115 protein-coding genes and 1 tRNA gene (2 of these 116 only partly in view) are annotated in these 109,097 nt (G+C 67.2%); 51 read left to right on the top strand and 65 right to left on the bottom strand.

All coding sequences use genetic code 11. From position 1 onward, the window contains the following. Together metW and ACNSTU_RS06265 are read left to right on the top strand one after the other, a co-directional pair. Positions 1-40, top strand: the 3' end of a protein-coding gene (gene metW, locus ACNSTU_RS06270; RefSeq protein ID WP_290630975.1) for a methionine biosynthesis protein MetW. 554 nt of this gene lie to the left of the window's left edge; 40 of the gene's 594 nt are visible here — the last part of the coding sequence; the start codon falls outside the window, past its left edge; the stop codon is at positions 38-40. Positions 41-129: 89 nt separating this feature from the next. Next, positions 130-1,053, top strand: coding sequence for a histone deacetylase family protein (locus ACNSTU_RS06265; RefSeq protein ID WP_290630948.1), 924 nt, complete (start codon positions 130-132; stop codon positions 1,051-1,053). A gap of 394 nt (positions 1,054-1,447) precedes the next feature. Here the strand turns inward: ACNSTU_RS06265 and ACNSTU_RS06260 are convergent, their stop codons facing one another. Together ACNSTU_RS06260 and zapE are read right to left on the bottom strand one after the other, a co-directional pair. Beyond that, complete coding sequence (locus ACNSTU_RS06260; RefSeq protein WP_290630950.1) at positions 1,448-2,176, bottom strand: hypothetical protein; 729 nt, start codon at positions 2,174-2,176, stop codon at positions 1,448-1,450. A gap of 23 nt (positions 2,177-2,199) precedes the next feature. Beyond that, positions 2,200-3,312, bottom strand: coding sequence for a cell division protein ZapE (gene zapE / locus ACNSTU_RS06255; RefSeq protein ID WP_290630977.1), 1,113 nt, complete (start codon positions 3,310-3,312; stop codon positions 2,200-2,202). Between the two features lie 203 nt (positions 3,313-3,515). Between zapE and ilvD the strand changes: the two genes are divergently transcribed. Then, a complete protein-coding gene (ilvD, locus tag ACNSTU_RS06250) occupies positions 3,516-5,204 on the top strand; it encodes a dihydroxy-acid dehydratase (RefSeq protein WP_290630952.1) in 1,689 nt (562 codons plus the stop codon). A 30-nt stretch (positions 5,205-5,234) separates the two neighbouring features. Here ilvD and ACNSTU_RS06245 read toward each other — a convergent pair whose 3' ends face one another. From ACNSTU_RS06245 to ACNSTU_RS06215, 7 genes are all read right to left on the bottom strand, one after another. After that, positions 5,235-5,564, bottom strand: a complete 330-nt coding sequence (locus ACNSTU_RS06245; protein WP_290630954.1) for a hypothetical protein — start codon at positions 5,562-5,564, stop codon at positions 5,235-5,237. A 211-nt stretch (positions 5,565-5,775) separates the two neighbouring features. After that, a tRNA-Gln gene (locus ACNSTU_RS06240) sits at positions 5,776-5,849 on the bottom strand. Positions 5,850-5,866: 17 nt separating this feature from the next. Continuing rightward, entirely contained in the window at positions 5,867-6,259 is a 393-nt protein-coding gene (gene rpsI, locus ACNSTU_RS06235; protein WP_091643806.1) for a 30S ribosomal protein S9, read from the bottom strand. A gap of 33 nt (positions 6,260-6,292) precedes the next feature. Next, positions 6,293-6,721: a 50S ribosomal protein L13 gene (gene rplM / locus ACNSTU_RS06230; RefSeq protein ID WP_290630958.1), complete on the bottom strand. Its 429-nt coding sequence runs from the start codon at positions 6,719-6,721 to the stop codon at positions 6,293-6,295. Positions 6,722-6,815: 94 nt separating this feature from the next. Continuing rightward, positions 6,816-7,136: a (2Fe-2S) ferredoxin domain-containing protein gene (locus ACNSTU_RS06225; RefSeq protein ID WP_290630960.1), complete on the bottom strand. Its 321-nt coding sequence runs from the start codon at positions 7,134-7,136 to the stop codon at positions 6,816-6,818. Positions 7,137-7,161: 25 nt separating this feature from the next. Further along, a complete protein-coding gene (gene speD / locus ACNSTU_RS06220) occupies positions 7,162-7,995 on the bottom strand; it encodes an adenosylmethionine decarboxylase (protein WP_418212175.1) in 834 nt (277 codons plus the stop codon). A 94-nt stretch (positions 7,996-8,089) separates the two neighbouring features. Next, positions 8,090-8,506: an OsmC family protein gene (locus ACNSTU_RS06215; protein WP_290630964.1), complete on the bottom strand. Its 417-nt coding sequence runs from the start codon at positions 8,504-8,506 to the stop codon at positions 8,090-8,092. A gap of 238 nt (positions 8,507-8,744) precedes the next feature. Between ACNSTU_RS06215 and crp the strand changes: the two genes are divergently transcribed. Further along, positions 8,745-9,365: a cAMP-activated global transcriptional regulator CRP gene (gene crp / locus ACNSTU_RS06210; RefSeq protein ID WP_216110817.1), complete on the top strand. Its 621-nt coding sequence runs from the start codon at positions 8,745-8,747 to the stop codon at positions 9,363-9,365. Between the two features lie 19 nt (positions 9,366-9,384). On the opposite strand, the gene trpC is transcribed toward crp, so the two are convergent. The 6 genes from trpC to rpe all read right to left on the bottom strand — a co-directional run bounded on the left by trpC (position 9,385) and on the right by rpe (position 14,835). Beyond that, positions 9,385-10,182 (bottom strand): indole-3-glycerol phosphate synthase TrpC, encoded by a 798-nt coding sequence (gene trpC / locus ACNSTU_RS06205; protein ID WP_290630968.1) that lies wholly within the window; start codon positions 10,180-10,182, stop codon positions 9,385-9,387. 30 nt (positions 10,183-10,212) lie between these two features. After that, positions 10,213-11,232: an anthranilate phosphoribosyltransferase gene (gene trpD / locus ACNSTU_RS06200; RefSeq protein ID WP_290630970.1), complete on the bottom strand. Its 1,020-nt coding sequence runs from the start codon at positions 11,230-11,232 to the stop codon at positions 10,213-10,215. Between the two features lie 18 nt (positions 11,233-11,250). Next, positions 11,251-11,853 carry an aminodeoxychorismate/anthranilate synthase component II gene (locus ACNSTU_RS06195; protein WP_290630971.1) on the bottom strand — a complete coding sequence of 201 codons (603 nt, stop codon included), beginning with the start codon at positions 11,851-11,853 and terminating at the stop codon, positions 11,251-11,253. A 10-nt stretch (positions 11,854-11,863) separates the two neighbouring features. Continuing rightward, positions 11,864-13,351: an anthranilate synthase component I gene (gene trpE, locus ACNSTU_RS06190; RefSeq protein ID WP_290630972.1), complete on the bottom strand. Its 1,488-nt coding sequence runs from the start codon at positions 13,349-13,351 to the stop codon at positions 11,864-11,866. Between the two features lie 135 nt (positions 13,352-13,486). Next, entirely contained in the window at positions 13,487-14,161 is a 675-nt protein-coding gene (locus tag ACNSTU_RS06185; protein ID WP_290637558.1) for a phosphoglycolate phosphatase, read from the bottom strand. Then, positions 14,161-14,835: a ribulose-phosphate 3-epimerase gene (gene rpe / locus ACNSTU_RS06180; protein WP_290633689.1), complete on the bottom strand. Its 675-nt coding sequence runs from the start codon at positions 14,833-14,835 to the stop codon at positions 14,161-14,163. The genes ACNSTU_RS06185 and rpe overlap by 1 nt, the downstream gene beginning before the upstream one ends. Positions 14,836-15,028: 193 nt before the next feature. Between rpe and ACNSTU_RS06175 the strand changes: the two genes are divergently transcribed. After that, positions 15,029-15,439, top strand: a complete 411-nt coding sequence (locus tag ACNSTU_RS06175; protein WP_290633691.1) for a CopD family protein — start codon at positions 15,029-15,031, stop codon at positions 15,437-15,439. 21 nt (positions 15,440-15,460) lie between these two features. On the opposite strand, the gene djlA is transcribed toward ACNSTU_RS06175, so the two are convergent. The 3 genes from djlA to ACNSTU_RS06160 all read right to left on the bottom strand — a co-directional run bounded on the left by djlA (position 15,461) and on the right by ACNSTU_RS06160 (position 17,835). Beyond that, the gene (djlA, locus tag ACNSTU_RS06170) at positions 15,461-16,258 is read right to left on the bottom strand and encodes a co-chaperone DjlA (protein ID WP_290633688.1); all 798 of its coding nucleotides are present in this window, start codon (positions 16,256-16,258) and stop codon (positions 15,461-15,463) included. 129 nt (positions 16,259-16,387) lie between these two features. Then, positions 16,388-17,140 (bottom strand): helix-turn-helix transcriptional regulator, encoded by a 753-nt coding sequence (locus tag ACNSTU_RS06165; protein ID WP_290633687.1) that lies wholly within the window; start codon positions 17,138-17,140, stop codon positions 16,388-16,390. 86 nt (positions 17,141-17,226) lie between these two features. Next, complete coding sequence (locus ACNSTU_RS06160) at positions 17,227-17,835, bottom strand: TetR/AcrR family transcriptional regulator (RefSeq protein WP_290633686.1); 609 nt, start codon at positions 17,833-17,835, stop codon at positions 17,227-17,229. Positions 17,836-18,003: 168 nt separating this feature from the next. On the opposite strand from ACNSTU_RS06160, the gene ACNSTU_RS06155 reads away from it, so the two are divergent. From ACNSTU_RS06155 to sohB, 5 genes are all read left to right on the top strand, one after another. Next, complete coding sequence (locus ACNSTU_RS06155; RefSeq protein ID WP_290637540.1) at positions 18,004-19,332, top strand: NAD(P)/FAD-dependent oxidoreductase; 1,329 nt, start codon at positions 18,004-18,006, stop codon at positions 19,330-19,332. Further along, complete coding sequence (locus ACNSTU_RS06150) at positions 19,329-20,096, top strand: DUF1365 domain-containing protein (RefSeq protein WP_290633684.1); 768 nt, start codon at positions 19,329-19,331, stop codon at positions 20,094-20,096. Before ACNSTU_RS06155 ends, ACNSTU_RS06150 begins: the two co-directional genes overlap by 4 nt. After that, positions 20,096-21,337 (top strand): SAM-dependent methyltransferase, encoded by a 1,242-nt coding sequence (locus ACNSTU_RS06145; protein ID WP_290633683.1) that lies wholly within the window; start codon positions 20,096-20,098, stop codon positions 21,335-21,337. Before ACNSTU_RS06150 ends, ACNSTU_RS06145 begins: the two co-directional genes overlap by 1 nt. After that, complete coding sequence (locus tag ACNSTU_RS06140; RefSeq protein WP_290633682.1) at positions 21,334-22,644, top strand: MFS transporter; 1,311 nt, start codon at positions 21,334-21,336, stop codon at positions 22,642-22,644. Before ACNSTU_RS06145 ends, ACNSTU_RS06140 begins: the two co-directional genes overlap by 4 nt. Positions 22,645-22,707: 63 nt before the next feature. Beyond that, positions 22,708-23,721, top strand: a complete 1,014-nt coding sequence (sohB, locus tag ACNSTU_RS06135; protein ID WP_290637542.1) for a protease SohB — start codon at positions 22,708-22,710, stop codon at positions 23,719-23,721. 2 nt (positions 23,722-23,723) lie between these two features. Here the strand turns inward: sohB and ACNSTU_RS06130 are convergent, their stop codons facing one another. Further along, positions 23,724-23,960, bottom strand: a complete 237-nt coding sequence (locus tag ACNSTU_RS06130; RefSeq protein ID WP_290633680.1) for a sulfurtransferase TusA family protein — start codon at positions 23,958-23,960, stop codon at positions 23,724-23,726. Between the two features lie 100 nt (positions 23,961-24,060). Between ACNSTU_RS06130 and ACNSTU_RS06125 the strand changes: the two genes are divergently transcribed. After that, positions 24,061-24,225 (top strand): hypothetical protein, encoded by a 165-nt coding sequence (locus tag ACNSTU_RS06125; protein ID WP_290633679.1) that lies wholly within the window; start codon positions 24,061-24,063, stop codon positions 24,223-24,225. 23 nt (positions 24,226-24,248) lie between these two features. On the opposite strand, the gene ACNSTU_RS06120 is transcribed toward ACNSTU_RS06125, so the two are convergent. Continuing rightward, complete coding sequence (locus ACNSTU_RS06120; protein WP_290633678.1) at positions 24,249-25,142, bottom strand: alpha/beta fold hydrolase; 894 nt, start codon at positions 25,140-25,142, stop codon at positions 24,249-24,251. Continuing rightward, entirely contained in the window at positions 25,135-25,884 is a 750-nt protein-coding gene (locus ACNSTU_RS06115) for an SDR family NAD(P)-dependent oxidoreductase (RefSeq protein WP_290633677.1), read from the bottom strand. Before ACNSTU_RS06115 ends, ACNSTU_RS06120 begins: the two co-directional genes overlap by 8 nt. Before the next feature lie 215 nt (positions 25,885-26,099). Between ACNSTU_RS06115 and ACNSTU_RS06110 the strand changes: the two genes are divergently transcribed. The 4 genes from ACNSTU_RS06110 (at position 26,100) to ACNSTU_RS06095 (ending at position 33,029) form a co-directional block, all read left to right on the top strand. Next, entirely contained in the window at positions 26,100-27,998 is a 1,899-nt protein-coding gene (locus tag ACNSTU_RS06110) for a propionyl-CoA synthetase (RefSeq protein WP_290633676.1), read from the top strand. 18 nt (positions 27,999-28,016) lie between these two features. Then, the gene (locus tag ACNSTU_RS06105; protein WP_290637544.1) at positions 28,017-30,686 is read left to right on the top strand and encodes a bifunctional acetate--CoA ligase family protein/GNAT family N-acetyltransferase; all 2,670 of its coding nucleotides are present in this window, start codon (positions 28,017-28,019) and stop codon (positions 30,684-30,686) included. Positions 30,687-30,790: 104 nt separating this feature from the next. Next, positions 30,791-32,344: a PAS domain-containing methyl-accepting chemotaxis protein gene (locus ACNSTU_RS06100; protein WP_418212174.1), complete on the top strand. Its 1,554-nt coding sequence runs from the start codon at positions 30,791-30,793 to the stop codon at positions 32,342-32,344. Positions 32,345-32,462: 118 nt separating this feature from the next. Continuing rightward, positions 32,463-33,029 carry a DUF2726 domain-containing protein gene (locus ACNSTU_RS06095; RefSeq protein ID WP_290637548.1) on the top strand — a complete coding sequence of 189 codons (567 nt, stop codon included), beginning with the start codon at positions 32,463-32,465 and terminating at the stop codon, positions 33,027-33,029. 13 nt (positions 33,030-33,042) lie between these two features. On the opposite strand, the gene ACNSTU_RS06090 is transcribed toward ACNSTU_RS06095, so the two are convergent. Then, positions 33,043-33,996: a 2-hydroxyacid dehydrogenase gene (locus ACNSTU_RS06090; protein WP_290633694.1), complete on the bottom strand. Its 954-nt coding sequence runs from the start codon at positions 33,994-33,996 to the stop codon at positions 33,043-33,045. Positions 33,997-34,100: 104 nt separating this feature from the next. Here ACNSTU_RS06090 and dusB point away from each other — a divergent pair, with 104 nt between their 5' ends. Then, entirely contained in the window at positions 34,101-35,075 is a 975-nt protein-coding gene (gene dusB / locus ACNSTU_RS06085; protein ID WP_290633695.1) for a tRNA dihydrouridine synthase DusB, read from the top strand. Positions 35,076-35,082: 7 nt separating this feature from the next. Here dusB and ACNSTU_RS06080 read toward each other — a convergent pair whose 3' ends face one another. Beyond that, positions 35,083-35,982 carry a DMT family transporter gene (locus ACNSTU_RS06080; RefSeq protein ID WP_290633696.1) on the bottom strand — a complete coding sequence of 300 codons (900 nt, stop codon included), beginning with the start codon at positions 35,980-35,982 and terminating at the stop codon, positions 35,083-35,085. 152 nt (positions 35,983-36,134) lie between these two features. Here ACNSTU_RS06080 and ACNSTU_RS06075 point away from each other — a divergent pair, with 152 nt between their 5' ends. From ACNSTU_RS06075 to lipA, 3 genes are all read left to right on the top strand, one after another. Beyond that, positions 36,135-36,827 (top strand): molecular chaperone DnaJ, encoded by a 693-nt coding sequence (locus ACNSTU_RS06075; protein WP_290637556.1) that lies wholly within the window; start codon positions 36,135-36,137, stop codon positions 36,825-36,827. After that, positions 36,824-37,147 carry a hypothetical protein gene (locus tag ACNSTU_RS06070; protein ID WP_290633698.1) on the top strand — a complete coding sequence of 108 codons (324 nt, stop codon included), beginning with the start codon at positions 36,824-36,826 and terminating at the stop codon, positions 37,145-37,147. The genes ACNSTU_RS06075 and ACNSTU_RS06070 overlap by 4 nt, the downstream gene beginning before the upstream one ends. Before the next feature lie 105 nt (positions 37,148-37,252). Beyond that, positions 37,253-38,257 carry a lipoyl synthase gene (lipA, locus tag ACNSTU_RS06065; protein ID WP_418212173.1) on the top strand — a complete coding sequence of 335 codons (1,005 nt, stop codon included), beginning with the start codon at positions 37,253-37,255 and terminating at the stop codon, positions 38,255-38,257. Between the two features lie 201 nt (positions 38,258-38,458). Here the strand turns inward: lipA and ACNSTU_RS06060 are convergent, their stop codons facing one another. Further along, the gene (locus ACNSTU_RS06060) at positions 38,459-39,853 is read right to left on the bottom strand and encodes a PhoH family protein (RefSeq protein WP_290630310.1); all 1,395 of its coding nucleotides are present in this window, start codon (positions 39,851-39,853) and stop codon (positions 38,459-38,461) included. Positions 39,854-39,944: 91 nt separating this feature from the next. Beyond that, on the bottom strand, positions 39,945-40,526 hold the full coding sequence (locus ACNSTU_RS06055; RefSeq protein WP_290630308.1) for a chalcone isomerase family protein: 582 nt from the start codon (positions 40,524-40,526) through the stop codon (positions 39,945-39,947). A gap of 160 nt (positions 40,527-40,686) precedes the next feature. Here ACNSTU_RS06055 and ACNSTU_RS06050 point away from each other — a divergent pair, with 160 nt between their 5' ends. Beyond that, on the top strand, positions 40,687-41,490 hold the full coding sequence (locus ACNSTU_RS06050; protein WP_418212172.1) for a metallophosphoesterase: 804 nt from the start codon (positions 40,687-40,689) through the stop codon (positions 41,488-41,490). Between the two features lie 54 nt (positions 41,491-41,544). Next, positions 41,545-42,759, top strand: coding sequence for a PQQ-dependent sugar dehydrogenase (locus tag ACNSTU_RS06045; RefSeq protein ID WP_290630304.1), 1,215 nt, complete (start codon positions 41,545-41,547; stop codon positions 42,757-42,759). A gap of 6 nt (positions 42,760-42,765) precedes the next feature. Here ACNSTU_RS06045 and ACNSTU_RS06040 read toward each other — a convergent pair whose 3' ends face one another. Together ACNSTU_RS06040 and ACNSTU_RS06035 are read right to left on the bottom strand one after the other, a co-directional pair. Continuing rightward, positions 42,766-43,533 (bottom strand): DUF3108 domain-containing protein, encoded by a 768-nt coding sequence (locus ACNSTU_RS06040; RefSeq protein WP_290630302.1) that lies wholly within the window; start codon positions 43,531-43,533, stop codon positions 42,766-42,768. Positions 43,534-43,619: 86 nt separating this feature from the next. Beyond that, the gene (locus ACNSTU_RS06035) at positions 43,620-44,201 is read right to left on the bottom strand and encodes a YajG family lipoprotein (protein ID WP_290630300.1); all 582 of its coding nucleotides are present in this window, start codon (positions 44,199-44,201) and stop codon (positions 43,620-43,622) included. Positions 44,202-44,318: 117 nt separating this feature from the next. On the opposite strand from ACNSTU_RS06035, the gene ACNSTU_RS06030 reads away from it, so the two are divergent. From ACNSTU_RS06030 to ACNSTU_RS06020, 3 genes are all read left to right on the top strand, one after another. Continuing rightward, positions 44,319-44,834, top strand: a complete 516-nt coding sequence (locus ACNSTU_RS06030; RefSeq protein ID WP_290630298.1) for a shikimate kinase — start codon at positions 44,319-44,321, stop codon at positions 44,832-44,834. Positions 44,835-44,866: 32 nt separating this feature from the next. Continuing rightward, on the top strand, positions 44,867-46,990 hold the full coding sequence (locus ACNSTU_RS06025; RefSeq protein ID WP_290630296.1) for an HDOD domain-containing protein: 2,124 nt from the start codon (positions 44,867-44,869) through the stop codon (positions 46,988-46,990). A gap of 85 nt (positions 46,991-47,075) precedes the next feature. Continuing rightward, positions 47,076-49,217, top strand: a complete 2,142-nt coding sequence (locus tag ACNSTU_RS06020) for a putative bifunctional diguanylate cyclase/phosphodiesterase (protein WP_290630294.1) — start codon at positions 47,076-47,078, stop codon at positions 49,215-49,217. A gap of 13 nt (positions 49,218-49,230) precedes the next feature. Here the strand turns inward: ACNSTU_RS06020 and ACNSTU_RS06015 are convergent, their stop codons facing one another. Continuing rightward, positions 49,231-50,676, bottom strand: a complete 1,446-nt coding sequence (locus ACNSTU_RS06015; RefSeq protein ID WP_290636769.1) for a DUF4139 domain-containing protein — start codon at positions 50,674-50,676, stop codon at positions 49,231-49,233. Between the two features lie 85 nt (positions 50,677-50,761). Next, complete coding sequence (locus ACNSTU_RS06010; RefSeq protein WP_290630290.1) at positions 50,762-51,181, bottom strand: protease complex subunit PrcB family protein; 420 nt, start codon at positions 51,179-51,181, stop codon at positions 50,762-50,764. 85 nt (positions 51,182-51,266) lie between these two features. Between ACNSTU_RS06010 and ACNSTU_RS06005 the strand changes: the two genes are divergently transcribed. Beyond that, entirely contained in the window at positions 51,267-51,827 is a 561-nt protein-coding gene (locus ACNSTU_RS06005; protein WP_290630288.1) for an ATP-dependent zinc protease, read from the top strand. 27 nt (positions 51,828-51,854) lie between these two features. Here ACNSTU_RS06005 and ACNSTU_RS06000 read toward each other — a convergent pair whose 3' ends face one another. After that, complete coding sequence (locus ACNSTU_RS06000; protein WP_290630286.1) at positions 51,855-52,634, bottom strand: zinc-dependent peptidase; 780 nt, start codon at positions 52,632-52,634, stop codon at positions 51,855-51,857. A gap of 128 nt (positions 52,635-52,762) precedes the next feature. Between ACNSTU_RS06000 and ACNSTU_RS05995 the strand changes: the two genes are divergently transcribed. Beyond that, entirely contained in the window at positions 52,763-53,971 is a 1,209-nt protein-coding gene (locus ACNSTU_RS05995; RefSeq protein WP_290630284.1) for a TraB/GumN family protein, read from the top strand. 22 nt (positions 53,972-53,993) lie between these two features. On the opposite strand, the gene ACNSTU_RS05990 is transcribed toward ACNSTU_RS05995, so the two are convergent. After that, the gene (locus tag ACNSTU_RS05990) at positions 53,994-55,574 is read right to left on the bottom strand and encodes a peptide chain release factor 3 (protein ID WP_290630282.1); all 1,581 of its coding nucleotides are present in this window, start codon (positions 55,572-55,574) and stop codon (positions 53,994-53,996) included. 121 nt (positions 55,575-55,695) lie between these two features. Between ACNSTU_RS05990 and ACNSTU_RS05985 the strand changes: the two genes are divergently transcribed. The 3 genes from ACNSTU_RS05985 to ACNSTU_RS05975 are packed head-to-tail and all read left to right on the top strand — an operon-like array spanning position 55,696 to position 57,249. Beyond that, the gene (locus ACNSTU_RS05985) at positions 55,696-56,169 is read left to right on the top strand and encodes a TspO/MBR family protein (RefSeq protein ID WP_290630280.1); all 474 of its coding nucleotides are present in this window, start codon (positions 55,696-55,698) and stop codon (positions 56,167-56,169) included. 7 nt (positions 56,170-56,176) lie between these two features. Beyond that, the gene (locus tag ACNSTU_RS05980) at positions 56,177-56,644 is read left to right on the top strand and encodes a YcgN family cysteine cluster protein (RefSeq protein WP_290630319.1); all 468 of its coding nucleotides are present in this window, start codon (positions 56,177-56,179) and stop codon (positions 56,642-56,644) included. Beyond that, a complete protein-coding gene (locus ACNSTU_RS05975) occupies positions 56,641-57,249 on the top strand; it encodes a DUF938 domain-containing protein (RefSeq protein ID WP_418212171.1) in 609 nt (202 codons plus the stop codon). The genes ACNSTU_RS05980 and ACNSTU_RS05975 overlap by 4 nt, the downstream gene beginning before the upstream one ends. Positions 57,250-57,262: 13 nt before the next feature. Here ACNSTU_RS05975 and ACNSTU_RS05970 read toward each other — a convergent pair whose 3' ends face one another. Further along, complete coding sequence (locus tag ACNSTU_RS05970; RefSeq protein ID WP_290630278.1) at positions 57,263-58,675, bottom strand: sigma-54-dependent transcriptional regulator; 1,413 nt, start codon at positions 58,673-58,675, stop codon at positions 57,263-57,265. Further along, positions 58,668-60,197 (bottom strand): ATP-binding protein, encoded by a 1,530-nt coding sequence (locus ACNSTU_RS05965; protein WP_290630276.1) that lies wholly within the window; start codon positions 60,195-60,197, stop codon positions 58,668-58,670. The genes ACNSTU_RS05970 and ACNSTU_RS05965 overlap by 8 nt, the downstream gene beginning before the upstream one ends. A 194-nt stretch (positions 60,198-60,391) precedes the next feature. On the opposite strand from ACNSTU_RS05965, the gene ACNSTU_RS05960 reads away from it, so the two are divergent. The 3 genes from ACNSTU_RS05960 to fabB all read left to right on the top strand — a co-directional run bounded on the left by ACNSTU_RS05960 (position 60,392) and on the right by fabB (position 62,912). Further along, a complete protein-coding gene (locus ACNSTU_RS05960; protein WP_290630274.1) occupies positions 60,392-60,802 on the top strand; it encodes a DUF4168 domain-containing protein in 411 nt (136 codons plus the stop codon). 212 nt (positions 60,803-61,014) lie between these two features. Further along, positions 61,015-61,557 (top strand): bifunctional 3-hydroxydecanoyl-ACP dehydratase/trans-2-decenoyl-ACP isomerase, encoded by a 543-nt coding sequence (gene fabA / locus ACNSTU_RS05955; RefSeq protein ID WP_290630271.1) that lies wholly within the window; start codon positions 61,015-61,017, stop codon positions 61,555-61,557. 134 nt (positions 61,558-61,691) lie between these two features. After that, complete coding sequence (gene fabB / locus ACNSTU_RS05950) at positions 61,692-62,912, top strand: beta-ketoacyl-ACP synthase I (protein ID WP_290630269.1); 1,221 nt, start codon at positions 61,692-61,694, stop codon at positions 62,910-62,912. A gap of 99 nt (positions 62,913-63,011) precedes the next feature. Here the strand turns inward: fabB and ACNSTU_RS05945 are convergent, their stop codons facing one another. The 5 genes from ACNSTU_RS05945 to ACNSTU_RS05925 form a co-directional block, all read right to left on the bottom strand. Beyond that, positions 63,012-63,641 (bottom strand): YbhB/YbcL family Raf kinase inhibitor-like protein, encoded by a 630-nt coding sequence (locus ACNSTU_RS05945; protein WP_290630267.1) that lies wholly within the window; start codon positions 63,639-63,641, stop codon positions 63,012-63,014. Between the two features lie 114 nt (positions 63,642-63,755). After that, positions 63,756-64,655, bottom strand: coding sequence for a heme o synthase (gene cyoE / locus ACNSTU_RS05940; RefSeq protein WP_290630317.1), 900 nt, complete (start codon positions 64,653-64,655; stop codon positions 63,756-63,758). A gap of 35 nt (positions 64,656-64,690) precedes the next feature. Further along, the gene (locus ACNSTU_RS05935) at positions 64,691-65,734 is read right to left on the bottom strand and encodes a COX15/CtaA family protein (RefSeq protein ID WP_290630265.1); all 1,044 of its coding nucleotides are present in this window, start codon (positions 65,732-65,734) and stop codon (positions 64,691-64,693) included. Positions 65,735-65,737: 3 nt separating this feature from the next. Further along, positions 65,738-66,349: a hypothetical protein gene (locus ACNSTU_RS05930; RefSeq protein WP_290630263.1), complete on the bottom strand. Its 612-nt coding sequence runs from the start codon at positions 66,347-66,349 to the stop codon at positions 65,738-65,740. Next, complete coding sequence (locus ACNSTU_RS05925; protein WP_290630261.1) at positions 66,336-67,082, bottom strand: SURF1 family protein; 747 nt, start codon at positions 67,080-67,082, stop codon at positions 66,336-66,338. Before ACNSTU_RS05925 ends, ACNSTU_RS05930 begins: the two co-directional genes overlap by 14 nt. Positions 67,083-67,207: 125 nt before the next feature. Here ACNSTU_RS05925 and ACNSTU_RS05920 point away from each other — a divergent pair, with 125 nt between their 5' ends. Then, positions 67,208-67,426, top strand: coding sequence for a twin transmembrane helix small protein (locus tag ACNSTU_RS05920; protein ID WP_290630259.1), 219 nt, complete (start codon positions 67,208-67,210; stop codon positions 67,424-67,426). 80 nt (positions 67,427-67,506) lie between these two features. On the opposite strand, the gene ACNSTU_RS05915 is transcribed toward ACNSTU_RS05920, so the two are convergent. The 11 genes from ACNSTU_RS05915 to bioB form a co-directional block, all read right to left on the bottom strand. Beyond that, positions 67,507-68,367, bottom strand: coding sequence for a cytochrome c oxidase subunit 3 (locus ACNSTU_RS05915; RefSeq protein WP_290630258.1), 861 nt, complete (start codon positions 68,365-68,367; stop codon positions 67,507-67,509). A gap of 30 nt (positions 68,368-68,397) precedes the next feature. Then, entirely contained in the window at positions 68,398-68,988 is a 591-nt protein-coding gene (locus ACNSTU_RS05910; RefSeq protein ID WP_290630256.1) for a cytochrome c oxidase assembly protein, read from the bottom strand. Next, the gene (locus ACNSTU_RS05905; RefSeq protein WP_290630254.1) at positions 68,985-69,107 is read right to left on the bottom strand and encodes a hypothetical protein; all 123 of its coding nucleotides are present in this window, start codon (positions 69,105-69,107) and stop codon (positions 68,985-68,987) included. The genes ACNSTU_RS05910 and ACNSTU_RS05905 overlap by 4 nt, the downstream gene beginning before the upstream one ends. A gap of 10 nt (positions 69,108-69,117) precedes the next feature. Continuing rightward, positions 69,118-70,707, bottom strand: coding sequence for a cytochrome c oxidase subunit I (gene ctaD / locus ACNSTU_RS05900; RefSeq protein ID WP_290630252.1), 1,590 nt, complete (start codon positions 70,705-70,707; stop codon positions 69,118-69,120). Between the two features lie 37 nt (positions 70,708-70,744). Then, on the bottom strand, positions 70,745-71,956 hold the full coding sequence (coxB, locus tag ACNSTU_RS05895) for a cytochrome c oxidase subunit II (RefSeq protein ID WP_290630250.1): 1,212 nt from the start codon (positions 71,954-71,956) through the stop codon (positions 70,745-70,747). Between the two features lie 43 nt (positions 71,957-71,999). Beyond that, a complete protein-coding gene (locus tag ACNSTU_RS05890; RefSeq protein WP_290630248.1) occupies positions 72,000-72,530 on the bottom strand; it encodes a DUF2244 domain-containing protein in 531 nt (176 codons plus the stop codon). A gap of 177 nt (positions 72,531-72,707) precedes the next feature. Continuing rightward, positions 72,708-73,397: a dethiobiotin synthase gene (gene bioD, locus ACNSTU_RS05885; protein WP_290630246.1), complete on the bottom strand. Its 690-nt coding sequence runs from the start codon at positions 73,395-73,397 to the stop codon at positions 72,708-72,710. Continuing rightward, the gene (bioC, locus tag ACNSTU_RS05880) at positions 73,398-74,291 is read right to left on the bottom strand and encodes a malonyl-ACP O-methyltransferase BioC (RefSeq protein ID WP_290630244.1); all 894 of its coding nucleotides are present in this window, start codon (positions 74,289-74,291) and stop codon (positions 73,398-73,400) included. 19 nt (positions 74,292-74,310) lie between these two features. Next, the gene (locus ACNSTU_RS05875) at positions 74,311-75,081 is read right to left on the bottom strand and encodes an alpha/beta fold hydrolase (RefSeq protein WP_290630242.1); all 771 of its coding nucleotides are present in this window, start codon (positions 75,079-75,081) and stop codon (positions 74,311-74,313) included. Then, on the bottom strand, positions 75,078-76,244 hold the full coding sequence (bioF, locus tag ACNSTU_RS05870) for an 8-amino-7-oxononanoate synthase (protein WP_290630240.1): 1,167 nt from the start codon (positions 76,242-76,244) through the stop codon (positions 75,078-75,080). The genes ACNSTU_RS05875 and bioF overlap by 4 nt, the downstream gene beginning before the upstream one ends. A gap of 13 nt (positions 76,245-76,257) precedes the next feature. After that, on the bottom strand, positions 76,258-77,265 hold the full coding sequence (gene bioB / locus ACNSTU_RS05865) for a biotin synthase BioB (protein WP_290630316.1): 1,008 nt from the start codon (positions 77,263-77,265) through the stop codon (positions 76,258-76,260). 73 nt (positions 77,266-77,338) lie between these two features. Between bioB and ACNSTU_RS05860 the strand changes: the two genes are divergently transcribed. The 7 genes from ACNSTU_RS05860 to ACNSTU_RS05830 all read left to right on the top strand — a co-directional run bounded on the left by ACNSTU_RS05860 (position 77,339) and on the right by ACNSTU_RS05830 (position 81,885). After that, on the top strand, positions 77,339-78,052 hold the full coding sequence (locus ACNSTU_RS05860) for a ComF family protein (RefSeq protein WP_290630238.1): 714 nt from the start codon (positions 77,339-77,341) through the stop codon (positions 78,050-78,052). 11 nt (positions 78,053-78,063) lie between these two features. Next, positions 78,064-78,420 carry a DUF3634 family protein gene (locus ACNSTU_RS05855; RefSeq protein WP_290630236.1) on the top strand — a complete coding sequence of 119 codons (357 nt, stop codon included), beginning with the start codon at positions 78,064-78,066 and terminating at the stop codon, positions 78,418-78,420. Positions 78,421-78,461: 41 nt separating this feature from the next. Then, on the top strand, positions 78,462-79,031 hold the full coding sequence (locus ACNSTU_RS05850; RefSeq protein ID WP_290630234.1) for an RNA polymerase sigma factor: 570 nt from the start codon (positions 78,462-78,464) through the stop codon (positions 79,029-79,031). A 4-nt stretch (positions 79,032-79,035) separates the two neighbouring features. Beyond that, the gene (locus ACNSTU_RS05845) at positions 79,036-79,662 is read left to right on the top strand and encodes an anti-sigma factor family protein (protein WP_290630232.1); all 627 of its coding nucleotides are present in this window, start codon (positions 79,036-79,038) and stop codon (positions 79,660-79,662) included. Between the two features lie 15 nt (positions 79,663-79,677). Further along, positions 79,678-80,073, top strand: coding sequence for a hypothetical protein (locus ACNSTU_RS05840; RefSeq protein WP_290630230.1), 396 nt, complete (start codon positions 79,678-79,680; stop codon positions 80,071-80,073). Between the two features lie 105 nt (positions 80,074-80,178). Beyond that, on the top strand, positions 80,179-81,471 hold the full coding sequence (locus ACNSTU_RS05835) for a tetratricopeptide repeat protein (RefSeq protein WP_290630228.1): 1,293 nt from the start codon (positions 80,179-80,181) through the stop codon (positions 81,469-81,471). An 81-nt stretch (positions 81,472-81,552) separates the two neighbouring features. Next, positions 81,553-81,885 carry a hypothetical protein gene (locus ACNSTU_RS05830; protein ID WP_290630226.1) on the top strand — a complete coding sequence of 111 codons (333 nt, stop codon included), beginning with the start codon at positions 81,553-81,555 and terminating at the stop codon, positions 81,883-81,885. 70 nt (positions 81,886-81,955) lie between these two features. Here the strand turns inward: ACNSTU_RS05830 and ACNSTU_RS05825 are convergent, their stop codons facing one another. The 5 genes from ACNSTU_RS05825 to ACNSTU_RS05805 all read right to left on the bottom strand — a co-directional run bounded on the left by ACNSTU_RS05825 (position 81,956) and on the right by ACNSTU_RS05805 (position 88,547). Beyond that, complete coding sequence (locus tag ACNSTU_RS05825; RefSeq protein ID WP_290630224.1) at positions 81,956-84,262, bottom strand: mechanosensitive ion channel domain-containing protein; 2,307 nt, start codon at positions 84,260-84,262, stop codon at positions 81,956-81,958. A gap of 58 nt (positions 84,263-84,320) precedes the next feature. Further along, a complete protein-coding gene (locus ACNSTU_RS05820; protein WP_290630222.1) occupies positions 84,321-86,600 on the bottom strand; it encodes an NADP-dependent malic enzyme in 2,280 nt (759 codons plus the stop codon). A 97-nt stretch (positions 86,601-86,697) separates the two neighbouring features. Then, complete coding sequence (locus ACNSTU_RS05815; protein ID WP_290630220.1) at positions 86,698-87,072, bottom strand: DUF4870 family protein; 375 nt, start codon at positions 87,070-87,072, stop codon at positions 86,698-86,700. Positions 87,073-87,158: 86 nt separating this feature from the next. After that, complete coding sequence (locus ACNSTU_RS05810) at positions 87,159-87,779, bottom strand: YceI family protein (protein WP_290630218.1); 621 nt, start codon at positions 87,777-87,779, stop codon at positions 87,159-87,161. A gap of 6 nt (positions 87,780-87,785) precedes the next feature. Further along, positions 87,786-88,547 (bottom strand): CDP-alcohol phosphatidyltransferase family protein, encoded by a 762-nt coding sequence (locus tag ACNSTU_RS05805; RefSeq protein ID WP_290630216.1) that lies wholly within the window; start codon positions 88,545-88,547, stop codon positions 87,786-87,788. A gap of 86 nt (positions 88,548-88,633) precedes the next feature. On the opposite strand from ACNSTU_RS05805, the gene ACNSTU_RS05800 reads away from it, so the two are divergent. The 5 genes from ACNSTU_RS05800 to ACNSTU_RS05780 are packed head-to-tail and all read left to right on the top strand — an operon-like array spanning position 88,634 to position 92,857. Beyond that, positions 88,634-89,608 (top strand): zinc-dependent alcohol dehydrogenase, encoded by a 975-nt coding sequence (locus ACNSTU_RS05800; protein WP_290630214.1) that lies wholly within the window; start codon positions 88,634-88,636, stop codon positions 89,606-89,608. A gap of 24 nt (positions 89,609-89,632) precedes the next feature. Then, on the top strand, positions 89,633-90,055 hold the full coding sequence (locus ACNSTU_RS05795; RefSeq protein ID WP_290630212.1) for a 6-pyruvoyl trahydropterin synthase family protein: 423 nt from the start codon (positions 89,633-89,635) through the stop codon (positions 90,053-90,055). Beyond that, positions 90,052-91,104 (top strand): glycosyltransferase family 4 protein, encoded by a 1,053-nt coding sequence (locus ACNSTU_RS05790; protein WP_290630210.1) that lies wholly within the window; start codon positions 90,052-90,054, stop codon positions 91,102-91,104. Before ACNSTU_RS05795 ends, ACNSTU_RS05790 begins: the two co-directional genes overlap by 4 nt. Further along, complete coding sequence (locus tag ACNSTU_RS05785) at positions 91,101-91,901, top strand: class I SAM-dependent methyltransferase (protein WP_290630208.1); 801 nt, start codon at positions 91,101-91,103, stop codon at positions 91,899-91,901. Before ACNSTU_RS05790 ends, ACNSTU_RS05785 begins: the two co-directional genes overlap by 4 nt. Beyond that, the gene (locus tag ACNSTU_RS05780) at positions 91,898-92,857 is read left to right on the top strand and encodes a lysylphosphatidylglycerol synthase transmembrane domain-containing protein (protein ID WP_290630206.1); all 960 of its coding nucleotides are present in this window, start codon (positions 91,898-91,900) and stop codon (positions 92,855-92,857) included. The genes ACNSTU_RS05785 and ACNSTU_RS05780 overlap by 4 nt, the downstream gene beginning before the upstream one ends. On the opposite strand, the gene ACNSTU_RS05775 is transcribed toward ACNSTU_RS05780, so the two are convergent. Continuing rightward, entirely contained in the window at positions 92,809-93,675 is an 867-nt protein-coding gene (locus ACNSTU_RS05775) for a RibD family protein (protein ID WP_290630204.1), read from the bottom strand. The two genes, ACNSTU_RS05780 and ACNSTU_RS05775, sit on opposite strands and share 49 nt — an antisense overlap. Before the next feature lie 67 nt (positions 93,676-93,742). Between ACNSTU_RS05775 and ribA the strand changes: the two genes are divergently transcribed. Continuing rightward, complete coding sequence (gene ribA / locus ACNSTU_RS05770) at positions 93,743-94,870, top strand: GTP cyclohydrolase II RibA (protein WP_290630202.1); 1,128 nt, start codon at positions 93,743-93,745, stop codon at positions 94,868-94,870. An 8-nt stretch (positions 94,871-94,878) separates the two neighbouring features. Here the strand turns inward: ribA and ACNSTU_RS05765 are convergent, their stop codons facing one another. Then, a complete protein-coding gene (locus ACNSTU_RS05765; protein ID WP_290630314.1) occupies positions 94,879-95,655 on the bottom strand; it encodes a creatininase family protein in 777 nt (258 codons plus the stop codon). A 35-nt stretch (positions 95,656-95,690) separates the two neighbouring features. Then, a complete protein-coding gene (locus tag ACNSTU_RS05760; protein ID WP_290630200.1) occupies positions 95,691-96,467 on the bottom strand; it encodes an FkbM family methyltransferase in 777 nt (258 codons plus the stop codon). Positions 96,468-96,566: 99 nt separating this feature from the next. Between ACNSTU_RS05760 and ACNSTU_RS05755 the strand changes: the two genes are divergently transcribed. Continuing rightward, positions 96,567-98,153 carry a sensor domain-containing diguanylate cyclase gene (locus ACNSTU_RS05755; protein ID WP_290630198.1) on the top strand — a complete coding sequence of 529 codons (1,587 nt, stop codon included), beginning with the start codon at positions 96,567-96,569 and terminating at the stop codon, positions 98,151-98,153. 117 nt (positions 98,154-98,270) lie between these two features. Next, on the top strand, positions 98,271-98,909 hold the full coding sequence (locus ACNSTU_RS05750; protein WP_290630196.1) for a DNA-3-methyladenine glycosylase family protein: 639 nt from the start codon (positions 98,271-98,273) through the stop codon (positions 98,907-98,909). Position 98,910: 1 nt separating this feature from the next. Here the strand turns inward: ACNSTU_RS05750 and ACNSTU_RS05745 are convergent, their stop codons facing one another. From ACNSTU_RS05745 to ACNSTU_RS05730, 4 genes are all read right to left on the bottom strand, one after another. Then, positions 98,911-99,945 carry an alpha/beta hydrolase gene (locus ACNSTU_RS05745; RefSeq protein WP_290630194.1) on the bottom strand — a complete coding sequence of 345 codons (1,035 nt, stop codon included), beginning with the start codon at positions 99,943-99,945 and terminating at the stop codon, positions 98,911-98,913. Beyond that, positions 99,938-100,300, bottom strand: a complete 363-nt coding sequence (locus tag ACNSTU_RS05740; RefSeq protein WP_290630192.1) for a hypothetical protein — start codon at positions 100,298-100,300, stop codon at positions 99,938-99,940. Before ACNSTU_RS05740 ends, ACNSTU_RS05745 begins: the two co-directional genes overlap by 8 nt. Before the next feature lie 74 nt (positions 100,301-100,374). Beyond that, entirely contained in the window at positions 100,375-102,033 is a 1,659-nt protein-coding gene (locus ACNSTU_RS05735) for an FAD-binding dehydrogenase (RefSeq protein WP_290630190.1), read from the bottom strand. 85 nt (positions 102,034-102,118) lie between these two features. After that, positions 102,119-102,562: a nucleoside 2-deoxyribosyltransferase gene (locus ACNSTU_RS05730; RefSeq protein ID WP_290630188.1), complete on the bottom strand. Its 444-nt coding sequence runs from the start codon at positions 102,560-102,562 to the stop codon at positions 102,119-102,121. 167 nt (positions 102,563-102,729) lie between these two features. On the opposite strand from ACNSTU_RS05730, the gene ACNSTU_RS05725 reads away from it, so the two are divergent. Continuing rightward, positions 102,730-103,764 carry a sensor domain-containing diguanylate cyclase gene (locus tag ACNSTU_RS05725; RefSeq protein ID WP_290630186.1) on the top strand — a complete coding sequence of 345 codons (1,035 nt, stop codon included), beginning with the start codon at positions 102,730-102,732 and terminating at the stop codon, positions 103,762-103,764. Here the strand turns inward: ACNSTU_RS05725 and ACNSTU_RS05720 are convergent. Then, positions 103,740-104,318 carry a DUF2452 domain-containing protein gene (locus ACNSTU_RS05720; RefSeq protein WP_290630184.1) on the bottom strand — a complete coding sequence of 193 codons (579 nt, stop codon included), beginning with the start codon at positions 104,316-104,318 and terminating at the stop codon, positions 103,740-103,742. The two genes, ACNSTU_RS05725 and ACNSTU_RS05720, sit on opposite strands and share 25 nt — an antisense overlap. A 131-nt stretch (positions 104,319-104,449) precedes the next feature. Between ACNSTU_RS05720 and ACNSTU_RS05715 the strand changes: the two genes are divergently transcribed. Then, on the top strand, positions 104,450-105,346 hold the full coding sequence (locus tag ACNSTU_RS05715; RefSeq protein ID WP_290630182.1) for an SMP-30/gluconolactonase/LRE family protein: 897 nt from the start codon (positions 104,450-104,452) through the stop codon (positions 105,344-105,346). Between the two features lie 18 nt (positions 105,347-105,364). Here the strand turns inward: ACNSTU_RS05715 and ACNSTU_RS05710 are convergent, their stop codons facing one another. Continuing rightward, a complete protein-coding gene (locus ACNSTU_RS05710) occupies positions 105,365-106,309 on the bottom strand; it encodes a LysR family transcriptional regulator (protein ID WP_290630180.1) in 945 nt (314 codons plus the stop codon). 124 nt (positions 106,310-106,433) lie between these two features. Between ACNSTU_RS05710 and ACNSTU_RS05705 the strand changes: the two genes are divergently transcribed. Further along, positions 106,434-107,321 (top strand): DMT family transporter, encoded by an 888-nt coding sequence (locus tag ACNSTU_RS05705; RefSeq protein ID WP_290630178.1) that lies wholly within the window; start codon positions 106,434-106,436, stop codon positions 107,319-107,321. A gap of 5 nt (positions 107,322-107,326) precedes the next feature. Here ACNSTU_RS05705 and ACNSTU_RS05700 read toward each other — a convergent pair whose 3' ends face one another. Both ACNSTU_RS05700 and ACNSTU_RS05695 read right to left on the bottom strand, forming a co-directional pair. Next, the gene (locus tag ACNSTU_RS05700; protein ID WP_418212170.1) at positions 107,327-107,731 is read right to left on the bottom strand and encodes a hypothetical protein; all 405 of its coding nucleotides are present in this window, start codon (positions 107,729-107,731) and stop codon (positions 107,327-107,329) included. A gap of 168 nt (positions 107,732-107,899) precedes the next feature. Beyond that, positions 107,900-109,097, bottom strand: partial view of a hypothetical protein gene (locus tag ACNSTU_RS05695; RefSeq protein ID WP_290630174.1) — the 3' portion only. The gene runs 1,562 nt beyond the window's last position; only the last 1,198 of its 2,760 coding nucleotides appear in the window; its start codon lies off the right edge, out of view; the stop codon is at positions 107,900-107,902.

Here is a 109,097-nt window from a genome sequence, read left to right as displayed (position 1 = left end):
GCTCGGGGAAGTGGCCCTATACCGTTTCGAGCGCGCCTGAGCGCCCGGGAATCCTGCTACTTTGTTAGAGTAGACGGGCAGTACGCCGCAGACCCAAACCGCCTGCAACGTGGGGAGCGACATCCGCTCATGCAGACCTGGATCATTACGCACGAGAGCTGTACTCAGCACGACACCGGCCCGGGGCACCCGGAGTCAGCGCAACGGCTGGAAGCCGTTCTCACGCGGCTGCGTCAGTCACCCTTCGAGACCCTGACCTGGGCGGAAGCGCCGCGAGCGGAGCGTGAGCAGCTCCTGCGCGTGCACGATGCCGGCTACGTGGACCGCACCTTCGCCGCCATTCCCAGCCGGGGATACGACGCGCTCGACGGCGATACGGTGATCTGCCCCGCCTCCGGCGAAGCGGCACTGCGCGCCGCCGGTGCCGTGTGCGCGGCCGTGGACCGCGTCATGGCCGGTGATGCCAGGCGGGTCTTCTGCGCCGTACGCCCCCCGGGCCATCACGCCGAACCCGATCACGCCATGGGCTTCTGCCTGTTCAACAACGTGGCGGTTGCGGCAACCTACGCCCAGGCGGCCCATCACCTGGAACGGGTCGCCGTGGTGGATATAGACGTCCACCATGGCAACGGCACCCAGACCATGTTCGCCGGCCGCCGCGGCCTGTTCTACGCGTCCACGCACGAGCATCCGCTGTTCCCCGGCACCGGCCGGGGGCCCATTCCGGGTGCCCCGAACATCCACAACGTCCCGCTGCCCCCGATGACCGACTCGGATACGTTCCGTGATGCATTCCGGCAGGACGTCATCCCCGCCCTGCGCGCGTTCGGGCCGGAGCTCGTGTTCATCTCCGCCGGGTTCGACGCCCACCGCGCCGATCCCCTCGCCAACATGGAGCTGGATGAGCGTGATCTGGCCTGGGCTACGCGCGAAATCGTCGAGGTCGCCAACCGGTTCAGTAACGGCTGGGTGATCTCCACACTGGAAGGGGGCTACAACCTGCGGGCCCTTGCAGACGGTGTTGCCGCCCACATACTGGCGCTGGACGAGTAGCCCCAAACCATCGTTCGGGGTCTGCCTGCCGAAAAGGAGCCGTTACCCTCTTGACATCAGCGCATGGAAGCCTGTCGCGCAGGAAAGTTATACACACCCGACCGTCGCCCCAACACGACGGCGCACGTGGCGGCGCCGTGTCGGGCCGAAGCACCCCGCAGGGGCCACAGGTTGTTGTTTCTCGTGTCTTTTAACAAAGCGTTCAAAATTTGGACATTCTGAGGGAAAGCCGCTCGGCGCGGGATTCAGAGGGCCGTTTTAACGCGTCATCCACAACCTTATCCACAGGTTCTGTGGACAATCGGGATTCATTAAACGCTGCCAAGGGTTTAGCGCAAAAACCTGGAACCTGTGTGAACCAATCGACACTTCTACAGCCGTTGTCAGGCGGACATCACGCCCATGCGAACGTGATGTCGTCAACATCAATCCAGCTCAGCGGGCCCAGCGGCACCACCCGGCCGCCGGGCATGGCAGGATAGACCCTGTACCGGGTTGCACAGTTGAATCCGGACACGGTCTCGTAAGCCTCGAGCAGCTGAGTGGCCTGCATCCAAGATCCGGTGAAGCGGGGTGCAAAGTCGACGCGCTGCAACAGCCCGGTGGCATCGGCGTAGAAGACATGGTCGGTACGCAGCGTCGGAATATCCGCCGGGTAGGTCGCCGCCAGGCGATACAGCCGCTGCCCGCCCACGTCCACCGGCGGCAGCTCCTGCAGGGCACACCCCTCCCGGGCGAGCGTGAAGGGGAGGCAGAGCGTCTGCCAGAGGATGTTGCCGCAGTAGTAGAGCAGGTCCAGATAATCCCACCACAGCGCGTGCGGCAGTGACCGGAACGCCGCCCCCGGCGCGCCACGCTCCGTCACCAGTTCGCCATCGGCACGCTCGATCCACGCCCGGGTTGGCTGACAAGTGGCGGATTGTCCACGCTCGGGCCAGTCGGCCAGGGTAATGGACGGCCAGGCTGCATTCAGGGTGACCTCCACCTCGTGCAATGGCTGGCCCTGGAGACGTGATGCAAAGCCCACGCCTCCCATGGAGGCGCGGGCGAGCACGGCGTGCACCTCACCCCAATGGCCTGCCCCGCCGTGGGCATCAAGGATGCGATCGAGCAAGTCAGACACCTGCCACCTCCTTCGCGGCCCCTTCAACCGGACCAGTGTGCGCCCGCGAGATAGGCCTGGGACTGCATCTCCTGCAACCGGCTGCGGGTCCGTTCGAACTCGAACCGTAGCCGGTTGCCCTGGTAGAGCGACTCCAGCGGCACCTCGGCTGACAGGATCAGCTTTACGCCATGATCATAGAACTCGTCCACCATGGCGATAAAGCGCCGCGCCTGATTTTCGCGGGTCTCGTCCATGGCGGGCACGTTGGAGACCAGCACGCTGTGAAACGTCCGGGCCAGTTCGATGTAATCCGCCTGCCCGCGCGGGCCGTCGCAGATGGCCGAAAAATCGAACCAGGCCACATCGTCCGCCAGCCCCCGCACCGGGATCGAGCGCCCCTCAACCTGCAGTTCAGTATTGAACTCGGGGGTGTGCGGGGCCAGGTGGACGAACTCTTCGTTGAGGACTTCCTCGGCGGCCTCATCCAGCGGTGAGTGATACAGTTCTGCCTGCTCCAGGAACCGCAACCGGTAATCCGTCTCGCCCGCCACCTCCATGACCTGCGTATGCTCCTTGAGGAGGTCGATGGCCGGCAGGAAGCGCTCGCGCTGCAGTCCGTCCCTGTACAGCTCGTCCGGGGGGATATTCGACGTGGCCACCAGGGTCACGCCCTCGCGGAACAGGCCACGCAACAACCCGCCCAGCAGCATGGCATCGGTGATGTCCGACACGAAGAATTCGTCGAAGCACAGCACCCGCGTTTCCTGCGCGAACTCCCGGGCGACCACGTCCAGCGGATCCTGGACGCGCTCCAGGTCGCGCAGCCGGTGGTGGACCAGTTGCATGAAACGGTGGAAATGGAGCCGCCGCTTTTCGGGAAAGGGCAGCGTGTCGTGGAAAATATCCACGAGATAGGTCTTGCCGCGGCCGACACCGCCCCAGAGATACAGGCCCCTGACCCGGGGCCATGTCTGCCGCGGGCGGGCGCCAAGGCCGATGCGGCTGAGCAGCCCGCCACGGGGTTGCGGCTCCCGGCTTGCAAGCACCAACCGCTGATGCAGATCGTCCAGCGCCCGGACCGCCTGTTCCTGGGCCGGGTCGTGGCTGAAATCCGGATGCTCCAGGTCGGCCTGGTACCGCTGCCAGGGAGTGATTGCTGACACAGTGTGGGTCTCTCCGCTACGCACCGACGCCGTAGTATGCCGAGACCAAGGTCACCAGGTCCAACAACGGCTGTCACGGGCGGCTCCACGACAGCCGCCGCGCTGCTACAATGGCGGATTCGGCGGCGGCTGAAACGATGCGTCGCGCACGGCAGCTTTCCGGTAACACGCGAACCAGACGAAGGGAGCGGGAGATGGCAGACAACAAACGGAGCAAGGCGGTCACGCAGGGTTTCAAGCGCGCCCCCAACCGCGCCATGCTGCGCGCGGTGGGCTTCAACGATGACGACTTCAACAAGCCGATCGTCGGCGTCGGCAACGCCCACAGCACGATCACGCCCTGCAACGTGGGCATCGGGGCGCTGGCCGAGCGGGCCGAGACTGCCCTGCGCGACGCCGGCGCCATGCCGCAGAAGTTCGGCACTATCACCATCTCCGACGGCATCTCCATGGGCACCGAGGGCATGAAATACTCGCTGGTCTCCCGCGAGGTGATCGCCGACTCCATCGAAACGGTGGTAAACGGGCAGAGCATGGATGGCATTCTCGCCACGGGCGGCTGCGACAAAAACATGCCCGGTGCCATGATTGCGCTCGCCCGCATCAACGTTCCCGGCATCTTCGTCTACGGCGGCACCATCAAGCCCGGTCACTACAAGGGCGAGGATCTCACCATCGTCAGCGTGTTCGAGGCGGTGGGCCAGTACTCCGCCGGCAACCTCAGCGACGAGGACCTTGCCGGCGTGGAGAAGAACGCCTGCCCCGGTGCCGGCTCCTGCGGCGGCATGTTCACCGCCAACACCATGTCCAGCGCCTTCGAGGCCATGGGCATGAGCCTCATGGGCTCATCCACCCAGTCCGCCGAAGACAAGGAGAAGGGCGATTCCGCCGCGCGCTCCGCGGAAGTGCTGCTGGAGGCCATCCGCGCGGACCGCAAACCGCGCGACATCATGACGCGCAAGGCATTCGAGAACGCATTCGCGGTGACCATGGCGCTGGGCGGCTCCACCAACGCGGTCCTGCACCTGCTGGCCATCGCCAATGCCGCCGAGGTGGACTTCTCCATCGACGATGTCGAAGCCATCCGCCGCAAGGTGCCGGTGCTCTGCGACCTGAAACCCTCGGGAACCTACGTCACCAGCCAGTTCCACGCCGTGGGCGGCACCCCGGTGGTGATGAAGATGCTGCTGGAAGCGGGACTCATCCACGGCGACTGCCTGACCATCACCGGCCAGACCATCGCCGAGCTGCTGGCGGAGATCCCGGCCACCGCCCCGGCGGACCAGGACATCATCCGCTCCATGGAGGCGCCGCTGTACAAGCAGGGCCACCTGGCGGTACTCAAGGGCAATCTCGCCGAGGAAGGCGGCGTGGCCAAGATCACCGGGCTGAAGAAGACGTCCATCACCGGGCCGGCGCGGGTCTTCAACTCCGAAGAGGAGAGCATGGAGGCCATCGTCAACAACGAGATCAAGGCCGGCGACGTGCTGGTGATCCGTTACGAGGGACCCAAGGGCGGGCCGGGGATGCGCGAGATGCTCTCGCCCACGTCGGCGATCATCGGCGCCGGTCTCGGCGACGACGTGGGGCTCATCACCGACGGCCGGTTCTCCGGCGGCACCTACGGCATGGTCGTGGGGCATGTAGCCCCGGAGGCCTACGTGGGGGGCACCATCGGCCTGGTGGAGGAAGGCGACAGCATCACCATTGATGCCGACCGTAACCTGCTCCAGCTCAACGTCTCCGACGCGGAGCTGGCGGAGCGCCGCAAGCGCTGGCAGAAGCCGGAACCGCGCTACCGTCGCGGTGTGCTCGCCAAGTACGCCAAGCTGGTCTCCTCGGCGAGCCATGGCGCCGTCACGGACCGCGACCTGGACCTGTGAACGTTCCGGCGCTGCAGGCCGCCGCGGGGATCAATCCCCGGCGGCCTGCAGCTTCCGGTAACCGGCCTCGGTGATCAGCACCACGTTCACCGTCGTCGGATAGATCACACCCGCCTCGCGCCACCGGGCGATGGCCTCCGGCGCCTCCCCGGCCGCCAGGTAGAAGTAGTGTTCTCCCTCCTGCAGCCCCGCACACCGTTTGAAGAGCCGGAATGTGCTGCCCTTGGGCAAACCGTTCAGCGCGTCCAGCTGACGGAAGCTCAGGGTGTTGCAGCCGTTGTAGCGGATGAAGTCCATGGCCCGGGACAATACCACGTGGCGCGGTTGCTGATGATGGTGGCGGACCTGAAGGCCCGCCATACGCCGTACCGCCGCGCATGGCAAAGGCGTCGGGCAGATATTCAAGTCTACCGCTTTGGGCGAAGAGCAGCCATACGGACCGGCTTCTCCGATAACGGCGGATCTGAAGATCCGCCCTGCGGCCCTACGGTTGGCCTTGGTTCGCAGGGCGCCGTGGAGGTGCCAGGTGTCGAACAAAAAAAGGGCCCCGTAAAGGGGCCCTTTTCGCTGTTGGCTGGGGGACCAGGATTCGAACCTGGGTTGACGGAGTCAGAGTCCGTAGTCCTACCGCTAGACGATCCCCCAATAAACAGGTCTCGCGATCAGCGCTTGCTGTACTGCGTGGCGCGGCGGGCCTTGTGCAGGCCGATCTTCTTCCGCTCCACCATACGGCTGTCACGCGTGACGAAGCCGGCCTTGCGCAGCGGGCCGCGCAGCTCTTCGTCGTAGTTGATCAGCGCACGGGTCAGCCCGTGGCGCACGGCGCCGGCCTGACCACTCCCGCCGCCGCCGGCGACAGTCACGTTGATGTCGAACTTGTCCAGGGCGTCCACGAGTTCCAGCGGCTGACGCACCACCATCTGGGCGGTTTCGCGGCCGAAATACTCTTCCAGCGTGCGCCCGTTGACGCGAATCTCACCGCTGCCGCGACGCAGGAACACCCGTGCCCGCGAGGTCTTGCGGCGACCGGTTCCGTAATACTGCTCTTCTGCCATTGCCGTTCCCGTCCGATCGTTGGTTCCGCGGGCTTAAAGCTCCAGCGGCTTGGGCTGCTGCGCGTTATGCCGGTGCTCCGGACCCGCGTAGACCTTCAGTTTCTTGGCCATCGCGCGGCCCAGGCGGTTGCGCGGGAGCATGCCCTTGACCGCGATTTCCACCACGGACTCCGGTTTCTCGCCGTGCTGCTTTTCGAACGTCCTGCTGCGCAGGTTGCCCGGAAAACCGGTATGGCGGTAGTACATCTTGTCGGTGGCCTTGTTGCCGGTCACCTTGATCTTGTCGGCATTGACCACAACGATGTAGTCGCCGGTGTCCACGTGCGGCGTGTACTCCGGCTTATGCTTGCCGCGCAGGCGCCGGGCCACTTCGGTGGCAAGGCGGCCAAGGGTTTTGCCGTCGGCATCCACGACAAACCAGTCGCGTTCAACTTCAGCCGGTTTCGCGCTAAAGGTCTTCATGCACACTCACTCCGAGCGCCGTCGTCCTGTTAAGAAGGGCGCAGATAGTAACCAAATCCCCCGACGGGTTCAAGCCGCGAATTGCACGCGCCGGTCAGTCGGGGTCGACAAGCAGTCTGGAAACGATCTCGCCACTGCCCAGATGGCGGTCAACGATCTCGTCCAGGTCCTCCCGGTCGACGTAGGTGTACCACGTCGCCTCGGGGTAGATCACGATGACCGGCCCGTCACTGCAGCGACCCAGGCAACCCGAGCCGCTCACACGCACCTGGCCGGCGCCGTTCATGCCCTGCTCACGCACCCGGTCCTTGAGATAACCGCGGGCGTCATCAGCGCCACCATCGGCCGCGCAGCAGTCCTTGCCCGGTTCGCGGCTGTTGGTACAGACAAACACGTGGCGTTGATAGTAACCCATTATCCCCTCGCACGCTGTGACCGCATCAGCGGAACTCGAGCCCAAGGGAGACTTCCTGCCCGGGCTGCAGGTTGCGGCCATAGAAGATCTCGGCCATCTCACGGCGCAGCTGCATGCGGATCTGCTGCCGGTCTTCCTCGGAGAAGTCCGCCGCCGACTCCCCGAACAGGTAATTCGAGAGCTTCGGCTCCTTGAGCAGCATCTTGGTGTGGAACATGTGTTCCTGATAGACGTTCACGTCGATCAGATGATACTGCGCCTTGGTGTCGTCCGAGAGATAGTTCTGGATCGAATTGATCTCGTGATCGATGAAGTGCTTGTGCCCTTCCACGTCGCGCGTGAAACCGCGCACCCGGTAATCCATCGTCACGATATCGGAATCGAACGAGTGGATCAGGAAGTTCAGCGCCTTCAGCGGTGAGATCACGCCGCAGGTGGAGACATCGATGTCCGCCCGGAAGGTGCTGATGCCGTGATCCGGATGGGTCTCCGGGTACGTGTGCACCGTGATATGGCTCTTGTCCAGGTGCGCGAGCACCGTGTCCGGCAGGGGCCCCGGGGCCGCACTGCCCACTTCGGCGCCCTCGATCTCCTCTTCCTCGGAGATGAGCAGGGTCACGCTGGCACCCTGGGGCTCGTAATCCTGGCGCGCGATGTTGAGAATGTTTGCGCCGATGATATTCGCCACCTGGGTCAGAATCTGGGTCAGCCGTTCGGCGTTGTAGACCTCGTCGATATACTCGATATACCGCTGCCGCTGCTGGGCATCCCGCGCATAACAGATATCGTAGATATTAAAGCTGAGCGATTTCGTCAGGTTGTTGAAACCGTGCAGCCTCAGGGAATCCGACTGGACCAAGAGCCCGTCCTCCGAAACATGGTCGAGAGGCATCCCGCGGGACGTCTTCCTGAATTTCCGGGCAGCCGCGAAGGCCGCCCCCGATTCTCTTCCGTCAGGTCTCGACGACCTCGTAATCGTGGGAGAGTTCCGCCACCTGGGCGAGCATGATGGACGCGGAGCAGTACTTCTCGGCCGACAGGTCCACCGCGCGCCGCACCGCGGCATCCTTCAGCCCGTCGCCACTGACCCGGTAGTGCATGTGGATACGCGTGAACACTTTGGGCGGCGTTTCGGCACGCTCCGCCTCGATCTCCACGACGCAGTCGCTGACAGGGTGGCGGCCACGCTGCAGGATGTGCACCACATCGAACGCGCTGCAGCCGCCAAGCCCCAGCAGCAACATTTCCATGGGCCGCACGCCGGAATCCTGGCCACCGAAGTCCGGCGGACCATCCATGCGCACCGTATGGCCACTGCCGGCCGTTCCCTCGAAGGCCGCGTCGCCGACCCACTTTACCGTTGCCCGCATGGGCCTGCTCCTGTCCCGCTTTCTTGTGCGCGCCGCGCGCGTGGCCGCGGCATTATAGACACATGACCCGGATGGGTAAAACGCCCGTGGGGACGCAGAGTTGGGTGGTCGAGGGGGTTGGTGATGCGGCCTGGTCCGGTATACTCGGGTCCGATGGGGGGAATGACAGCCAGGGATGTGCTCCGTGGCCGCCCCGGACGCAACACGCAAAGGTGCATGCATGAGCGCGGCTGATCCCATGAGAAAAACAAACTGGTCGATCGATAACCTACTACGGCACTGCCATCGGCGCCGCTACCCGAGCAAGACCGGAATCATCTACGCGGGCGATCAACCGGACGCGCTGTACTACATCACGGAAGGTTCCGTGAGCGTCGTGATCGAGGACGAGAACGGGCACGAGATCGTCCTGGCCTACCTGAACGCGGGCGACTTCTTCGGCGAGCTGGGCCTGTTCGGCCAGGAAACCACCCGCAGCGCCTGGGTTCGGACCCGCACCCCCTGCGAAGTGGCGGAGATCAGCTACGCCCGCTTCCACCAGGTCGCCGCGGAAGACCCCGAGATCGTCTTTTTTCTGGCCGGGCAAATGGCCGAACGGCTACGGCGCACCAGCCGCAAGGTGGGTGATCTCGCTTTCCTGGATGTCACCGGCCGGGTTGCGCGGACGCTCCTCGATCTGTGCCGGGAGCCCGACGCCATGACCCACCCGGACGGCATGCAGATCCGCATCACCCGACAGGAGCTCGGGCGGATCGTGGGCTGTTCGCGGGAGATGGTGGGCCGGGTGCTGAAGGATCTGGAGGAGCGGGAGCTGATCTCCGTGTCCGGCAAGACCATGGTCGTGTTCAACACCCGCTGACCCCGGGCGGGGGGCGGGCCTACCGGAACATCGCGTGAAGCCGTTCGCCGGGGTCGCTGGCCCGCATGAACGCTTCACCGATGAGAAAGCCATGCACGCCCTGCTCGTGCATGTACTCGATCTCTTCCCGGGTGCTGAACCCGCTTTCCGTGACCAGAAAAGTCCCTGCCGGCACCCGCTCCAACAGGCGGACCGTCGTCTGCAGGTCGGTCTCGAAGGTATGCAGGTCGCGGTTGTTGATCCCGAGCAGTTCCGGCTCCAGTACCAGGGCGCGCTCCAGTTCCTCGGCCGTGTGCACCTCCACCAGCACGTCCATGCCAATGCTGCGGGCGAGACGGTAGAGTTCCTCCAGCCGCGCGTCGCTGAGCGCGGCGACAATGAGCAGGATGCAGTCGGCACCCAGCACCCGGGACTCCCACACCTGGAAGGGGTCGATGATGAAGTCCTTGCGCAGCACCGGGAGCTCGCAGGCGGCGCGGGCAATCCGCAGATCGAGGTTATGCCCCTTGAAGAAGTCCTGGTCGGTGAGCACGGACAGGCAGGTGGCACCACCGGCCGCGTAACTCCTGGCAATGGCCTCGGGATCGAACCCTTCGCGGATCAGCCCCTTGCTCGGGGATGCCTTCTTGATCTCGGCGATCACGCCGGCACGCCCGGCGCGCGCCTCGGCGCGCAGGGCGCGCAGAAAGCCGCGGGGCTCCGCGCCGACGCCCGCCTCGTGACGAAGGCTCTGCACGTCCATGGCCTGGCTGTTGCTCGCTACCTCTTCGGCCTTGCGCTGCAGGATCCGCTTGAGAACATCCGGTGTGTCGCTCATCAATTCACCCTGTGCTGTATCGATACAGACTCAGTCCACCCGGCGGGTGAACGCCACGAAATCATTCAGGCGGTCGGCCGCCGCACCACTGGAGAGGATGGCCCGGGCCTGCTCCACCCCGGCTTCCAGGGTCTCGGCGAGCTCCGCCGCGTAGATCGCTGCGCCCGCGTTCATGGCAATGAGGTCGGCGACCGGGCCGGACTCACCGGCAAACGCCCGCTGGATCATCGCCAGGCTGCCGGCGGCATCACTCACCCGCACCGACTCCAGCGGCGCGCGCTCCAGCCCAAAGTCCTCCGGCGCGATGGTGTACTCCGTGACCGTGTCACCGTCCGCCTCGGCCACCCGTGTCGGCGCGGCGATGCTGATCTCGTCCAGGCCGTCCTCGGCGTTCACCACCAACACCCGCTCGCTGCCGAGCTGCAGCAGCACTTCGGCCAGCGGCCGCACCCACTCGGGTGCGTAGACCCCCAGCAGCTGGTGCGGGGCGCCCGCGGGATTGGTGAGCGGGCCGAGGACGTTGAACAGGGTGCGCACTCCCATCTCGCGGCGCGGCCCGACCGCGTACTTCATGGCCGAGTGGTGCGCCGGGGCAAACAGAAAGCCCACGCCGACCGTTTCGATGCAGCGGGCGACCTGCTCGGGGCTCAGGTCCAGATTGGCGCCCGCCGCCTCCAGCAGATCCGCGCTGCCCGAGGCGCTGGAGACGGAGCGGTTGCCGTGCTTGGCCACGCGCCCGCCGCCGGCTGCCACCACGAACGCGGTTGCCGTGGAGACGTTGAAGGTGCCGGCGGCATCGCCACCCGTCCCGCAGGTATCCACCAGGTGCTCGGTCTCCACGTCCACGTGGGTGGCCAGACCCCGCATCACGCCCGCCGCAGCGGCAATCTCGTCGATGGTCTCGCCCTTCATGCGCAGGCCGATGAGAAACCCGCCGATCTGCGCCTGGGTGGCCTCGCCGGTCATGATCAGGCGCATGACGTCGGTCATTTCGTCGCGGCTCAGGTCTCGCCGCTCGGTCACCGCGCGCAGGGCTTCTTTCATGTCCATGTTCCGCGCTCCTCGGGCTCAGGCGGCCTTGCCGCCAGGGGATGTACGGTCCAGGAAATTACGCAGCAGCGCATGTCCGTCGGCCGTGAGAATGGACTCCGGGTGGAACTGCACGCCTTCCACGTCCAGGCTCCGGTGGCGCAGCCCCATGATCTCCTCCATGGAGCCGTCCGGGTTCTCGGTCCACGCGGTCACCTCGAGGCAGTCGGGCAGCCGGTGCTGATCCACCACCAGGGAATGGTAGCGTGTTGCCGTCATCGGGTTGCTCAGCCCCCGGAACACGCCCAGATCGCGGTGATGCACGGCCGACGTCTTGCCGTGCATCACCTGGCCGGCATGCACCACATGCCCGCCGAAGGCCTGGCCGATGGCCTGGTGGCCAAGGCACACACCCAGCAACGGGATGCGACCGGCGAAACGCTCCACCACCGCCAGGGAGATCCCCGCTTCGTTGGGCGTGCACGGCCCGGGCGAGAGCACGATCTGATCCGGCGCCAGCGCCTCGATGGTCTCCAGATCCACGGCATCGTTGCGGTAGACGCACACCTCGGCACCCAGCTCACCCAGGTACTGCACCAGGTTGTAGGTAAAGGAGTCGTAATTGTCGATCATCAGCAGCATGACCGTCTCCTCATTCGTCGAGGCCGCGTTCGGCCATGGCCACCGCCCGGATCAATGCCCGGGCCTTGTTCAGGGTCTCCTCCCACTCCGCGGAGGGCACGGAGTCGGCCACCACGCCGGCCCCGGCCTGCACATGCACCTGCCCGTCCTTCACCAGAGCGGTGCGGATGGCGATGGCCGTATCCATGTTGCCGGACCAGGACCAGTACCCCACGGCCCCTGAGTACACGCCGCGTCGGGTGGGCTCCACCTCGTCGATGATCTCCATGGCGCGGATCTTGGGCGCGCCGCTCAGCGTCCCGGCGGGAAAGGTCGCCCGCAGCACGTCCATGGGGCTGTACTCCGGTTTCAACCGGCCGGTGACGTTGGAGACGATGTGCATCACGTGGGAGTAGCGCTCGATGGTCATCTGGTCGGTGACGTCCACCGTTCCCGTCTCGGCAATGCGACCCACGTCGTTGCGCCCGAGATCGATGAGCATCAGGTGCTCGGCACGCTCCTTGGGGTCGGCGAGTAGCTCTTCCTCCAGCGCCCGGTCCTCCGCCTCGCTGGCACCGCGCTTGCGCGTGCCCGCCAGAGGCCGGACGGTGACATCGCCCTCTTCCACCCGCACCAGGATCTCCGGTGACGACCCCGCCACGTACATGTCGCCGAGATTGAGGAAGAACATGTACGGCGACGGGTTGGTACAGCGCAGCGCGCGATAGAGGTCCAGGGGCTCGGCGCGGTACTCGGTGCTCATGCGCTGGGACGGGACCACCTGCATGGCATCGCCATCGACAATGTACTGCTTGATCCGCTCCACGGCGTCTTCAAAGCCGGTCTGGGACATGTTGGAGCGGAAGTCCGCCTCGCCGACCTCGCGGCGTTCGTGCTGCGGCCGGTAGCCGGTGGCGGCGGTCCGCATGGTCCGGGCGAGCGACTGCAGGCGCGCCTGTGCATGCTCCCAGGCGCCGGCGTCGGCCGGGTCGGCGTGCACCACCAAGTAGAGCCGCCCCGCCAGGTTGTCGAACACCAGCACCTCGTCGGCCACCATCAGCATGATGTCCGGCACGTCCAGCGCGTCCGGGTTGTCGCAGTCGGCCAGCCGCGGCTCGATGTAGCGAATGGTGTCATAGCCGAAATAGCCCACCAGGCCACCGGTAAACCGAGGCAACTGCGGGTAGCCGGGTGGTGCCGGCACAGCGTGGCGCCCGTGGAAGGCCTCCAGCCACGCCAGCGGGTCCGCCGGTCGCGCCTCTTCGATCAGCTCACCGTCGCGCTCGACGGTGATGTGCCCCTGATGGACACGCAGCACCGTGCGGCAGGGCAGACCGATGATCGAGTACCTGCCCCACTTCTCGCCGCCCTGAACGGATTCGAACAGGAAGGAGTACGGGCCGTCGGCCAGCTTGAGATAGGTGCTGAGCGGGGTGTCGAGATCCGCGAGCACTTCACGGATGACCGGGATGCGGTTATAGCCCCGGTCGGCAAGTTCCTGGAATTGTTGCTTGTTCATGCAGATTCACCAATGACGGACAACACGTGGACACAACGAATCGCGCGGGCGGCGGTACTCTTCAGCCACGCCATCGTGTTGCGTTCGCGCTCATCCCCTGCATCACTGGTGTACCCGTCATGATCCTGTCGTCGTCTACGCGGCCCCGCGCAGGAAGCCGTGCAGTTCCTCGATGCTCGCCACCACCGCATCCGGGGCCATGGCGTTGACGTCCTCTCCCTGGCTGTAGCCGTAGGGAACGCAGACCACGCCGGTGCCCGCATTGCGCCCGGCGTCTACATCAGCCCGGGAGTCCCCGACCATCAGCGTGTGCTCGGCCGGCGCGCCCAGTGCCGCCATGGCGTGGTGGAGTGGCGCCGGATCGGGCTTGCGCACCGTCAGCGTGTCGCCGCCGACCACCACCGGCAGGACGTCGTCGAGGCCCATGTCACGCAGCAGCTGCCGCGCCAGACCCTCGGGCTTGTTGGTGACACAGGCCAGACCATACCCGTCCGTCCGCAGGCGGTCCAGCCCGCCGCGTGTGCCGGGATAGAGCCGGCTGCGCACGCTGAGCCGCTCCTCATAATAGCGGAGAAACAGCGTCAGGGCCCGATCCACGTCCGCCTCCGGCGGCTCGCCATCGACCCGCCCGGTGAGGGCGCGCATCACCAGCCGGCGCGCACCATTGCCCACCCAGCGGCGGACACGCTCCTCGCCGGCCGCGGGGTGGCCCACATCGACCAGCATGCGGTCCACGGCCACGGCCATGTCCGGGGCGCTGTCCACCAGCGTGCCATCCAGGTCGAAGAGCAGCGCCCGCACCTGTCGCATCATGTCCGCGCCTGCGCGATTTCTTGCCGCATGGCGTCCACGACGGCACGGTAGTCGGGCTGGCCGAAAATGGCCGAACCCGCGACGAACGTGTCGGCGCCGGCCTCGGCCACGGCCCGGATGTTGTCGGTCTTGACACCGCCGTCCACCTCCAGACGGATATCCCGGCCGCTGGCGTCAATGAGCGCCCGCGCCTCGCGCAGCTTGTCCAGCGTGGCGGGGATGAACGACTGCCCGCCGAAGCCGGGGTTCACCGACATCAGCAGGATCATGTCCACCTTGTCCATGACGTACTTGAGGTAGTCCAGTGGCGTGGCCGGGTTGAACACCAGCCCGGCGCGGCAGCCCTGGTCGTGCACCAGCTGCAGGCTGCGGTCCACATGCTCGGTAGCCTCGGGGTGGAAGGTGATCCAGTCGGCACCGGCAGCCGCGAAATCCGGGATCAGCCGGTCAACAGGTTTCACCATGAGATGCACATCGATTTCGGCGGTCACGCCGTGGTTGCGCAGCGCCTGGCAAATCATGGGGCCGATGGTGAGATTCGGCACGTAATGGTTGTCCATGACGTCGAAATGCACCATGTCCGCACCCGCGGCCAGCACGGCATCCACTTCCTCGCCGAGTCGGGCGAAATCCGCCGCCAGTATCGATGGCGCAATACGGTCGTCGAGCATGGGTCACATCCCCCTGGGTTGCGTGGCAAGACTGTACCGAAAGCGGGGCAACAGGGCCACCGGCCGATTCCGGCACCCGCCACCGGCTGCTACACTCCCCCGTCGAACCATCGCCGCGTCGCAGGAGGAGTAACGCGTGATCAGTATCGGAAACCTGCTGCATGTCCTGTTTGCCGTCATCTGGGTGGGCGGCATGTTCTTCGCCTACGTCATCCTGCGTCCGGTGGCGGCAGCGACCCTCGAGCCCCCCGAACGACTCATGCTGTGGCGCCGAGTGCTGGCGAAATTCTTCGTGTGGGTCTGGAAATCGGTGGTCATCGTGCTGCTGACGGGATACTGGCTCGGGTTCGGCCTGTTCCGGAGCATGGGCGACTGGCCGACCCACGTGCACGTGATGCACGGGCTCGGCCTGATCATGGCGCTGCTGTTTCTGGTGGTCTTCTTCCTGCCGTTCAACCAGCTCCGCCGCGCGGTGGACACCCAGGACTGGCAGCGTGGCGCCGAGGCGCTTGCCAACGTGCGCCGGCTGGTGGGCATCAACCTGGTCATCGGGCTGGTGGTGGTGGCGGTGGCCAGCGGCGGGCGGCTGGGCCTGCTGGGCTGAGTCGACGCCGCAGCCGGGGCTTCAGAAGCCGCGCTGCCGCCGGATCTGGTCGTAGGCGCGCCGGGCCGCGTGGGTGCGCCCGGCACCCTCGCGAATCTCGTCTTCGCTGCAGCCACGCGCCTGCAGCCGGTCCGGGTGGTGCTGGCTGATCAGCTTCCGGTACGCAAGACGGATCTGGTCGGCGCTGGCACTCTCTGCCACTCCAAGCACCCGGTAGGGACTCTGCGGCATGGCGCGCACGGCGCCGCTGCCGCGCTGACCGCGCATGAGCCGCCGCAGCTCCGGCTCGTTGAAACCCAGCCGCCGGGCAATCCGGAGCAGCAGGGCGTGCTGCGCGCCCACGGGCCGGCCATCCGCCTGGGCGACGGCCGTCTGGTATTCAAGAAACGCCTGCAACAGATCGTCCTCGCTACCGCAGGCGCGATTGAACCGTCGCAAAACCCAGGCGAGGGGAAAGTCCCGCCGCTTGCCGCGACCGAACAGGTGAATCGCCTCACGGCGCAGGTCGCCGTGCAGATCCAGCACTTCGAACACCTGGCGGGCCACGGCAATCTCCGCCTCGCTGACCCGGCCGTCGGACTTGGCAACGTGCCCCATGACGGCGCAGGCGGCGGTGAGATACTGCCGCTGCACCTGATCCGGCAACCACTTGCGCAGACGCCAGCCGGACACCATCCAGCGCCGCAGGCCGACGTCTCCGGCGTAACCCACCAGCAGACCGCCCACCGCCCCCGGAAACCCGAACGCCAGCGCACCGGCCAGGGTGGCGACAATGCGCCCACCCCCGCCACTCACGTGTTCCTGTAATTGCTGCTGCACACGTCTCCCTTTCATTGATGCGCACTGACTTCACCGGGAGGCGAGCATTGTATGCGGGCCCGGGAAACCGGCGCCAGTCAGGGTAGCGTCACCACTGACGGCGGGCCGCCAAATCCGTCGCAGAAATGGTCAATTGGTGGGCACAGTAACCGGCCGCGGCTCTATAATCCCCAGAGAAACGGCCCGGGCGACCGCCTGCTGCCGACTGTTGACGCGCAACTTGGCACTGGCGTTGCGCAGATGGAAGATGACCGTCCGTTCCGTGATGTCCAGGAGCTCTCCCGTCTCACGGGCCGTCTTGCCCTCGGCACACCAGAGCAGACACTGACGCTCCCGCGGCGTCACCGCCTGGGCCGGATCCTCCACCAGCAGACGCGTGGCGGAGTCGTGCAGGCAGGCACCCGCGAGCATGACGCGCGGCGCCACGGCACGGAGGTAACGTTGCAGACCGCGGCTGTCATCGTCGCTGGCCATGGACAGGATGGCGAACTGGCCACGCACGCCGCGGTAGCCGCAACTGACGCCGGACGGGATTCCGAGGGCGCGGACGACGCCCTCCACGTACCGCGCCTGAGCCGAATCGGGCTCTACCTCGGCGAAGGCTTCATCCCAGTAGACCGGCGCGGACTGCTCGTAGGTGCCCAGCAACACAGGATCGACGTTCAAGCCGTCCAGATCCACGTAACGGTCACGGAAGGACTCCGGGTAGTTGTCGAACACCAGCAGCGCGGGGTCCACGAATGAGGTGGGCAGTCTCATGGCAAAACAGTAATGTGGGATCTTCAGATGATCACACAGCCGCTCGCAGACGGCACCGAGCTGATCCACATCCCCGACCGCCCCGATCTCCTGCTGCAGCCCTGCGAACCAGTCCGCCTGCATAAGCCCCCCGCCCCGAACGTGCCCGTAGCCGCGCATCAGGGCACTGGTGATGATTCGCCGGTTGCAACCGTCCGCAGGCCGCCCCGTCAGACCGCCGCGGGCATCCGGCGCGAGGCGCGCTCCCTGGGCAGCCCGAGTTCCGTACGCACCTGCTCGACAATACGCTGGAAGGCGCCCGAGCCGCCAACCCGGGCTACCTGCAAACCGCCCTGCAGAGACGTCAGTAGGCTGAGCGCCTTGCCACTGGCGGTCCCGCTGAAGGTCAACACGCCTTCGCGGGACCCGTCTTCCAGGGCGCGCGTCAGCCACGCCAGCAACTCACCAACGAAGACCTCCGTCTCCCGGCGCATGGGTTCGGGAATGCCCGCGTGCTCGACACCGACCACGCCCAGAGGGCATACCTTACCCTCGCGCAGATAACGCTCCTCCAGATCGAAAAACGCCTCCAGGCGCGCCACCGGATCAACCCCCTGGGAGGCAAGCTGATCGGTCCACCAGGAAAAGTTGGCCCGGTAACGACGGATCAGTGCGACACCCAGGTCGGTCTTCGAAGGGTAGTGGTAGTGAATCGCCGCATTCTTCACGCCCAGCTGGGTGGCAATGTGCTGATAGCTGAACCCGCTGAACCCGTTGCGCTGGAAGAGCTCACCGGCGGCATCAAGGATGCGTTTCTTGGTGCCCTGCCGTGTTCTCAAGGCTGGCCTCCCGAATGCAGTTAAGAGACGTCGTCGTCTCGCAACAGGATACGACAACCTTGGCGGTCGGGTCACCGGTGCACTGACCCGGTTGCACAAAGAATCATCAGGCTTTCTCATGCCGAAAATTACTATACAATAGCGATACAAACACTTCACGAGTCAGCCATGAGCGGAAAACGGATTGCAGTCATCGGTGGCGGCATCAGCGGCCTGGGCGCGGCGTGGCTGCTCTCGAAGGAGCACCACGTCACACTGTTCGAGTACAATGACTATGTTGGCGGTCACACGCATACGCAGGAGATTCCCGGGCCGACGGGGGCGGTGGCGGTGGATACCGGGTTCATTGTCTACAACGAGCCCAATTACCCGCTGCTCACCGGCCTGTTCCGCCACCTGGGCGTAACCACCCACGGCAGTGACATGTCGTTCGCCTTCCGCTCGGCCGACGGCCGGCTGGAGTGGGCAGGTGACCGCCTCGACAAGCTGTTCGCGCAACGGAGGAACATCGTCAGCCCGTCCTTCCTCCGCATGGTTCGGGACATCATCCGATTCAACCGGCGTGCTCACCGCTACCTGGACGCACCCGGCGCCGACGATCTCACCCTGGCGCAGTTCCTGAACGACATGCGCGCCTCCCGCGAACTGCGGGAGCAGTATCTGCTGCCCATGGCGGCGGCCATCTGGTCCTGCCCCCAGGCGGAGATGCTGCGGTTCCCGGCACGGCGATTCCTGCAGTTCTTCCGCAACCACGGGCTGATCGACCTGGCCAACCGGCCGCAATGGCGGACAGTGACCGGTGGCGGCCGGGAGTACGTCCGCCGGCTGGTGCCGGAGATCAGCGGCGGCTGCCACGCGGGCACGCCGGTGCGCCGGGTGACGCGCCGCGACGACGGCGTCGAGCTCCACTCGGACCGGGAGCTGCTCGGTCGCTTCGATGAGGTGGTACTGGCGACCCACGCCGACCAGGCCCTCGCGATGATCGACTCTCCCACGGCCGACGAGCACGCGCTGCTGGGCGCATTCGGCTACCAGGAGAACGTCGCCTGGCTGCACCGGGATGAGACCGTCATGCCGCGGCTGCGCCGGATCTGGGCAAGCTGGAACTACCAGGGCGGCAGCGCCGGCGGACCGGCATCGGTCTCCTACTGGATGAACCGGCTGCAGCAGTTACCCACGGACGAGAACATCTTCGTCACCCTGAACCCGGAGACGCCCCCCGCCCCGGATCGCACACACGCCCGCATGGTCTACGATCATCCGGTCTTCGACGCCGGCGCGGTGCAGGCTCAGGGGATGTTCAATCGCATTCAGGGACGCGATCGGCTCTGGTTCTGCGGCAGCTATCTGGGCTACGGTTTCCATGAGGATGGACTGCGCTCGGGCGCGAACGTCGCCTCGGCGTTCGGTATCGACCCACCGTGGATCAAGGCCCAGGCAGATGCGCCCGTCGCCGTGGCACCACCAGAGGCACAACCGGAGTGGCAGACCCCATGACCACCGCACCCGGGACGCTTTACACCGGGGCCGTGATGCACCGGCGCTACGGTCAGCCGGGCAGCGCATTCCGCTACCGGCTGTTCGGCGTGCTGCTGGACATCGACCGGATCGACGAGGCTGTTGCCGGGCTGCGGCTGTTCTCCCGCAACCGGTTCAACCTGTTCAGCTTCCATGACCGCGACCACGGCCCGCGGGACGCCAGCGCCCTGCGTCCCTGGATCGACAGCGTGCTCGCCAGGGCCAACATCGACCTCCAGGGCGGAGCGGTGCTGCTTTACTGCATGCCCCGAATGCTCGGCTACGGATTCAATCCGCTGAGCCTGTGGTACTGCCACCGACGGGACGGGGCGCTGCTGGCCGTGCTGTGCGAGGTGCGCAACACATTCGGTGAGTGGCACGGCTACCTGCTGCACGACGGCGGTGTGCCCATGCGCAAGCCGGTACGCTCCCGCGCCAGCAAGTGCTTCCACGTCTCGCCCTTCTTCCCGGTCAGCGGCGAATACCGGTTCCGCCTGACGCCCCCCGAGGAGACGTTCGCGACCACGATCCATTACCACGACCAGGGGGCCCTGCGTCTGGCGGCGGTGCAGCAAGGTGAGCGCCGCCCGCTCAACGACACAGAACTCCTGCGCGCCGGCTGGCGGCACCCCTTCATGACCCTGAAAGTCATGGCCACCATTCACTGGCAGGCACTGAAGATCTGGCTGCGTGGCGCTCGCTTTCACCGCAAGCCGGAGCGACCGTCGGAGGACATCACCTGATGGCATGGGACAAATCCATGACCGAGACGGCCCGGAATCTGCCCGGGCTCAGCGGACGCTATTTCAGCACCGTGCTCAACCGGCTCGCCCGGGGCACGCTGGAGGTGGAATTCCCGGACGGCAGCAGCCAGACCTTCGGCAACACCGACGGGATCCGGGCCGATTTCCGCGTGCATCGCCCGTGGCGAACCCTGATGCGCCTGCGCACCCATGGCGCACTCGGGCTTGCCGAGGGCTATCTCGCCGGCGACTGGCACACCAGCGACCTCACCGCGCTGCTGCAGTTGCTGGGCGAGAACGATGCCGTATTCGGCGGTGCCTCCCGCCCTAGTGCCCTGGCGCTGCTGGCGATGCGCCTGCGCCACCGCCTGCGCGCCAATACGCGCCGGGGCAGTCGGCGCAACATCGCCGCGCACTACGACCTGGGCAACGATTTCTACCGCGAGTGGCTCGATCCGAGCATGACCTACTCCGCCGCACTGTTCGGTGACACGCCCGTGCCGCAGACGGAGAGCTACACCCTGGAGCAGGCACAGCAGCAGAAGTACCAGCGCATTCTGGAACAACTGGACGCCCCCTCCGGCAGCCACCTGCTGGAGATCGGCTGCGGTTGGGGCGGCTTCGGCCGTGCCGCCGCCAGCGCCGGCCACCGGGTCACCGGCCTGAGCCTGTCCCGCCGGCAGCTGGACTGGGCAGAGGAGCGCAGCCGGGCCGCGGGCCTGCAGGGCGCGCTCACTTACCGTTACCGGGATTACCGGGAAGAGACGGGGCAGTACGACCACGCGGTCTCCATCGAGATGTTCGAGGCCGTGGGCGAACGGTACTGGCCGGAGTACTTCGACACCCTGGCCCGCTGCCTGAAGCCGGGAGGGCGCGCCGCACTGCAGGTCATCACCATCGACGAGGCGGCGTATCCGCTGTACCGGGAAACCCCGGACTTCATCCAGCTCTACATCTTCCCCGGCGGCATGCTGCCGACCCGGGGACATCTACAGCGCATGGCCTCGGCGGCGGGGCTGAGGCTGCGGGCCATGGCGCCGTTCGGGCTCCACTACGCCGAGACCCTGCGGCTTTGGCAGGAGCGCTTCGACGCCCACGCCGCGTCCATCGGTGCACTGGGCTACGACACGCATTTCATGCGCATGTGGCGCTACTACCTGAGCTACTGTGAAGCCGGATTTCGCATGGGCCATATCGATCTGGTGCAGTTCGTACTGGAGCGCCCGGGGCACGGTGCATGACACCTGTCTCCCGGAGCCGGGTGCTGCTGTACGGCCTGCCCGGGCTGCCTCTGGCCATTCTCGGCATCCCGCTGTATGTCTATCTGCCGCCCTTCTACGCAGAGACTCTGGGCGTGGGCGCCGTCGGCGTTCTGCTGCTGGTGGCACGGCTGTGGGATGTGGTCACCGACCCGGTGGTAGGCGGTCTGGGCGACCGGATCCGCAATCGCTTCGGCCGCCGCAAGACCCTGATCCTCGTCGGTGTGCCGCTGCTGATGTTCGGTGTTGATCAGCTGTTCCGGCCGCCGGGGGATGCCGGCATGCTGCATCTGCTGTTCTGGAGCTTCGTCACCTACCTGGCGTGGACCCTGGTAGCGCTGCCCTACAGCGCCTGGGGTGCCGAACTCAGCCGCGACTACAATCAGCGCTCAAGCATCACCGGCAGCCGCGAGGGGTTCGTTCTCGCGGGCATGCTGATCGCCATCGTGCTGCCGGCCATCACGCTGTCCGACCCGGAAGAGTCCGCCGGCGCGGCGCTGGAGCAGCTTGCGTGGCTGCTGTGGCTGAGTCTGCCGCTGGCGATTCTGATCACGCTGATCGCCGTTCCCGAGCCGCGCAACACACTGGCCCCGGTGCCGTGGCGGCAGGGGCTCCAGCTCCTGCGCGAACATACACCGTTCCTGCGGCTGCTGGTGGCCTACATCCTCAACGGCCTCGCCAACGCGCTGCCGGCGACCCTGTTCCTGCTGTTCGCCCAGCACGTGCTGCAGGCGGAGGGCCTGGCCGGCGTCATGCTGGTGGTCTACTTCGTCTCCGGACTCGCCGGCATCCCGCTGTGGCTCTGGCTGGCGCGGCGCATCGGCAAACACCGCGCCTGGGCCCTGTCCATGCTGTGGGCGGCGGCCATCTTCGCCTGGGTGCCACTGCTCGGGCCGGGTGATGCATGGCTGTTCATCATCATCTGCCTGCTTTCGGGGCTGAGCCTCGGCGTCGACATGGCGCTGCCTGCCTCCATCCAGGCCGACCTCGTGGACGTGGACACGGCGCGTGGCGGCGGACAGAGGACGGGCCTGTTCTTCGGCCTCTGGGGCATGGCGACCAAGCTGGCCCTGGCCCTCGCCGTGGGCCTGGCCTACCCGCTCCTGGGGCTGGCCGGATTCGAGGCCAACACCAGCGCCCCGGAGGGCGTGTGGGCCCTGTCACTGCTCTACGGTCTGGCACCGATTCCGTTCAAGATCGCCGCGGTCTGGCTGGTGTGGCACTTTCCGGTGGATCGGGCTGTCCAGCAGAAGACAGTGCGTGAAGTGGAGGCGATGGAGTCCGCCTGATCGCTGCGCCCGAAGGGCATGTGGCTATAATGGCGCCGATCACTCAAGCCGGATGGAGGACCAATGGCGTTTGTCTACGAGTACGGGATGTTTCTCGCCAAGGCATTGACCGTCGTCGTCAGCATACTGATCGTGCTGGCCGGCATCAGTGCCGTAGCCGGCCGGGATCGGCAGCAGGGCCGGGAATCCCTGCGCGTGCGCAAGCTCAACGACCGCTACCGGGACATGCGCCGCACCCTGGGCAACGCCATGGCGGAACACAAGTTCCTCCAGCGCTTTCGCCGCTCCGGAAAGAAGACCGACGCCGAGCATCCGGATCAGGATGAAAGACCCGCCCAGGGCCCCGGGCACCGGGTCTTTCTGCTGCGGTTCGAGGGCGATATCCGCGCTTCCCGGGTGGAGAATCTGCGCGAGGAGGTCACCGCGGTGCTGACACAGGCGCGTCCGGGCCAGGATGAAGTGGTGCTGTGTCTGGAGAGCGCCGGCGGGCTGGTGCACAGTTACGGCCTGGCCGCATCGCAGCTCACCCGCCTGCGCGACCGCGGCATCCGCCTCACGGCGGCCGTGGACCGGGTTGCGGCCAGCGGCGGCTACCTCATGGCCAGCGTCGCCGACCGAATCATTGCTGCCCCCTTCGCGGTGGTGGGATCCATCGGCGTGGTGGCACAACTGCCCAATATTCACCGGCTTCTGAAACGCCACGATGTGGACGTGGAGATGCACACCGCCGGGCAGCACAAACGCACGCTCACGACCCTGGGGGAGAACACCCATGCAGGGCGGCGGAAATTCCAGCAGGAACTCGACGAAACCCACGGACTGTTCAAGCAATTCGTGCACCGCTACCGCCCGGCGCTCGACCTCGAGCGGGTCGCCACCGGTGAGCACTGGTACGGGGAACAGGCAGTAGCGCTGAACCTGGTGGACGCGTTGCAGACCAGTGATGATCTGCTCATGGCCAAGGCCGAGGAGGCGGACGTGTTCGAGGTCACGTTCCGGCGAAAGCAGCCCATTACCAAGCGGATCACGCTCGGCATCGAGACCGCTCTGGAGCGGCTGCTGCGGGGAGGCCCCTGACTCTAGTCGGCCTTCTCGACCAGGAAGTAATAGACCCCGTCGGTGTCCCAGTAGTCCACCATGCGATTGGCGGTCTTATCCGTGAACGCCAGGAAATCGATGACCGCGTGCGGATCGGTGGCCATGACCCGCAGCACCTGGCCGGCGTCCATGCGCACCAGCTCCCGCTTGGTCCGCAGGATCGGCAGAGGGCAGTTGAGGCCGGTCACATCGAGTTCGCGATCAAAATGGCTGGTCATGGCTCTTCCACAGGACAGGGTATGACTGCGCCGGAGACGATATCACGTGGCGCGGCGTCTTCGGTTATACTCCCGCGCCGGATCACACATGGAGACGACCATGAGCGACAACAAGCCGGAGCACGATGAGGATCCCCGTTCCTACACCGACAAGCAGGTTCTCGAGGAGCACCCCCGGGAACAGGTGGAGCGCTGGCGCCGGGAGGCCCACGAGAAGCACCAGCGCTGGATGGAGGTCATGAAGAACGACTACGGCAAGCACTGAGCCGGCCGACGCGAGCGCGGCCGTCAGGCGCCGTCCTCCAGAAACGCGTCCAGCTCCGCGGCCAGAGCTTCGGGCTGATCGTGATGGATCATGTGCCCGGCGCCCTCCACGTGCACCGGCCGGCCACCGGCCACCGCCCGTCGCCGCTCCAGCTCCTCCCAGCCGCCGAACCACGACAGCGTGCGCGACTCCAGCCCCACCAGCCAAAGCACGGGCGCAGTGATCTGGCGCCAGCACGCCTCGGCCTCCTCCAGCCGGTAGAGGACCGGATTACCGCGTTTGTGGCCAGGGTCGGCCCGTAACTGCCATCCCCCATCATCGGCCCGTCGCAGCCAGCAACCGGCAACGAACAGCGCCCGTTCATGGGTCAGGTGCGGGTGGCGCTCCATCAGCCGCTCGGCGAACGCTCCCGGAGACTCCGGCGTCTGCAGCGTCGGCGGCTGCTGCCACTGATCCAGCCAGCGCGCATAGTTCTCGGGGGCGTCCGCGGCACTGCGGGCGCGTGCACCAAACCCCTCCACCAGCGCCAGGCGCCGGATGCGCTCGGGCCGCACGCCGGCGTACAACCCGGCCACGTTGCCACCCATGCTGTGGCCCACCAGGTCCACCGGCTCCTCGCCGGCAACGGCGTCCAGCAGGGCGTCGAGATCCGCCAGGTAATCCGGGAAGTAGTACCCGCCCGGCACCCACTGGGAGTCGCCGAACCCGCGCCAGTCCGGCGCGATGACCCGCCGCTCGCCAGCGAGGGCGTCCACCAGGAACTGCCACGTGAGCCCGGTATCCATCCAGCCGTGCAGAAGGATCAGCGGCCGCCCCGTCTCCGGCCCCCAGCAGTGCAGGTGATAGTCCACTCCCCTTAGCGCGACTCGCTCGGCACGGGCCAGGCGCCGTGACTGATAGGCTCCGGCGTCAGCCACCCCAGCGCTCCCGGTGCGCGGGGTCGGTGAACGACCACTCCTCGGCGCTGAAGGTGTCGTCATCCACTTCGGTCAGCAGCCAGGTGATGAAGCGCGCCACATCGGACGGGCTCTCCAGCTGTCCGGTGGCGTGCAGGTCCATGAATCGCTGCACCATGGGGAAGCGCTCCGGCGGCTGCTCGCGGATGAGTGACTGCATGGGCGTATCCACGACCCCGGGCCGCATGCTGCCCACGGCGATGCCGCGGTCGCGCAGCTCGTCACGGAGCACCTGATAGAGCATGTGCAGCGCCGCCTTGCTGGTGCAGTAGCTGCCCCAGCCGGCATAGCCGTGATGGGCGGCGCCGGACGACATGTGTAGAACGCGGCCTCCGTCCTGCAGATTGTTCAACAACGCCTGGGTCAGAAACAGCGGCGCCTCGACGTTGACCGCCTGGGCCAGCCGCCAGTCCTCCAGCCGCACTCCCGCCAGCGGGCCGATGGGGGTGAGCACGCCGGCGTTGTGCACCAGCGCCGCCAGGCTGTCGTCCCCGATGGCACTGACCAGCTCCTCGCGGCCGGACTCCGTTGCCAGGTCGGCGCTGACCGTGGTGATCTGTTTCGGCGCCATGGCGCGCGTCTCGTGCAGCGCCTCCGGCCGCCGCCCCACGACGATGACCTCCATTCCCAGCTGTGTCAGTTCCCGGCAGATCGCCTGCCCGAGGCCGCTGCCCCCTCCTGTCACTACTGCCCGTTGCGCCACGTCGTCCTCCCGCTAGCCTTGCCCTGTGGGGCAATCCACCGCTCGGCACCGTCAGCGCCACAGCGATCACCCCGAAAGGCTCAGTTGATGATAAGTTGGCATGAGCGCAGTGGTTGCTGCCGCACCTGCGCCCAACAACAGCACGATCACGAGCATAACAAAGCAGGCAGCCGCAGTGGGTGATCCGCATTCCGCTCGGCACAGGAGGAGGAGACATGAGTTACGCATCGCTGTACCAGCGTTCCATCGAATCGCCGGAGACGTTCTGGCGCGAACAGGCCGCGGAGCTTGAGTGGTTCCGGCAGCCGGAGCAGATCCTCAGCCACCAGGACGGACTCTATCGCTGGTTCCAGGGTGGCGAACTCAACATGTCGCACCTGGCACTGGACGTCCACGTCAACAACGGCCGGGGCGAGCAGACGGCCATCATCCACGACTCACCGGTTACCGAGAGCCAGCAGCGCTACACCTACCGCGAGCTGCGGGACGCCGTCGCCCGCTGTGCCGGCGCGCTGCGGGACCTTGGCGTCGGCAAGGGCGACCGGGTCGTGATCTACATGCCCATGATCCCCGAGGCGCTGATCGCCATGCTCGGCTGTGCCCGCCTGGGCGCCATCCACGCCGTGGTCTTCGGTGGATTCTCGCCCCACGAGCTGGCGGTCCGCATCGACGACGCGGGACCGAAGGCGATTCTCACCGCGAGCTGCGGCCTGGAGTTCAGCCGTGTCATTCCCTATAAGCCGTTGGTGGACGAGGCCATCAACAAGGCCCACCACAAGCCTCAGGCAGTAGTCGTCAAGGCCCGGCCGCAGGCGGAGGCGAGCCTGGAGCCCGGCCGCGACCACGACTGGGACACCCTGACCGGCGCAGCCGCGCCGGCGGACCCGGTGCCAGTGGACGCCACCCACCCGCTGTACATCCTCCACACCTCCGGCACCACCGGAAAACCGAAGGGGGTGCTCCGTGATACCGGTGGCTACGCGGTGGCGCTGAACCTCAGCATGCGCACCGTCTACAACCTGGACCCGGGCGACGTCTTCTGGACCGCCTCCGACGTGGGCTGGGTGGTCGGTCACTCCTATATCGTCTATGGCCCGCTGGTCCGCGGCTGCACCTCGGTGGTGTACGAGGGCAAACCGGTGAAGACCCCGGACGCCGGCGCATTCTGGCGCGTCATCAGCGAACACCGGGTCAAGACCTTCTTTACCGCGCCCACCGCCTTTCGCGCCGTCAAGAAGGAGGACCCGGACGCGGCTCTCATGGCGAAGTACGACCTGAGCTCGCTGGAGGCCCTGTTCCTGGCCGGCGAACGCCTGGATCCGCCCACTTACGACTGGCTCAAGTCCATCAGTGGCGGCCGCCCCGTGGTCGACCACTGGTGGCAGACGGAGACCGGCTGGCCCATCGCCTCCAACCCCATGGGGGTGGAGCCGCACCCCGAGAAACCCGGTTCCGCGACTTTTCCCAGCCCGGGCTACCAGGTGGAGATCCTCGATCCCAACGGTGACCCGCTGGGGCGCGGCGAGCAGGGGCACATCGCCATCCGCCTGCCGCTACCTCCCGGCTGTCTGCCCACCCTGTGGCAGGATGACGCCCGCTTTCGGTCGTCTTACCTGGAGCGATTCCCGGGCTACTACGACACCTCCGACGGCGGCTACATCGATGACGACGGCTACCTGTTCGTCATGGGCCGCATGGACGACGTGATCAACGTGGCCGGTCACCGGCTCTCCACGGGCGAAATGGAGGAGATCATCGGCGGTCACGACGCGGTGGCCGAATGCGCCGTGGTGGGCATTGCGGACGAGCTCAAGGGCGAGATGCCCATCGGCTTCGTGGTGCTCAAGGACGGCACCGACATCGACCACGCCACCCTGGAGCAGGACCTGGTCGACCGGGTGCGCAACAACATCGGCGCGTTCGCCTGTCTGCGACGCGTTGCCATCGTGCAGAAACTGCCCAAAACCCGCTCGGGCAAGATCCTGCGCAAGAGCATCCGCCAGCTGTCCACGGAAGACGACGTACCGGTGCCCTCCACCATCGACGACCCGAGCAGCCTGGAGGACATCCGCGGCGCCATGGAAGCGCACCGTATCGGACGCTACGACGGATAGCGGCGGCCGGGGGGCCCCATGGGCACGCACTACCTGGAGCGTTTCTTCCACCCTGACAGCGTCGCCGTCATCGGCGCCAGCGAAACCGTGGGCTCGGTGGGCCAGCAGGTAATGGACAACCTGCTGGACGGCGACTTCCAGGGCAGCATCCTGCCGGTGAACCCGAGTCACCGCAGCGTGCGCGGCCGCGCCTGCGTCGACCGTGTCACCAGCCTTGACACCGTGCCCGACCTGGCGGTGATCTGCGTGCCGCCGCGCCACATCCACCGGGTGGTGAAGGACTGCGGCCAGCACGGCATCCGCGCGGCGCTGATCCTCGCCGCCGGGCTCGGCGACCCGGGCACAGGCGTCAAGCGCCTGGAGCGGGAGGTCATGGCCACGGCGCGGCGGTACGGCATCCGCGTTATCGGCCCCGACTGGGTGGGGCTCATGCGCCCGCCACTGGGCCTGAACGCCACCTTCTCCCGTAACCGCGCCACGGCCGGCCAGCTCGCCCTGGTCTCCCAGTCGGGCGCCCTGACCTCGGCGGTTCTGGACTGGGCCGAGAGCCGCCGGGTGGGCTTCTCCGCCGTGTGCTCCCTGGGCGACACCACCGATGTGGACTTCGGCGATGTCCTGGACTATCTGGCGCTGGACCAGGACACCCGCAGCATCCTGCTCTACGTGGAAACCATCACCGATGCCCGGCGCTTCATGAGCGGCCTGCGGGCGGCGGCGCGGCTCAAGCCCGTAATCGTCATGAAAGTGGGCCGGCAACAGGAAGGCTATCGCGCGGCCACCTCCCACACCGGCGCACTGGTGGGCGAAGACGACGCCTTCGACGCCGCCCTGGGGCGGGCCGGCGCCGTGCGCGTACCGACCATCGGCCAGCTGTTCGCCGCAGCGGAGCTGCTGGCCAGCGGCCGGCGCCTGGGCGGCGATCGCATCGCGGTGATCAGTAACGGTGGCGGCCCGGCCATCATCGCCACCGACCTGCTGGTGGAGCGCGACCTGCGGCTGGCGGACCTGGCTTCGGACACAGTGACGGCACTGGACCGCAGCCTGCCGGCGCGCTGGCCCCGCCACAACCCGGTGGACATTCTCGGCGACGCCGACGCCGCACGCTACAGCGACAGCCTGACGGCGTGCCTGGACGACCGCGGCGTGGATGGGGCGCTGGTGATTCTCACCCCCCAGGCGCGCACCGATCCGGACGCCGTGGCAGAGGCCCTGTGCGAGACCCGCGCCGGCCGCAAACCGGTGCTCGCCTGCTGGATGGGGGGCACCCGTATCCGCGCGGCGCGGGAACGTTTCACGGCCGCGGGCTTTCCGAACTTCGCCACCCCGGAGAATGCCACCGAGGCGCTCTCGGCCTTGTCCCGCTACCGCCGCAGCCAGGCTCTGCTGATGCAGGTCCCGGAGGCGTCCGGGACCCGCTCCGAGCCGGACCTGGACACGGCCCGGCGCATCATTGCCGAAGCGCTCCGGCGCGGCCAGTCGCGGCTGACCCCGCACCAGTCCAAGGCGGTGCTGGCCGCGTTCCACATCCCGGTGACTCGCACACTGGTGGCCCGATCACCGCAGGACGCCCGCGCTGCGGCGGAACAACTGGGGCTGCCGGTGGCGGTCAAGGTCAATGCGCCGGAGATCGCCCACAAGGCGGCAGCGGATGGCGTGCGCCTGAACGTGCTCAACGGCGAGGCGGTGGAAGCCGCCTACGCCGACATCATGGCCGCCGCCGCGCGCGCCCGCCCCGACGTCACGCCGGACGGGGTCTCCGTTGAGCCCATGCACACGCCGCGCAACGGCAAGGAGGTCATGCTCGGCGTGGTCCGCGACCCGGTGTTCGGCCCGGTGATCAGCTTCGGCGCCGGCGGCTCCATGGTAGAGGTCATCCGCGACCGGGCCGTGTCGCTGCCGCCGCTCAACGACTTTCTTGTCCGCGACCTGATGACCCGCACACGGGTCGGCCGGCATCTGCAGCTGGATCGGGACAGTCCGTTGCGAGCCGAGCTCGAGCACGCGCTGCTGCGCCTTTCTGATCTGGTCTGCCTGCTGCCCCAGGTCACCGATGTGGACATCAACCCGGTGATCGCCGACGCCACCGGCATGATCGCCGTCGACGCCCGGCTGCACATCCGCGACAGCGACAGCGATGGCTACGGGCACATGGCCATCATGCCCTACCCCCGACACCTGGAAACCCGGGAGAGCCTGCCGGACGGCAGCACCGTCACCGTCCGACCCATCCGCCCGGAAGACGCGGAGATGGAAGAGGCGTTCATCCAGGGGCTGTCGGCGCGCTCCCGCTACTACCGCTTCATGGATCACATGGGCCAGGTCAGCCTGCCCATGCTGGTGCGCTTCACGCAGATCGACTATGACCGGGAGATGGCGCTGGTGGCCGTGGACGACGGTGGCGAGACCCACCGCCAGGTCGGCGTGGCGCGCTACGTCATCAACCCGGACGGGACCAGCTGCGAGTTCGCCATCGCCATCGCCGACGACTGGCAGGGGCGCGGGCTCGGGCGGCGACTGATGGAGCGGCTCATGGCCACGGCCCGGGCGCGGGGACTGATGCGTATCGAGGGCCAGGTGCTGTCCGCCAACCGCGGCATGCTCGCGCTCATGGAGCGGCTGGGCTTCCTGCGCCACCGCGCCCCCGACGACTATCGGGTCGTCCAGGTGGAGCGCAACCTGACCGATTAACCCGAGATCGCTTATGATAATTTATCGCCCGCTACGCCTAAAGAGATAGCCGCCGACGCCGATACCCCGGCCAAAGGCGACACCGACAGCGATCGAGGACACCCATGCGCGAGAACCACCCCGTCACCGGGAAAGAACGCACCTTCGACCCAGAATCCCGGCTGATCAGCACCACGACGCTCAAGGGCGTAATCGAGCATGTGAACGACGACTTCTGCACCGTGGCCGGGTTCGAGCGGGACGAACTCATCGGCCAGGCACACAACATCATTCGCCACCCGGACATGCCGCCCGCGGTGTTCGCGGATTTCTGGGCCACTCTGGAAGCCGGGCAACCGTGGATGGGGGTGGTCAAGAACCGCTGCAAGAACGGCGACCACTACTGGGTGACCGCCTACGTGGCACCGCTCTATCAGAACGGCCGCATGGTCGGCTACCAGTCCGTGCGCACCTCCCCGGACCGCGACCTGGTAGCGCGGGCCGAGCAGCTGTACGCAAGCATGTGGCGCAGCGGCCAATGGCGCTTGCCCCGCCTGAACCAGACCGGGCTCACCGCCCTCGGTCTGGGTGCCGCAGTGGCCGGCGGTTTCGGCGCTGCCAGCATCGGCAGCGCCGCCGGCCTGGCCGCCGTTGCAGGGCTTTTGGCCCTGACCTGGCCCACCGCTGGACTGATCAATTACCGGCTCCGGCAGGCCCGCCGGGCCGCCGAGGCGGTCTACGATAACGCCGTCGGCCGGCAGGTGTACGGTGGCGGCCATGACGAGGCCGCCCAGGTTCTGCTGAGCCTCGCCATGCACCAGGCGCGGGAGCGCACGCTCCTGGGACGCGTGGGCGACTTCACCGCGAGGCTGCAGAAGGCCGGCCACGACACCGAGACCAGCGCAGCGCGCAGCGGCGCCGCCATCGACTCCCAGCAGGACGAAACGGGCCAGGTCGCAACGGCCATGAACGAGATGTCGTCAACCGTGGCGGAGGTCTCCAGCAATACCAGCCACGCCGCGACGCAGGCCAACTCCGCTCACGAACAGGCTGGCGACTGCCACCGGGTCACCGAGGAGACGGCGGCGGCTATGGCAACTCTGGCCGCGGAGACCGAGGGCGCCAGTCGGGCGATCCAGGAGCTGGTGCAGGAGACCGACGGCATCCACTCCATTCTGGACACCATCCGCGGCATCTCCGAGCAGACCAATCTGCTGGCCCTGAATGCCGCCATCGAGGCGGCCCGCGCCGGCGAGAGCGGTCGGGGATTCTCGGTGGTGGCCGAGGAGGTGCGCAAACTCTCGGCGCGCACCGGCGAAGCCACTGGCGAGATCGACGCAGTCCTGGGCCGGGTCAAGGAGGGGGCCGCGGCGGCGGGCACGGTCATGGCCCGCGGTCAGGCCTCCAGCGAGGAAGTCCGCGGCCTCACCAGCCAGGCCGGCGAGGCCGCCCGGGGCGTGCTCAATGCGGTCCAGGAGATCAGCGATCTCAACACCCAGATCGCCAGCAGTGCCGAGGAGCAGTCGGCCACCGCCGAGGAGATCAACCGCAACATCACCCGCATCAACGAGCGTTTCGCCGAGACCAGCGACGCGGCGGGTACCGCGCGGGAAACGGCGGAGGAGCTGATCACCATGGTCAACGACCTGGATAACCTGGTACGGGAGTACCGGGTGTAACAACTCCCGGCATGCGCGGCGGGCTTGAAAGACATGGCGCCGGACAGCATATCTGCAACGACGTCCGGCCGGTGCCCGGCGCGGGCCGGCTGCCGTTCATGCTGACTGAAGAGCCGTCATGGAAACGTTCATCATCCCGGGCGCGTTCACGCTGCTGCTGATCCTGCTGTTCGTAATCGGCTGGAACGCGCGCCGCCGCAAGCTGACGCCGACCGTCAGCGTCCGCGCTCAGCCACTGCTGGAGGGCAACCAGCGCCAGCTCTATCGCATCCTGCGGGCGGGCCTGCCGAACCACCATGTGATGGCACGTGTCCCGTTCAGCGCCTTTCTCGCACCGCGCAACGGCAGTGGGCGGCGGGGCCCCGCCCTGCACACCATGCTGGCGGATTTCGTGATCTGCGACAGCAGTTTTCAGGTGGTGGCGGTGGTTGAGCTGACCACCAACGTACACCCGGGAGATCGGGACAGCCTGCTCCGGGATGCCGCCCTGCCACTGGTGCGCTGGGCACCCGATGCACTGCCGGATGCCAGCGAGGTGCGCGAGACCATCAACGACCTGGAATCGCTGCAGGCCATGAGCGAGCGGGTCGCCGCCGATGCCGAGACCGACAACGATCCGGACCCGGCGCGGGTGCGCCGGTCGCGGGGGGCCAGCGCCGCACGGCGCCGCGAACCCCGACTGTAAGCGCCGGCCCGCGTCACACCACCTGGCGCAGGTCACCACCCCCGGCGAACGCATGGATGTTCTCCGTGAGCTGCCCGACAATCCGCTGCCTGGCCTCGCGGCTGCCCCAGGCGGAGTGAGGCGTGATGATCAGGTTGGGAATGGACGGGTCCAGCAGGACGTTACCGTTGCACGGCGGCTCCTCGGTGAGCACATCGAAACCGGCGCCGCCGATCTGCCGATCACGCAGCGCATCCGCCAGCGCCTCCTCGTCCACCAGGCCGCCCCGGGCGGTGTTGATCAGCAGTGCATGGGACGGCATGCGGGCGAGCTCCGCGGCGCCGATCAGCCCGCGGGTGGCGTCGGTCAGCGGGCAGTGCAGGGACACCACATCCGCCCGCGCGAGCAGCTCATCCAGCGGCACACGGTCGGGATCGGCAGGGCCGCCCGGCCGCTGCGCCACCAGCACGGTCATGCCGAACGCCCCCGCCAGCTCCGCTACGCGCCCGCCCAGCGTACCGAGCCCGATCAGCCCCAGGGTACGGCCAGCGAGCTCCATGATCGGGTAGTCCAGCAGACAGAACTGGGTACTGCGTCCCCAGTCGCCCCGGGACACGGCACGCTGGTAGTCCGGCATGCGGGTCGCCAGGGCGAGCATCAGGCCGATGGCGTGCTGGGCCACGGAGTCGGTACCGTAACCGCGACAGTTGGCGACCCGAATGCCCTGCTCGCGCGCCGCATCCAGATCCACATTGTTGACGCCCGTGGCCGCGATGCAGATGAGCTTCAGATCCGGTAGCTGCGACAGGTGCTCACGGCCCAGCACCACCTTGTTGACGATGGCAATCGTGGCGCCCTGCAGGCGTTCCACCACCTCGCCGGGATGGGTACGCTCGTAACTGGTGAGGCCGGCGACGGCCCCCTCCAGCGGCGCCATGTCCAGGTCGCTCCGATCCAGGGATTCTCGGTCCAGAAACACCGCATGCATGGTCATTCTCCCAGCGAATCAAGGAATTGGTCGCCCTGCCGGGCCTTTGCCGATAACAGCCGCTTGCGTATGATGCCGGTTTCAGCCACACCCGGAAACCGGCGATGCGGATCGGCAACCATGCACTGAACGGCAAGGTGGTACTGGCTCCCATGGCGGGCGTCACGGACCGCCCGTTCCGCCTGTTGTGCCGCGAGCACGGTGCGGCACTGGCCGCCTCCGAGATGGTGCACGCCAGTCCGGCGCTGCGCGACAGCCGCAAGAGCCGCCTGCGCGCGGACCACCGGGGCGAGCCATCGCCACGGGTGGTGCAGATCGCGGGGCCGGATCCGGCCATGCTCGCCGAGGCCGCGCAGTACAACGCCGCCAATGGCGCCGAGATCATCGACATCAACATGGGCTGCCCGGCCAAGAAGGTGTGCAACCGCCAGGCGGGCTCGGCGCTGCTGGCCGACGAGGCCCTGGTGGCCTCGATTCTCGACGCGGTGGTGGCCGCGGTGGATATCCCGGTCACGCTGAAGATCCGTACCGGCCCCACTGCCGACAATCGCAACGGTGTCCGCATCGCCCGCATGGCGGAGCGCGCGGGCATCGCCGCCCTGGCGGTGCACGGCCGCACGCGGGAGGCGCTCTACCGCGGGGAGGCGGAGTACGACACCATCCGGGCAATCCGGCAGGCCACGTCGCTGCCCCTGTTCGCCAACGGAGACATCGACACCCCGGAGAAGGCCGACCGGGTGCTGGACCACACCGGCGCCGACGGCGTCATGATCGGCCGGGCGGCCCAGGGACGCCCCTGGATCTTCCGGGAGATCCAGCACTTCCTGGAGACCGGGCGGCACCTGCCGGCGCCGGACGCCACCACCGTCCGCACGCTGATGCTGGATCACCTGCGCGCCCTGCACGCGTTCTACGGGGATCATCAGGGCGTGCGCATCGCCCGCAAGCACATCGGCTGGTATCTCGCCGGCCGCCCGGACGGCGAGGCGGCCCGGCGGGCGTTGGTGGCCATCACCGACCCGCAGGAGCAGCTCGCGCGCACCGCCGCCTATTTTGACCGCACCCCGGCTGCGGCCTGAAGCACGGTCACGCGCCGCTGCGGCGCTGGTGGCGCAGGCCGATCCACGAATGCACGGCCAGGGTCGTCAGCAGCAGCCCGCCGCCCAGCAGGGTCAGGCCCGGCGGCTCCTCGCCCAGAACGGCCCAGACCCAGAACGTCCCGAGCACGGTCTCCACCAGCAGGAACAGCGACACTTCCGCCGACGGCAGATAGCGGGTCGCCTCGCCCAGCAGTCCGAGCGCCAGCGGCATCTGCACCAGCCCCATCACCGCCAGCGCCGCAACACCGGCCAGTGGCACAGCCAGTGGGTCGGCAAACGGCAACGCCACCAGGCAGGCGAACAGACCACCGCCGGCAACCGCAGCCATGCGGTCGACGCCCGGCGAGCGCCGCAGGATGGTCAGGTTGCCTCCGGTCACCATGGCCGCACACAGGGCGAACAGGTCCCCCAGCCAGCCACCGAAGCCGACGGAACCGCCGAACACCAGCACGATGCCCACACCGCACAGCGCCATGGCGACCCACGTGCGCGCCGGCACCCACTCGCGCAGGAAAATGCCGGAGAAAAGGGCGGCGAACAGCGGCGCGGCAGTGAGAATCACCACCACGTTCGCGGCACGGGTATTCATGATGGCCAGTACGAACAGGATCAGGCTGAGCCCGAAACCGACACTGGTGAACCACCCCGGCGGGCCAGCATCCCGCACGGCCTGCCAACTCCAGCGCCGGCGCCAGATGCGCAGCACAAGCGTCAGCGCCACGGCCATCAGCAGCCCGCGCCAGAAGATCACAACGGCGCTGTCGGCCAGGGCGAGGCGCACGAGCAGGGCATCGAAGCTGAGGGCGGTCACACCCGCCAGCGCCAGCAGAGTGCCGCGCCGGTGATTCAGGGCGCGCCCTCCGGATTGAGCGGACGTGACGGACATGAATACCTCCCTGCAGAACCAGGCCGGTAGCGTACTAGACTTTCCCGGGCAACCCACCTCCCTCTTGCATCCATCCGCAGCCACCGCACAATAAGCCGTTGCAAAGGGCTTGCGCGCGCGGCCCTGTACCGGACCAGCCCACGGGAGTCATCTTGATCCAGTTCGTCATCGCCGCGGGCCTGCTCGGGCTCGTGGTCTACATGCTGCTGCCGGAGCACCGTCGCAGACAGTGGGGCCGCAAGGCGCTCCTCTGGGGCGCTGCCGGCTTTCTGCTCCTGATGCTGGTGACCGGACGGCTGCACTGGCTGTTTGCGATCATCGCCGCCCTGTTCCCCATGGCGCAACGGCTGCTGCCCCTGATCCGCGCCTGGCCCTGGGTGAGACGGCTGCTGGGCGGAGGAGGAAGCGGCACCGGCGGGACGGCGGCCGGTGACAGCGACCTGCGGGGCCGGTTGCTGAGCCTGACCCTGGGCGACGGCCAGGACATGGACGGCGTCGTGCACGCGGGCCGCTGGAAGGGGCGCCGCCTGAGCGCCCTGAGCCTGGAAGAACTGCGGGAACTGAACCAGTACTGCGAGAAGCGGGATCCGGCATCGGCCGCACTGCTGCGCGCCTACCTGGACCGCCGCCACGGCGGTGAATGGCGCACCACCGGTCACGCACCCGGCGACCCCATGACCCGGGAGGAGGCGTGCGCCATCCTGGCCGTGCCGGCCGACGCCGACGCGGCAACAATCACTGCCGCGCATCGGCGGCTGATGCAGCGCCTGCATCCGGATCGCGGCGGCTCCGACTACCTGGCGAGCCGCATCAACGCAGCCAAGAAACGCCTGCTGGGGTCATGACCACGGACGACGCACCGCCGGCGCCGGTGTGCGCCCTGTGCGGGCGTGCGGAGCGGCTGACGCGACACCATCTCATTCCGCGTGCGCGCCACCGCAACCGGCGCACGCGTCGCCAGTTCTCGCTCGCGGAACTGCAATCCCGGGTCATCCCGGTCTGCCGCCCCTGCCACAATCACATTCACCGCACGCTCACGGAAAAGCAGCTGGAGCGCGATTACAACACCCTGGACGCACTGCTGGCGCATCCGGAGATCCAGCGCTTCACCCGCTGGATCGCCGCGCGGCCCGTGGGGTTCAAGCCCAAGTCACCGCAACGCTGAGCGGCCACCTCGTCTCGGCCGGCAACGCTGCACGTCGCGGCAGTCATTTGTAACCGCCACGGCCCTGCGTCACACTATGGCGACGCCCGAACACCGGAGCATTGCATGAGCCGACTGAAGGATATTCCCGTCGTTGTCAGCGGATCGAAATTCCGCACCGAGCAGGGTTTCAGCGCGATCAAGAACGGCGTCAAACAGCGGCGCGACACCGCGCCGGTTCCGCGTGGCGACAAGCCGCCGTGGCTGCGCGCGCAGGTGCCTACAGGCAAGGGTTACGCCGACGTGAAGCGCAACGTGCGTGAGCACCGCCTCAGCACCGTTTGCGAAGAATCCATGTGCCCGAACATCGGTGAGTGCTGGAACGCCGGCACCGCCACCATCATGCTCATGGGCTCGGTCTGCACGCGGGCGTGTCGCTTCTGCGCCGTGGACACCGGCAACCCCGGCGGCTGGCTGGACTACGACGAGCCTGCCAATACCGCAGATTCCGTCCATATCATGGGCCTGAACTATGTCGTCCTGACCTCCGTGGACCGGGACGATCTGCCCGACGGCGGCGCCCAGCACTACGCCGACTGCGTGCGCGCCGTGCGGGAGAAGAATCCGGAGACCGCCGTCGAGGTGCTCACCCCGGACTTCGGCGGGCGCGCCGCGGACGTGGAGAAGGTGGTGGATTCCGGCATCGCGGTGTTCGCCCAGAACGTCGAGACGGTCCGCCGGCTCACTCATCCGGTGCGCGACCCGCGCGCTTCCTACGAGCAGACCCTGGAGGTGCTGGCCCACGCCAAGCGCCACCGTCCCGACGTCCTCACCAAGACCAGTCTCATGCTCGGTCTGGGTGAGACCGACGACGAGATCGACGCCACCATGAACGACCTGCGCGCCGCCAACGTGGACATCGTCACCTTCGGCCAGTACCTGCGCCCGACAATGAACCACCTGCCGGTGGAGCGCTACGTCACGCCGGAGCAGTTCGAGGAATACCGCCAGATGGGTCTGGCCAAGGGCTTCCTGGAAGTGGTGTCCGGGCCGCTGGTGCGCTCCAGCTACCGTGCCGAGCGGGTGCTGGAGAAGAACAACGTGGGGCTTGGCGACAAGGAATCGGCGTAGTGCACGGGTCGTGGTGGACCTGAAGGTCCACCCTACGTGTTGGGTTTGTCGTGTCGGGGTTGGCCGGCCCGCCGGTGGACCTGAAGGTCCACCCTACGGTTGCCGCGGCTCCTGATCTGTAGACGGACGTAGGGTGGATCTTCAGATCCACCATCGAGACACGACCCCGCCGGCAACGCGCAACCGCGGCGCCCCCGCCCATTACAGCAGCTCCTCCGCCTGCAGTGCCAGACGCGAGCGCTCCACGTCCTGCAGGGTGACGTGGGCCGCATGCGGCCAGCGGCGGAACCGCTGCACCAGATAGGTGAGCCCGCAGGTGGTCTCCGTTAGATAGGGGCTGTCGATCTGGCGCACGTTACCGAGGCAGATGATCTTCGTCCCCCGCCCCGCGCGCGTGACCAGGCTCTTGATCTGCTTGGGCGAGAGGTTCTGCGCTTCGTCGATGATCAGGAACGTGTCGTTGAATGTCCTGCCGCGCATGAACACCGGCGACCGGAACAGGATCCGCCCCGCCAGCATGTCCTTGCCGGCGGCGGCGCTCCAGCTGTCCTCGGCGCGCAGGAGCTCCTCCAGGTTGTCCTGAATGCCGCCCATCCACGGCGCCATCTTCTCCTCTTCCGTACCGGGCAGAAAGCCGATGTTCTCGCCCATGGGCACCGCTTCGCGGGTGACGATGATTCGCTCGAAACGGCGGTCTTCGTAAACCTGATGCAGCCCGGCGGCGAGCGCCATGTACGTCTTGCCGGTTCCGGCCGGGCCGGCAATGGTCACCAGATCGATGGACGGGTCCAGAAGAATGTTGAGGCCGAAGTTCTGCCGCGCATTGCGGGCCGCCACGCCCCAGATCCCACCGCGGTCGCCGCGGTGGTTGCGGCAGACTTCCAGTAGTGCGGTCTCGCCGTCGTTGTCACGCACCACCGCCTCGAAGCCGCCCTGCTCCGTCTCGCAGAGCAGCATCCCGGGGTGCCAGTCCGCAACCGCGGGCCCGGTGACGCGGTAGTAACTGCGCCCCCCCTCCTGCCACGACTCCACCTGCGCATCCAACGTGTCCCAGAACCCGCTGCCCGCAACGTGGACGCCTGCGGCCATGGCGTCGATGTCGTCGAGCACCTGGTCGTTGCGGTAGTCCTCGACGGGGATGCCCAGGGCGGCGCACTTCACGCGCAGGTTCACGTCCTTGCTGACCAGCACCACCAACTCGTCCGTGCGCGTCCGCTGCGCTTCACGGAGCTCGGCGATGATGCGATTGTCGGCGGACTGTTCGCTGAGCCCGGGCACCCCCGCCCCGGACTCGGGCAACAGGAAGTAGAGGCGGCCGACGGGCAGCTCCGGGTCCGGTGGCTCGCCCACCGGCACCCCGTCGGCGACGGCGTTCTGATCCACACGATCCAGCAGGGCGCCGAGATTGCGGGTCGCCTGGCGGGCGCTGCGGGACGTATCGGTGGTGCCGCTCTTGAGCTTGTCCAGTTCCTCCAGCACCGTCATCGGAATGAGGACGCTGTGCTCCTTGAACTTGTAAGGGGCCGCCGGGTCGTGGATCAGGACGTTCGTGTCGAGCACGTAGGCACGGCGCTCGCGCCGGTCACTGTCAGCCATCTCACCTCCTTGCCTCGATCGGCCACTGCGGGTCACTCCAGCATAAGCGGCCCACGATGACAGGTCGATGACCGGCAAGCGTCGGCCGATGTCATCGCTTGCCGAACAGCAGCTCGTCCCTGAGGCTGGTGGACAGGGCGTCATCGCGCAGCCAGATGCCGAGATAGGCGCGGGCGAAGTCCTCACCGGATTCCGTGCCCTGGAGCTCGCCGTTGAGGTACAGCCGTGACTCCTCGCCCTCGGGCCGATACGCGTAGACGTATTGATCCCCGTCGCCGACGTCCTCGTATAGCGCGTTGAAGCGCTCGAACCGCTCCATGAGCGCATCCCGCTCCGACTCGGAGTACTGATCCTCCAGCACGACGCGGGTGGCCTCCCGGATGTCGTCGGCGCCTACGTTACGCAGGTAGGTAATCTCCAGGCGCCGGGGCACGTTGCTGTCCAGCAGGTCCTCGGGCGCCACATCCTCCGGCCCGTAAAGGGCGGCCACGTAGACGCGGAAGATGCGGGCATAACGGGCAACGCCGTGACCGAACAGCGTCAGCCGCTCACCGTCGACCTCCGTCTCCCGGGGAATATCGACGCCCTGGCTGGTAACCGACTCCGCCGCCACGGGTCCGGTGAGCAGCAGCGCCACCAGGGCAGCAGTGACAAACAACCGTGATGACGTCATGGGACTGTCCTTTTGCAAGCGGGTGGAAGGGCACTGGAATCCGGCAATTAATTATACAAGCTGTTTACTTTTTATATACACACAGTAACCCATGGAACCCGGGTGGCCACGGCGTGGTCCGCAGGGTGTACGATCACGGCCACAGGGACGCACCCGATTCATGCCCGCCACACCGGACAAGCTGCCTCAACAACAGGGCAGCGACGAGATTCGCATCCGCCACCTGCCCGGCAACACCGCTGGTCGTGATCTGGTGGTTGGTGATCTGCACGGCTGCCGCGCACTGCTCGACCAGGCGCTGCACGCCCTGGAGTTCAACCCGGCGACAGACCGCTTGCTGTCGGTAGGCGACCTGGTGGATCGCGGCCCGGACTCGCCGGCCTGCCTGGGGCTGCTGCTCGAACCCTGGTTCCATGCCGTCACCGGAAACCACGAAGCCATGCTAGTGGCACGCTTTCTTTCGGACGACCGCGACCTCAGCGCCAGGGACATGCACCAGGCCAATGGAGGCAGCTGGTTTCACGGTCCCGGGCACGTGGCGTCGGACCCGGACTTGGCAACCCTTCTGCAGCGGGCCGCAGCGCTCCCTCACCTGCTGGTCGTCGGGACCGGCCGGGAACGCTATCATCTGGTTCATGCGGAACTGCCGGCTGGCCGGAACACGCCGGTGGTTACCGATGCAGAGATCGACGCCGGGCTGCCCGGAGTGGCGCTGGATCCACTGATATGGACCCGACAGCTCATGTCCGGCTGGGCCCCGGGTGTACCACGCAGCCAGCGCGGACTTTCGACAACCTATTGCGGTCACACCCCGGAGCCGAAAGTCAGGCGACGGCGATCCCACGTCTGCCTGGATACAGGGGCCTGTTTCGGTGTCGTGAATCCGGGGGATGGCGACTACGCCCTGTCCATCGTCGAACGGACCGGGCGCGACTGCGAGCGCGTTCACCGCTTCGCCACCTGAACGGCTGACATCGGGAACACGCCGGTGTCGGCAGCGGGCGCGCCGGGAGGGGAAATGACAAGAACATCCGGGATGATTCCCATCGTGCTGGTGTGCCTGGCGCTGTCCAGCGCCGCAGGCGATGAACCGGACCGCTGCGGCGAGCAGGACGACAGCGAACTGTCACTGCCAGACGGGTTCTGCGCCCAGGAAGTGGCCTCGGGTCTGGGGCCGCTGGGACAGATGGCGGTCACCGGCGAGGGGGACGTCTACGCCGCGGTGCAGGATACTGAAGACAGGCACGGGGGCATTGTTGGCCTGCGTGACACCACGGATGACGGCGTGCTGGACGAGCAGGTCACGTTCGGGGAGCGGGGCGCCACCGGCCTCGCTCTGCAAGACGACCGCCTGTATGTCAGTGAGCGCCAAAGGATTCTCAGCTCGCCGCTGCATCCGACCCGCCTCGGCCCGGGCGATACACCGCGGGTGATCGCCCACGACCTGGCGGACAGCGCGCGCCCCCGCGCCCTGGTTGTCCGGGAGGACGTACTCTACGTCGGCATCGCGGCGGATACCCGGTACTGCGAGGCAGACGAAGGCGACGCCGCAGGCCAGGACCCCTGCCAGGAGCGCGAGCGCGCCGGCGGGATATGGCGCTTCGCCACCCGTGAGACAGGTCAGAGCCCGAACCGGGAGACGCGGTTCGCCGCCGGGATCCGGGATGCCACCGCCATGCACTGGAACGCCCGCGATGATTACCTCTACGCCGTCGACACGACGCCGCCGGCCAATGACGCGGACGGCGCGTCGGCAAACGCGGTGCTCCGAGTGCAGGCAAATAGCGATTTCGGCTGGCCGTACTGCATTTTCAGCGCCGCACTGGACCGCTATCTGCAGACCATTGCCTATGGCGGCGATGGCATGAGCGAACAGGGCTGCACGCCGTTCCAGCAGCCGTTGCACCCACTGTCAGGCGGGACAGGGCCAACAGCGCTGCTGTTCTACGGAGGCCACCAGTTCCCGGAAACCTATCGGCGTGCGGCATTCCTCGCGTTCAACGGCAGCGGCGGTGCCGATGCGGAAGCGCGGGTGGACCTTGTGCCGCTGGACGAGAAGGGCCACCCCGCAGGCAGCCAGAAGCGGTTTGCGGCCGGCTTCGCCGATGGTGACGGCTCCAGCCCGCAGCGCATGCTGAGCCTGGCTCAGGGCCCCGACGGCAGCCTGTTCATCTCCGACGGCCAGAACGGCACGATCTGGCGCGTGGAATACCACGGCGGCAATGACGACTGAACGCCTTCACTGATCGGGACGATGGACCCGCGGCTGCTCCAGAATCTCGGTGAGGGTCGCCGTGTAGCTCTCGCCTCCCCGGCGTTCCTGGCGCACGACCAGAGGGATGTACTCCAGTTCCGGGGCAAACCACATTTCCGTGGTCCGGCGCTCCGACCCTCCCACACGCTGCACCTTGACGGTCTCGAACGTGCCGGCCTCAATCTCCAGCGTCTCGGTGCCGACGACCTCGAAGCGGTACACGTCCTCCTCGCCGTCGCCCTCCACCACACTGAAGTCCATGGCCGTCTCGCCGGCGCGCACCGCCAGCATGAGCCGGAGCTGGGAGAGAAGTTCGTCCATCACTTCGCCGTCGACATGGGATTCCCACGCGTCATCGCCACGGCTGGTCACCCGGCCGGAGGCGGGATTGAAGAACAGCCGCACGTACTCGTCGTTATCACCACGGGCGCGCTGACGGTAGGAGTAGTCGCGCGGCTGCAGCCCGCCGTTGCCGTCCAGGCGGAAGCGGGTGAACTCATTGATCCGGCCGCGCAGCAGCAGGTCGGCAATCCCGACGGTGCGCCCCTCGGAGCGGAACTCGCAGGCGGCGCCATCGCAGCTCAGCGTCCGCGTCAGGCGCGCCGCCCGGGTATTGTTGCGCCGGAGTTCGTAATCGGCGCTGAACTCCGGAATACCGTCGGCGCCGGACTCCACCGGCTCGTCCGCCACCCCCCCTGCAACGGGGGACAGTGCCAGCGCCAGCGCCATCGTCACGACCGCTCGCATGCCCATGCACGTCTCCTTGGTAAAGGCTGACCTAACGGTCAGCCTCCATTTGACGCCCCGGGCCGGCCAGGGTTCCCGATCAAGACCGCCGGTCACTCTTCGTCGGTCAGGAAATCCAGCAGATCAACGGTAACGAGACGCTCCAGTGCCCGCGCGATGACGCCATCGAGGTAGCGTGCGTTGTCGTCGGCGTCCGGGCGGTGAGTGACCTGGTCACTGCCTCGGGCAGTGGTGCGCCCGGTCACGCGACTGCCGTCGCGGTGGGCCTCGGAGCGCAGTTCCACCCGCGTTTCCACATCGCGCGGGACTGCGGCCGAGACATTGTGCTCAACATCAATGATCTGGACCTTGAGGCGCCGCGGCGCTTCGTCGCTCCAGTCCACGACCGTGAAGCCGTTGCGCTCCAGCGCTTTCTCCAGCGCATCCATCACCACGTGACGCAGCTCCACGGCGCTGGTGAGTTCGCCAGGTTCGCGATCACGGTTCTCCAGATAGCCCAGCACCCTGTCGTCGCGCTGATCCTCGACACGCACGGCCACTTGGTGACCATCGCCGATACTGCTCTCGGGCACCTCCGCCTGGGGACCGAGCCGCAGTTGTTGCGAGGTCTGCGCGCAGCCCGCCAGAACCAGCGCGGCCGCAATCACTCCAATGAACAGCAGTTTCCTTGTCATGGCTGTCTCCCATTGCTTCATTCTTGTCGTCGAGCAGCGTTAAGCCGCACGTTATACTACCGCCGCAGGTCATCATAGGCTGCGACAGCACACGATACGGCCAACGGGTTCTCCCTTATGGACACCCACAACCTCATCCTCATCGGCATGCCCGGCAGCGGCAAAAGCACTGTCGGCCGGGTGCTGGCTCACGCCCTCGACATGGCCTTCGTGGATACGGATGCGCTGGTGGAGCAACGGCGCGGCGTCACCCTGCAGGCGATCGTCGACACGGAAGGCCCGGAGGGCGTACTGCGCGCCGAGGCGGAAGAGGCTCTCAAGCTGGACTGCCGGAATACGGTCATCGCCACCGGGGGCTCCATGGTCTACAGCGAAACCGCCATGTGCGCCCTGGAGCGGCTCGGCCCGGTCATCTGGCTGGATCTTCCGCTGGAGACCCTGAAAGAACGGGTGGGTAGCGGGGACCAACGAGGCCTCGCAATGCGCCCGGACCAGGGCCTCGCCGACCTGGCAGCGGAGCGCCTGCCGCTGTATGAGCGCCATGCCACCCTCCGCATCGACTGCGACGGTCTCTCGCCCCAGGAGATCAGTGCAGCGATAGTTGCCAGACTTTCCGCACAAACGGGGACTTGACGGCACTGGACGATTGTCCAACAGTAGCACCCATGACGAATGGGTCAGCCGAGGCGCTGCGGCGCGCACGGCTCAACGAACTGCCCAGCCCTCCCGACCTGCTGTTGCCTTTGTTGCGACTCTGCGGGGACGATGAGGCTGTGCCTGCCGATGCATGCAGAACCATCGGCCGCGACAGCATCCTCAGCGCCCGCCTGTTAGCGGCGGCATCGGCGCCGGTGTTCGCGCGGCGCATCCGCCCCACCTCCCTGGACACCGCAGTCCACGCCCTGGGGATGGACACGGTGCAGAGCCTCGCCCTGGCCGCTACCGTGCAGCAGTTCTTCGGCGCGGTCGCTGGCCGGCAGCACCGGTGGCTACCCAGGGTCTGGGAGCAGGCGCTCGCCTGTGCGACGGTAGCCAGACAGCTGGCCGAGTACACCGGCAGCACCCGCCCCGCGGAAGCCTATCTCGCCGGCCTGCTGCACAATGTCGGGCAACTGGTTCTAGCCCATCAACTGCCCGAGGACTACCCCGGCGTACTGGAAACCGCGGCCCAGGGCAATCACCACCTGCCCACCCTGGAGCATGCGCATTTCGGCATCGACCACGTGGCGCTTGGCGCCGAACTGCTGGAGCGCTGGGGCCTGCCGGCGCTGCTGGTGGATGCAGTCCGTTATCAGCAGGAGGCACCGGAGAGTCTGGTTGACGCCCACGGACTGGTGCGCACAACGGCCGTGGCACGGCCAATGGCAGCGTGCGGCCATGAGCCCGACGCCACCGTGCGCCACAGCGCCGGCCACCTCTTCGACCTGGGTCCGTCAGCCTGCCTGCGTGTCATGGCCAATGCCGCCGCCGAGCGCGAGTGCCTGTCCTCCGCTTTGGAAACCGGTCACGGCGGCGAGCCCCCCGTGGCCGCCGCGACGGGTCGCGACAGCGCCATCGGCCAGGAGCTGCGGCAGACGGCCCTGATCGGGGACGCGCGCCGCCATCTATACGGCCGCAACCCGATCAACGGCATCGCCCGTTACGTGGCACTGCTGTTCGGAATCAACCACCTGATCTGCCTGCAGCGCAGCCCCGATGGCACCATGTTGCAGGTGCGCGCCCCGCACGGCGCCGACCAGCGGCTTACGGAGCTGACGCTGCCGTTGGATCGCGAACGCAGTTTCCTGGCTCGGAGCCTGGTCGATAACCATCCGATCCATACTCTGGACCCCGAGGCGCGGGACGCGCTCACGATTGCGGACCGCCAGTTGTGCGGGCAGATGCCCTCCGATGGCGTGCTCTGCCTGCCCATGCGCCCCTCGGGCGAAGCCATCGGCATCCTGGTGCTGGGTATCCGTTACGACCAGATCTCCGCACTGCTGGATGAATCACCGCTATTCCTGGCCTTCGCCAGCGAGGCGGGCCGGGCGCTTCTGGTCGAGGAGCAGCGCGTGCGGCAGCAGCAGGAGCATCAGGCGGACGAGACGGCGGGCTCGTTCCTCCGTCAGGAGGAGCTGGTGCAAGCGGCGGCGGACCCGCTGTCCATCATGCAGAATTACCTCTCGGTGCTGGAGTCCCAGCTCGAACCGGACCATCCCGCCCACCCCAGCGTGCTCACCCTGAGCGAGGAAGCAGGACGACTCGCCTCGCTCCTGCGCGGGGCTGACACATCGGCCACGGCCGACACCACGACGCGAGGGGTCAATGACCTCATCCGCGCGGTGATGCGACTTGCCGAGAGAGCCGGTGCCCTGCCCGATACGGTCCGCCCCGAGGTCAGCCTGGACCGGAGCCTGGATGACCCGGCGGCACCCGTGCCCGGGGTGATGCGACAGGTCCTGCTGAACCTTCTGCGCACCATGGGCGAACACCTGCGCAGTAACGACACCATCAGCGTACGTACCTCCGGTTTTGTACATATGGCCGGAGAACGCTACATTGAGGTGCTGCTGGAAGATAGTGGACCGGGTTTTCCTGAATCCCTGCGCCAGCAACTGGATTCCGGGCCGCGCCAGACCACGGGCTCGCCGGAAGCGGAGCGGCTCAACGTCGCCGGATCACTCATGCGCGATATCGGGGGCGTCATGACCTGCCGGTCGGGGCCCGGGGAAGGGGCACGCATTCAGCTGCTGATCCCCGCGGCGCAAGGCGCTCCGGAGACGACCCGGCACGGGCCAGTGGCAGGATGAACAACCAAGAATAAACGCCCTTCCGGCCGGTGCGGGCCAAGGGAGGGGAGCCGCGCGCCGCGGGTCGGCCGCCAGGAGTCATTCGATGGCGATGCAACGAACGACGGAACGGATTCTGGCCGTGGATTCCCATCCACGCATGCTTGCCAGTCTCGAGGCCCTTGCGGCATCCCGCTCCCTGCCCCTGGACACGGCGGCGACCCTCACGGAAGCACGCGAACGCCTGCAGGAGGGCCGCTACGGCGTGGTTCTGCTGGACCCGGTCTTCCCCGAGGGGGACGGGTTCGCACTGATTCGGGAGCAGCGCGAGCAGCAGGACGACATGGACGTGGTGGTACTCACCGCCGACACGTCCGGCTCGGCACCGGTGCAGGCGCTGCGCAACGGCGTATCCGACTTTCTGCGCAAACCCTGCAGCCCGGACGAGCTGCTTCTGACGGTCCAGAATACCCTCGAGCGGCGCCGACTGAGCCAGCAGAACCGCGCCATCAGCAACCGCCTGCGCCGCTCGGAACAGCTCTACGCCTTCATCGTCGACAGCTCCCCGGATCTGATCTACGTTCTCGACGATCAGGGCCATTTCACCTTCATCAACGACACCGCTCAGCGGCTACTCGGCTATCAGCCGGAAATGCTCCTGGGCCGCCATTTCAGTCAGCTGGTGGTTACGGAGGATCGCGCCCTGGCACGCTGCGCATTCAACGAGCGGCGTACGGGCGAACGGGCCACGCGCGGCCTCGAGCTCCGCCTGCAACGCGCCAACGGCGGCGATGCGGTACACGTGGACCTCACCGCCATGGGCATGTACGGGGATGGCGACAACGGCCCCGCCGGGCAGTTTCTCGGCACCTACGGCGTCGCCCGCGACGTTACCGAGCGCAAGCACGCCGAGGCCATCATCCGGCACCAGGCCTACCACGACATGCTCACGGGGTTGCCCAACCGCGCGCTATTTCAGGACCGGCTGCGCCAGAGCCTGTCCCAGGCCCGACGCTCGGGGGACGCGCTGGCCGTGCTGTTCCTGGATCTCGACCGCTTCAAGATGGTCAACGACAGCCTTGGCCACTCGTTCGGCGACCGCCTGCTGGAGCGGGTTGCCCGGCGCCTGCGCGGCTGTCTCCGCGAGGGGGATACCCTGGCACGCATGGGCGGCGACGAGTTCACGGTACTGCTGCCGACTCTGGAACGGAGCAGCTCGGCCGCCACCGTGGCGGAGAAGTGCTTCGCCGCGCTCGAGGCCCCCTTCGAGCTGGACGATCAGGAAATCTATCTCGGCGTCAGCATCGGCATCGCCGTCTACCCGGAGCACGGCGAGAGCATGGAAGGCCTGATCAAACACGCGGATGCGGCCATGTATCACGCCAAGACCCAGGAGGCCGCCCGCTACGCCTTCTACGACCCCAATATGGGCAACAAGGCCGATCACTACCTGACCATGGAAACGGGGCTGCGACGGGCCCTGGGCAATAGCGAACTGCAGGTGCTCTACCAGCCCCAGGTGGACGTCCGGTCGGGGCGGATCGCGGGCGTCGAGGCGCTGCTGCGATGGCAGCACCCGGAGCGCGGGCTCATCCCGCCCATGGATTTCATTCCCGTCGCAGAGCAAACGGGCCTCATCGTCCCCATCAGCCTGTGGATGCTGCGGGAGGCCTGCCTCGAAGTCATGTCCTGGCAGGGGCCGGACAGCGACCTGCGCCTGGCGGTCAACCTCTCCAGCATGCACGTGGAACAGACGGACTTCGTGGACGGTATTCTGGACGTGCTCCTGGAGACCCGCTTCCCCCCGGAGCGACTGGAGCTGGAAATCACCGAACACGTGCTGATGCGCAACCTGGACGCGGTCATCGAGAAGCTGCGGGACCTGAGCGGGCGCGGCATTACCGTCGCCATCGACGACTTCGGCACCGGCTACTCATCGCTGAGCTATCTGCAGCGGCTGCCCATCCACACGCTGAAGATCGATCAGTCTTTCATCCAGGGCCTGCACCAGCCCGCCGACGAGACCACACTGGTGAACACCATCATCGCCATGGCGCAGGGGCTTGGCCTGCAGGTCGTTGCGGAGGGAGTGGAAACCGGGGATCAGCTCCGCTCGCTGCGCAACATGCAGTGTCACCACATGCAGGGCTTTCTCTTCAGCGTGCCGTTGAGGGGGCCGGAAACGGCCGACCTCATTGCCCAGTGGGACGACCAGACCTCCATGGTGGTGCTCGCCGCCAGCGGCTGAAACCCGGCGAGCGTCAGCGCCGAATCTCGACCCGGTACTCCAGCACCGCCTCTTCTTCCGCGGGCACGTCCAGCTCCCACCGCGCCTGCCCCGCATCCGGCCGATAATGCCCCGCCGACTCATGCAGCATGGTCCACTCGCCAGGCAGGGTCTCCTCGACAATGATGCGCCGCTCGCTATCGCTGGCATTGCGCAGCGTGACCCGCCAGGCCTGCTCCTCCGTGCTCCCATCCAGGCGGCGGTAGTCGGTCTGGCGTCGCTCGGCGGTGAGATCGAAGGCGGTGCCGGGCCGCAGCTCCGCGCGCTCCCCCTCCGGCGTCGGGCCCAGTGACTCATCACCAGCGTACACGGCGTTGCCATCATCGTCGCGCTGATAGACGCGAACCGTGCCAGCGGGCAGCGGCCGTCCCAGAGCCGGCTCCCGGTTTTCGAACGCCATGTGAATGGCCACCGGCCGACGCTGCGTCCGCCCCTGAGCACCGAGCGGCACACTACTGCGCACACGGTACTCGCGCTCCACCGGAACGCTGTCCACCTGCAGAAACCGGAGCTGGCGGCGATCGTCGGCCTTCAGTGTCACCGGGCCCTCCAGCCGGAAGCGCTGCTGGTCGGCAACCGCTTCCGCATCGTCACCGATGGCGTCACCGGCGGCCCGCGTTGCCAGGGTCTCGAGCCGCGGCCGCTGCACGTCGGACGCGCCCGCCACCAGGTGGACGTCTGCGCCCCGAAAATCCACATCGGTGTCATTACGCAGCGTCGCCCAGGCGTGGAGGGCCATGGTGTCGGCCTCGGGCGCGATGGTCAGCACGTAGTCCAGGCGCCAGGTCAGGCCGTCGGCCAGATAACCGAGATCCAGCCACTGACGCCCCGGCATGTCCGACGACAGATCGAGTTGCAGGACCGGCGCCTCGGCCAGGCCGGAGGGCAGGGCGTCCAGGACGATCCGCCAGGGGTTGCCCTCGTCGAGCAGCTCAACCCCGTCGTCAAGCTCCACCACCGGCGTCCCACCGCTGGCGGTCAGCAGCCGTCCGCCCCGGGTCTCGCCGTCGTCATGGATCAGCCGCACTGTCTCCCCGACCGCGGCCTCCAGCACGGCATCCCGGGAGAGCACGCGGTCATGCAAACGCACCTCGTGCACATCGACGCCACCCTCACCGATCACCTGCAGTGTCTGGGGCTGCATGGTCGCCGGGACGTCGTGCCAGTCGAGCACAACCCGCCCGCGCTGCATTCCGAACTCCCGCCGCTCGGCAATTTGCGCGATACCGCGCTGGTACAGGGTCAGGGTCAGCGCCGACACATCATCCGCGTGGGTGCTCACGGCCTCATCACCGCCAAGCTCCTGGATGTCCAGCACCTGCTGGCGGGGCGCCGCCGGCTCGGCCTGCACGATCTCGGCACCGAGGTGAGACACCGGCAACAACAGCAGCACGAGGGTTAAGGACGGTTTCAGGGTCATGGAATGCAAAGGCACCTCCTTATGTGATGTCGGGGCAAACCGCCCTGGGCGATTCCGGCCGGCCCGACAACAGCCGCCCGCCTGTTCACTCGTCACGCTCCGGAACCTCCAGCGAAGCAAGCACGCCGCCCTCGCGCTGGCGCAGCTCAACAACTGCGGCGTCACGCGGTATACCCAGCACCAAGCACGGACGCGTAAGCGCCTGGGTAACCAGTTCATCATCGCCCGGCGCCTGCAGACGCAGGTAGACAATGACCGTATCCCCATCAACGGTGGTCTCGTCGAGATTGACACCGTACCCCCCCGTGGGCCGCTCACCCTGACTGATCAGCAGCAATGCCCGATCAGCCTTGTGCTCGAGGTCGAGGCCCTCCAGCGCGCCGGGCTCGATCCAGCGCGCACCGGTTTCGAGATCACCACATCGATTACCCTGTCCCAGGACCTCCACCGCCGCCGGTTCACGATCGCTCTGGGTGGAGAGACAGCCCTGAAGCGCAACCACCACCAGGGCGGCGACAAGTTGACCTGAACGCCTGGTCTTGCAAGACTTCCACACGCGACGTTCAGGTCGGTCAGCTGGAGTGCCTTTCATGCCGCAAATCCCTTCGCTTCGCTCCGCATTGGTCGCGTTGTCCCTGCTTACTTTGGCCGTCTCATCGGTCCATGCCAAGACTATTTTCGGCTGGATCGAGCGCGTCAAACTGCTGGAGGGTGATGTCACCGTCGAAGCCAAGCTCGACACCGGTGCGGACAATTCGTCCATCAACGCCCCAGACCCGGAGGCGTTCGAAAAGGACGGAGAGGACTGGGTCCGTTTCACGATCACCAGCGCCGATGATGTAGAACATACCATCGAGCGGCCGGTGGAGCGCATGGCGCGCATTCGCAGCGCATCCGGCACCAGTGAGCGCTACGTGGTCAAGATGAACGTCTGCCTGGGAGACATCCAGCGAGAGGTGGAGGTAAACCTCGCCGACCGAGACGGACTGAGCTACGAGATGCTCATCGGCCGCAGTTTCATGGCGGAGCACGTACTGGTGGACTCGGGGCCCAAACACACCCGCGACCCCGCCTGCTCCGAGGCGGACGCCGCCGAAGAAAGCACGGACGATGACGCCGGTGACGACGCCAACAACGGCAACGACAACTGACCGCGCATCCCCGCCCGCGCCGGCGCTTCAGCCGCCATCGCCCGGCAACCGGGCACAGGGATCCTGCCGGAAATAGCGGCTGAGCTGGCGGTAAACGGCGGGCATCGCCTCCCGCAACGCCACCGGACGCTCGAAGAACGACTCACACGCCACGGCAAAGAATTCGCCCGGGGCTTCTGCCGCGTAGGGATCCAGAACCGTCTCCTGCCCGGCTTCCACGGCCGCGCACAGTGCCTCGTAGGCTTCGGTAAAAGCCGCCGCCCAGTCCCGCGGGGACATGCCCGCCGGCAGGGGCGGCATGCCGTTGGCGTCGCCGTTGCTCATGTCCAGCTTGTGGCAGAATTCATGAATCACGACATTGTAGCCGTCCAACTCCAGGGATCGCTCTACGTCATCCCACGAGAGCACCACGGGCCCCCCCTCCCAGGCTTCCCCAGCAAGCGGGCTCGCCTCCTCGTGCGCAAGGCCGTGTTCATCGGTGTAACTGTGGCGCGCGATGAAGCCGGCGGGGTAGACCAGCACGGTGCGCCAACCGCGGTACACCTGCAGGCCGAGGTTGAGCACCGGCAGGCAGGCCAGGGCGGCCAGCCCGGCACGCATGGGCTGATCCAGCTCCAGCCCGTTCAGCGGCATCACATCCTTCTGGTGGAGAAACAGCGATGCGTGCTCCCGCAGGCGCTCGCGCTCGGCACGATCAAGCCCGGAGAATACCGGCAGCGCGTCCATGAGGTCTGTCCACAGCGCCAGCTCAATGCCCGCGCTCTGCAGGATGCGCCCCCGGCGCCAGCGGCGGAAGCGTTCGAGCATGCTCATCTCCTGATACCGGTTCCACGGCAGCGTACACTCCCGTGTAGCCCCTGTCGCACAACGGCGACTCCCTTGGTCCCGGTGCACCCTTCGTGGATAATCAGCGCTCCACGACACAAGGGGCCATCATGACCGCAGCAACCGAATCCGGCGGCCCGCGCCGGGAGGTCACCACAGGAGACAGCCAGTACACGCTTCTGGGGACGGCCCACGTCTCCCAGGCCAGCGCCGACGAGGTCGCCGAACTGATCCGCTCGGGCGACTTCGACGCGGTGGCCATCGAACTGTGCCAGACCCGCTACCAGAGCCTGGCCAATCCGAACAGCATGGCGCAGATGGACCTGTTCCAGGTCATCCGCGAAGGCAAGGCCGGCATGGTTGCGGCCAGTCTTGCCCTGGGAGCCTACCAGCAGCGCATCGCCGAGCAGTCCGGCATCCAGCCCGGGGCGGAGATGCGCGCCGCCATCGAGGAGGCAAAAGCGGCCGGAATCCCGATCATGCTGGTGGACCGGGACATCGGCACGACGTTGCGCCGCGTCTATCACAGCGTGCCGTGGTGGCAGCGCTTCGGCCTCCTCTCGGGCCTCATGGCCAGCCTGGTTTCCCGTCAGAATATCAGCGCCGAGGAGATCGAGCGTCTCAAGGAAGGCGACGTACTGGAATCGACGTTCGCGGAGTTCGCCGAACGCTCGGAGCGCCTCTACCGCCCCTTGATCGCGGAGCGCGACAGCTACATGGCGCTGCGACTGCGGGAGGAGAACCACGAGGGGCAATACCGCAACGTGCTGGTGGTCATCGGCGCCGGCCACCTGAAGGGGCTGGCCAACCACCTGGAGTCACCGCCACCGGCAGACCCGACCCGGGAGCGGGAGATCCTTGACACCGTGCCGCGCAAGACCCGCTGGCCCAAGGCGATACCCTGGGTCGTGGTGGTGCTGATTCTCTCCGGGTTCGCCATCGGCTTCAGCCGCAATCCGCAGCTCGGCGCACAGCTGGTGGGCGAGTGGTTTCTGATCAACGGGGTCCTCTCCGCGGCGGCGACCGCAATCGCCTGGGCGCATCCGCTGACCATTCTCGGCACCTTCTTCGCGGCTCCACTGACGTCACTGAACCCCACCATCGGCGCCGGCTTTGTCGCCGCCGGCATCGAGATGACCCTGCGCAAACCGACAGTGGGTGATTTCGCCACCCTGCGCCATGACGTCTCGGCGCTCAAGGGCTGGTGGCGGAACCGCGTCTCGCGGACGCTGCTGGTCTTCCTGCTGGCAACGTTCGGTTCGGCAGCGGGCACCTACATCGCCGGGTTCCGAATCTTCGAGCAGCTGATTTCGGCGTAGCCCGCCCCCGCGGGGGCGGGCCTCAGTGCTCGCGGGTGGCGTCGAAGGCGACATCCGGCCAGCGCTCCTGGGTGAGTTCCAGATTCACGCGCGTCGGCGCCAGATAGGTCAGGTTTCCGGCCACGTCCTCGGCAAGATTATCGGCGGCCTTGCGGCGAAACTCCGCCAGCATGCCGGGATCGTCACACCGTACCCAGCGGGCGGTGTTGACGTTCACCGGCTCGAACACGGCATCCACGCCGTACTCGGCCTTGAGTCGGTGGGCCACCACGTCGAACTGCAGCACCCCCACGGCGCCAACGATCAGTTCGTTGGTGTTCAGTGGCCGGAACAGCTGCGAGGCGCCCTCTTCACAGAGCTGCTCGACGCCCTTCTGCAGCGCCTTCATGCGCATGGGGTCCTTGAGTACCACACGCCGGAAGAGCTCCGGGGCGAAGTTCGGGATGCCCGTGAACTTGAGCGTCTCGCCCTGGGTGAACGTGTCGCCGATCTGGATGGTGCCGTGATTGTGCAGGCCGATGATGTCGCCCGGCAGGGCGTCCTGAGCCTGTTCCCGGTCACCCGCCATGAACGTGATGGCGGATGGCACCTTGATGTCCTTGCCGATACGCACGTGGCGCAGCTTCATGCCGGCCTGGAACCGCCCGGAACACACTCGCATGAAGGCCACGCGATCACGGTGATTCGGGTCCATGTTCGCCTGGATCTTGAATACGAAACCGGTGAGTTTGTCCTCGTCCGGGGTCACCTCGCGCTCCCGGGCGTCCCGCGGCTGCGGCTCCGGCGCATAGCTGATGAAGTCGTCCAGGAACTCGCGGATGCCGAAGTTGTTGATCGCCGAACCGAAGAACACCGGCGTCAGCTCGCCGCGCAGGAACGCGGCCTTGTCAAAGGCGTTGCTGGCCCCGCGAATGAGCTCGATTTCCTCCCGGAGCGCATCGGCCTCGTCGCCGAAAAGCTCATCCAGGCGCGGATTGTCCAGCCCCTGGATCACCTCCCCCTCCTGGATTCGCCCGCCGTGGGTGGGACTGAAGAGGTGAATCGATTCATTGTAGAGGTGATAGACTCCCCGAAACGCCTTGCCCATGCCAATAGGCCAGGTCACCGGCGCGCAGCGGATCTTCAACACGTCCTCGACCTCGTCGAGCAGCTCCATGGGATCGCGGCCTTCGCGGTCAAGTTTGTTGACGAAGGTCATGATGGGGGTATCGCGCAGACGGCATACGTCCATCAGCTTGATGGTCCGCTCTTCGACACCCTTGGCGGCGTCGATCACCATGAGGGCGGAGTCCACCGCGGTGAGCACGCGGTAGGTGTCTTCGGAGAAGTCGGCGTGACCCGGGGTGTCGAGCAGGTTGATGGTGGCGTCGCGGTAGGGGAACTGCATCACCGACGAGGTCACGGAGATGCCCCGTTCCTGCTCCATCTGCATCCAGTCGGAGGTGGCGTGGGCATCCGCCTTGCGGCCCTTGACGGTGCCGGCTACCTGGATGGCGCCACCGAACAGCAGCAGCTTCTCCGTCACCGTCGTCTTGCCGGCGTCCGGGTGAGAAATGATAGCGAACGTGCGGCGCTGAGCCACCGCTTCCGGAAGCTTGCTCATGGTTCGGCCCAAGGGTTAACAAATGGCACGGTATTGAGGGAACCGCTGGTGACGCGGGATTATAACGCCCCGACGACACCGCGCCTACAGCGACACCAACGAGGGAGGCCAACGCCCGCCCATGAACCGCATGTCTCTGATCGCCCTGCTCGCATGGCTGTCCCTGTGTTTCCTGGTTGCCACCCTGGCCGCCACCGTGACGGACCCGGGCACCTGGTATGCGCAACTGGAGAAGCCGGCCTGGACGCCGCCGGATTGGCTGTTCGCCCCGGTGTGGACGGTGCTCTACACGGTCATGGGCATCGCCGCCTGGATGATCTGGGAGGCCCGCCACAGCGCCAGTGGCAGCAGTGCCGCGCTCGTGCTGTTCGTGGTGCAGCTCGGACTGAACGGCCTTTGGTCGTGGCTGTTCTTTGGCCAGCATGCGATTCTGCCGGCGTTCATCGACATCCTGCTGTTGTGGACGGCGCTGGTGGCCACCGTGATTGCGTTCTGGCGCATCCGCCCCGTGGCTGGCGCCCTGCTGCTGCCGTACCTGGTGTGGGTCACTTATGCGGTGGCACTGAATGGCGCCATTATGGTGATGAACGCATAGGTCGATGATGAGTCAGCAAACGCGGCCGTTCTGGGAACGCAAGCATCTGGAGGAGATGACCGCCGACGAGTGGGAGTCGCTTTGCGACGGCTGCGGGCGCTGCTGCGCCCACAAGCTCGAGGACGAGGACACCGGCGAGATCTTCTCCACCGACATCGCCTGCCGCCTGCTGGACTGCCACTCCTGCCTGTGCTCCGATTACCCTAGGCGCCGGGCGTTCGTACCCGATTGCCTGCAAATGACCCCGGAGCTGGCGCGAACGGCACCGTGGCTACCGGCGAGCTGTGCCTACCGGCGGGTGGCCGAGGGCCGCGGCCTCGCCTGGTGGCACCACCTGGTCTCGGGTGACCGGAACACGGTGCACCACGCCGGGGTCTCCGTGCGCGGACGCATGGCACGGGAGCAGGATGTCGCCGACACCGAGCTGGAAGACCACATCGTCGACTGGATTCACCAGGAGCCGGAACCGCAATGATGAAGACAGACACCCTGCCCTGGTCCCAAGCGTGCGAGAACAACAAGGGGCCCATTCTGGAAGTCCTGCGCACCTGGATGCCGGCATCCGGCCATGTGCTTGAGATCGGGACGGGGACGGCACAGCATGTGGTCTTCTTCGCGCAGGCCCTGCCGGGGCTGCGCTGGCTGCCCACGGACCGGCCCGGCACCCTGGAAGGGGCGACCGCCCGTATACGGCAGGCCGGAGTGGCCAATGTCGCAACGCCGGAGTCGCTGGACGTGCTCGCCTGGCCGGACGGCATCACCGGGGCCTTCGACGCGGTCTTCTCCGCCAATACGGCCCACATCATGGGGTGGCCGGGGGTGGAAGCGCTGTTTGCGGGGGTTGGTCGGGTGTTGCGGCCGGGCGGCCGGTTCCTGTTGTACGGTCCGTTTGCCTATGGCGGCGAACACACGGCGCCCAGCAACGCCCGCTTCCACGTCACGCTGCAGCAGCAGGATCCGCAGAGCGGCATCCGCGACATGGACGACCTGCTGCCGCTTGCCGGGCGCCACAGGCTCCGGCTGACCGAGGACGTCGCCATGCCCGCAAACAACCGCACCCTGGTGTGGACGCGGGACTGACCAACAGGCGTGCTCAGCCGTTGATGCGCTGGTCGCTCTCTTCGTCCAGCCGCCGGTACAGGGTGCGCCGGCTCACGTTCAGCAGGGCCGCGGCGCGCCGCTTGTTGCCCCCCACCTGCTCCAGCACGTAGGTGATGTAGCGACGCTCGAGTTCGTCCAGCGTGGGCAGGATGGGGCCGTCGAGAAACTGCTCCATGGCGGTGTCCAGACCAGCCTTGTCCACCTGCGGCCGCTGCTGATCCTGCATGCGGCTGGGCAGGTGCTCCACGTCCACCTGGTTGCCGTGACAGAACGTCACCGCCCGCTCGATGGCGTTCTCCAGCTCACGCACGTTACCGGGGAAGCCGTACTGCTTCAGGCAGTTCATGGCCGCCGGCGTAAAGCCCTGGACGTCCTTCTCCAGCTGAACCGCGAAACGCTCCAGGAAGCGGGCGGCGAGCAGTTCCATGTCGTCCTCCCGCTCGCGCAGAGGTGGCACGCGCAGGGTAAACGTCTCCAGCCGGTAGAACAGGTCCTCGCGAAAGTCTCCCGACTCGATCAGCTCTTCCAGGTTGCGATTGGTGGCAGCGACGATGCGCACGTCCACGGTGTGCTCCTTGTTGGCGCCCACCGGGCGGATCACGCCGTCCTGCAGCACCCGCAGCAGCTTGGCCTGCAGTGCCATGGGCATCTCGCCCATCTCGTCCAGGAACAGGGTGCCGCCATCGGCCTGATCGAACAGGCCCTTGTGGGCCCGGGATGCGCCGGTGAACGCACCGGCCTCGTGGCCGAAGAACTCGCTCTCCAGCAACTCCGCCGGCACACCGGCGCAGTTCACCGCCTGGAAGGCCGCACCCGCGCGGCTGCTTTCGGCGTGGATGGCGCGGGCGACGAGCTCTTTGCCGGTCCCGCTCTCACCGGCCACAAGCACCGGGCCAGCGGCGCGGGCGAGCTGGCGAATCTGGTCGAACATGACCTGCATGACACGGCCACGCCCGATCATGCCATGAAAGCTGTCCTGCTCGATCAGCTCCCGGAACCGCTGTACTTCGCCGCGCAGTCGCCGAGTCTCCAGCAGGCGGTTCACCGAGAGCATGAAATGCTCCAGGTCCAGCGGTTTGGTCAGGAACTCGTCGGCGCCATGCTTGAGTGCTTCGACAGCCTGGGAAATGGTGCCGAACGCGGTGATGATCAGAAACGCCGGGCGGGCGTGCAGATTACGCACCTCCTGCAGCAGCGCCATGCCGTCCATGCCCGGCAACCGCAGGTCACTGATGACCACGTCGGGGCTGGCGTGCTGGAGCTGCTTGAGCGCCCGCTCCGCCGAGTCCACGGCGTCCACCTCCATGCCGGCATCTTCCAGTTCGTCCCGCAGAAGTTCGCGCAGACCCGGGTCGTCTTCCACCAGCAGGATCTGCTCCGCCTGTTTCGCCGCCTTGTTACTCATGGTCGCTTCCTTTGATCTGTTCGCTCTCTGGCCGCGCCTCGCGGGAGAGCGTCAGGGTGAACCGGGCGCCCTCGTCGGGGCTGACGCCCACCGCGATGGTGCCGCCATGTTCCGTGATGATGCCGTGGACGACGGCCAGCCCCAGCCCGGTCCCGTCACCCACAGCCTTGGTCGTGAAAAAGGGCTCGAACAGGCGTGGCCGTATCTCCTCGGGAATGCCCGGGCCATTGTCGTCGATGGTGAGCGTCACCGGATCGGCGTTGTCCCAGTCGACGGTGATCTGTCTGGCACCGGCCTGCAGGGCATTGCGCATGAGGTTCACCAGCACCTGTTCAATACGCACGGGATCCACATACAGTTCCGGCCCCGGGGTTTCGCCCCGCACCACGACCGCTGCCCCGTGCTCGCGCAGGCGGTCCTCCAGGGAGGCAAGCGAGGCGCCCACCAGGTCACCGAGCCGGCTCCAGCGGAACTGCCGACTGGACGTACGGGCGAATTCCAGCAGCTGCCGCACGATGTGCTCCATGCGCGTCACCTCGGCACGGATCTGCTCCAGCGAGCGCTCCTGGCGTGAATCGGCGTCGGCGTGGCGCAGCGCCCGTTGTGCCTTGCCATCGATAACGCTCAACGGCGTCCCCAGCTCGTGGGCCACGCCGGCGGCCAGACGGCCTATCGCCGCCAGCTTCTCGGCGTGACGGAGCTCGTCTTCCAGCCGCGTCTGCTCGGAGCGCCGCCGGGCGATCTCCTGTTCCGCCTCTTCCATGCTGTTAAGCATGGTGTTGAATGCCGTACTCAGGGAGCGGACTTCCTTGGGACCTTCCGCCGACGCCCGATGCTCCCGCTCGCCCGCCTCGATCCGCGACATGCTGCCGGCAAGACTTGCAAGATGCCTGCCTATGGCGCCGCGGTGACCAACCAGCAACAGCAGGCTGATCGCCAGCCCCGCAGCCCCCATGAAGGCGAACGCCTGCAGCCGCATGCGGCCAATGTCGTCACGAAAGTCGCTGCCGCGTCGGGTCACCTGCAGCAGCCCACTGATCCGGCCACTGCTGTCCGTCAGTGGCTCGAAGTAAGAGTAGACCTCCTGGCCCTGGATCTGCTCGTAATCGCCGCTGCGTTCACCGTCCGCCGCGCGCTCAGCCAGCTCACGGCTCTCCGGCGTCGGGTTGACTGCGCCCACTGCCGCAACCAGGTCACCCTGCTCGTCGTACACGTACGCGCCGTACACCCGCCCGATACGGAATACCGATTCGAGCGCCTGACGGACGCTGGCGTCCTCTCCCTTCTCCAGGCTGTCGCTGATGGGCAGGCGAATGGCCCGGGCCACCAGCTCCACGTCTTCCTTCATCCGCGTTTCGATGGCCTGCTCCATAGTGCGCAGACCGACGACAGTGACCAGGCTCATGGCGATCAGCAGCGGCAGAAGGACGCGCAGGATCAATGCCCAGCGCAGGCTGTAGCCATGATTCCAGAGGCTGTGAAGGCGCGTGATGGCGCGGCTCAACTTTGTCGCATGTGTCATATGTATACACTATGTGTCACGATGAGGGGTCGCAAGATGGCCTGCAGGAATCCGCCGGGTCCCCGGCCAGCCCGGCGCTCATGACGCGGCCTGACAGGCGATGCAGCGCCGCCTCCCTGGGTGAACCACCCTCCTGGCACGACGCCTGCATCAGTTGGGCCACAAGTCAGTTCAATCGTTCGAGGTTCAAAGTGATGAAAAAGCGTAACAGCATTCGGTTTATGATCCCGCTGATGTCCGGCCTGTTGCTCATGCCGGCCATGTCCGCCCTTGCAATGGACGGCGACGACGCTCAGGCAGAGACCTACGAGCAGGAGCCTGACGGCATGGCCGAGCAGCAGGATTTCGACGACGAGACCCTTGAACGGTTCGCGGACGCCTATGTGGAAGTCGGCGAGATTCATCGTGAGTACTCGGAACGGCTTCAGGGCGCCGAGCAGACCGAAGACGCGCAGCAGCTCCAGCAGGAGGCCAATGACGAAATGGTCGAAGCGATCCAGGAGAGTGGTCTTGAAGTGCAAGAGTACTCCGCGGTCGCAGCGGCGCTGGAGCGCGACCCGGAGATGCGCGAGGAGGTCGTCGGCATGATCGAGGACCGTCAGTAATGCCGGAATCGGCCGCTGGCCGATGAGTCAGATGTTTTCAAGTGGTTGCCCTCCACGCTTGCCCCGTGTTCTTCACGGGGTTTTTTTTGGATAGGCGCCGGAGATGCCAGACTGTCGATCAGTACTCGATCCCGTCTGGCGTATCCCTTACACTTTGCCTTTATCCACGAATACGGCGCGGGCGGACTCCGTGTGCGCCATCCGAGGACCAAATGGCAACGAATCCGCATTACCTGAAGAACGATTCCAGTTTCGCCTACGACGACCTCATCCGCTGCGCGGAAGGGCGCCTGTTCGGCCCGGGCAACCCGCAACTGCCCAAGCCCAACATGCTGATGCTGGATCGCATCGTTCACATCGACGACACCTCCGGGGCTTACGGTAAGGGCCACATCCACGCCGAGCTGGATATCCACCCGGGCCTGTGGTTCTTCGACTGCCATTTTCAGGACGATCCGGTCATGCCCGGCTGTCTCGGCCTGGATGCCATGTGGCAACTGGTGGGGTTTTTCCTCGGCTGGAAAGGCGGGCTTGGCCGCGGCCGTGCGCTGGGGTCCGGGGAAGTGAAGTTTTTCGGTCAGGTGTTGCCTGACGCCAAGCTTGTGACCTATAAGATCGACATGAAACGGGTCATCATGCGCAAACTCACCATGGGCATCGCGGACGCCGAGATGCTGGTGGACAACAAGCCCATCTATAGTGCCACCGACCTCCGCGTGGGGCTGTTCCAGTCGCCGGAGGCGATGGAAGGCTGACATCATGTGGCGGTCCTGTCAGTGGATGCCGGCACCGCGGTGCGGGATCGCGAGAGCAGGGCACCCTCAGACGTCTCATCCCGTGCACTCTGCGAGCACGCTCGCGGCCTGGGCGTAGCGAGGAGCAAATCAGTATGAAACGTGTGGTAATTACAGGTCTTGGCATTGTCTCCTGCCTGGGGAACGACAAGGAATCCGTCACGGCGAGCCTCCGGGAGGGCCGATCCGGTATCCGTTACCGGGACGCCTACGAGGAGATGGGCTTGCGCAGCCGCGTCGCCGGGGTCGTCGATCTGGACCTGGAGGAGCACGTCGACCGCAAGGCACGCCGTTTCATGGGTGACGCCGCTGGCTACGCCTACGTGGCCATGCAGCAGGCCATTGAGGACGCCGGACTGTCTCCGGACCAGGTCTCCAACCCGCGCACGGGCCTGGTGGCCGGTTCGGGAGGCGGGTCCACCGAGAACGTGGTCAAGGCCACCGACATCCTGCGTGAGCGCGGTGTGAAGCGCGTCGGCCCCTACATGGTTCCCAAGGTCATGGGCAGCACCGTATCCGCCTGCCTGGCGACCCCGTTCCGGATCAAGGGGCTGAATTACTCCATCACTTCGGCCTGCGCAACCAGCGCCCACTGCATCGGCACTGCCATGGAACAGATCCAGCTCGGCAAGCAGGACATCGTTTTCGCCGGTGGCGGCGAGGAAGAGCACTGGAGCATGACCATGCTCTTCGACGCCATGGGCGCGCTGTCATCCAAGCGGAATGATACGCCGGAGACCGCCTCGCGCGCCTACGACGCTGACCGCGACGGATTCGTCATCGCGGGCGGCGGTGGCATGCTGGTGGTGGAAGAGCTGGAGCACGCCCTGGCGCGGGGCGCGACCATCTATGCCGAGCTCACCGGGTACGGTGCCACCTCCGACGGCTACGACATGGTCGCTCCGTCCGGGGAAGGGGCCACCCGCTGCATGCAGCAGGCGCTCGCCACCCACGAGGGTGCAGTGGATTACATCAATGCCCACGGCACCAGTACGCCTGCCGGCGATATCACGGAGCTTGGAGCGGTGCGCGATGCCTTCGGTGATGCCATGCCGAAGATCAGCTCCACGAAGTCGCTCACGGGGCATTCCCTCGGCGCTGCCGGTGCGCAGGAGGCCATCTACAGCTTGCTGATGATGCGTGACGACTTCATTGCGGCCTCGGCGAACATCGATACGCTCGACCCCGAAGCCGAGGGCGCGCCGGTGGTGCGCGAACGGGTGGACAACGCCGGCCTGCAGGCCGTGATGTCCAACAGCTTCGGCTTCGGCGGGACTAATAGCTCGCTGATCTTCAAGCGGTACGGCAGCTCCTGACGCGACTCCCGGGGCGCACCGGCACCAGCATCAAGAAGAGGGCGGACCCGCAAGCGGGTCCGCCCTCTTCAGTTCACGGACGCAGTAAACCGGCGCCGACTACCCTTTAACCTTCGGATTCAGGGTGTACGTGCCGGTGATGGCGGCACGGTCCAGCACGTGGCCACTGAGGGCCTGCCGGACATCCTGCCCCGTAAACTTGCCGTCCACCGGGCAGCGCTCCAGATCCGTCGCGTAGAGGGTGAAGACGTAATGATGGAGCAGCGCATCGTTCCATGGCGGACAGGGGCCATCGTAGCCGAAGTACTCCCCCGCCATGTCCGGATTGCCGGCAAGAAAATTGGTGAAGTCGTTCAGGCCGTGACGTAAGCCGTCAGGAGCTTCAGGACCACTCTTGCCCGTCGGCGTCACCTCGCGGGAGAACGCGCCTTCCTCCAGCTCCAGGGTCGTGGGCGGAATGTCCACCAGCACCCAGTGGAAGAAGTCGACCCGTGGCAGATCGGCCGGCACTTCCCGGTCTTCCTTGTTGACGTCGTCGGCTTCGCTCGGGACGTCCGGATCATGGCAGAGCAGGACCAGGGAGCGCGTGCCCTCCGGCACGCCGGACCAGGCCAGATGGGGGCTGTAATTGTTTCCGAAACGCATGTGCGTCTGGGGGTCGGGCACCCCGAACGCATTCCGCTCGGGAACGGGCTGTCCTTCCGTCAGACTGTGGCTTGTCAGCTTCATGAATGCTCCCCTTCCTTCTGTGCAGGTTCCGATGGACGATCATCCATGGTCACCATTGTAGACATGCCTGCCGGGGGAGTGTGAACCGCAATGACACCGCGGCCCGCCGGTGACTCAGGCGGGCAGCACGCGCGCAAGCAACGGCAGGTAGTGGTCAAGCAGGAGCAGGCCGAACAGCCCCATGAGATACGTGATCGAATAGGTGAACGCACGCATGGGCAGCGTGTCGTCATCGGACACCCACATGGCGACGGCGTAGTAGAGAAACCCCGCGTTGAGGGCCATTACGCCGACCAGGTACAGCAGGCCGCTCATTTCCATGGCGAACGGCAAGAGGCTGGCCGCCACCAGCAGCACCGTGTAGAGCAGGATCTGCACCTCTGTGAACCGCACACCGTGGGTCACGGGCAGCATCGGGATGTCGACCTTGGCATAGTCCTCGCGACGGTGGATGGCCAGCGCCCAGAAGTGTGGCGGGGTCCAGATGAAGATGATCAGAAACAGCAGCAGCGCATGCGGGTCGATGGTGCCGGTAACCGCCACCCAACCCAGCACCGGAGGTGCGGCACCGGCGGCGCCGCCGATGACGATGTTCTGGGGCGTGGCACGCTTGAGGAAAAGCGTGTAGACGAACGCGTACCCCATGAGCGACAGCGCCGTCAGCAGAGTCGTCATGGGGTTGACCAGCCAGTACAGCGTGCCGAGGCCGACGACGCCCAGCCCCGTGGCGAATGCAATGGCCCGCCCCGTGGGCATCGCCCCCTGGGGCAGGGGCCGGCCGCGGGTGCGCGCCATGGCGGCATCCGCCTTTTCGTCGACGACCTGGTTGATGGCGGCCGCTGATGCACTGCTCAGGCCGATCCCGATGCTGCCGAAGATCAGAGCATCCCAGGGGACTTCCGCAGGAGGCGCGGCGAGCACCATGCCAACGATGGCGGTAAACACCAGCAGCGCCACGACCTTTGGTTTGCAAAGGGCGTAGTAGTCTCCCCAATGTCGTGTGAGTTCCGCCATACCGTCGCGCGCGGCGCCACCCCGTCCCGTCGTCGTCAATGCCACTCCGCGCTCCCCTGACGGGGCGGTGCGGACGTGGGCAAGGGTTGAAGGGTATGGTAAAGGGTCAGCATGCTCAACAGCAGAAGTGCGGCGCCGCCGTTATGAGCCACGGCGACGGACAACGGCAGGCTGGCCAGCACGTTGGTAATGCCGAGCGCCCACTGCACCGCCAGCAGCACGACACTCGCGGCCGCGATGGCGCGAGGCGCGGCGGCGACAGTGGCCCGCCACACGGCAACCGCCAGGCCGATTACGGCGATTGCGGTGATCACGGCGCCGATCCGGTGGACGAAATGCACGGCGACCCGTGCCGGGTGGTCCAGCACCCCGAACTCGTAATCAACGCCAAGCCCCTTCCACAGAACGAAGGCGTCGCTGTAGTTGGCGTCCGGCCACCACTGCCCGCCACAGCGAGGAAAGTCCGTGCATGCAAGCGCCGCATAGTTGGTGCTGACCCAGCCTCCCAGCGCAATCTGGCCAACGACGACCGCCAGGACAGCAAGCACCCAGGGGCGAAGCCTTCGGGCGGAGTTGCCGGCCATCACCGGAATCAGCCGCCCGGTGCGCAGGGTCAGCCACCACAGTATCCCCAGCGTCGTCATTCCCCCCAGAAGGTGCATGGTGACCACCAGCGGCTTGAGCTGCCAGGTCACCGTCCACATGCCAAGGATCGATTGCGCAATGATCAATACCGCCAGGATCATCGGCACGGCCAACGGCTGCTGCGGGTCACGGCGGTTCCGGACGGCGATGACGGCGATGGCAAACACCAGCAGCCCGAGGATTCCGGCCGCATAACGGTGGATCATCTCCTTCCACGCCTTGCCCACATGGACGGGCCGCTCGGGGTACGCCAGGTTGGCGCTTTCGATGGCCTCTTCAGTCTGCGGCACCCCCAGCAGCATGCCATAGCAGCCCGGCCAGTCGGGGCAGCCCAGTCCGGCGTCCTCCAGCCGCACCCAAGCGCCCAGAAGCACCACCACGAGGGTCAGCGCGGTCGCAGAGAGGCAGAAACGGAAGAACTTGATATTTCCCATGAGTCAGTCCTGGTCGGATAGGCCGTCAAGGCGTTCGATATCGACGTTCGCGAGACGGAGCAGGTGCTTCATGTCATCAAGCATGCCGGACGGGACAAACGGCTCGCCGTACTCCATCATCCGGTATCCACGGCTGTCGATGAGGCTCAGGGCCACGTCGGGGGCGTTGTCCGGCCGCGCCCACTGCGTCTCACCGGCAACCACATGAAGGTCCTGGTGGCGTTGCAGAAACGCCTCCGACGGCGCGTGCTCGGCCGCGTCCAGCACCAGTACCCGCTGGGCCCGGTCGGCATTCTGAGCCAGCGCCCGGCGGATCTGCCGCGTCTCCTGCAACCGGTCGCGGCAGGCCGCTTCACAGGGGCCTTCGACCGCCATCAGAATGGTCCACTGGCCGCGGAAATCAGGCACCCCGTTACCGCCGGCAACGGCGGTCAGGGCCGGCGACTCCACCCGCACCGGCGGATCCAGCAGTTCACCGTGATTCGAGGTCGCCGGCGGCCGCCAACCGCTAAAGAACAGGGTCCAGGCAATCGCTGCAGGCAGCAGAAAGACCGCCAGCAGCAACAGCAATGCACGCCTGCCGCGCCACATCTGTGCCTTGTCATCCGTTGTCATGGGAACCCACCCGTCGTGTATTGACTATCAGGAAAATCACCGCCAGGGCGGCAGCGAGCCCAAACCATTGAACCGCGTAGCCGAGATTGCGTTCCGGACCGTACCCTTCCCGGAACGCCGGTCCCCAGTCCCGAACGAAACCATCCGGCGCGTCGGGATCCAGCCGCAGGACGTGCGGCATCAGTGCCTCGCCCAGACGTTCCTCCAATGCGTCGTAATCCAGGTACTGGATGCGTAACGGCCAACCTGTTTCACCATCCGCCATACCACCCAGACGCAGGCCGCTCGGCGGCCCCTGATCGAGAAATCCGGACACGGACCTGGACGAATCATCTACTGCAACGCCAGGGAGTTCCGCCCTGCTGTCACCCGCCGGCACCCAGCCGCGGTCCACCAGCACCACCCGGTCGACGCCTTCGATCCGGAAAGGCGTCAGCACGTGGTAACCCACCTCGCCCCGGTACATCTGGTTGTCCAGCAACAGCTGACGGTCGCCGTCAAAACGGCCGAATGCGGTGGTATTCCGGGGTGCCCCGTCATCCGTAGGCACCCCGTCGCTGTTCAGATCCACCGCAGGCCGCTCGTCGCGGGTTTCGTAGGCATCCACGATCGCCTGTCGCTGATCCGCACGGTCGAGCTGCCAGAACCCCAGCGAGAGCAGCAAAGGGAACACGACCGCTGTCGCCAGCGTCGGCACGATGCGTGGCCTGAACTGGTAACGCCCAAGGCGCATGGGTCTCTCCGATGGGGTGTCAGGCGTTGTGGAACGCGCGTATACTCGGCGAACCTGCCGCGCCAGACGCGCGGCCGATCGTCACAACCCGGGGTCCGCGCACCCCCCTGCCCTGGCGGGAATCCATGGAACTAGCCATCAAAATCGCCATCATTCTGGCCATGGTGGCCATCGTGATCAGCCTGTTCTCCGGCGCCATCTACCTCGTCCGGGACAAGAGCGACTCCCGGCGAGTGGTTCGTGCGCTCACCTGGCGCATCGGGCTCTCGGTCGGACTGTTCCTGATCGTGGTGGGGCTCATGGTGGCCGGCGTCATCGAACCCAACGATCCGTTCCGTCAATAGACGCCGGTAACCTGCATGGAGTTCCCGGAAACGTGCTGCCGTGGCCGGGCAGTCAATGGCACGGCCACGGCAGCCGCTGATCAGATCAGGTAGACGAAGACGAACAGGCCCAGCCAGACCACGTCCACGAAGTGCCAGTACCAGGCGGCGGCCTCGAAACCGAAGTGATCGTCCGCCGTGAAGTGGCCCTTGATCACACGCAGCAATATCACGAAAAGGGTCAGCGCCCCGATGATCACGTGCACGCCGTGAAAGCCGGTGAGCATGTAGAACAGGGAGCCGTAGATCCCGGTGTCCATGCGCAGGTTCAGCTCATCCCAGGCGTAGAAATACTCGTAGGCCTGGATGGAGCTGAACATCAGGCCAAGTGCCACGGTCAGCCCCAGGCCGATGATCACCTTCTGCCGGTGGTTCTCCTTGATGGCATGGTGCGCCCAGGTGAGCGTCACGCCCGAGGTGAGCAGAATGAGCGTGTTGATGGTCGGCAGCGCCCATGCGCCCATGGCCTGATACTGCAGATCCAGCATGCCGGGCCCTGCCGTGGGCCATGACAGTACCACCGAATCCCAGAGGTACTGGCTCGTCGCCGGATCGCCGCCGCTCAGCCACGGGATCGAGAACACGCGGGCATAGAACAGGGCGCCGAAGAACACCCCGAAGAACATGACCTCCGAGAAGATGAACCACGCCATGCCCTGGCGGAACGAGATGTCCACCTGGGCGTTGTACTTGCCCGCCACGCTCTCGTTGACCACGTCACGGAACCACATGACGGTCATGATGATAGTGATCACCGCACCCAGGACCATCATGGGAACGCCCCAGTCACCGCCGTTCAGATAGACGGAGAAGCCGGCCGCGAGCAGTGTCATGCCCGGAATACCGAACACGGGCCAACGGCTGTCGTGGGGAACGTAGTAGCTGCCTTCTGCTTGGCTCATGCTTGTTTTTCCTCGTCTCTCGCCGCCAACCTACTGCGAGCCGGCGTGCAACTGAGCATCTTCTGGATCGATATCGGGTTCGTCACCGGCACCCAGATCGAACAGGGTGTAGGACAGGGTCACTGTCTGGGTCCGATCATCCAGCCTCGGGTCGATGAAGAACGTCACCGACATGTCGCGATTCTCGCCGGCCTCGAACGGCTGCTCCGTGAAGCAGAAGCACTCCGTCTTGCGGAAATGCCGGCCGGCCCGCCCGGGGGCGACACTGGGAACGATCTGACTGACGGTGTCTTCACTCTGCTCGTTGGTGGTCTTGAAGGTCACCGTGTAAAGCTCGCCGGGCGTGACCTCCATCCGGCGGACTTCCGGTGAGAACTCCCAGGGCCGGTTGTCGTTCACGGTCGCCACGAACTCGACCGTGACCTTGCGGTCCGGGTCGACCTCGGCCCCGGCATCATAGTCCGCAGCCTGAAGATCCACCACGCCGTTGAGGCCGGTGATATCGCAGATCACGTCATACAGTGGCACCAGGGCAAACCCGAACCCGAACATGCCGACGGTCACCAGCACCAGTCTGGTAACGATACCGGTATGGCGCTTGCTCGTGGTCTCGTCGCTCATAACCCCACCTGCAACAGAATGAAGATCAGGTATACGCCGAAAGCGAGTCCGGCCAGCACGGCGGCGGTGATCAAAATCCCCCGCCGCCGCGATGTGGAATTGTGCTGGTTCTCGTCCAACGGTCCTCCGTTATCGCACCACCGGCGGCGTGTCGAACGTGTGGTACGGCGCCGGCGAAGGCAGTGTCCACTCAAGGCCCTGGGCACCGTCCCAGACCTGGTCCGTCGCCTTCTCGCCGCCCCGCACGCACTTGATGATGATGTACAGGAACAGCAGCTGCGAGAACCCGAACACGAACCCGCCGATCGAGGAGATCATGTTGAACTCAGCGAACTGCAGCGCGTAGTCCGGAATGCGGCGCGGCATGCCGGCCAGCCCCAGGAAGTGCTGCGGGAAGAACAGCACGTTCACCGAGATGGCGGAGACCCAGAAGTGGATCTTGCCGAGCTTCTCGTCGTACATGTGCCCCGTCCACTTGGGAAGCCAGTAGTAGACGGCGGCCATGATGGCGAAGACGGTGCCGCTCACCAGCACGTAGTGGAAGTGAGCCACCACGAAGTAGGTGTCGTGGTACTGGAGGTCCACCGGCGCCAGCGCCAGCATCACGCCGGACAGACCGCCCACCGTGAACAGCACGACGAAGGCGATGGAAAACAGCATTGGCGTCTCGAACGTCATGCTGCCGCGCCACATGGTGGCCATCCAGTTGAAGATCTTCACCCCGGTTGGCACGGCCACGAGCATGGTGGCGAACATGAAGAACAGCTGCCCGGCCAGCGGCAGGCCCACCGTGAACATGTGGTGCGCCCACACGATAAACGACAGGAAGGCGATGGCCGCGGTGGCGTACACCATGGAGCTGTAGCCGAACAGCGGCTTGCGCGAGAACGTCGGCAGGATCGCGGAGACGATGCCGAACGCCGGAAGAATCAGGATGTACACTTCGGGGTGACCGAAGAACCAGAAGATGTGCTGGAACATCACCGGGTCACCGCCACCGGCGGCATCGAAGAAGCTGGTACCGAAGTACTGGTCGGTGAGCAGCATGGTCACTGCCCCCGCGAGCACCGGCATCACGGCGATCATCAGGAAGGCCGTGATCAGCCACGTCCACACGAACAGCGGCATCTTCATGAGCGTCATGCCCGGCGCACGCATATTCAGGACGGTTGCAACAATGTTGATCGACCCCATGATCGACGAGATGCCGAGGATGTGCACTGCGAAGATCAGGAACGGGAAGGCGTCACCCAGCTGAAGCACCAGCGGCGGATACATGGTCCAGCCGCCCGCGGGACCGCCGCCGGGCATGAACAGTGTCGCCAGCAACAGTACGAAGCCGGCCGGCAGCAGCCAGAACGCCCAGTTGTTGATACGGGGCAGGGCCATGTCCGGCGCACCGATCTGTACCGGGATCAGCCAGTTGGCCAGCCCGGTCAGTGCCGGCATGACGGCGCCGAAGATCATCACCAGCGCGTGCATGGTGGTCATCTGGTTGAAGAAGTACGGGTCCACCACGTTGAGACCCGGCTGGAACAGCTCTGCCCGGATCACCATGGCCATGGCGCCGCCGATGAAGAACATCAGGAGGCCGAAGCTCATGTACAGGACGCCCAGGTCCTTGTGGTTGGTGGTGAACAACCAGCGCGTAATGCCATACGCCGGACCGTGATGGTGGTCGTCGTGCCCGTGATGCGCGGTATCGGTTGTGGACGACATGTGTGTCTACCTCTTTCAGTCTTGTTCCCGAACCCGGCTAGCGCGCGTCGCGAATCTCGGACGGCTGCACCAGATCACCGGCGTCATTGCCCCAGGCGTTGCGGATATAGGTCACCAGACCGGCGATCTCCCGGTCATCCAGACGGCCGCCGAACGCCTGCATGGCGGTGCCGGAGACCCCGTTGATGATGACGTCCTTGACCTGACTCACATCCCCGGTGACCTCGTCGTTGCCGGCAAGCGCGGGGAAGCTGCCCATGCCCTCGCCTTCGGCACGGTGACAGGCGAGACACTGGCTGTCGTAGACCTGCCCGCCCAGGCTCATGAGCTCGTCTTGGGACATGTCCTCCAGCTGCTCGTCAGCAACCTCGTCGGCGCCGGCATCCGCGTCCACATCCACGTCGGCCGGGTCATCGCCGGCGGCGGCCACGTCGCCGTTCTGCTCGGCCACCCAGTCGTCGTACTCGTCCTGCTCCAGGGCGATGACGACGATCGGCATGAAACCGTGGTCACGCCCGCACAGCTCGGCGCACTGCCCACGGTAGACGCCCGGCTCCTCGATACGGGCCCACGCCTCGTTGATGAACCCGGGGATGGTGTCCTTTTTCCAGCCCAGTTCCGGCACCCACCAGGAGTGGATGACGTCGTTGGCCGTCAGCAGGAAGCGGATCTTCTTGTCGATCGGCACCACCAGCGGGTTGTCCACGTCGAGCAGGTAGTGCTCGACCTCCTGCGGCGAGATCTCGGGATCGCGCTGACGGGCACGCTGACTGTCGCGGTCGAGCCGGCTGAAGAAGCTGATGTCTTCATCCATGTACTCGTATTCCCACATCCACTGGTAACCGGTGACCTTGACCGTCATGTCGTAGCCACTGGTGTCCTCCATCTTGATCATGGTCTGGGTCGCCGGCACGGCGATCCCCAGCAGGATGAGGAAGGGCACCACCGTCCACACCACTTCCACCGTGGTGTTGTGGTGGAAGTTAGCGGGCTTGGCCCCCTGCGAGTGGCGGAACTTCCAGATGGAGTAGAAAATGCCGATGAACACGAACGCGCCGATGGCGCAGACGATGTAGAACACCAGCATGTGCAGGTCGTAGGCCTGCTGACTCAGGGACGTCACGCCCTCGGGAAGGTTAAGCCCCCAGGGCTTACGCCATTCGGATTCGCCGGGCGCCGCCGCTGCAATCGGCAGCAGACCAAGCAGACCCACGGCGGTGAGGGCTCTCACCAGCATCTTCGAAGTCATTCCACGCGCTCTCCCAGATGGAATTGGCGGCTTTATCCGTTCGTTATTCGGTTGTCCCGGGACCCGTCGGCGGGGATGAATCTACCCCGCGGGCGGCCATGGGACCGATACAGTCCAGAAGTTCCCTGGCGAGGCTCTCGCGCTCTTCATCGGTAAGAAACGCACCGCACTCGACCTGATCGCCCCCCGACCGGATGACCAGACGGGCGGGGTACCAACGCAGCGGCGATCGCTGCAACTCCGCGGCAGACCAGGCGCGATCAAACTCCCAGGTCTGCTCGGGCTGACGTCGTCCCTTTTCGATCCGCACCCGGTCGGGACTGACGCGAATCACTTCGCGGTAATCCCCGCGGCGCGCGGACCAGTACAGCGCCGCCCCCAGGGCCAGCACCTCCAGCCCGGCCAGGGGCAGGATGGGCCAGAAACCCGCAAGCGCGAACGCGACGCCTACGAGCAGACAAACCGTGGAGAGCATCAGGAAGATCACCAAGGTTTGCCGCCAGTAGATGCCGGCATTGGGACGCAGATCAAAAAGCCGCGTCTGCTCGGCCGATTCGCTTCGCGTCACAGCCATGGTGGCCATACTCCCAGGGCCTCATGGAGGCGAACCGGGAGGCCGGACCAGTGTCCACCATCACTCCGGAACGCTACCGCATTCTAGAGGAGTTGCCCCCCGGAGAAAAGCGCGGCACGGCCCCGCATGCGGCCGGATTGTGGACTACGTCACTATCGGGAGAGCCAAGTCCCTGATTTACCGCCCGCCCCCCGGCAGCAGGCGGGTGCAATCCAGATGGCGGGCACGGTGAACCGGGATCTCGTCCGGCGCCCAGGGCAGAATGCCGAGACAGGGGGCAGGGAGGCGCGTGCGCAGGGTCTCGAGCTGCTGGTCGAGCCGCGGCTCATCCGGGTTCATGATGTTGGCGACCCACCCGGCCAGGGGCAGACCGTCGCGCCGGACGGCTTCCGCCGTCAGCAGCGCATGATTGATGCAGCCCAGGCGCACCGCCACCACCAGCACCACGGGATAGCCGAGCGCAGCCGCCAGATCGGCGAAACCGGCGTCCTCGGTCAGCGGCACACGCCACCCGCCCGCCCCCTCCACGAGCAGCAGGTCGGCGTCCGCGGCGAGTGCACGGGCCGCGGCGGCCAGGCCGGCGACATCCACGGTGATGCCCGCCTCGATCGCCGCCAGGTGGGGCGCGATGGCGGGCTCCAGGGCGACGGGGTTGACCACATCGTACCCGTGCCGCACCGATGCCGCCGCCATGAGCGCAAGCGCGTCCTCGTTGCGCAGCCCGTCGGCGGTCCGCTCACATCCCGAGGCGACCGGTTTCATGGCCGCGGCGGTCATCCCAAGCGCATTCAGACCCGCCAGCAGGCTGCAGCCGACGACCGTCTTGCCCACTTCGGTGTCCGTACCGGTGACAAACAGGCCCGCCACTCAGTACCCTCCCTTGAGGCTGCTGCGGAAGGCGTCCAGTGACACGGTCACGGCCCCCGTTTCCTGATCACGGCGCTGGGGCATGCGGTCGGTGGCCCAGGCGTGGCCGTAGACGATCTCCCAGGTGGCCGGAAGCCGGCCGTCGCCGTCCCGATACCGGTCGTACGCCTCGATCATCCGCTGCAACCGGGCCCGGCCGGTCAGCCCCGGGGCGCGGCCGCCCGTAACGGTCTGCGCGCCGATCGCCTTGAGATCGCGCATGAGATCACCGGCGCTGGCGTAGGTCAGGTTGAAGTACTCCATGTCCATGACAGGGTCGGCGAACCGCGCCGACACGAGGGCGTCGCCGATGTCGTGCATGTCCACGAAGCGGTTCACGTGCCGGTAACCGTCGGCATCACTCCAGCTCTCACGGAGCTCCCTGAGCGTATCGGGCCCGAAGGTGGAGAACATCAGCAGGCCGTCGGGGCGCAGCACGCGCTGGCACTCCTCGAACAGCCGATCCAGGTCACCACACCACTGGAACGTGGCATTGGAGAAGATCAGGTCCACGCTGCGGTCGGCAAAGGGCAGCGCTTCGGCATCGCCACAGACCACGGGCACCGGCCGCAGCCAGCTGCCCTGGCGGCGGCTTTGCGCGAGCATGGCCGTGGAGAGATCGAAGGCCACCACACCGGCCTTGCGGAACCGCTTGCGCAGCGCCGCGGTGGCGTGGCCGGTGCCCGCACCAACATCCAGGACCCGCTCGGGCTGCAGGCGGATGAAGTCAAGCCGGTCGAGCATGCGCCGGCCCACTTCGTGCTGCAGCACCGCGGCCGCGTCGTACGTCTTCGCGGCAGCATCGAAGGCGCGACGAATGGCCGCCTTGTCCTGCTTGCCCGACTCTGTGCTCATTGGGTGTGACTCCACTGCGCTAACGACCTCCATGGTACTCCCACTCAAGACCGACGTGCTGCCCCAGAAATGCCCCGATTGCCGCTGCGCAGGCATCCGCATGGCTCAAAAGGGGGGCGTGCCCCGCCCCGTCGATGCACGCCACGGCGGCCGCCGGCATGCGGGACACCGCCCAGTTGCCACCGGCGACACCCATGAGCGGGTCGGCCCCACCCATGACCCAGAGCGCGGGGCAGGCGACACACCCCAGCCTCTCACGCAGGTCAAGAGCCGCCAGCACATCCAGCCCACCGGTCAGCGCTGCGGGGTCCACCGGGGCTGCCTGCTGCTGGGCCGCCCGGATCTCCCGCGAGGCCGCCCTGGCCCCGTCGCCCGCGCTTGCAAGCAGGCCAAGGAACCGGCGCCGGGCGCTCTCGGGATCCGCTTCACACGCCTCCCGCAACGCGTCCAGCGCCTCCGGCTCGACCCCGTGAGGCCAATCGGCGGAGGCGGTAAAGCGTGGCGTCGTGGCAATCAGCACCAGCGCCCGCGGAGGCCGTCGCGCGGCCGCTTCCAGCAGGAGTTCGCCCCCCAGCGACCAACCGACCCAGACCCCGTCGGACGGCAGTTGCTCCAGCAACGCCGCCACCACCGGAGCCACGTCGAATGCACCCGACAACGGAACGCCGTCATGCCCGGGCAACGGCACCGCGACGGCGCCGGAACCTCCCAGCATCCGCCCGAGCGGCGCCAGCAGGGACGCCGGCATGCCCCAGCCCGACACCAGTGCGAGGGGCGGCGCCGTAGTCACCCGCCCTCCAGCGCCGGACGAACCGCGCTCAAACCGTCGAGCAGGCGGTCCACCTGCGCTTCGGTGTGCGCCGCCGACAGGGTGATCCGCAGGCGCGCCGATCCTCTCGGCACCGTGGGCGGGCGGATCGCCGTCACCAGCAAGCCCCGGCGCTCGAGCGCGTCACTGGCGGCCACCGCCGCGGCGGCATCGCCGACGACGACCGGCTGAATCGCCGTGCGGGAGGGCATCAACTGCAGTCCGAGCGCATGGGCACCGTCGCGGAAGCGGCGAATCAGCGCATGCAGATGCTGTCGCCGTCCGCCGGTCTCGCGGACGAGCGGGAGCGCCGCACGGGTCGCCGCGGCGACCGCGGGCGGCGGCGCGGTGGTGTAGATGTAGGTGCGCGCCTTCTGCAGCAACAGCTCGATCCACTCGTCCGGCCCCGCCACGAAGGCACCGGCGGTGCCGAACGCCTTGCCCAGGGTACCCACCACCAGCGGGACATCGTGCTGACCGAGTCCCACCTCTGCCAGTGATCCCCGGCCCTGCTCACCCAGCACCCCCAGGCCGTGGGCATCATCCACCATGAGCACGCCTTCGTTACCGCGGACGGTTTCCAGCAGGTCGGCTAGGGGGGCGACGTCGCCATCCATGCTGAAGACGCCATCGGTCACCACCAGGCGGCGGCGTTCCGCCCGTTGCATGTATTCGGCCAGGTGTGCGGCATCCGCATGCCGGTAACGCTGCATACGGGCACCGGACAACAGGCCCGCATCCAGCAGCGAGGCGTGGTTGAGTCGGTCCTGAACCACTAGGTCACCCCGCCCGAGAAAGGCGGCGATCACCCCCAGATTGGCCATGTAGCCGGTGGAAAACAGCAGCGCCCGGTCGCAGCCCAGCCAGTCGGCCAGCTCCGCTTCCAGCGCTTCGTGCTCGGGACGGTGCCCCGTGACCAGATGCGCCGCACCGCTGCCAACGCCACCCCGATCCACGCCGGCGCGGAACGCCGCGGCCACCTCCGGGGCGTGAGACAGCCCCAGGTAATCGTTGCTGCAGAACGCCAGCAGCGCGTTGCCGTCCGGCGTGCGCAGGGTCACCGCGTCCAGCGGCTCCAGGGCGCGGCTGCGTCGCTCCAGTCCGGCTGCCCGCAGCTCGTTCAGCTCACCGTGGAGATCCCACATGCCACCGGCGCGCTCAGGCGCTGGCGGCAACGTCGGGCTGCACCGCGTCAGTGGCGCACTTGGCCCCCTCGGCGTGGATACCCAGGCGCCGGAACAGGCGCTGGTCGTGCTCCACGTCCGGATTGCCGGTGGTCAGCAGTTTCTCGCCGTAGAAAATGCTGTTGGCGCCGGCGAGGAAGCACAGGGCCTGGGTCTCGTCGCTCATCTCCTCGCGGCCGGCCGAGAGGCGGACGTGGGAATGGGGCATGACGATGCGGGCGACGGCAATGGTGCGCACGAAGTCCAGCGGATCGAGCTCCTCGACGTCGGCAAGCGGCGTCCCGGGGACACGAATCAGCTGGTTGATGGGCACGCTCTCCGGGTGCGCCGGCAGGTTTGCCAGGGTGCGCAGCATGGAGGCGCGGTCGGTGTCCGACTCGCCCATGCCGAGAATGCCGCCGCAGCAGACGTTGATACCCGCATCACGGACCCGCTCCAGGGTATCCAGGCGATCCTGGTAGGTGCGCGTAGTGATGATGTCGCCATAGAACTCCGGCGAGGTATCCACGTTGTGGTTGTAATAATCCAGCCCCGCCTCCTTGAGGCGCTCGCTCTGGCCATCGTCCAGCATGCCCAGGGTGGCACAGGTCTCCATGCCCAGCGCCTTGACCTCACTGATCATCTCCGCGACACGCTCCAGATCCTTGCCCTTCGGGCTGCGCCAGGCCGCGCCCATGCAGAATCGGGTCGCCCCGGCATCCCGCGCCGTGCGTGCAGCTTCCACGACCGTGTCCTTGTCCATCAGCGGTTCCCGCTCCAGACCGGTGGTATAACGCGCGCTCTGCGGGCAGTATTTACAGTCTTCGGGACAAGCACCGGTCTTGATCGACAGCAGCGTGCTCACCTGCACGGCGTTGGGGTCATGGTGCTGGCGATGGACGGTCTGCGCCTTGAACAGCAGATCGTTGAACGGCAGATCGAACAGGGCCTGAATCTCTTCGAGGCTCCAGTCGTAGCGAACGCCCCCGGCGACTTCGGACATGGCTTGGCTCTCTCTTGTCATTGGCATACTGTCCGGATGGTAGCGGGCGACACAGGACTGTCAACCAACAACCATGGATTCGGTTTACACGATCACACAATGGATCACCTCGGCGCTCCTGCCCCCCACCTGCCTGTGCTGCGGCAGGCCCGGTATCGCGGGCATGGATCTGTGCGCGGGCTGCTACCGGGATCTGCCGCGTAACCGTCCCGCCTGCCAGCGCTGCGCGCTGCCGTTGGCAAGCGACCTACCGCGGTGCGGACACTGCCAGGGGCATGCCACCGAGTACGAGGCCGCCGTCGTCCCGTGGCGCTACGAGGCCCCTATCGACGGTCTGATCCAGGCGCTGAAGTTCAACGGACAGCTCCCGGCGGGACGGCTGCTGGGCACACTGCTCGGCCGTGAGCTGGCGCGACGCGGGACGCCGTCGGTGGACGCCCTCATCCCCATGCCCGCGCACCCGCACCGGCTGCGGGAGCGCGGCTTCAACCAGGCGGCTGAAATCGCCCGTGCGCTGGGAGTCTTCACTGGCCTCCCGGTGCGTTACCGCTGGCTTGTCCGTCGCCGGCACACCAGCCCGCAGACCGGCCTTGGTCGAGCACACCGGGAACGGAACCTGCTGGGCGCGTTCGCGGCCCGCCCCGCCGTCGCCGGCCGACGGGTCGCCCTGGTGGACGACGTAATCACGACCGGCAGCACGTTGGCGGAAGCGGCACGGGCGCTGAAGCAGGCCGGAGCACGAAGTATCGTGACGTGGTCGGTGGCGCGCGCGGCACTGCAGCTGTAGCGTGTGCGCCCATGAGCGCGAGCATCGATCCAGTGGCCGCAACCCTCGCCATCGCCGCGGTTTTCGCCGTGGGCGCCGGCGTTGCGCTGTGGCGCCTGCGCATCGTCTTCGTTGTGGAGATCACCGACAACGGCGCGTCCCTGCGCCGCGGGCGCGCTGCCGCCGGCTTTGTGGACGGCTGCAGCGATGTGGCCCGCCGCCACGGCATCACCCGCGGCCGGATCACCGGCGTGCGCAACGGCGCATCGGTGCGTCTGCAATTCTCAGGGGATGTACCGGCACGCAGCCACCAGGCGTTCCGCAATGTCTGGACGCCTCCGCCGCCCTCGGGCGGCCCCTCTGGCGGCGGCATGCGCGCCAGTGGTTGAATGATGGAACCAAACCGCCTCGACCTGCGTGTTAGAGAATCATGAGTAAGCTTGCGCACCTGTGGAAGCGCCTGTCCCCGGCGTCCGCGTTCGAGGCGGCCATGTCACCGCACATGGAGCGGCTATGGCGGCTGGCACTGCGATTCCAGGGCAATCCGTCCGACGCCGAGGACCTGCTGCAGGAGCTGATGGCGCGTGCCTGGCAGCACCGTCAGACGATTCAGGAACTGGACGCGCCCGGGCCGTGGCTGGCGCGCGTGCTCTACCGGCTTCATGTGGACCGCTGGCGGCGCCAGGGCGGGCTGGACGCCTCCGTCGCCCTGGACGACGCCATGCAGGTGGAGGCGAGCCTGGATACGCAGACGGTGCTGGACCGCATCGCGGTCAACGAGGTCCTGGAGGAAGTCAACCGGCTGCCCGAACACCAGCGGCTGGTCCTGCTGCTCCACGATGGCGAAGGGTACGGGCTCAAGGCCATTTCCGGGATGATCGATGTGCCCACCGGCACGCTGAAGTCGCGCCTCCATCGCGCCCGCGCCACGATCCGGCATGCACTGGCCGATGGAACCGAAACGCATACGACCGCGTGTCAGGTCAGTGGAGGAGGTTGAAACCATGGATTGCAGAACGCTGCAACACGACCTGGACGCCCTGCTGGCCGGTGACCACGGTGAGCCCGCAATGCAGCAGGCCCATCAGCACCTGGCGAACTGCCCCGCCTGCCGGGCCTACGCGGCGGACGTCCAGACCCTGCGCCGGGCCCTGGCTGACGATGCCGAAGGGCGGATGCCCACGGCGGTGCGTCAGCGGCTGCTGCCACGCCGCACACCACGCCCCGCCCTGGCGGCGGCCGCTGCGGTGATCATGGCGGCGGGCACGGCCCTGGTCTGGCAGCACCTGGGTGACCAATTGCCCGGCGCCACCACGGAACCGGCGGAGTGGACTACCGCCACGGTGCGCCTGGATCTGCAGTCCGGCAACGCACTCAGCGACGTGCAGTTCCAGCTGGAACTGCCCGAAGGCACACAACTGGAAGGCCACCCGGATCGACGCAGCCTCACCTGGCACGACGATCTGGCGGTCGGTTCCAACCAGCTCACCATTCCGCTCATCCTCACGGGGGAGCCGCAGGGCGAGCTGGTTGCCCGACTGGAACACGACGGCAAGAGCCGCGAACTGCGGCTCACACCCGCGGAGATTACACGCCGGGGGGTCGGCAATGGCGCCGGCAACAGGAACTGAGGGCAGGAGGACATCATGCTGAAGAAGCGACTGCTGATGGCGCTGGCAATGACACCGTTTGGCCTGGGCGCCGCGATGGCCGAGGACGATCTTGACGTCACCATGGGCGTGATCGAGGACGGCGCCACCGAAGAGCGCGTCAGCCGCGAACTGCGGCTGCCCGAGAGCGCATCCGAACAGGGGCGGGAGCAGTCCCGTCCCGGTCGCGAGGCCGCGAGCGACGCGCGTGACGGGGGGCGCGACTTCGGCCAGGAGCGTTCCGCGGAGGCCCGGGAGCGGGGACGTGAATCCAGCCAGGAGCGCGCCGAGGAAGGCCGGGAACGAGGTCGGGAGTCAAGCGAGGAACGGGCCGGAGAGGCCCGGGAGCGCGCCACCGAGGCTGGGAACGGCCAGCGAGGCCCGCAGGACTGAATCACCACGGTCCGCGCCACTGACAAAGCAAGTACACTCGAGAGGTGGTGCAGCGCATGCTGCATCACCTCTTGTTGCGTTTCCGGTCGGAGAGATTGATCCCCCATGCCCCGCCTGGCCGCCCTGTTTGCCATCCTGTTCTCCGCAACCACCCTTGCCGCCACACCTGACGAGGCCTACCGCGATGGAATGGCCGCGTTCAACGCGGGTGACTTCCAGTCAGCCCTTGCCGCCTTCGAACGCGCCCGCGATGGCGGCAAGGACACACCACAACTGCACTTCAACCTCGGCGTCACCCACTACCACCTGGATCAGCTCGAGCAGGCGGATAAGGCCTTTGCGCGCGCGGCCCGAGCACCGGAACTGGCTGGCATCGCGCACTACAACCGCGGCCGCGTCGCCACGCGCGACGACCGCCCGGCCGACGCCGAGACCCACTACCGCGCCGCGCTGGAACATGCCACCACGGAGCGCATCCGCGAGCTGGCCCGCGCCGCCCTTGACGCCACCCGCGAGGCCGTCCCGGACCCGCCGGCCCGACCCGGCCCCACCGCCCTGGCGGAGGTCGGGGTCGGTTACGACAGCAACACCGCCCTGCAGGGCGACGATCGACCCGACACCGGCAGCCGTGGCGACGCATTCGTCGACCTCCTCTTCTACGGTGACGTGCAGCCCCTGGGCACGGCGGATCGCGGCCTGCGCGTGCACGGTCTGCTCAATGGAGTCCGCCACCCGGACAACCGCGGAGACAACTTCGATCGCATCGAGACCGGTGTTACCGGCTTTCGTACACAGTCCGGGTGGCAGCAGGAGGTCGGCACCAGCCTGTCTCGCGCCCGCCTGGAAGGGGACCCCCTGGAAACCGCCGTGGAGGCCCACGGCCAGGTAGGCCGCCCACTTGGTGACACGCTCCACGGCAGCCTGCGTTACCGGTTGGCCTGGATCGAGTCCGGCGAGGCCTTCGACGGCCTGGATGGCGTTCGCCACGACCTCCGCGCGCGTCTGCGCGGCCGCCTGGCCAACGCCCGCTGGCGACTGGATTACACCCTTGAGTGGAACGACCGCGACGACATCCCCGATGGCGACGGCATCATCAGCTACTCCCCGGTGCGCCACGGCATTCGCGCCCGCTGGAGTCAGCCGCTGACGGAATCGCTGGAGGGCGGCATCCACGGCAGCCTGCGCTACAGTCGCTACCCCGACCGGGAAGACACCGGCGACGGCCTGGAGCGGCGCTCGGACCTGCGTGCCGCCCTCGGCGCGGAGCTGCGTCACGACCTGGGCGGCGGATTCTCCGCGCTGGCGCGCCTGGACTGGACCGACAACCACTCGGCCATCGACCGCTATCGCTACGACCGCCTGCGCGGCGGCATCGCCCTGGAGTACTTCCACTACTAGTTCGGCCGCCACATGGAACCTCCAGCGGCCCGCCTGCGTGTCTGTTGAATGAATGCTCGCAACGACCGGAGGAGGTCGACAATGACGAACCATCGCGCAGTACTGCTGAGCCTGATGCTCACCCCGTTTCTGATGCTGCCGCTGCACGCGGACGAAGAACAGGAGCGGGAGGAGCTGGCTCTGCCCGAAAGCGCCGACGAGCAGGCACAGGAAAGTGCCGAGCGGGGCCTCGAGACGGCCAACGAAGCCCGTGAACGGGGTCGCGAGTTCGGCCAGGACCGTGCCGCCGAGGCGCAGGAGCGCGCCGAGACCGCACGGGAACAGGGCCAGGACGCCCGCGAACGGGGCGGTGCAGCCCGTGAGCGTGCCGACGAAGCCCCCGGCCGTCAGGGTGGTGACCGCCCCGGCCGCTGATCCCCGACGGCGGACCGGTCAACGTCAAGGGGGCGCAGCCATGCTGCGCCCCCTTTTTCATGCCCGGCGGCTATTCATTCTCGCCGTCGTCCGTGGGCTTCGCACCGGGCTGTTTGCCTCCGGACGGCCCCTCGGTGCGATCGGAGCCGGCGTCCTGCACCGGTTTCTCCCGCCGGCTGCCGTCGAGCATCCGCACCTGCGCCGGGGGCGCCGAGCCATCCTTCTCCTGGCCGAAATAGAGCGTCATGTGCGGATACGGGATCTCGATATCCGCGGCATCCAGATGGCGCTTCACGAGCCGGTTGTAGGCACGCCCGACCGCCCACTGCATCCCCGGTACCGTCATGATGCGAACGCGCACGCCCACGGAACTGTCGTTGAACTCGGTCACCCCGAACACTTCCAGATCCCCCAGGACGACCTTGCTCTGCTCCTCGTCCTGCATGAGCTCATCGAAGGCATCCTGCAGACGGGCGATCACCTCGTCAGTGTCCTCGCGGTACGCCACCTCGTAGTCACCCAGGTGGTAGCCGTAGTCGCGCATGAAGTTGGACACGGCATCGACGCTCGAGAACGGCACCATGTGGTACGTCCCCGCCAGGTCACGCAGGCCCATGGACCGGATGGTGAGCTTCTCCACGGTCCCGGACATGCCGCCGGCGGTGACGAAGTCACCGGTGTTGATGGCGTTCTCCAGCTGAATGAACACGCCAGTGATCACATCCTGCACCAGCTTCTGGGCACCGAACCCGACCGCCAGGCCGAGCACGCCGGCGCCGGCGATCAGCGGGCCGATATTGATGCCGATCTCCGAGAGCACGATCATCGCCGTCATGGTGATCAGGATGATGGCAAAGGCGTTGCGGAAGATCGCCAGCAACGTCTTCTCCCGCGCCCCCGGCTCGCTGCCGCGGGCATCGGGGTTGAGGCGCTGTTCAATCCAGCTCGCCACGCCGATCCACACCGCCACGGCAAACGCCAGGATCAGTGCCACGGTCACGGCGGTGGCAATCGTACCCGCCCCTGTTTCAGAGGCCAGCCAGGCACCCAGGTCGAAGATGGCCCAGGCATCCAGCACCAGGGCGAACACCGTCACCAGAATCACCCCGCGAACGATCTTCAGCGTAGTGGGAACGAACGCATTGAGCCGCTCCTCCAGAGACGGGAACCGCACACGGGTCTCGGCTGGCACGTGAATGCGACGGCCGATCACCTGCGTCAGCAACACCGAGAGGAACAGCCCGCCACCGGCCGCGACCAACGTCTGTACCGTCGCCTGGACCATGAACGGCAGCGCATCCTCGGGACGCACCAGCGTCGCCAGCGCCAGGGCGGCGAAGTAGGCGATGGCAAACAGGTGCCAGGAACGGCCGACCATCTGCAGCAGGGTGCGCGTGAAGGCCATGTCGGCCGTGGAAGCACGTGCCTCCAGATTCTCCCGCACCCGCTGGCGGTTCTGCATGATGATGGACAGGGCGTACAGGAACGCGGCGGCCATGATCACCACCGCCACCACGCGACCCAGCTCGACGGCCACATCGGCGTTGATGATCGGCACCACCACCATGAGACCGTAGCCGATGAAGCCGGCCAGACGGGCGAGCCACAGGTTCCAGTAGGCCGCTTCCTCGGCCTGCATGGGCAGCAGCCGCAACCCGTCATCCCGGGAGGCGAAGATGATGCGGATCAGCGCCTTGAACACCTCGATCAGCAGGAACGCGTTCAGGAACAGCGCCTGGCGGGTGTCCATCGCACCCGCCTCACCCAGCACGAACAGCGCCAGCGCATAACCCACCAGATAGGCCAGCACGATGACGATCAGGTCGACGATGGCAGCACCGAAAACCGCCGCCGCCCGGCGCAGCAGCCCCATGCCGCCGGTCTGCGCACCGGACTGCGCCCAGGCGCTGGCGCGGGCGAACACCGGCCTGGCCAACCGGCGCAGCACCAGGAACGCCACGATGGTGGCGACGATGACCAGCCCCAGTTCCAGCGCCACTGGCCCGAGCGCAGCCAGGCCAGCCCCCGTCTCGTCGAAACGGATACCGCCAAGCACGGCCCCCGCCTCGCGGAACTCGGAGACGAACCCTTCCGCAATGCCCTGGGTGAAGTCGGCGATCTGCCGCGGCAGGGAGCCCGCACCCGCCTCCTCGGCCGGCTCCGGCGCCTCGTCAGCGTCCGGCGCGGCCCCGCGAAGCTCCCGGATCAGCCGTTCGCGAGCCTCGTCATCCTCCAGGATGTCGGCCAGCCGCTGCGCCTCGCTCTGCCCGGCCGCCTCCTCGGACGCATCGGCGAGTGCCGGTGCGGCGATCAATGCCAGCGCCAGCAGGCCCAGGATCAGGCCGTGCGCTCCACCACGGAACAGGTTCGACAGCATTCACGTTCCCCCAACAGAGTGTATGGATCCGGCACGCGTGCCGGCGATGCCGTGGCCGTTACTCCGCCTCGCTCATGGCCGACGTCTGCGCCACGGTCAGTGCGCTCATGTTCACCAGCCCGCGCACGGTGATGGACTGGGTGACCACATGCGCGGGCTTGTCCGCGCCGATGAGTATGGGCCCGACGGAGACGCCACCGCCCAGCAGCTTGAGCAGACTGTAGGCGATATGCCCGGCGTCAACACTGGGCATAATGAACAGGTTCGCCGCCCCCTGCAGGCGTGAATCGGGATAGGCGGCGTCGCGGATCTCCTGCGAAATCGCCGCATCGGCGTGCATTTCCCCGTCCACCTCCAGGTCCGGCCGCTCGGCGTGCAGCCGTTTGACTGCCTCACGCATGCGCTGGGCGGGCTCGGTATCCAGCGTGCCGAAATTGGATCGCGACACCAGGGCGATCTTCGGCTTCATGCCGAAGGCGGCCACCTGCTCGGCGGCCATGGTGGTCATCTCCACCAGCTCGTCGGCGGTGGGCTCGATGGACGCGTGGGAGTCGCAGATGAAGAACGTGCCCGCCGGCAGGATCAGGGCGGTCAGCGTGGCCAGGGAGTGCACCCCCGGCGCCACGCCGATGACGTGGTCCACGTCCTGGAGATGGCCCTGGAACTTGCCCACGGAGCCGCAGATCATGCAGTCGGCATCGCCCTTGCGCACCATCAGCGACGCGATCACCGTGCCGTTGGTCCGCACGGCGGTCTTGGCCTCGTCCGGCGACACGCCGCGGCGGCCCATAATCGCCTGGTAGGCGCTGTGGTACTCGCGGAACCGCGGGTCGTTGTCCACATCAACGATGGTGACGTCCTGCCCGCTGCGCATGCGCAGCCCCAGCTCGCCCATGCGTGCCTCGATCACCGATGGCCGGCCGACCAGCACGGGCATCGCCAGCCCTTCGTCCACCAGCTCCTGAGCCGCCTGCAGCACCCGGCGGTCCTCGCCCTCGGCGAAGGCAAGCCGGCGGGGCGACTGCCGCGCCCGCTCGAACAGCGGTTTCATCAGCAGGCCGGACTTGTACACGAACTGGATCAGCTGCTGGCGGTACGCCTCGAAATCGCTGATGGGGCGCGCGGCGATGCCGCTGTTCATGGCCGCCCGCGCCACAGCCGGGGCGATTCGCACCAGCAGGCGCGGATCGAAGGGACTGGGGATGAGGTAGTCGGCGCCGAAGCGGGACTCGGTGCCGCCGTACGCCTTGGTCACCAGCTCCGAGGGCTCGTCCATGGCCAGATTCGCGATCGCTTCCACGGCCGCCAACTTCATGGCGTCGTTAATGTCCGATGCGCCTACGTCCAGGGCGCCCCGGAAGATGTAAGGGAAACAGATGACGTTGTTCACCTGGTTGGGATAATCGGACCGCCCGGTAGCGATGATGGCGTCCGGCCGCACCTCCCGCGCCACCTCCGGCAGGATCTCCGGGGTGGGGTTGGCGAGCGCCATGATCACCGGGCCGTCCGCCATGCGCCGGACCATGTCCGGCTTGAGCACGTTGGGCGCCGACAGGCCAAGAAACAGGTCCGCACCATCGATGACTTCGTCCAGCGTGCGCGCGTCGGTGTCCCTTGCATAGGCCGCCTTCCACCGGTCCATGCCCTTCTCGCGCCCAGTGTGAACCACGCCGTCGATGTCGGTGACCGTGATGTGCTCCCGGGGCAGGCCCAGCTTGACCAGCAGGTCCAGGCAGGCGAGGGCCGCAGCCCCGGCGCCGGAACACACCAGGCGCACGTCCTCGATCGCCTTGCCGGTCACCCGCAGGGCATTGGTGACCGCGGCCGCCACGATGATCGCCGTACCGTGCTGATCATCGTGGAATACGGGGATGTTCATGCGCTCCCGCAGCGCCTCCTCGATGACGAAGCACTCGGGCGCCTTGATGTCCTCCAGGTTGATCCCCCCGAAGGTGGGTTCCAGCCGGGCAACCGTGCGGATGAACTCTTCCGCGTCCCCCTCTTCCACCTCCAGGTCGAAGACATCGATGTTGGCGAACTTCTTGAACAGAACCGCCTTGCCTTCCATCACGGGCTTGGACGCCAGCGGCCCGATATTGCCGAAACCGAGCACCGCGGTGCCGTTGGTGACCACCGCCACGAGGTTGGCGCGGGCGGTCAGGCGCGCGGCCTCCTCGGCATCGGCGAGAATCGCCTGGCAGGCCGCACCAACGCCGGGAGAATAGGCCAGTGACAGGTCGCGCTGGTTGGCGAGCGGCTTGGTGGGGGCGATTTCCAGCTTGCCTGGGCGGGGATCGCGGTGATAACGGAGCGCCTGTTCCTGGAAATCCTTGCTCATGAAACCCCCTCGCGTGATTGTTGTGCCTGTCCCTGAACAAGGCTAACCGAGTCGACCGCCGGGCTCAGCCCCGCTGCGGCGCCGCCAGCCGCTGACTCTACCGCCCGGTCAACCAACTCTCCGGGCGGGGGATCGGCTTGTAGTCTCCCAGCCGCGATAGGCCGACGGCGCAGCGGATGATGGTCCAGACCATCAGCGTGAACAGGACCAGTACGCCAATGAACACCAGCGACAGCACCCCGCCCACGAAGGCCGCCAGCAGCGCAATCCAGAAGGTGCGGATCTGGAAGGTGTAATGGGTCTGAACCCACGCCGGTGCATCCCGCCGGTTCACGTAGGCAAGAATGACACCGATCAGCGTGGTGATCCCGCTGGTCAGAAATCCGACCAGATAGAGCACGTAGATCACCATCGGCATCTGCCGGCTGGCGCTGTCCCCGGCCTGGGCCGGCGCACTGTCAAAGTCGTTCATGGGCGCGTTTGCTCCGAATCCGTGATTGCGGACCGCAATTGTCACAGGGCCGGGCCTCCGCGCCAAGCGCGCCGCTCACGCAGTCGCTACTGCCGGCGCGCCTCCAGCTCCAGGATCAGCTCCACTTCATCACCGACAAGGCCTTCCTCGATGCCGTAATCCATGCCCCAGTCGCTGCGATTCAACGTGCCACGCAGGGATGCACCCAGCACGTACGGGTAGCCGCCGAACAGGCCGTCCCGGATCGGGTACTCGTCAATGCGGTTGATGGTCACGTCCAGAGTCACGGGGCGCGTGACACCCAGCAGCTCAAGATCGCCGGTGAGCTGGCCGCCATCCTCACCGTCGGGTTCGAAGGCCGTGGCGGTGAACACCATTTCCTCGTATTCGCCGGCATCGAGAAAGTCATCGTCCCGCAGGTGCTCGTCGCGCTCGTCGTGGTTGGTGAACACGCTGTCGGTCCGGATCACGACCCGGCCGCTCTCCAGCTCCATGGCGTCCGGGTCGTAGACAAACTCCCCCTCGGCATCCAGGAACATGCCCAGGACGCTGGAGAAGCCGATATGGTCCACCAGAAAGTTGACCGACAGATGCGCCTCGTCGATCACCCAGTGATCGGCATCCGCCCGCGCCTGACCGGCCACGGCCACGCAGGCGGCGAGGAACAGAGTCGGCAGCATGCGCCGGCACGGGATGACTGAGGTCATGGCACGTCACTCCTCCTGACAGGGCCGCCGGTACAGCAGCCAGTATACGTCGACGGCGAACGACCACAGCAGCAGCGCCAGCGCCGTGGCCGCCGCCACGGTCGCCACTGAGGCAGGTACCAGTGGCACCAGGCAGCCCACGAGAACAACTCCCTGCACCACGCAGCCCGCCTTGCGCCGGAACGCCTCCGGCAGGGGTCGGTTCAGTGCCGGCAGCAACCAGCCGGCGGCCACGAATGCGTAGCGGAGCGCACCGATCAGAAGCACCCAGGCGTCAACCTGTCCGCTATACCACACCAGCATCGACAGCGCGAGCAGCAGCAGCGCGTCCAGCTCCATGTCGAAGCGCGCCCCGAAGGCGCTGCTGGAGCCCGTTCGCCGGGCCACCCAGCCATCCGCGCCATCCAGTACCAGCACCACCGTCGCCAGGCCGACAACCCACCAGCGCGCCGCCTCGTCCACGCCCTGCGGGTGGAACACGAGCCCCAGCACAGGCAGGCACAGCGCCGCCCGCACCAGCGTCACGCGATTCGCCGGCCCGATCCCCTCGCCAAGCCCCCAGTGGCCCGCGCGCTCGACCAGCAGCCCGGCACCGGCCAGGGCAATGGCAAGCGCCGCCAGCAGCACCGTCGGCACGATCACACCGGCCGCGTACACTGCCAGCAGGACGGACAGCGCCAGCACCATACCCACCCCGACCTCCAGCGTCAGCAGGCGGGGGCGGCGGATGGCTGGTCTACGCGGCGATGCAGCACCGAAGCCGTACATGTTAGGTCCACATTGATGACATGTTTTGTATATAGTGAAAGCCTAGCAAAGAATATGCGTGAATGCCGGCAGAAAACGGGGAATCCATGAGCGAAGTCACCATGGCGAGACAGTTCCGTGTGGAAGCGCCCGGCAATGGCGTGATCGGTGACGTGCCACTCCCGAAGCCATCGCCGCCGGACGTGCTGGTTCGCATGCGCTACTCGGGCGTGAGCCGCGGCACCGAGTGCCTGATATTCCAGGGGCGTGTGCCTCCGAGCCAGTACGACGCCATGCGCGCCCCGTTTCAGCAGGGTCGGTTCCCCGGCCCCGTGGCCTACGGCTACATGGCGGTGGGCGACGTCGTCGAAGGGCCGGACAGCCTCCGGGAGCGTTCCGTCTTCTGCCTGCATCCGCATCAGGACTACTTCGTTGTGCCCGGGTCGGCGGTGACCCCCATCCCGGAGGCCGTGCCGGCACAGCGGGCGATTCTCGCCGCCAACATGGAGACCGCCGTCAATGCCGTGTGGGACGGCCGGCCCGGGCCCGGGGATCGCATCGTCGTCATCGGCGGCGGTGTGGTCGGCCTGCTCGTGGCGTGGCTGTGCCGGGACATCCCCGGCGCTGCGGTCACCCTGGTGGACACCAACCCGGCGCGCGCCATCACCGCCCGAACCCTTGGCCTGTCGTTCGCGACCACCGCCGAGCCCGACGCCGATGTGGTCTTCCACGCCAGCGGCCAGCCGGACGGTCTTGCAACAGCTCTCGGGGCGGCCGCAACCGAAGCAACGGTGATCGAGCTGAGCTGGTACGGCGACACACCGGTCAGCCTGCCCCTGGGCGAAGGGTTTCACTCCCGCCGGCTGACCATCCGCAGCAGCCAGGTCGGCCGCCTGCCACCGGACCGCAGCCCTCGCTGGGATCACCAGCGGCGCATACACCTGGCCCTCGAGCTGCTGCACGACGCGCGCCTGGATGCACTGATCACCGGCGAAACCCCGTTCGACGCCATGCCGGCGCTGCTCCCAGAGCTGTGCGCCGATGCCGGCAACACGCTTTGTCACCGCATCACCTACGCCTGACCCGGCCAAGTCACGGAGTCACCCATGTACAGCCTGACCGTTCGCGAACACATCATGATCGCCCACAGCTTCCGGGGCGAGACCTTCGGGCCGGCGCAGCAGCTCCATGGCGCCACCTACCTGGTGGACGTCACGTTCCGCCGGCCTCAGCTCGACGACGACAACCTGGTCGTGGACATCGGCCTGGCCGGCGAGCAACTGCGGTCCGTGCTCGCGCCGCTGAACTACAGCAACCTGGACGCCGACCCGGCCCTCGCCGGGCAGAACACCACCACCGAGTTCCTGGCCGGACTGATCTTCCGGCGCATGGCGGAGGCGGTGCAGGCGGGACGGCTCGGCCCGCAGGCCCGCGGACTCACGCACATGGCGGTGGTGCTGCACGAATCCCACATCGCGTGGGCGAGCTACGAAGGGCGGCTGCTCGCGGATGGAGACACGGTCGGGTGAGCGCGCCTCTGCACCTGCTCGTGCCGGGGCCAATCGACCGACCCACCGGCGGCAGCCGCTACGACGCCCGAGTGGTGGAGGCACTGCGGGCGATGCACTGGACGGTCACGGTGCATGAGCTTGCCGGGGCGTTCCCGGCAACGGACGCCGAGGCCCGCACGGCGCTGGACGCCACACTCGCCGCGCTCCCGGACGGCAGTCGCGCGGTCATTGACGGGCTCGCCCTGGGGGACAGCCCCGCTATCGCAGCGGCCCATGCGGCCCGCCTGCGCCTGCTTGCGCTGGTCCACCATCCGCTGGGTGACGAGACCGGGCTCGACCCGGCCCTGCGGGAGCGTCTCCTGGAGCGCGAGGCCCGCGCTCTGGCTGTGTGCGAAGGCGCCATCGTCACCAGCCGCCATACCCGGCGCCGGGTGGCGCATCTGGGTGTCCCCGAGACGCGCATCCGCGTGGTCGCGCCCGGCACGGACCCGGCGCCACCTGCCCGAGGCCCGGCCCCCGGTGAGCCGCCCATGCTGCTGTGCGTGGGCAGCGTCATCCCGCGCAAGGGTCAGGACGTGCTGGTGGCAGCCCTGGAACGGCTTCGGGACACACCCTGGTGCTGCCTGATCGCCGGCGGCACCACGGCCGACCCGTCCTTTGCCGCAGCCCTCCGCAACCGCATCCATGACGCCGGGCTCACGGACCGCATCGAGCTGGCCGGCGAATGCGGCCCGGCGCGGCTGGATCGCGCCTACGACCGCAGCACGCTGTTCGTCCTGCCATCCCACTACGAGGGCTACGGCATGGTGCTGGCGGAGGCGCTGGCCCGGGGGCTTCCCGTCGTCAGCACCACCGGCGGCGCCATCCCGGACACCGTGCCGGAGGCGGCGGGCCGGCTGGTCCCGCCCGGCGATGCAGCGGCGCTCGCCGGGGCAATCGCCACGCTGCTGCACGATCACGGCGCCAGAGCGCGCGCGGCGCGGGCATCCAGGCATTATGCCGGCTCTCTGCCAAACTGGACGGAAACCGGCACACTGTTCGCCAAAGCAGTGGAGGACCTGGTGTGAGTACGCAGTTCAGCGCGCACTGGCTCCACCTGCGCGAGCAGGCCGACCATCGGGCGCGGGCCGTCGCGCTGCTACCGCCGCTGACCGAGTGGCTGCCCGACCGGCATGTCCGGGTGGTGGACCTGGGGGCCGGCAGCGGCTCCAATCTCCGCTACCTGTCACCACTGCTGCCCGGCCCGCAGTCCTGGCAGCTGGTGGACCAGGACCAGGCACTCATGACCGCCGCCACCGCACCGGACGAGACGGTCCGCGTCGAGCGGTACGCCAGGGACCTGCGGGCTGCGCCGGTGCTGCCGAAAGGAGCGCCGCACCTGGTCACCGCCTCGGCGCTGCTCGACCTGGTCTCCCGCCCCTGGCTGGAACAGTTCGCCGGTGAATGCCGGGCGGCAGGCTGTGCCGTGCTCGTGTCGCTGACCTACGATGGCCGCATCCGCTGGCAACCGGACGATCCCGACGACGCCCTGCTGAACAACCTGGTGAACGGCCATCAGCGCCGGGACAAGGGGTTCGGGCCGGCGCTGGGCCCGGACGCCGCGGATACGGCGGCATCGGTCTTCCGCCAGCACGGCTTCCGTACCTGGCTCAGCCCCAGCCCCTGGCAACTCGGTGGCAGCGAGGCCGTGCTGCAGTCGGCCCTGCTGGACGGCTGGCTCTCCGCCGCCCATGAGCAGACCGACACGGATCACCAGCGGCTGGCCGAGTGGGCGGCGCGGCGCCGCCAACACCTGGACACGGGGGAGGGCGTGCTGATCGTGGGCCATCTGGATCTGCTCGCCCTGCCGCCGGAGCGGGCGTGACGCCGGGCCGCCGATGGCTGGTGCGGGTGGCCACCAGTGCTGTGCTGTTAACGGCAGTGGCATGGTGGACGGATGTGGGCGCGGTTACCGCGCACCTGGCGGGAATCGACCCGCGCTGGGTCATCGTCGCGCTGGCCCTGTCCGCGCTGCAGCTCCTGCTCTCGGCCTGGCGCTGGCAGTTCACCGCCGCACGACTGGGGCTGGCGTTACCGTTGCCGCTGGCGCTCAGGGAGTACCTGCTGGCCGGCTTTCTCAACCAGGTCCTTCCCGGCGGCGTCCTCGGCGACGTCTCCCGGGCCTGGCGCCACGCCGGTGTCAGCCGCAATACCGGCCAGGCGGTGCGCGCCGTGGTCCTGGAGCGCGGTTCGGGCCAACTGGTCATGGCACTGATCGCCGTGCCCGCGCTCCTGAGCCTGTTCGGGCTGGTCTCCGCGGCGTGGTCGTGGGGCAGCGCCGCCGGTGTGGCCGCGGTGGTGCTCGTGACGGCCCCGCGACTCCGTGGCCCCTCGGCCCATGCCCCGCCGGGGATCATCACGGACACCCGGCGCGCCCTGCTCACGCCAACGGCGCTACCGCTGCAGCTCCTGGGCTCCGCAGCCGTGGTCGCCACTTACCTGCTGGTGTTTCTGGCGGCCGCGCGGGCCATCGGTGCGGAGCTGCCCGCCGCCCAGCTGCTGCCACTGATACCGCCGGTGCTGCTGGCCATGCTGGTGCCCGTGACCATCGCCGGATGGGGACTGCGGGAAGGGGCTGCGGCGGCGGTCTGGGCCATTGCCGGTCTCGATCCGGCCCAGGGTGCGGCCATCGCACTGGCGTACGGCGCGCTGGTCCTGCTGGCGGCCCTTCCCGGGGCGCTGTTCCTGGAGCGAGTCCCCGGCGGGCAGAGAGGTCGCGCAAAAGCGGCCGATCAGCGGGACGCCCCGGACGACAGCCGGAAGTCGAACAGGACGTCGTGACCCAGGGGGAAGTGGCGGCACTCGGGGCGCAGCGCCTCGTCCATGGTGTCGATGGCGGGCAGCACGAGCCCGGGCCGGCCAGAGCCGATCACCAGCGGTGCCACCGTGACGTGCAGCCGGTCGAGCGCACCGGCTGCCAGGAAGCGGGAGACGGTACGCCCCCCGCCCTCCACCAGCACCCGCCGCAGCCCGCGCGCCGCCAGTCGCCGGAGGATCGCGTGCGGGTCGAAATCGCCGCCATCGGCGGGCTCCTGCAACACTTCGACGCCCCGCGGTGGTGCCGTATCGTCGCTGCGAAACAACAGGGTCGGTGCATCCCGGTCCCGAAACAGGCGATAATCCGCACTCAACCGGTTGCGCGGGTCGAGCACCACGCGCACCGGATGCGGACCGGAAACCTCCCGCACCGTGAGCTGCGGGTTGTCGGCCGCCACCGTGCCGGGGCCGACTACCACGGCGTCCACCAGCGCCCGCAGCCGATGCAGGTGGCGGATGTCGTCGGGGCCAGTGACGTACCGGGAATGGCCCGACTCGGTGGCGATATGGCCGTCCAGGCTCTGGCCCAGCTGCGCGATGGCCAGTCGGGGCCGCGCCACCAGGGGCAGATACAGATCAAACAGGTGGCGCGCAGCGCCATCCATCGGCACCATTGGTGCCCATGAACCATCGTCGTGCAGCCTGAGCACGTCGAGCCCGTCCAGCGCCATGACACCGCCTTCGGGCTGCTCCGTCGCGGCTCGATAGCGCTGCAGCAGCGCCCAGGCAAGATCCGTCCCGAGGGGGCTGGTGTCAGCGGTGGCGCCGGGCTCGTCGGTCACTGGGACAATCTCCGGTGTCGCGTTGGGTTACACTGTAGTATATCGCTACAAGTATTGGACAGCACATATGCAACAAGCAGAGCGCGCCATCTTCGACCTGCGCCGGGGGCAACCCATCCGGGTCAGCAGTGGCGGTGACCAACCAGACGTGGTGGCCATGGCCGTCGAGACCCTCACGCCAGCCATGCTGGACCACCTGCGCACGCTCGCCCCCGGCGGACATCCGGCGCTGATCATCACCCCGAACCGCGCCCGCGCCCTGGGCATGGAGCCGGGCAATGCCCCCGCCATCCGCCTCCCGCTGCGGGACGATGTGGCGGTGGCGGACGTCCAGAGTCTGGCGACGGTCGTCTGCGAGCACGAACATCACCGGGCCAGCGCTGACCTGGAGCCTGCCGACGAAGCCGAGTACGCCGCTCTGCACCTGGCCCGGGCGGGCAAGCTGCTTCCCGCCGTGGTGACCATCGCCGTCCCCGCCGGCGACAGCGATACGGTGGACCGGCTGCAGGCCGACGGCACGATTCTCGGAGTCGACGCGACACCCGCGCTTGCCGTAGCCGCCTCACCACAGCTCGAGATGGCCCACGTCAGCGACGCCAGTGTGCCCCTGGAAGATGCCGACAACACCCGCTTCATTCTCTTCCGTGAGGCGAACGGGCTGCTGGAGCACATCGCCGTGCTGATCGGAGACCAGGACCAGTGGCCCGACCCGCTGCCGATCCGGATGCACTCCTCCTGCCTGACCGGAGACCTGTTCGGCAGCCTGCGATGCGACTGCGGCGAGCAGCTCCGCAACAGCGTGCGCACCATCGATCAGGCCGGTGGCGGCATTCTTCTGTATCTCGCGCAGGAGGGTCGTGGCATCGGACTGGCGAACAAGCTCAGGGCCTACACCCTGCAGGATTCCGGCATGGACACCGTGGAAGCGGATTGCTCCCTCGGTTTCGGCTCCGACGAGCGGCGCTACGAGGCGGCGGTGGAGATGCTCCAGCATCTGCGGATCAACCGCGTCTCCCTGCTCACGAACAATCCGCTGAAGATCGAGGCGCTGGAAGACGGCGGCATTACCGTGGTGGAACGGCAGCCGCTGCACGGCTCGCTGAATCCGCACAATGTGCGCTATCTCAATACCAAGGCGGAACGCGCCGGCCACTGGCTCGACGAACTGCTTTCACGGGCGCTGCCCGGCAAGTAACCCGGGCGTCACCCGGCGGGTGTCCGGCCACCCAGGGCACCCAGCGGAAAATGCCGGGCCTCCTGTATCAGCGCCGCCAGCACGCCGCCGAAGTGCGCCACCAGCCGGGCCCCGGTGCCGGCATCGGCACGGCTGGCGTCGCCGGTGACCCCGGCCATGTTGAGGTCCTCCGCCAGCCACGCGAACGCGCCGGCACTCTCCGGCCCCAGATACGCGCAGTCCCGTTCCAGGGTCTCACCCAGGGAGACCGCACGGAACAGATGCTCCTGCCTGACGGCAGCGGGCGCCAGATGCAGCATCATGGCGGTCTCCAGCGCGCCGCCATGGAGCCCGTGCCGGAGCTCGTGGGGATCGAGTACGGGTGGATCCGGCTGCGGAAAACGGAAGTAGTTCGCCTTGACCACCAGCAGCCCACACTCCCGCCGCAGACGCAGCGCCGCCACGTCCATGGCGGCGCGGTTGCCGCCGTGGCTGTTGCTCAGCACCAGTCGCCGAATGCCGGTGGCCGCCACCGCGCGGCCATGGTCACAGATGCACTGGATCAGCGTCTCCGCTTCCAGGCTGAGCGTGCCGGCAAACGCCGCATGCTCGCCGCTGGCACCCACGGTGATCGCTGGCAGGGCCCAGGCGGGAAACGTCTCGGGTAGCTGCCGGAAGGCCTCCTCGATCAGGCCGTCGCCGATGATCCGGTCGGTATCCAGCGGCAAATGCGGCCCGTGCTGCTCCACGGCGGCGAGCGGCAGGATGACCACGGGATCCGCCGCCGCGGCGTCGCGCGCCTCCATGGTGGTCAGCGACTGCCAGTAACGCACGCTCTGGGTCACGGCTGCCTCCTGTGATCGTCATGCCATGCGTAGATGTCGCCGGAAGGGATGCCGTCGGCGCCACCACGCAGCCAGTCCGTCATGGTCTCGTGGCTGCACCGCTCCGGGAACAGAAACGCGCGTCCCTCGCCCGGGATGACGTTGTAGCGGTAGGTGCCCAGGGCTTCCAGGCGCTCCAGACAGCGCTCCGTCTCCCCCAGGGCGCCGGCGACGAACTCGAAGGAGAGCGCGGCCAGCGGCCGGCTGAGCCCCGCCAGCACCTGCGCTTCGTACCCCTCCACGTCGATCTTGCAGAAGACGGGTTCGCCGAAACGGGCGATGAGCGCATCCAGCGTGGTGACCGGCACGGGTACGTGCTCGTCCCAGGCCACGCCGCGGAAGCCGGCATTGCCGGCGCGCACGGCGTCCTGCCAGGCGGCACTCAGGGTGGAAACGGTGGGGTTGGCGGCACTCACCGAAAGTCGCGCCTCGCCCGCTGCAGCGCCGACGGCCTCCCCGCAAACAGTGATGCCGGTCCGGCGGGCGGCGATACGTGCGAGCCAGCGGCGCACGTGCGGCTGTGGTTCCAGCGCGACGACGCTGGCGCCCAGATCGGCAAACGCGGCGCTGCGATCCCCCAGGTGAGCGCCGATGTCGAACACCAGGTCTCCCGGCGCGACAAATCCGGCGTACAGGCGCCGCAGCCCCGACTGCCGCCAGGGGCGCCAGTAGACTAGAAACGAGCGCGCCAGCCCCGCCGAGCGGCGCAGGCGCGCGAGGACATTCGGATTCATGCAAGCTCCCGAGAATCAGCCCATAATCCGCGACTGTGTCACAGGTTGGGGCGCAGGGGTGAATTATGCTGCTCTCCATCAGACAAGGGACGAAGCCTGATGAACGACGACATTCCCGCGACCCGCCGTTCCGCAACGCCCGGGAGCGCGCTGGGTATCGTCGGCCTGCATCGCGCCTGGCGTCAGGTGGACCGGAACGCCAGGGGAATTACGGCATTCCGTGAGACAGCCGGACGCCTGGCAGAGACCGCCCGGCGGGACGGTCAGCGCAAGACCGCCGAACTGGCGCTCATGGTGGAGATCATGTGCGCCCCCATCGAGAGCGGCGAGGAGCCGGTCACCGATGAGTTCTGCAATATCGTCGGCAACTACCTGTCGGCCCTGGATCGGGTGCAGGAGGAACGGGGTGCCGAGGTGGCGTCGGATGCGCTCTCCCACGGCGACGTCTACCTGCTTGCGGACATGGCCGAGCCGGGCATGCAGGAGCTGCGCAGGCAGCTGATCCACTTCGGCTACCAGACCACCACCCTGCCCGATCACCAGGCCCTGCGCGACGAGGTGGCCCGCAGCTCCCCGCAGTCCGTCATTCTGGACCAGGACAACCTGCCCGACGGGATCTCCCTGGACGACCTGACCGGCGACCTGCAGGTTGCCGCCGGCAATAGCCCGCAGACGCTGATCATGAGCTCCAGGGGCGACATGGGCAGCCGGCTCCGCGCCGCGCGGGTCGGCGTTCAGGCCTATCTCGTGAAGCCGGTCAGCGCCCACGACCTGATCGACCAGCTGGACAAGCTCGCACCGGCGCGCATGCCGGAGCCGCTGAACATCATGCTGGTGGAGGACAGCCGCACCCAGGCGACCTACTTTGGCAGCCTGCTGGAGCAGGCCGACATGCGGGCCAACATCGTCAGCGACCCCATGAACGTGCTCGACGCCCTGGAGGAGCAGGCCACGGACCTGATTCTCATGGACATGTACATGCCCCAGTGCGACGGCAACGAACTGGCCAGGGTCATCCGGCAGGTGCCCCGGTACGCGAGCATTCCCATCGTCTTTCTCTCGTCCGAGACCCAGGTCGACCGCCAGCTCGACGCCATGAGCCGCGGCGGCGACGATTTCCTCACCAAGCCCATCGAACCCGCCCACCTGATCCGGTCGGTGGCGATCCGCGCCGGGCGCGCCCGGCAGCTGCGCTCACTGATGGTCACGGACAACCTCACCGGGCTGCTCAACCACACGCGGATCAAGGAGGAACTGGAGAACGAGGTGGGACGCACCAGCCGCCGCGAGGGCGGTCTCGCCTTCGTGATGCTCGACATCGACCATTTCAAGAACATCAACGACACCCACGGCCACCCGGCAGGCGACACAGTAATCCGCAGCCTTGCACGGGTCCTCCAGCAGCGACTACGGCGCACGGACTCCATCGGCCGCTACGGCGGCGAGGAGTTCGCCGTCATCATGCCGGACGCCACAGCGGAGCAGGCCATGCGCACCCTGGACGGCATCCGGCGCAGTTTCGCGAGCATCCGCCAGGAGGCGGGCGGCAAACAGTTCACGGTCACCTTCAGTGCCGGCATCGCGGCGTTCCCCGCCTATGCCACCGCGGAGACACTGACCATGGCCGCCGACTCCGCCCTCTACAAGGCGAAGAACGGCGGCCGCAATCAGGTCGTCATCACGTAGCGTCCGTGAACGCCGTTGGCATACCCGCTCTCCCTGGACAGCCCCGCTTCCCAATCAGGTCAGTAGTGTGCTTTGATTCAGCGGCAACGCAACGTCCAGCGACCAGCGGGAGCGCCCATGAGCGACGGCCACCCACCTCCGTACGACGTTCGTGCCGCGCGCGCGGCACTGGCGCGCCAGGACCCGCCCCTGGGCGCCATCATGGAACGGGTCGGCGCCTACGGGCTGGTTCTGCGCAACACCCGGGACCCGTTCCTGGGGCTGTTGCGCGCCATCGTCTACCAGCAGCTCAGCGGTCGTGCGGCCGGTACCATCCATGAGCGGGTGAAGGCCCTGTTCCCGGACCACCAGCCCACGCCGGACGCCCTGCTGGCGCTGCCGGAGACGACACTGCGCGGGGCCGGCCTTTCGACGGCGAAAACAGCGGCGGCGCGGGACCTGGCGGCCAGAACGCTGGACGGCACGGTCCCCCCGGGCGACGCCATGGACGACCTGGACAACGACGCCCTGATCGAACGCCTGACCCGCATCCGTGGCATTGGCCAGTGGACCGTGGAGATGCTCCTGATCTTCAACCTCGGACGTGCGGACGTGCTGCCGGTCAACGATCTGGGCATCCGCAAGGGGTTTGCGGTGACCTACGGGCTGGATGCGCTGCCGAAACCGGCCGCTCTGAGGACTCACGGCGAGCGTTGGTCGCCCTGGCGGTCGGTGGCGAGTTGGTACCTCTGGCGCGCCTCGGAACTGCCGGGCTGAATCACGGGCACAGCACGCGCTGCGCCTCCCGCCGCTCCACCTCGTGACCGGAAGGCAGCGGGCCGCCGATATCGCGCAGCCAGGCGTTGATGTCGGCGTGCACCTGATCGGCCCCGGTGTACCGGGTAAGCATGTGGTAACCGCCGGGGTAGAGCGCCATGCGCCAGGGCTGATAGCCCGGATCCGGGAGTCTGTCCAGCATCAGACAGACCGGCTCTGCCGGGATGATCTGGTCCTCGTCGCCGTACAGGATCAGCGTCGGCCCCGGCAGTTCGGCACTGGCCGCCAGGGCCTCATCCATCAGCTCGGAGAGGCGTTCGATGGTGTCAATGCGCGCCTCCCGCTGCACCATGGGATCCGCTTTCAGGGCTTCGAGCACGGCTTCGTCGTCAGTGGGCTCATTGCCGAGCGCCTGGGCCAGCTCCACGGACAGCCGCATGCCGGGCGTTACCGTCTCGCCCAGCCACAGGCCGAACTGCTGATACCAGGGCATGGCCTCTTCACCCCAGACGGCCGGGGCGATCAGCACGCTGCCGGCGACCACCGGCGCGTCGTCATGGGTAAGTGCCAGCATCACCACCGCTCCCCCCATGCTCTTGCCCATGAGAAAGACCGGCGCGTCCGGGTAACGCCGGGCGAGCAGGCGCGTCGTGTTGATGGCATCGTCCACCAGCAGGTCGCGGCCCGGCCAGATCCCGCGCGGCTCCGAGCCGCCGAAGCCGCGCTGGTCGTAGGCGTACAGGGCCACGCCCTGATCATTGAGGTCATCCGCCAGCACGCCAAAGGCGCCGCCGTGATCGTTGAAGCCGTGCAGTGCCAGTACCACCGCCCGCGGTTCATCACCCGGCAGCCAGCGGTGCAGCGGCAAGTGGTAGCCGTCGGAGGCCGTGATCGTGTCGTCGTTCAGCCGCGGCGTTTCCGCGCCCGGGCCAACCGGCCGCTCGCCCGAGCCGGCACAGGCGGCGAGGACGAGCGCGATCAGGAACAGAAACGCGGGACGCAGCATGGCGCAGGCGGACCGTCCTTGCTCACTCAACGGGAAACAGCTCCCGGTAGCGCGACGCGTCGAAGATCGTCTCGATCCGCTGGATGCGGTCCTGCTCCACCGTGGCCCAGTGCATCAGATCCACCGTGAATTTGTCCGAGATCTGGACGGTGAACTCCATGACGTGGCACACGTCCGCGCCGTCCGCAAAGACCTTGCGCATGCGCACGTGATGCACGATGCCGCTCGACATGAACGACTGATTGACCAGCGCTTCGGCGCACTCCAGGGTCTCGATGGGGCTGCGGTAGTAGAATCCCGTGTCTGCCAGCCAGCGCCGCGCCTCGCCCGGGTCCCGGTCCAGAATGGCCTGCAGGTAGGCATCGACAACGTCTCTCGGGTTCATGCGGTCGCGGTCTCGTCGGTGGCGGCGGGCTCTCCCTGTAGTTTACGCCGCACTGCGCGGTTCGTCGCCCCGGCTCAGGCCACGGCGGCGGCACACGCACGGCCGGCGGACCGGCCCGAGAAGAGGCACCCGCCGAGAAAGGTCCCCTCCAGTGAGCGGTAGCCGTGCATGCCGCCTCCGCCGAAACCCGCCGCCTCGCCCACGGCGTAGAGCCCCGGAACCGGTGCGCCGTCGGCGCCCAGGACCCGCGCCTCCAGGTCCGTCTCCAGCCCGCCCAGGGTCTTGCGAGTGAGAATATTGAGCCGCACTGCGATCAGCGGCCCCTGCTTCGGGTCGAGCATCCGGTGGGGCCGTGCCGTGCGGATCAGCTTGTCTCCCAGGAAGCGCCGGGCGTTATGCATGGCCATGATCTGGAAATCCTTGGTGAACGGGTTAGCCAGCTCCCGGTCCCGGGCGGCGATCTGGTCGCGCAGGTCGGCGGCGTCCAGAAAGCCGTCGCCACTGAGCTCGTTCATGCCCGCCACCAGGGATTCGATGGAATCCCGCACCACGAAATCGGCGCCGTGCGCCTTGAACGCCTCCACCGGCCCCGTGGCTTTCCTGCCCACGGCACGCTTCGCGGTCATACCCCAGCTGCGTCCGGTGAGATCCGGGTTCTGCTCGGAGCCGGACAGGGCGAACTCCTTGCGGATGATGCTCTGGTTGAGCACGAACCAGCTGTAGTCGTAGCCGGTGGACTGGATGTGGGCAAGCTGGCCCAGGGTGTCCGAGCCCGGGTACAACGGGGCCGGGAACCGCCGCCCCCGGGCGTCGAACCACAGCGACGACGGCCCGGGCAGCACACGGATGCCGTGCCGGGGCCAGATCGGGCTCCAGTTCTGCAGCCCCTCCACGTAGTGCCACATGCGGTCGCGGTTGATCAGCCGGCCACCGGCGGACTCGGTGATGGCGAGCATGCGCCCGTCCACGTGCGCCGGCACCCCGGAGACCATGCGCTCGGGCGGCGTGCCGAGGCGTTCGGGCCAGTTCGCGCGCACCAGCTCGTGATTGCCGCCGATGCCGCCGGCGGCCACGATCACGGCCTGGGCGTTGAAGCTGAACGGCTCCACCTCCTCGCGGGAAGAGGACTCGCCGCGGGCGGCGCTGTCGGCGGCCAGCACGGCGCCGCGCACGCCGTGAATGGTGCCGTTGGTGGACAGCAGTTCGTCCACCCGGTAGCGAAAACACAGCCGGATGAGGCCCTTCTCCGCGGCGGCGCGCACACGCCGCTCGAATGGCTCCACCAGGCCCGGCCCCGTGCCCCAGGTGATGTGGAACCGGGGCACGGAGTTGCCATGCCCGGTGGCGTCGTAGCCGCCGCGCTCGGCCCAGCCGAGCACCGGAAAACTGCGGTGCCCCATCTGCCGCAGCCAGGCGCGTTTCTCGCCGGCGGCGAAATCCACGTAGGCCTCCGCCCAGCGACGGGGCCAGGCATCCTCGTCGCGGTCGAAGCCTGCGGTGCCGAGCCAGTCCTGCCACGCCAGCTCGCGGGAGTCGCGAATGCCCATGCGGCGCTGCTCGGGGGAGTCAACGAAGAACAGCCCGCCGAATGACCAGAACGCCTGGCCACCCAGATTCTGCTCCGGCTCCTGGTCGACGATGATCACGCGCCGCCCGGCATCGGCCAATTCCGCCGCCGCCACCAGGCCGGCCAGCCCGGCGCCCACGACCACTGCATCGGCATCGTATTCCATGCGTCTCCCCCGTTGTTGTTGTGGATGCGGTTGTCAGCCGTACTCTCGCCGCGAACGCCCTCCGGAGGCAAGACACCTTGTCACATCAATGTGCCTCGGGCAGCGCCTGCAGTGCCTCCGTGACCTGATCCGCCAGGGCATCCAGATCGTCCAGGGACTCGAGCAGCAGCGTGGTACAGACGTTGGCGAGCATCAGGTTGAGGCCGCGGTCCTCGGAGCCGCGAAAATCGGTGCGGATGCCGATGATCGGCAGGCCCCGGGCGTAGGCGTAGCCCAGCTCCAGGCTGGTGCCGGAATCCGCGTCCGGGCCGTCGAGAATGGTCACGACCGCGTCGCTGGCATCGATCATGGCGAGGCAGTCGTCGAACATGCGCGCCGACCAGTCATCACGGTGCAGGAACTGCGCCGCCCGCTCCTGGGGCAGGATGAACTCCACGCCTGCGTGGCGGGCCCGCACCGCGTCCGTCAGTTCGCGGTTGAACCGCTTCTCGGCCAGATTGAACAGGGCCCCGGCAAAGTAACAACGCATGCTGTCCGCTCCTTGTCAGTCGCACATGAAATGGACAGATCAGTATAACCGCCGATGCAACCCCGACGGACCTGTCGTCAGCTTGCGGCAGACGCGGAAATGCAGGAGGATCGGTCAGTACAGAATTTAGAAACAAAATGCACCATGAGGGGTTGGCGGGCTCGTTCATGACTCACGATCGTCGACATGACAGCAGTCATCCGCTTGCCGCCATCGGCATTGATGACGCCTGGCAGTTCATCCGGGACCTCTGGAAGCACTTCCCGGAGAACATGTTCGTCATCCGGGTGGCCGACAACGGCGACTTCCTGGTTGAGGCGGTCAATCCCGCCCAGGAGGCGATGCTGAATCTGCCGCCCGGGGCGTGCATCGGCAAACGCATCGACGAACTCATGCCGGAACCGGGATGCTGGGACGTCATTGCCAGGTATCGCCGCTGCGTGGAGCGCGGCGAACCCATGCGCTACGAGGAACGGGGCGTCTACGACGGCATGGACGGCACGCCGCAGGACGGCTACTGGATCACCCTGCTCATGCCCATCCGCGCCCGTGACGGGGTGATTCGCCACCTGTTCGGCATCTCCCAGGACGTCACCGACATCCACCGGGCGCGGTTGGCGCTGGAGCAGCAGAACGAGCGCCTTGAGCAGCGCGTGATCGAGCGCACCCGCGAACTGGAAGCACTGAACCGGCAGCTGGAGGAACAGGCCAATCGCGACGGTCTGACCCACGCCTTCAACCGTCGCTACCTTTACGAGGCGGCGGCCGGGGAGTACGAGCGGGCACGGCGCTACGGCACCGGCCTGTCAGCGGTAATGCTGGACGTGGACGAATTCAAGACCTTCAACGACGAGCGCGGGCATCACTACGGCGACATGGTCCTAGTGGATCTGGTGCGCACGGCCCAGGAGGATCTGCGCAGCAGCGACCGGCTGGGCCGCGTCGGCGGCGACGAGTTCATGATTCTGCTGCCGGAGGCGGATCTCGGCCGCGCCCACGCCACGGCGGAGCGCATCCGTGAGGCGGTGAGCGCCCGCGCCCTGTGCTCCGTCAGCCTGGGTGTCGCCGAGCTGGCGCCCTCCGACACGACGGTGGACGCCGTGTTCCACCGTGCCGACGCCGCTCTGCGCCACGCCAAGCGGAACGGGCGCGGGCGCACGTCGGCGCTGCCGGCGGCTCACGCGTCGCCGGAATCCGGCTGATGGGTGAGCAGGCCGCGCGCCTCATTGTACGACAGCGCGCGGATGCCCGAGCGCTCCATGGAGGTGCCCAGGGAGTGCGCCAACGCGTAGGCGAACGCCCGCTGGTAAAACGGTAGCCGCGATTCGTGCACCGGCAGCGCATCGTCCAGGGTCTCCGCTGACTCCAGCGTCTCCTCAAAGCGCGCCCGCTTGTCTTCCAGGTAGGCCAGAAACGCCCGGTCTTCGGCAACGTCCTCGGCCAGCATGAGCGTCCAGCTCATGTCCGTCTGCAGCTGGCACTCGCCGATGTAGCGACCGTAGACGGTCGGCGACCACTCCTGCGGCGGTACCGGCGACAGCCAGAAGCGACCCTCCTTCTGGTAGAGCCAGTAGGTATTGCCCGGCACCGGTTTGAAGCTGAAATCGCTCTCCAGCACGAAAAGCGACGTGAATAGCTCCACCGACACCTGCTCGATATGCTTCGGCGGCACCGCGGCCGTGGCGTGCTGATTCTCCGTCAACGCAGCCAGCACCGGCACCTGTCCCTTGCCCTGCGGATTCGGATTGTCACTCATAAGGTGTTGATTCGCGATTTCCGTTGCGTAAGGAAGGAGGCTGAAGTCTACGCCAGCGCTGCCGGCTTGTCACAGTCACCCGGCTTGGGTAGCGTCGGACGGACCGCACCGGAACCGGCACGGAGACCGCCATGACACGCCAGGCACGCACACTGCTCACCGGAGGGGCGTTTTTCGAGGGTCCGCGGTGGCGGGACGGCCAGTGGTGGGTTTCGGATTTCTACCGCCACGGGGTCTACACCGTGACTCCGGAGGGCACAGCCACCCGCATACTGGACGTCCCCGCCCAGCCCTCCGGCCTGGGCTGGATGCCCGACGGCTCGCTGCTGGTGGTCTCCATGGGCGACCGGCGGCTGCTGCGCCGCTGGCCGGACGGATCGGTGACGCCTCACGCCGACCTCTCCGACCACGCAGCGTGGCACTGCAACGATATGGTGGTGGACGCGCAGGGGCGTGCCTGGGTGGGGAATTTCGGCTTCGACCTGATGCAGGGAGCAGACCCGGCGACCACCGGGCTGCTCCGTGTGGACCCGGACGGCGGGATCGCCCGGGTTGCTGATGACCTGGCCTTCCCCAACGGCATGGCGATCACCCCGGATGGCGCGACCCTGCTGGTGGGCGAGACCTTCCGCGGGCGCTACACCGCTTTTACCATCAACGCCGACGGCTCGCTCTCGGACCGGCGCACCTGGGCGCAGCTGGGCCCGGAGCCCGCGCTGACCACCCGCCGGGCGGTCACGGAACAGCTCGAGACGGCGCCGGACGGGTGCTGCCTGGATGCCGAAGGCTGCCTGTGGGTCGCGGACGCCATGGGCCAGCGGTGCCTACGCGTTGCCCCAGGCGGCACCATTGTTGATACCGTGACCGCCGACGGACAGGGTGTCTTCGCCTGCATGCTCGGCGGCGCCGACGGCCGGACCCTGCTACTATGCTGCGCACCGGACTCCAGCGAACGCCGTCGGCGCGCGGCCCTTGAGGCGACGTTGATGACCTGTACCGTGGATATCCCCCATGCCGGGCTGCCATGACCTGATGAGACCCCACAGCTAGCCCGGCAATAACCCCGACTGACGCGCCTGCTGAAGCAGCCAGTCCCGGAGCAGCCGCAGGCCGGGCTCGTTGCGGCGGCTGCTCTTGTAGGCGAGACGGAACGTATCTCCCGTATACACCGTGTAGCAGGGCAGCCGCACCAGATCCGGGTCATCGGCCGTGTCGATCATATAGTCGTTGGTGAGCGCAATGCCCTGGTGGTGACGGGTCGCGGCGTGAGCCATGAGCATGTGGCTGAAGTGCTGCATGCGCACGGAGTCGGGCAGACGGACACCACCGGCGGCGAGCCAGGTCTGCCAGTCCTCGCCAGGCTGCCCCATGATGCTGGATGCCGACAGCAAGGGGTACCGGGTCAGCCACGCCGCATCCAGGCGTTGCGGCACGTCATCATCGATCAGACCATCCTGCCGCAGGTCCGCGCACACGCGCTGCCAGAACCCGCGGCTGCAGATAGGGAACAGCCGTTCGCGGTAGAGCGCTTCGGTGGTGAACCCGCGCTGTCTGGCGTGCAGCGTGATGAACGCGTCGGCGACCCGTTCGGACAACGCGGGCGCATCATCCATCATCTCCAGCATCAGCTCCACTTCCGGGTGCCGGCGCTGCAGGTCCGGCATCCGCGGAATCAGCCAGCGGACGGCGAAGGAGCTGTGCACCGCCAGCCGCAGACGCGTGCCGCCCCGACCCTGCAGCTGCTCGCTGGCCCGTTCGATCTGACCGAGTGCGGCGCTGACCGTCTCCAGATAGGCGCGCCCCTCGTCCGTGAGGGAGAGCCGACGCCCGCCGCGCAGGAACAGGGCTTCCCCGAGATAATCCTCCAGCTGCCGGATCCGGTGACTGACCGCGCTCTGGCTGACACGCAACTCTTCGGCAGCCCGGGAAAAACTGTTCAGCCGGGCAACGGCTTCGAATACGGGCAACGCCTTGAGCGGTGGCAGCTTCATTATTCAATTATCTAATAGCGTCACAATTTAGATCATTATACAAGATGCTTTTTGCCACCTATGATCCGTCCACCTGAGTTCCACACGACCGAGGCCGGGGCCACCTGGCGGAGACGCTGCACCCATGTCGGGAAAGACCGTTCACAGCGCCATTGTCCTACTGGTGATCGGCAACCTGCTTGCGATCTTCTCGGACATCATCATCAAGACGCAGGGTGGCGACATGCCCGCGCTGCAGTTCGTGTTCCTGCGCGTGCTGTGCACGCTGCTGCTATTGCTGCCCTTCCTGCCCATGATCGACCGGGGCGCGCTGTTCAGAGGGACACGGATTCACGTGGTGCGCGCGCACATCAGCCTGGTTGGCGTGTTCTGCATGGTGGTGGCCCTGGTCAACCTGCCGCTGGCCACGGCCAATGCGCTGTTCTACGCCGCACCGCTGATCGTCATGGTGCTGGCCGTGGTGATCTTCCGCGAGCGCGCCACCGGCCTCAGCATCCTGGCCGTGATCAGCGGCTTCATCGGCATCATCGTCATCCTTCGGCCCATGGAGTTTTCCTGGCAGGGCATCAGCGCCCTGGGGGCGGCGGCGGCGCTGGGCCTGAACGCGCTGCTGGTGCGCAAGCTGCCCGCCGGGCAGTCCATGGCGCATACGCTGATTCTCACCCACATCTATGCGGTTCCGGCCGCCTTTGCGCTGGCCGTTTGGGAGGGGGCGCCGTGGGACTGGTCGCTGGTGCCGGCCGCCATGGGCTCGGCGCTGTTCATCCTCGGCTACAACGGCTCCGTGATCCTCGCCTATCGCAGCGTTGCCGCCAACCAGGTCACCAGCGCCGAGTACACCGGCCTGATCTGGGCCATCGCCTTTGGCTGGCTCTGGTTCCAGGAGATCCCGGATGCGTGGTTCGTGGTGGGTTCGGTACTGATCGTCGGCCCGCTCGTGCTGATCAGTCTGGCGGAGAAGCGGCGTCTGCGCCGACACAGCGCCGCGTTCGATCCGTCGACGTCAGGCTGAGCGGCTCACAGGCCGCGCACGTTGCTGAAGATGTCGCGGGACTCCCCCGCATCCCGGGCGGCGCCCTCCGACGCTGATGATGCCGCCTCCCGGCCCGATGCCTGTGCAGGCAACTCCGCATCAAGGCGGGCGAACACGGGGCGCAGGGTTTTCAGTTTCACCGGCAGCTGCAGGACATACTCGGCCTGATCGGATGGCGTTCTGCTGCACCACACCAGCGTCTCTGCCGGTGCGGACTCCCAGGTGCCATCAGGCGCGGCGTCCACGTCCAGAAACACCAGCTGTGCATCCTCGGGGGGCACCTCCTGCCAGGTCATCCGGCCGTCGGCCTGGAGCAGGATGATCAGTGAGCGCAGAACGGCGCAGTCGTTGTCGCTCAGGTGCAGCGTCGCGTAGTTGATGGCGTCCATGGCCCGGTCCGAATCGAGGATGTCGGCACACGATTCCCGCAATGCACTGCGGGGGCACCAGCTTCAGGTGCACATGCATTGCGGCGAATCCCCAAGTAGCCATGCCAGCTTGGCGGTCGGGGGCGTGGCCGGACTGCGAAACACATCACAGTTCGGCAACTCGGCCGATCATCCCGTGGCCGCGTCGGGCAGACGCGTCACCTCGACACGGTGGGCGTCGGTGAGCACCAGCCGCCCCTTGGCCGTGGGCCGCAGCAGGTAGATGATCTCGGCCGCCTCCAGCTCGCTGGGACTCGCCAGGATGGGCACGAAATCCTGTGATGTGGCCAGATCGAGAATCGAGCGGACGTTGTTCGGCGACAGCGCCGCCACTTCGTCCAGGTAGAAGGGCACGGTGACCGGCTGTCGGGCCTTCAGCAGCCCGCGCAGCAGCAGCAGGTTGATCACCACCTTGATGGTCACCGTGGTGCCGTTGGACTGGATCTGGCTCAACTGCGCATAGGAACGGGACTGGCCATTGGGGAGTGTGACGTCGAAGGCCAGTTCGTAGGCGTCGGCCAGGCGGATCTGCGGCCGCTCGCGCAGGGCGTGGTCGACGCGCTCCAGGGCGTCGTCCAGGTCCAGCTCGTCGTCGGCGCCGAAGGTGAAACTGCCCTGATCCTGCCCTTGCCGGCGCAGCGCACTGAGCTGGGCGACCAGGTCGCGGTTGCGTTCCACTCGCACCTCCAGCCCCTGCAGGTTGGAAATGCTCAACTCGCTGATCCGAGCATTGAGCTGGTCGCACTCGCGCTCCAGCACGTCCAGCCCCTGCAGCAGCTGCGCCGCCTCCTGCCCCAGCCCCTTGAGCAGACCCTGCCAGCGCTGACGCAGCGCTTCGCGCTCCTGTTCGAAATTCTCCAGCCGGTCGCGCAGCTCGCGCAGACGGTGCGCCTCCGGGCCGTCGCCCATGAACCGCACGTGGTGGGGCTGACTGGCGATCCGCTGCAGCGCTTCGGTGACGCGGCGGCTGAGCGCCTCCTCGTCCTGGAGGATCTGCTCCACGGCCTCTCGGCCCTCGCGCGCCGAATCCAGCGCCCAGGCCAGGGTGTCGGCGTTCCAGTCGAAACGCTCCGGGGCCTGATTCATGCGCTCGAACAGCGCTTCGTGCGCGGTACGCAGCTCGCCCTTCTCGGCCCCCAGCTGCTTGAGCTGCTGGACACTCTGCTCCAGGTCCTGGCGCAGCTGATCCGCTTCCTGGCGCAGGGCCTCCTGCTGCTGGCGCAGCGACTCGGCCTGCGCTTCCAGCTCGCGCTGCTGCACGCGCCAGTCGGCGGCCTGCTCGCGCATGGCGGTCAGCTCCGCGTGGGCGTCCAGGCGCTTCTCCGCC

This window comes from Aquisalimonas sp. APHAB1-3, assembly GCF_048323695.1.
Taxonomy (GTDB): domain Bacteria; phylum Pseudomonadota; class Gammaproteobacteria; order Nitrococcales; family Aquisalimonadaceae; genus Aquisalimonas.
This window is presented reverse-complemented; position numbering and strand designations above follow the sequence as displayed.

What these genes read in the sequence shown, in the direction of transcription:
- ACNSTU_RS06175 (WP_290633691.1), top strand. Translation starts at nt 15,029, where the DNA reads ATGTTCTTCGCCTACGTCATCCTGCGTCCGGTGGCGGCAGCGACCCTC.
- ACNSTU_RS05825 (WP_290630224.1), bottom strand. Translation starts at nt 84,262, where the DNA reads ATGCTGTCGAACCTGTTCCGTGGTGGAGCGCACGGCCTGATCCTGGGC.
- ACNSTU_RS06165 (WP_290633687.1), bottom strand. Translation starts at nt 17,140, where the DNA reads ATGCAGGCGGACTGGTTCGCAGGGCTGCAGCAGGAGATCGGGGCGGTC.
- ACNSTU_RS05995 (WP_290630284.1), top strand. Translation starts at nt 52,763, where the DNA reads ATGACCGCAGCAACCGAATCCGGCGGCCCGCGCCGGGAGGTCACCACA.
- ACNSTU_RS05800 (WP_290630214.1), top strand. Translation starts at nt 88,634, where the DNA reads ATGAGCGAAGTCACCATGGCGAGACAGTTCCGTGTGGAAGCGCCCGGC.
- ACNSTU_RS06060 (WP_290630310.1), bottom strand. Translation starts at nt 39,853, where the DNA reads ATGGCTGACAGTGACCGGCGCGAGCGCCGTGCCTACGTGCTCGACACG.
- ACNSTU_RS06125 (WP_290633679.1), top strand. Translation starts at nt 24,061, where the DNA reads ATGAGCGACAACAAGCCGGAGCACGATGAGGATCCCCGTTCCTACACC.
- ACNSTU_RS05990 (WP_290630282.1), bottom strand. Translation starts at nt 55,574, where the DNA reads ATGAGCAAGCTTCCGGAAGCGGTGGCTCAGCGCCGCACGTTCGCTATC.
- ACNSTU_RS05715 (WP_290630182.1), top strand. Translation starts at nt 104,450, where the DNA reads ATGACACGCCAGGCACGCACACTGCTCACCGGAGGGGCGTTTTTCGAG.
- ACNSTU_RS05710 (WP_290630180.1), bottom strand. Translation starts at nt 106,309, where the DNA reads ATGAAGCTGCCACCGCTCAAGGCGTTGCCCGTATTCGAAGCCGTTGCC.
- ACNSTU_RS05970 (WP_290630278.1), bottom strand. Translation starts at nt 58,675, where the DNA reads ATGAGTAACAAGGCGGCGAAACAGGCGGAGCAGATCCTGCTGGTGGAA.
- trpE (WP_290630972.1), bottom strand. Translation starts at nt 13,351, where the DNA reads ATGAACAAGCAACAATTCCAGGAACTTGCCGACCGGGGCTATAACCGC.
- ACNSTU_RS05845 (WP_290630232.1), top strand. Translation starts at nt 79,036, where the DNA reads ATGGATTGCAGAACGCTGCAACACGACCTGGACGCCCTGCTGGCCGGT.
- ACNSTU_RS05725 (WP_290630186.1), top strand. Translation starts at nt 102,730, where the DNA reads ATGACTCACGATCGTCGACATGACAGCAGTCATCCGCTTGCCGCCATC.
- ACNSTU_RS06025 (WP_290630296.1), top strand. Translation starts at nt 44,867, where the DNA reads ATGACGAATGGGTCAGCCGAGGCGCTGCGGCGCGCACGGCTCAACGAA.
- ACNSTU_RS05750 (WP_290630196.1), top strand. Translation starts at nt 98,271, where the DNA reads ATGAGCGACGGCCACCCACCTCCGTACGACGTTCGTGCCGCGCGCGCG.
- rpsI (WP_091643806.1), bottom strand. Translation starts at nt 6,259, where the DNA reads ATGGCAGAAGAGCAGTATTACGGAACCGGTCGCCGCAAGACCTCGCGG.
- ACNSTU_RS06055 (WP_290630308.1), bottom strand. Translation starts at nt 40,526, where the DNA reads ATGACGTCATCACGGTTGTTTGTCACTGCTGCCCTGGTGGCGCTGCTG.
- ACNSTU_RS06100 (WP_418212174.1), top strand. Translation starts at nt 30,791, where the DNA reads ATGCGCGAGAACCACCCCGTCACCGGGAAAGAACGCACCTTCGACCCA.
- rplM (WP_290630958.1), bottom strand. Translation starts at nt 6,721, where the DNA reads ATGAAGACCTTTAGCGCGAAACCGGCTGAAGTTGAACGCGACTGGTTT.
- ACNSTU_RS05860 (WP_290630238.1), top strand. Translation starts at nt 77,339, where the DNA reads ATGGATTCGGTTTACACGATCACACAATGGATCACCTCGGCGCTCCTG.
- ACNSTU_RS05740 (WP_290630192.1), bottom strand. Translation starts at nt 100,300, where the DNA reads ATGAACCCGAGAGACGTTGTCGATGCCTACCTGCAGGCCATTCTGGAC.
- ACNSTU_RS05755 (WP_290630198.1), top strand. Translation starts at nt 96,567, where the DNA reads ATGAACGACGACATTCCCGCGACCCGCCGTTCCGCAACGCCCGGGAGC.
- ACNSTU_RS05795 (WP_290630212.1), top strand. Translation starts at nt 89,633, where the DNA reads ATGTACAGCCTGACCGTTCGCGAACACATCATGATCGCCCACAGCTTC.
- ACNSTU_RS06150 (WP_290633684.1), top strand. Translation starts at nt 19,329, where the DNA reads ATGACCACCGCACCCGGGACGCTTTACACCGGGGCCGTGATGCACCGG.
- ACNSTU_RS05700 (WP_418212170.1), bottom strand. Translation starts at nt 107,731, where the DNA reads ATGGACGCCATCAACTACGCGACGCTGCACCTGAGCGACAACGACTGC.
- ACNSTU_RS05855 (WP_290630236.1), top strand. Translation starts at nt 78,064, where the DNA reads ATGAGCGCGAGCATCGATCCAGTGGCCGCAACCCTCGCCATCGCCGCG.
- trpC (WP_290630968.1), bottom strand. Translation starts at nt 10,182, where the DNA reads ATGAGCGACACACCGGATGTTCTCAAGCGGATCCTGCAGCGCAAGGCC.
- ribA (WP_290630202.1), top strand. Translation starts at nt 93,743, where the DNA reads ATGCAACAAGCAGAGCGCGCCATCTTCGACCTGCGCCGGGGGCAACCC.
- ACNSTU_RS06020 (WP_290630294.1), top strand. Translation starts at nt 47,076, where the DNA reads ATGGCGATGCAACGAACGACGGAACGGATTCTGGCCGTGGATTCCCAT.
- ACNSTU_RS05920 (WP_290630259.1), top strand. Translation starts at nt 67,208, where the DNA reads ATGGAACTAGCCATCAAAATCGCCATCATTCTGGCCATGGTGGCCATC.
- ACNSTU_RS05925 (WP_290630261.1), bottom strand. Translation starts at nt 67,082, where the DNA reads ATGCGCCTTGGGCGTTACCAGTTCAGGCCACGCATCGTGCCGACGCTG.
- lipA (WP_418212173.1), top strand. Translation starts at nt 37,253, where the DNA reads ATGAGCCGACTGAAGGATATTCCCGTCGTTGTCAGCGGATCGAAATTC.
- ACNSTU_RS06090 (WP_290633694.1), bottom strand. Translation starts at nt 33,996, where the DNA reads ATGCATGCGGTGTTTCTGGACCGAGAATCCCTGGATCGGAGCGACCTG.
- ACNSTU_RS05720 (WP_290630184.1), bottom strand. Translation starts at nt 104,318, where the DNA reads ATGAGTGACAATCCGAATCCGCAGGGCAAGGGACAGGTGCCGGTGCTG.
- ilvD (WP_290630952.1), top strand. Translation starts at nt 3,516, where the DNA reads ATGGCAGACAACAAACGGAGCAAGGCGGTCACGCAGGGTTTCAAGCGC.
- dusB (WP_290633695.1), top strand. Translation starts at nt 34,101, where the DNA reads ATGCGGATCGGCAACCATGCACTGAACGGCAAGGTGGTACTGGCTCCC.
- sohB (WP_290637542.1), top strand. Translation starts at nt 22,708, where the DNA reads ATGGCGTTTGTCTACGAGTACGGGATGTTTCTCGCCAAGGCATTGACC.
- ACNSTU_RS06130 (WP_290633680.1), bottom strand. Translation starts at nt 23,960, where the DNA reads ATGACCAGCCATTTTGATCGCGAACTCGATGTGACCGGCCTCAACTGC.
- ACNSTU_RS05890 (WP_290630248.1), bottom strand. Translation starts at nt 72,530, where the DNA reads ATGGCTGTGACGCGAAGCGAATCGGCCGAGCAGACGCGGCTTTTTGAT.
- ACNSTU_RS05805 (WP_290630216.1), bottom strand. Translation starts at nt 88,547, where the DNA reads ATGTACGGCTTCGGTGCTGCATCGCCGCGTAGACCAGCCATCCGCCGC.
- ACNSTU_RS06050 (WP_418212172.1), top strand. Translation starts at nt 40,687, where the DNA reads ATGCCCGCCACACCGGACAAGCTGCCTCAACAACAGGGCAGCGACGAG.
- ACNSTU_RS06080 (WP_290633696.1), bottom strand. Translation starts at nt 35,982, where the DNA reads ATGTCCGTCACGTCCGCTCAATCCGGAGGGCGCGCCCTGAATCACCGG.
- fabA (WP_290630271.1), top strand. Translation starts at nt 61,015, where the DNA reads ATGGCAACGAATCCGCATTACCTGAAGAACGATTCCAGTTTCGCCTAC.
- ACNSTU_RS06140 (WP_290633682.1), top strand. Translation starts at nt 21,334, where the DNA reads ATGACACCTGTCTCCCGGAGCCGGGTGCTGCTGTACGGCCTGCCCGGG.
- ACNSTU_RS05730 (WP_290630188.1), bottom strand. Translation starts at nt 102,562, where the DNA reads ATGCGTTGTTACTTTGCCGGGGCCCTGTTCAATCTGGCCGAGAAGCGG.
- ACNSTU_RS05980 (WP_290630319.1), top strand. Translation starts at nt 56,177, where the DNA reads ATGAGTCAGCAAACGCGGCCGTTCTGGGAACGCAAGCATCTGGAGGAG.
- ACNSTU_RS06070 (WP_290633698.1), top strand. Translation starts at nt 36,824, where the DNA reads ATGACCACGGACGACGCACCGCCGGCGCCGGTGTGCGCCCTGTGCGGG.
- trpD (WP_290630970.1), bottom strand. Translation starts at nt 11,232, where the DNA reads ATGGACATGAAAGAAGCCCTGCGCGCGGTGACCGAGCGGCGAGACCTG.
- ACNSTU_RS05975 (WP_418212171.1), top strand. Translation starts at nt 56,641, where the DNA reads ATGATGAAGACAGACACCCTGCCCTGGTCCCAAGCGTGCGAGAACAAC.
- ACNSTU_RS05960 (WP_290630274.1), top strand. Translation starts at nt 60,392, where the DNA reads ATGAAAAAGCGTAACAGCATTCGGTTTATGATCCCGCTGATGTCCGGC.
- ACNSTU_RS05850 (WP_290630234.1), top strand. Translation starts at nt 78,462, where the DNA reads ATGAGTAAGCTTGCGCACCTGTGGAAGCGCCTGTCCCCGGCGTCCGCG.
- ACNSTU_RS05705 (WP_290630178.1), top strand. Translation starts at nt 106,434, where the DNA reads ATGTCGGGAAAGACCGTTCACAGCGCCATTGTCCTACTGGTGATCGGC.
- fabB (WP_290630269.1), top strand. Translation starts at nt 61,692, where the DNA reads ATGAAACGTGTGGTAATTACAGGTCTTGGCATTGTCTCCTGCCTGGGG.
- ACNSTU_RS06015 (WP_290636769.1), bottom strand. Translation starts at nt 50,676, where the DNA reads ATGACCCTGAAACCGTCCTTAACCCTCGTGCTGCTGTTGTTGCCGGTG.
- ctaD (WP_290630252.1), bottom strand. Translation starts at nt 70,707, where the DNA reads ATGTCGTCCACAACCGATACCGCGCATCACGGGCACGACGACCACCAT.
- ACNSTU_RS05830 (WP_290630226.1), top strand. Translation starts at nt 81,553, where the DNA reads ATGACGAACCATCGCGCAGTACTGCTGAGCCTGATGCTCACCCCGTTT.
- ACNSTU_RS06265 (WP_290630948.1), top strand. Translation starts at nt 130, where the DNA reads ATGCAGACCTGGATCATTACGCACGAGAGCTGTACTCAGCACGACACC.
- ACNSTU_RS05840 (WP_290630230.1), top strand. Translation starts at nt 79,678, where the DNA reads ATGCTGAAGAAGCGACTGCTGATGGCGCTGGCAATGACACCGTTTGGC.
- ACNSTU_RS06225 (WP_290630960.1), bottom strand. Translation starts at nt 7,136, where the DNA reads ATGGGTTACTATCAACGCCACGTGTTTGTCTGTACCAACAGCCGCGAA.
- ACNSTU_RS05810 (WP_290630218.1), bottom strand. Translation starts at nt 87,779, where the DNA reads ATGACCTCAGTCATCCCGTGCCGGCGCATGCTGCCGACTCTGTTCCTC.
- ACNSTU_RS05910 (WP_290630256.1), bottom strand. Translation starts at nt 68,988, where the DNA reads ATGAGCGACGAGACCACGAGCAAGCGCCATACCGGTATCGTTACCAGA.
- bioF (WP_290630240.1), bottom strand. Translation starts at nt 76,244, where the DNA reads ATGTGGGATCTCCACGGTGAGCTGAACGAGCTGCGGGCAGCCGGACTG.
- ACNSTU_RS06195 (WP_290630971.1), bottom strand. Translation starts at nt 11,853, where the DNA reads ATGCTGCTGATGATCGACAATTACGACTCCTTTACCTACAACCTGGTG.
- ACNSTU_RS06110 (WP_290633676.1), top strand. Translation starts at nt 26,100, where the DNA reads ATGAGTTACGCATCGCTGTACCAGCGTTCCATCGAATCGCCGGAGACG.
- ACNSTU_RS05945 (WP_290630267.1), bottom strand. Translation starts at nt 63,641, where the DNA reads ATGAAGCTGACAAGCCACAGTCTGACGGAAGGACAGCCCGTTCCCGAG.
- ACNSTU_RS05760 (WP_290630200.1), bottom strand. Translation starts at nt 96,467, where the DNA reads ATGAATCCGAATGTCCTCGCGCGCCTGCGCCGCTCGGCGGGGCTGGCG.
- ACNSTU_RS06185 (WP_290637558.1), bottom strand. Translation starts at nt 14,161, where the DNA reads ATGCGACAGGTGCGGGCGCTGCTCTTCGACCTGGATGGCACGCTGGTG.
- ACNSTU_RS06005 (WP_290630288.1), top strand. Translation starts at nt 51,267, where the DNA reads ATGCCGCAAATCCCTTCGCTTCGCTCCGCATTGGTCGCGTTGTCCCTG.
- ACNSTU_RS05735 (WP_290630190.1), bottom strand. Translation starts at nt 102,033, where the DNA reads ATGGAATACGATGCCGATGCAGTGGTCGTGGGCGCCGGGCTGGCCGGC.
- ACNSTU_RS06105 (WP_290637544.1), top strand. Translation starts at nt 28,017, where the DNA reads ATGGGCACGCACTACCTGGAGCGTTTCTTCCACCCTGACAGCGTCGCC.
- ACNSTU_RS06035 (WP_290630300.1), bottom strand. Translation starts at nt 44,201, where the DNA reads ATGACAAGGAAACTGCTGTTCATTGGAGTGATTGCGGCCGCGCTGGTT.
- ACNSTU_RS05985 (WP_290630280.1), top strand. Translation starts at nt 55,696, where the DNA reads ATGAACCGCATGTCTCTGATCGCCCTGCTCGCATGGCTGTCCCTGTGT.
- coxB (WP_290630250.1), bottom strand. Translation starts at nt 71,956, where the DNA reads ATGACTTCGAAGATGCTGGTGAGAGCCCTCACCGCCGTGGGTCTGCTT.
- ACNSTU_RS06245 (WP_290630954.1), bottom strand. Translation starts at nt 5,564, where the DNA reads ATGGCGGGCCTTCAGGTCCGCCACCATCATCAGCAACCGCGCCACGTG.
- ACNSTU_RS05915 (WP_290630258.1), bottom strand. Translation starts at nt 68,367, where the DNA reads ATGAGCCAAGCAGAAGGCAGCTACTACGTTCCCCACGACAGCCGTTGG.
- ACNSTU_RS05935 (WP_290630265.1), bottom strand. Translation starts at nt 65,734, where the DNA reads ATGGGAAATATCAAGTTCTTCCGTTTCTGCCTCTCTGCGACCGCGCTG.
- rpe (WP_290633689.1), bottom strand. Translation starts at nt 14,835, where the DNA reads ATGCTCGACGACCGTATTGCGCCATCGATACTGGCGGCGGATTTCGCC.
- ACNSTU_RS06095 (WP_290637548.1), top strand. Translation starts at nt 32,463, where the DNA reads ATGGAAACGTTCATCATCCCGGGCGCGTTCACGCTGCTGCTGATCCTG.
- ACNSTU_RS06215 (WP_290630964.1), bottom strand. Translation starts at nt 8,506, where the DNA reads ATGCGGGCAACGGTAAAGTGGGTCGGCGACGCGGCCTTCGAGGGAACG.
- ACNSTU_RS06030 (WP_290630298.1), top strand. Translation starts at nt 44,319, where the DNA reads ATGGACACCCACAACCTCATCCTCATCGGCATGCCCGGCAGCGGCAAA.
- ACNSTU_RS06000 (WP_290630286.1), bottom strand. Translation starts at nt 52,634, where the DNA reads ATGCTCGAACGCTTCCGCCGCTGGCGCCGGGGGCGCATCCTGCAGAGC.
- bioC (WP_290630244.1), bottom strand. Translation starts at nt 74,291, where the DNA reads ATGAGCACAGAGTCGGGCAAGCAGGACAAGGCGGCCATTCGTCGCGCC.
- ACNSTU_RS05930 (WP_290630263.1), bottom strand. Translation starts at nt 66,349, where the DNA reads ATGACAACGGATGACAAGGCACAGATGTGGCGCGGCAGGCGTGCATTG.
- cyoE (WP_290630317.1), bottom strand. Translation starts at nt 64,655, where the DNA reads ATGGCGGAACTCACACGACATTGGGGAGACTACTACGCCCTTTGCAAA.
- ACNSTU_RS05765 (WP_290630314.1), bottom strand. Translation starts at nt 95,655, where the DNA reads ATGGAGGCGCGCGACGCCGCGGCGGCGGATCCCGTGGTCATCCTGCCG.
- ACNSTU_RS05820 (WP_290630222.1), bottom strand. Translation starts at nt 86,600, where the DNA reads ATGAGCAAGGATTTCCAGGAACAGGCGCTCCGTTATCACCGCGATCCC.
- ACNSTU_RS05965 (WP_290630276.1), bottom strand. Translation starts at nt 60,197, where the DNA reads ATGACACATGCGACAAAGTTGAGCCGCGCCATCACGCGCCTTCACAGC.
- bioB (WP_290630316.1), bottom strand. Translation starts at nt 77,265, where the DNA reads ATGTCCGAAGTCGCCGGGGGCGTTCGCTACGACTGGAGCCTCGAAGAG.
- ACNSTU_RS06145 (WP_290633683.1), top strand. Translation starts at nt 20,096, where the DNA reads ATGGCATGGGACAAATCCATGACCGAGACGGCCCGGAATCTGCCCGGG.
- ACNSTU_RS06155 (WP_290637540.1), top strand. Translation starts at nt 18,004, where the DNA reads ATGAGCGGAAAACGGATTGCAGTCATCGGTGGCGGCATCAGCGGCCTG.
- crp (WP_216110817.1), top strand. Translation starts at nt 8,745, where the DNA reads ATGAGAAAAACAAACTGGTCGATCGATAACCTACTACGGCACTGCCAT.
- ACNSTU_RS05815 (WP_290630220.1), bottom strand. Translation starts at nt 87,072, where the DNA reads ATGAACGACTTTGACAGTGCGCCGGCCCAGGCCGGGGACAGCGCCAGC.
- ACNSTU_RS05835 (WP_290630228.1), top strand. Translation starts at nt 80,179, where the DNA reads ATGCCCCGCCTGGCCGCCCTGTTTGCCATCCTGTTCTCCGCAACCACC.
- ACNSTU_RS06045 (WP_290630304.1), top strand. Translation starts at nt 41,545, where the DNA reads ATGACAAGAACATCCGGGATGATTCCCATCGTGCTGGTGTGCCTGGCG.
- ACNSTU_RS06040 (WP_290630302.1), bottom strand. Translation starts at nt 43,533, where the DNA reads ATGGGCATGCGAGCGGTCGTGACGATGGCGCTGGCGCTGGCACTGTCC.